At 69.2% G+C, this 100,823-nt stretch carries 99 protein-coding genes and 1 pseudogene (1 of these 100 only partly in view); 40 read left to right on the top strand and 60 right to left on the bottom strand.

The annotated features are described in order from the left end of the window. Positions 1 to 141 precede the first annotated feature (141 nt). Both E5679_RS11820 and E5679_RS11815 read right to left on the bottom strand, forming a co-directional pair. Positions 142 to 909: an SGNH/GDSL hydrolase family protein gene (locus E5679_RS11820; protein WP_138416027.1), complete on the bottom strand. Its 768-nt coding sequence runs from the start codon at positions 907 to 909 to the stop codon at positions 142 to 144. Between the two features lie 80 nt (positions 910 to 989). Then, positions 990 to 1,466: pseudogene (locus E5679_RS11815) on the bottom strand (MarR family winged helix-turn-helix transcriptional regulator); the annotation flags it as partial. 46 nt (positions 1,467 to 1,512) lie between these two features. Between E5679_RS11815 and gluQRS the strand changes: the two are divergent. After that, positions 1,513 to 2,430, top strand: coding sequence for a tRNA glutamyl-Q(34) synthetase GluQRS (gluQRS, locus tag E5679_RS11810; protein WP_138416023.1), 918 nt, complete (start codon positions 1,513 to 1,515; stop codon positions 2,428 to 2,430). On the opposite strand, the gene E5679_RS11805 is transcribed toward gluQRS, so the two are convergent. Next, on the bottom strand, positions 2,395 to 3,534 hold the full coding sequence (locus E5679_RS11805) for an FAD-dependent oxidoreductase (protein ID WP_138416021.1): 1,140 nt from the start codon (positions 3,532 to 3,534) through the stop codon (positions 2,395 to 2,397). The genes gluQRS and E5679_RS11805 overlap by 36 nt on opposite strands. Then, on the bottom strand, positions 3,531 to 4,688 hold the full coding sequence (locus E5679_RS11800) for a type III polyketide synthase (protein ID WP_138416019.1): 1,158 nt from the start codon (positions 4,686 to 4,688) through the stop codon (positions 3,531 to 3,533). The genes E5679_RS11805 and E5679_RS11800 overlap by 4 nt, the downstream gene beginning before the upstream one ends. 86 nt (positions 4,689 to 4,774) lie before the next feature. Between E5679_RS11800 and E5679_RS11795 the strand changes: the two genes are divergently transcribed. Together E5679_RS11795 and E5679_RS11790 are read left to right on the top strand one after the other, a co-directional pair. Continuing rightward, positions 4,775 to 5,035: a type II toxin-antitoxin system Phd/YefM family antitoxin gene (locus E5679_RS11795; protein ID WP_138416017.1), complete on the top strand. Its 261-nt coding sequence runs from the start codon at positions 4,775 to 4,777 to the stop codon at positions 5,033 to 5,035. After that, on the top strand, positions 5,032 to 5,436 hold the full coding sequence (locus E5679_RS11790; RefSeq protein ID WP_249336089.1) for a type II toxin-antitoxin system VapC family toxin: 405 nt from the start codon (positions 5,032 to 5,034) through the stop codon (positions 5,434 to 5,436). The genes E5679_RS11795 and E5679_RS11790 overlap by 4 nt, the downstream gene beginning before the upstream one ends. A gap of 3 nt (positions 5,437 to 5,439) precedes the next feature. Here E5679_RS11790 and E5679_RS11785 read toward each other — a convergent pair whose 3' ends face one another. The 3 genes from E5679_RS11785 to E5679_RS11775 form a co-directional block, all read right to left on the bottom strand. Further along, a complete protein-coding gene (locus E5679_RS11785) occupies positions 5,440 to 6,537 on the bottom strand; it encodes an App1 family protein (RefSeq protein ID WP_138416015.1) in 1,098 nt (365 codons plus the stop codon). Between the two features lie 43 nt (positions 6,538 to 6,580). Then, on the bottom strand, positions 6,581 to 7,876 hold the full coding sequence (locus E5679_RS11780) for an ATP-binding protein (RefSeq protein ID WP_138416013.1): 1,296 nt from the start codon (positions 7,874 to 7,876) through the stop codon (positions 6,581 to 6,583). A gap of 85 nt (positions 7,877 to 7,961) precedes the next feature. Next, positions 7,962 to 8,390, bottom strand: coding sequence for a MarR family winged helix-turn-helix transcriptional regulator (locus E5679_RS11775; RefSeq protein ID WP_171042350.1), 429 nt, complete (start codon positions 8,388 to 8,390; stop codon positions 7,962 to 7,964). An 87-nt stretch (positions 8,391 to 8,477) separates the two neighbouring features. Between E5679_RS11775 and E5679_RS11770 the strand changes: the two genes are divergently transcribed. Beyond that, positions 8,478 to 8,867, top strand: a complete 390-nt coding sequence (locus tag E5679_RS11770) for a DUF1304 family protein (protein WP_138416011.1) — start codon at positions 8,478 to 8,480, stop codon at positions 8,865 to 8,867. On the opposite strand, the gene E5679_RS11765 is transcribed toward E5679_RS11770, so the two are convergent. The 6 genes from E5679_RS11765 to E5679_RS11740 all read right to left on the bottom strand — a co-directional run bounded on the left by E5679_RS11765 (position 8,823) and on the right by E5679_RS11740 (position 17,677). Continuing rightward, positions 8,823 to 10,061, bottom strand: a complete 1,239-nt coding sequence (locus tag E5679_RS11765) for a multidrug effflux MFS transporter (RefSeq protein WP_138416009.1) — start codon at positions 10,059 to 10,061, stop codon at positions 8,823 to 8,825. The genes E5679_RS11770 and E5679_RS11765 overlap by 45 nt on opposite strands. Continuing rightward, positions 10,061 to 10,897, bottom strand: coding sequence for an SGNH/GDSL hydrolase family protein (locus tag E5679_RS11760; protein ID WP_138416007.1), 837 nt, complete (start codon positions 10,895 to 10,897; stop codon positions 10,061 to 10,063). The genes E5679_RS11765 and E5679_RS11760 overlap by 1 nt, the downstream gene beginning before the upstream one ends. An 85-nt stretch (positions 10,898 to 10,982) precedes the next feature. Then, on the bottom strand, positions 10,983 to 14,390 hold the full coding sequence (locus E5679_RS11755; RefSeq protein ID WP_138416004.1) for an ATP-binding protein: 3,408 nt from the start codon (positions 14,388 to 14,390) through the stop codon (positions 10,983 to 10,985). Further along, positions 14,387 to 15,100 carry a DUF4194 domain-containing protein gene (locus E5679_RS11750; RefSeq protein WP_138416002.1) on the bottom strand — a complete coding sequence of 238 codons (714 nt, stop codon included), beginning with the start codon at positions 15,098 to 15,100 and terminating at the stop codon, positions 14,387 to 14,389. The genes E5679_RS11755 and E5679_RS11750 overlap by 4 nt, the downstream gene beginning before the upstream one ends. Then, the gene (locus E5679_RS11745) at positions 15,097 to 16,575 is read right to left on the bottom strand and encodes a DUF3375 family protein (RefSeq protein ID WP_138416064.1); all 1,479 of its coding nucleotides are present in this window, start codon (positions 16,573 to 16,575) and stop codon (positions 15,097 to 15,099) included. Before E5679_RS11745 ends, E5679_RS11750 begins: the two co-directional genes overlap by 4 nt. A 181-nt stretch (positions 16,576 to 16,756) precedes the next feature. Next, a complete protein-coding gene (locus E5679_RS11740) occupies positions 16,757 to 17,677 on the bottom strand; it encodes a hypothetical protein (RefSeq protein WP_138416000.1) in 921 nt (306 codons plus the stop codon). A 248-nt stretch (positions 17,678 to 17,925) separates the two neighbouring features. Here E5679_RS11740 and E5679_RS11735 point away from each other — a divergent pair, with 248 nt between their 5' ends. Next, on the top strand, positions 17,926 to 19,125 hold the full coding sequence (locus E5679_RS11735) for a toxic anion resistance protein (protein ID WP_138415998.1): 1,200 nt from the start codon (positions 17,926 to 17,928) through the stop codon (positions 19,123 to 19,125). Here E5679_RS11735 and E5679_RS11730 read toward each other — a convergent pair. Genes E5679_RS11730 through E5679_RS11715 form a run of 4 tightly spaced genes read right to left on the bottom strand, consistent with a single transcriptional unit; the run spans position 19,122 to position 22,743 of the window. Beyond that, the gene (locus E5679_RS11730; protein ID WP_138415996.1) at positions 19,122 to 20,303 is read right to left on the bottom strand and encodes a hypothetical protein; all 1,182 of its coding nucleotides are present in this window, start codon (positions 20,301 to 20,303) and stop codon (positions 19,122 to 19,124) included. The genes E5679_RS11735 and E5679_RS11730 overlap by 4 nt on opposite strands. 40 nt (positions 20,304 to 20,343) lie before the next feature. Next, positions 20,344 to 21,729, bottom strand: coding sequence for an MFS transporter (locus tag E5679_RS11725; RefSeq protein WP_138415994.1), 1,386 nt, complete (start codon positions 21,727 to 21,729; stop codon positions 20,344 to 20,346). Further along, entirely contained in the window at positions 21,726 to 22,307 is a 582-nt protein-coding gene (locus E5679_RS11720; protein ID WP_138415992.1) for an isochorismatase family protein, read from the bottom strand. The genes E5679_RS11725 and E5679_RS11720 overlap by 4 nt, the downstream gene beginning before the upstream one ends. 13 nt (positions 22,308 to 22,320) lie before the next feature. Next, a complete protein-coding gene (locus E5679_RS11715) occupies positions 22,321 to 22,743 on the bottom strand; it encodes a MarR family winged helix-turn-helix transcriptional regulator (protein WP_212746937.1) in 423 nt (140 codons plus the stop codon). Positions 22,744 to 22,836: 93 nt separating this feature from the next. Here E5679_RS11715 and E5679_RS11710 point away from each other — a divergent pair, with 93 nt between their 5' ends. The 3 genes from E5679_RS11710 to E5679_RS11700 are packed head-to-tail and all read left to right on the top strand — an operon-like array spanning position 22,837 to position 24,535. Continuing rightward, positions 22,837 to 23,373: a hypothetical protein gene (locus E5679_RS11710; protein ID WP_138415988.1), complete on the top strand. Its 537-nt coding sequence runs from the start codon at positions 22,837 to 22,839 to the stop codon at positions 23,371 to 23,373. Then, a complete protein-coding gene (locus E5679_RS11705) occupies positions 23,373 to 23,960 on the top strand; it encodes a TerD family protein (RefSeq protein ID WP_138415986.1) in 588 nt (195 codons plus the stop codon). Before E5679_RS11710 ends, E5679_RS11705 begins: the two co-directional genes overlap by 1 nt. Then, a complete protein-coding gene (locus E5679_RS11700; protein WP_138415984.1) occupies positions 23,960 to 24,535 on the top strand; it encodes a hypothetical protein in 576 nt (191 codons plus the stop codon). Before E5679_RS11705 ends, E5679_RS11700 begins: the two co-directional genes overlap by 1 nt. On the opposite strand, the gene E5679_RS11695 is transcribed toward E5679_RS11700, so the two are convergent. Then, entirely contained in the window at positions 24,532 to 25,575 is a 1,044-nt protein-coding gene (locus E5679_RS11695) for an LLM class flavin-dependent oxidoreductase (RefSeq protein WP_138415982.1), read from the bottom strand. The genes E5679_RS11700 and E5679_RS11695 overlap by 4 nt on opposite strands. Positions 25,576 to 25,809: 234 nt before the next feature. Here E5679_RS11695 and E5679_RS11690 point away from each other — a divergent pair, with 234 nt between their 5' ends. Further along, positions 25,810 to 26,184, top strand: a complete 375-nt coding sequence (locus tag E5679_RS11690; protein ID WP_138415980.1) for a hypothetical protein — start codon at positions 25,810 to 25,812, stop codon at positions 26,182 to 26,184. Between the two features lie 6 nt (positions 26,185 to 26,190). On the opposite strand, the gene E5679_RS11685 is transcribed toward E5679_RS11690, so the two are convergent. The 4 genes from E5679_RS11685 to E5679_RS11670 all read right to left on the bottom strand — a co-directional run bounded on the left by E5679_RS11685 (position 26,191) and on the right by E5679_RS11670 (position 30,232). Beyond that, positions 26,191 to 26,853, bottom strand: a complete 663-nt coding sequence (locus tag E5679_RS11685) for a GntR family transcriptional regulator (RefSeq protein WP_138415978.1) — start codon at positions 26,851 to 26,853, stop codon at positions 26,191 to 26,193. 67 nt (positions 26,854 to 26,920) lie between these two features. Continuing rightward, entirely contained in the window at positions 26,921 to 27,919 is a 999-nt protein-coding gene (locus tag E5679_RS11680; protein WP_138415976.1) for a transketolase family protein, read from the bottom strand. Further along, on the bottom strand, positions 27,916 to 28,842 hold the full coding sequence (locus E5679_RS11675; RefSeq protein WP_138415974.1) for a transketolase: 927 nt from the start codon (positions 28,840 to 28,842) through the stop codon (positions 27,916 to 27,918). The genes E5679_RS11680 and E5679_RS11675 overlap by 4 nt, the downstream gene beginning before the upstream one ends. Before the next feature lie 49 nt (positions 28,843 to 28,891). Further along, complete coding sequence (locus E5679_RS11670) at positions 28,892 to 30,232, bottom strand: MFS transporter (RefSeq protein WP_138415973.1); 1,341 nt, start codon at positions 30,230 to 30,232, stop codon at positions 28,892 to 28,894. 177 nt (positions 30,233 to 30,409) lie between these two features. Between E5679_RS11670 and E5679_RS11665 the strand changes: the two genes are divergently transcribed. Further along, positions 30,410 to 31,234 (top strand): sugar phosphate isomerase/epimerase family protein, encoded by an 825-nt coding sequence (locus E5679_RS11665; protein WP_138415971.1) that lies wholly within the window; start codon positions 30,410 to 30,412, stop codon positions 31,232 to 31,234. A gap of 63 nt (positions 31,235 to 31,297) precedes the next feature. Continuing rightward, positions 31,298 to 32,071 carry an SDR family NAD(P)-dependent oxidoreductase gene (locus E5679_RS11660; protein ID WP_138415969.1) on the top strand — a complete coding sequence of 258 codons (774 nt, stop codon included), beginning with the start codon at positions 31,298 to 31,300 and terminating at the stop codon, positions 32,069 to 32,071. A gap of 20 nt (positions 32,072 to 32,091) precedes the next feature. Here the strand turns inward: E5679_RS11660 and E5679_RS11655 are convergent, their stop codons facing one another. The 5 genes from E5679_RS11655 to E5679_RS11635 all read right to left on the bottom strand — a co-directional run bounded on the left by E5679_RS11655 (position 32,092) and on the right by E5679_RS11635 (position 37,158). Beyond that, the gene (locus E5679_RS11655) at positions 32,092 to 33,009 is read right to left on the bottom strand and encodes a hypothetical protein (RefSeq protein ID WP_138415967.1); all 918 of its coding nucleotides are present in this window, start codon (positions 33,007 to 33,009) and stop codon (positions 32,092 to 32,094) included. A gap of 28 nt (positions 33,010 to 33,037) precedes the next feature. After that, a complete protein-coding gene (locus tag E5679_RS11650) occupies positions 33,038 to 33,541 on the bottom strand; it encodes a DUF456 domain-containing protein (RefSeq protein WP_138415965.1) in 504 nt (167 codons plus the stop codon). A gap of 154 nt (positions 33,542 to 33,695) precedes the next feature. Further along, positions 33,696 to 34,877 (bottom strand): NAD(P)-dependent malic enzyme, encoded by a 1,182-nt coding sequence (locus tag E5679_RS11645; RefSeq protein WP_138415963.1) that lies wholly within the window; start codon positions 34,875 to 34,877, stop codon positions 33,696 to 33,698. Between the two features lie 253 nt (positions 34,878 to 35,130). Beyond that, a complete protein-coding gene (locus E5679_RS11640; protein WP_138415961.1) occupies positions 35,131 to 35,742 on the bottom strand; it encodes a TetR/AcrR family transcriptional regulator in 612 nt (203 codons plus the stop codon). Between the two features lie 135 nt (positions 35,743 to 35,877). Continuing rightward, positions 35,878 to 37,158, bottom strand: coding sequence for an MFS transporter (locus E5679_RS11635; RefSeq protein ID WP_138415959.1), 1,281 nt, complete (start codon positions 37,156 to 37,158; stop codon positions 35,878 to 35,880). Positions 37,159 to 37,497: 339 nt separating this feature from the next. Here E5679_RS11635 and E5679_RS11630 point away from each other — a divergent pair, with 339 nt between their 5' ends. The 3 genes from E5679_RS11630 to E5679_RS11620 are packed head-to-tail and all read left to right on the top strand — an operon-like array spanning position 37,498 to position 41,077. Further along, a complete protein-coding gene (locus tag E5679_RS11630) occupies positions 37,498 to 38,160 on the top strand; it encodes a GntR family transcriptional regulator (RefSeq protein ID WP_249336088.1) in 663 nt (220 codons plus the stop codon). A 3-nt stretch (positions 38,161 to 38,163) separates the two neighbouring features. Next, complete coding sequence (locus tag E5679_RS11625; protein ID WP_138415956.1) at positions 38,164 to 39,825, top strand: ABC1 kinase family protein; 1,662 nt, start codon at positions 38,164 to 38,166, stop codon at positions 39,823 to 39,825. 58 nt (positions 39,826 to 39,883) lie between these two features. After that, positions 39,884 to 41,077 carry an MFS transporter gene (locus E5679_RS11620; RefSeq protein WP_249336087.1) on the top strand — a complete coding sequence of 398 codons (1,194 nt, stop codon included), beginning with the start codon at positions 39,884 to 39,886 and terminating at the stop codon, positions 41,075 to 41,077. On the opposite strand, the gene E5679_RS11615 is transcribed toward E5679_RS11620, so the two are convergent. The 3 genes from E5679_RS11615 to E5679_RS11605 all read right to left on the bottom strand — a co-directional run bounded on the left by E5679_RS11615 (position 41,074) and on the right by E5679_RS11605 (position 44,810). After that, positions 41,074 to 41,640: a DUF305 domain-containing protein gene (locus tag E5679_RS11615; protein ID WP_138415954.1), complete on the bottom strand. Its 567-nt coding sequence runs from the start codon at positions 41,638 to 41,640 to the stop codon at positions 41,074 to 41,076. The genes E5679_RS11620 and E5679_RS11615 overlap by 4 nt on opposite strands. Before the next feature lie 11 nt (positions 41,641 to 41,651). Then, complete coding sequence (locus E5679_RS11610; protein WP_138415952.1) at positions 41,652 to 43,772, bottom strand: copper-translocating P-type ATPase; 2,121 nt, start codon at positions 43,770 to 43,772, stop codon at positions 41,652 to 41,654. Positions 43,773 to 43,904: 132 nt separating this feature from the next. Further along, entirely contained in the window at positions 43,905 to 44,810 is a 906-nt protein-coding gene (locus tag E5679_RS11605) for a PaaX family transcriptional regulator (RefSeq protein ID WP_138415950.1), read from the bottom strand. 143 nt (positions 44,811 to 44,953) lie between these two features. Between E5679_RS11605 and E5679_RS11600 the strand changes: the two genes are divergently transcribed. Genes E5679_RS11600 through E5679_RS11590 form a run of 3 tightly spaced genes read left to right on the top strand, consistent with a single transcriptional unit; the run spans position 44,954 to position 48,539 of the window. Continuing rightward, positions 44,954 to 46,291, top strand: coding sequence for an MFS transporter (locus E5679_RS11600; RefSeq protein WP_138415948.1), 1,338 nt, complete (start codon positions 44,954 to 44,956; stop codon positions 46,289 to 46,291). Continuing rightward, on the top strand, positions 46,291 to 48,060 hold the full coding sequence (locus E5679_RS11595; RefSeq protein ID WP_138415947.1) for a CocE/NonD family hydrolase: 1,770 nt from the start codon (positions 46,291 to 46,293) through the stop codon (positions 48,058 to 48,060). The genes E5679_RS11600 and E5679_RS11595 overlap by 1 nt, the downstream gene beginning before the upstream one ends. A 2-nt stretch (positions 48,061 to 48,062) precedes the next feature. Further along, positions 48,063 to 48,539, top strand: coding sequence for a DUF3237 domain-containing protein (locus tag E5679_RS11590; protein WP_138415945.1), 477 nt, complete (start codon positions 48,063 to 48,065; stop codon positions 48,537 to 48,539). Positions 48,540 to 48,657: 118 nt separating this feature from the next. Here the strand turns inward: E5679_RS11590 and E5679_RS11585 are convergent, their stop codons facing one another. The 8 genes from E5679_RS11585 to E5679_RS11550 all read right to left on the bottom strand — a co-directional run bounded on the left by E5679_RS11585 (position 48,658) and on the right by E5679_RS11550 (position 57,432). Continuing rightward, positions 48,658 to 49,959, bottom strand: coding sequence for an alpha-hydroxy acid oxidase (locus E5679_RS11585; RefSeq protein ID WP_171042349.1), 1,302 nt, complete (start codon positions 49,957 to 49,959; stop codon positions 48,658 to 48,660). Continuing rightward, on the bottom strand, positions 49,956 to 50,930 hold the full coding sequence (locus tag E5679_RS11580; protein WP_212746936.1) for a C-terminal binding protein: 975 nt from the start codon (positions 50,928 to 50,930) through the stop codon (positions 49,956 to 49,958). Before E5679_RS11580 ends, E5679_RS11585 begins: the two co-directional genes overlap by 4 nt. A gap of 101 nt (positions 50,931 to 51,031) precedes the next feature. Then, the gene (locus tag E5679_RS11575; protein WP_138415943.1) at positions 51,032 to 52,459 is read right to left on the bottom strand and encodes a carboxyl transferase domain-containing protein; all 1,428 of its coding nucleotides are present in this window, start codon (positions 52,457 to 52,459) and stop codon (positions 51,032 to 51,034) included. Beyond that, positions 52,456 to 53,652 carry a CaiB/BaiF CoA transferase family protein gene (locus E5679_RS11570; protein WP_138415941.1) on the bottom strand — a complete coding sequence of 399 codons (1,197 nt, stop codon included), beginning with the start codon at positions 53,650 to 53,652 and terminating at the stop codon, positions 52,456 to 52,458. The genes E5679_RS11575 and E5679_RS11570 overlap by 4 nt, the downstream gene beginning before the upstream one ends. Then, on the bottom strand, positions 53,649 to 55,088 hold the full coding sequence (locus E5679_RS11565) for a sodium:solute symporter family protein (RefSeq protein ID WP_249336086.1): 1,440 nt from the start codon (positions 55,086 to 55,088) through the stop codon (positions 53,649 to 53,651). Before E5679_RS11565 ends, E5679_RS11570 begins: the two co-directional genes overlap by 4 nt. Then, a complete protein-coding gene (locus E5679_RS11560) occupies positions 55,088 to 55,315 on the bottom strand; it encodes a hypothetical protein (protein ID WP_138415940.1) in 228 nt (75 codons plus the stop codon). Before E5679_RS11560 ends, E5679_RS11565 begins: the two co-directional genes overlap by 1 nt. Continuing rightward, entirely contained in the window at positions 55,312 to 56,745 is a 1,434-nt protein-coding gene (locus E5679_RS11555; RefSeq protein WP_138415938.1) for an amidase, read from the bottom strand. The genes E5679_RS11560 and E5679_RS11555 overlap by 4 nt, the downstream gene beginning before the upstream one ends. A 174-nt stretch (positions 56,746 to 56,919) precedes the next feature. Continuing rightward, positions 56,920 to 57,432: a dienelactone hydrolase family protein gene (locus E5679_RS11550; protein WP_212746935.1), complete on the bottom strand. Its 513-nt coding sequence runs from the start codon at positions 57,430 to 57,432 to the stop codon at positions 56,920 to 56,922. A gap of 79 nt (positions 57,433 to 57,511) precedes the next feature. Between E5679_RS11550 and malQ the strand changes: the two genes are divergently transcribed. Next, positions 57,512 to 59,683, top strand: a complete 2,172-nt coding sequence (gene malQ, locus E5679_RS11545) for a 4-alpha-glucanotransferase (protein WP_138415934.1) — start codon at positions 57,512 to 57,514, stop codon at positions 59,681 to 59,683. Here malQ and E5679_RS11540 read toward each other — a convergent pair. Then, positions 59,631 to 60,623 (bottom strand): Lrp/AsnC family transcriptional regulator, encoded by a 993-nt coding sequence (locus E5679_RS11540; protein WP_171042348.1) that lies wholly within the window; start codon positions 60,621 to 60,623, stop codon positions 59,631 to 59,633. The two genes, malQ and E5679_RS11540, sit on opposite strands and share 53 nt — an antisense overlap. Before the next feature lie 46 nt (positions 60,624 to 60,669). Between E5679_RS11540 and E5679_RS11535 the strand changes: the two genes are divergently transcribed. After that, the gene (locus tag E5679_RS11535; RefSeq protein WP_249336085.1) at positions 60,670 to 62,130 is read left to right on the top strand and encodes a sugar porter family MFS transporter; all 1,461 of its coding nucleotides are present in this window, start codon (positions 60,670 to 60,672) and stop codon (positions 62,128 to 62,130) included. 126 nt (positions 62,131 to 62,256) lie between these two features. Then, positions 62,257 to 63,852, top strand: coding sequence for an MDR family MFS transporter (locus E5679_RS11530; RefSeq protein WP_138416054.1), 1,596 nt, complete (start codon positions 62,257 to 62,259; stop codon positions 63,850 to 63,852). Positions 63,853 to 63,952: 100 nt separating this feature from the next. On the opposite strand, the gene E5679_RS11525 is transcribed toward E5679_RS11530, so the two are convergent. Further along, positions 63,953 to 64,171: a hypothetical protein gene (locus tag E5679_RS11525; RefSeq protein ID WP_138415928.1), complete on the bottom strand. Its 219-nt coding sequence runs from the start codon at positions 64,169 to 64,171 to the stop codon at positions 63,953 to 63,955. 176 nt (positions 64,172 to 64,347) lie between these two features. Between E5679_RS11525 and E5679_RS11520 the strand changes: the two genes are divergently transcribed. Beyond that, a complete protein-coding gene (locus tag E5679_RS11520) occupies positions 64,348 to 65,793 on the top strand; it encodes an amino acid permease (RefSeq protein ID WP_138415926.1) in 1,446 nt (481 codons plus the stop codon). Between the two features lie 80 nt (positions 65,794 to 65,873). Then, positions 65,874 to 66,242, top strand: coding sequence for an excisionase family DNA-binding protein (locus E5679_RS11515; protein ID WP_138415924.1), 369 nt, complete (start codon positions 65,874 to 65,876; stop codon positions 66,240 to 66,242). On the opposite strand, the gene E5679_RS11510 is transcribed toward E5679_RS11515, so the two are convergent. Then, positions 66,239 to 67,435, bottom strand: coding sequence for a PucR family transcriptional regulator (locus tag E5679_RS11510; protein ID WP_138415921.1), 1,197 nt, complete (start codon positions 67,433 to 67,435; stop codon positions 66,239 to 66,241). The genes E5679_RS11515 and E5679_RS11510 overlap by 4 nt on opposite strands. 213 nt (positions 67,436 to 67,648) lie before the next feature. On the opposite strand from E5679_RS11510, the gene ald reads away from it, so the two are divergent. Further along, on the top strand, positions 67,649 to 68,767 hold the full coding sequence (gene ald, locus E5679_RS11505; RefSeq protein WP_138416052.1) for an alanine dehydrogenase: 1,119 nt from the start codon (positions 67,649 to 67,651) through the stop codon (positions 68,765 to 68,767). Between the two features lie 36 nt (positions 68,768 to 68,803). Here the strand turns inward: ald and E5679_RS11500 are convergent, their stop codons facing one another. Both E5679_RS11500 and E5679_RS11495 read right to left on the bottom strand, forming a co-directional pair. Further along, positions 68,804 to 69,118, bottom strand: coding sequence for a hypothetical protein (locus tag E5679_RS11500; RefSeq protein ID WP_138415919.1), 315 nt, complete (start codon positions 69,116 to 69,118; stop codon positions 68,804 to 68,806). A 21-nt stretch (positions 69,119 to 69,139) separates the two neighbouring features. Beyond that, complete coding sequence (locus E5679_RS11495) at positions 69,140 to 69,853, bottom strand: sigma-70 family RNA polymerase sigma factor (RefSeq protein ID WP_171042347.1); 714 nt, start codon at positions 69,851 to 69,853, stop codon at positions 69,140 to 69,142. A gap of 150 nt (positions 69,854 to 70,003) precedes the next feature. Between E5679_RS11495 and E5679_RS11490 the strand changes: the two genes are divergently transcribed. Together E5679_RS11490 and E5679_RS20855 are read left to right on the top strand one after the other, a co-directional pair. Then, positions 70,004 to 70,291: a CsbD family protein gene (locus tag E5679_RS11490; RefSeq protein WP_420821070.1), complete on the top strand. Its 288-nt coding sequence runs from the start codon at positions 70,004 to 70,006 to the stop codon at positions 70,289 to 70,291. A 123-nt stretch (positions 70,292 to 70,414) separates the two neighbouring features. Beyond that, positions 70,415 to 70,576 (top strand): hypothetical protein, encoded by a 162-nt coding sequence (locus tag E5679_RS20855; RefSeq protein ID WP_171042334.1) that lies wholly within the window; start codon positions 70,415 to 70,417, stop codon positions 70,574 to 70,576. A gap of 3 nt (positions 70,577 to 70,579) precedes the next feature. Here E5679_RS20855 and E5679_RS11485 read toward each other — a convergent pair whose 3' ends face one another. Next, positions 70,580 to 71,044 (bottom strand): SRPBCC family protein, encoded by a 465-nt coding sequence (locus E5679_RS11485; RefSeq protein ID WP_138415915.1) that lies wholly within the window; start codon positions 71,042 to 71,044, stop codon positions 70,580 to 70,582. An 80-nt stretch (positions 71,045 to 71,124) separates the two neighbouring features. Here E5679_RS11485 and E5679_RS11480 point away from each other — a divergent pair, with 80 nt between their 5' ends. Then, the gene (locus E5679_RS11480; protein ID WP_249336084.1) at positions 71,125 to 72,423 is read left to right on the top strand and encodes an aminotransferase-like domain-containing protein; all 1,299 of its coding nucleotides are present in this window, start codon (positions 71,125 to 71,127) and stop codon (positions 72,421 to 72,423) included. Here E5679_RS11480 and E5679_RS11475 read toward each other — a convergent pair. Further along, positions 72,420 to 73,121: an NUDIX hydrolase gene (locus E5679_RS11475; RefSeq protein WP_138415913.1), complete on the bottom strand. Its 702-nt coding sequence runs from the start codon at positions 73,119 to 73,121 to the stop codon at positions 72,420 to 72,422. The genes E5679_RS11480 and E5679_RS11475 overlap by 4 nt on opposite strands. Positions 73,122 to 73,164: 43 nt before the next feature. Here E5679_RS11475 and E5679_RS11470 point away from each other — a divergent pair, with 43 nt between their 5' ends. The 3 genes from E5679_RS11470 to E5679_RS11460 all read left to right on the top strand — a co-directional run bounded on the left by E5679_RS11470 (position 73,165) and on the right by E5679_RS11460 (position 75,371). Next, a complete protein-coding gene (locus tag E5679_RS11470; protein WP_249336083.1) occupies positions 73,165 to 74,649 on the top strand; it encodes a multicopper oxidase family protein in 1,485 nt (494 codons plus the stop codon). A 10-nt stretch (positions 74,650 to 74,659) separates the two neighbouring features. Continuing rightward, complete coding sequence (locus E5679_RS11465; protein ID WP_138415908.1) at positions 74,660 to 74,971, top strand: YciI family protein; 312 nt, start codon at positions 74,660 to 74,662, stop codon at positions 74,969 to 74,971. A 76-nt stretch (positions 74,972 to 75,047) separates the two neighbouring features. After that, entirely contained in the window at positions 75,048 to 75,371 is a 324-nt protein-coding gene (locus E5679_RS11460; protein ID WP_138415906.1) for a hypothetical protein, read from the top strand. On the opposite strand, the gene arfA is transcribed toward E5679_RS11460, so the two are convergent. Beyond that, a complete protein-coding gene (gene arfA / locus E5679_RS11455; protein ID WP_138415904.1) occupies positions 75,349 to 76,875 on the bottom strand; it encodes an arabinosylfuranosidase ArfA in 1,527 nt (508 codons plus the stop codon). The two genes, E5679_RS11460 and arfA, sit on opposite strands and share 23 nt — an antisense overlap. Then, positions 76,876 to 77,193: an STAS domain-containing protein gene (locus tag E5679_RS11450; protein ID WP_249336082.1), complete on the bottom strand. Its 318-nt coding sequence runs from the start codon at positions 77,191 to 77,193 to the stop codon at positions 76,876 to 76,878. Positions 77,194 to 77,319: 126 nt separating this feature from the next. Here E5679_RS11450 and E5679_RS11445 point away from each other — a divergent pair, with 126 nt between their 5' ends. Continuing rightward, positions 77,320 to 78,288 (top strand): NAD-dependent epimerase/dehydratase family protein, encoded by a 969-nt coding sequence (locus E5679_RS11445; protein WP_138415902.1) that lies wholly within the window; start codon positions 77,320 to 77,322, stop codon positions 78,286 to 78,288. Between the two features lie 34 nt (positions 78,289 to 78,322). Here E5679_RS11445 and E5679_RS11440 read toward each other — a convergent pair whose 3' ends face one another. Continuing rightward, on the bottom strand, positions 78,323 to 79,246 hold the full coding sequence (locus tag E5679_RS11440; protein ID WP_138415900.1) for a D-isomer specific 2-hydroxyacid dehydrogenase family protein: 924 nt from the start codon (positions 79,244 to 79,246) through the stop codon (positions 78,323 to 78,325). A gap of 57 nt (positions 79,247 to 79,303) precedes the next feature. Here E5679_RS11440 and E5679_RS11435 point away from each other — a divergent pair, with 57 nt between their 5' ends. Next, entirely contained in the window at positions 79,304 to 79,789 is a 486-nt protein-coding gene (locus E5679_RS11435) for a 2'-5' RNA ligase family protein (RefSeq protein WP_138415898.1), read from the top strand. Continuing rightward, on the top strand, positions 79,786 to 80,760 hold the full coding sequence (locus tag E5679_RS11430) for a DMT family transporter (protein ID WP_249336081.1): 975 nt from the start codon (positions 79,786 to 79,788) through the stop codon (positions 80,758 to 80,760). Before E5679_RS11435 ends, E5679_RS11430 begins: the two co-directional genes overlap by 4 nt. On the opposite strand, the gene E5679_RS11425 is transcribed toward E5679_RS11430, so the two are convergent. Next, positions 80,675 to 82,249, bottom strand: a complete 1,575-nt coding sequence (locus tag E5679_RS11425) for a Na+/H+ antiporter (RefSeq protein WP_138415894.1) — start codon at positions 82,247 to 82,249, stop codon at positions 80,675 to 80,677. The two genes, E5679_RS11430 and E5679_RS11425, sit on opposite strands and share 86 nt — an antisense overlap. Before the next feature lie 114 nt (positions 82,250 to 82,363). Here E5679_RS11425 and E5679_RS11420 point away from each other — a divergent pair, with 114 nt between their 5' ends. Continuing rightward, the gene (locus tag E5679_RS11420) at positions 82,364 to 83,197 is read left to right on the top strand and encodes an oxidoreductase (protein ID WP_138415892.1); all 834 of its coding nucleotides are present in this window, start codon (positions 82,364 to 82,366) and stop codon (positions 83,195 to 83,197) included. Positions 83,198 to 83,209: 12 nt separating this feature from the next. Here E5679_RS11420 and E5679_RS11415 read toward each other — a convergent pair whose 3' ends face one another. Beyond that, positions 83,210 to 83,737, bottom strand: coding sequence for a VOC family protein (locus E5679_RS11415; RefSeq protein ID WP_138415890.1), 528 nt, complete (start codon positions 83,735 to 83,737; stop codon positions 83,210 to 83,212). Positions 83,738 to 83,801: 64 nt separating this feature from the next. Between E5679_RS11415 and E5679_RS11410 the strand changes: the two genes are divergently transcribed. Further along, positions 83,802 to 84,590, top strand: a complete 789-nt coding sequence (locus E5679_RS11410; protein WP_212746934.1) for a helix-turn-helix domain-containing protein — start codon at positions 83,802 to 83,804, stop codon at positions 84,588 to 84,590. Between the two features lie 10 nt (positions 84,591 to 84,600). Beyond that, positions 84,601 to 85,374, top strand: a complete 774-nt coding sequence (locus E5679_RS11405) for a hypothetical protein (RefSeq protein ID WP_138415888.1) — start codon at positions 84,601 to 84,603, stop codon at positions 85,372 to 85,374. A gap of 17 nt (positions 85,375 to 85,391) precedes the next feature. Here E5679_RS11405 and E5679_RS11400 read toward each other — a convergent pair whose 3' ends face one another. Both E5679_RS11400 and E5679_RS11395 read right to left on the bottom strand, forming a co-directional pair. Further along, positions 85,392 to 86,951: an AMP-binding protein gene (locus tag E5679_RS11400; RefSeq protein ID WP_138415886.1), complete on the bottom strand. Its 1,560-nt coding sequence runs from the start codon at positions 86,949 to 86,951 to the stop codon at positions 85,392 to 85,394. Positions 86,952 to 87,002: 51 nt separating this feature from the next. Then, positions 87,003 to 87,950, bottom strand: a complete 948-nt coding sequence (locus E5679_RS11395; RefSeq protein ID WP_138415884.1) for a helix-turn-helix transcriptional regulator — start codon at positions 87,948 to 87,950, stop codon at positions 87,003 to 87,005. 92 nt (positions 87,951 to 88,042) lie between these two features. Here E5679_RS11395 and E5679_RS11390 point away from each other — a divergent pair, with 92 nt between their 5' ends. Further along, positions 88,043 to 88,246, top strand: a complete 204-nt coding sequence (locus E5679_RS11390) for a hypothetical protein (protein WP_138415882.1) — start codon at positions 88,043 to 88,045, stop codon at positions 88,244 to 88,246. A gap of 34 nt (positions 88,247 to 88,280) precedes the next feature. On the opposite strand, the gene E5679_RS11385 is transcribed toward E5679_RS11390, so the two are convergent. Genes E5679_RS11385 through E5679_RS11375 form a run of 3 tightly spaced genes read right to left on the bottom strand, consistent with a single transcriptional unit; the run spans position 88,281 to position 91,637 of the window. Next, the gene (locus E5679_RS11385; RefSeq protein WP_171042346.1) at positions 88,281 to 88,886 is read right to left on the bottom strand and encodes a phosphatase PAP2 family protein; all 606 of its coding nucleotides are present in this window, start codon (positions 88,884 to 88,886) and stop codon (positions 88,281 to 88,283) included. Positions 88,887 to 88,909: 23 nt separating this feature from the next. Further along, the gene (locus E5679_RS11380; RefSeq protein ID WP_138415880.1) at positions 88,910 to 91,267 is read right to left on the bottom strand and encodes a glycoside hydrolase family 31 protein; all 2,358 of its coding nucleotides are present in this window, start codon (positions 91,265 to 91,267) and stop codon (positions 88,910 to 88,912) included. A 1-nt stretch (position 91,268) separates the two neighbouring features. Beyond that, positions 91,269 to 91,637: a hypothetical protein gene (locus E5679_RS11375; RefSeq protein ID WP_138415878.1), complete on the bottom strand. Its 369-nt coding sequence runs from the start codon at positions 91,635 to 91,637 to the stop codon at positions 91,269 to 91,271. Positions 91,638 to 91,670: 33 nt separating this feature from the next. On the opposite strand from E5679_RS11375, the gene E5679_RS11370 reads away from it, so the two are divergent. The 3 genes from E5679_RS11370 to E5679_RS11360 all read left to right on the top strand — a co-directional run bounded on the left by E5679_RS11370 (position 91,671) and on the right by E5679_RS11360 (position 94,032). After that, complete coding sequence (locus E5679_RS11370) at positions 91,671 to 92,828, top strand: acyl-CoA dehydrogenase family protein (RefSeq protein ID WP_138415876.1); 1,158 nt, start codon at positions 91,671 to 91,673, stop codon at positions 92,826 to 92,828. Further along, on the top strand, positions 92,825 to 93,391 hold the full coding sequence (locus E5679_RS11365) for an adenylate kinase (protein WP_249336080.1): 567 nt from the start codon (positions 92,825 to 92,827) through the stop codon (positions 93,389 to 93,391). Before E5679_RS11370 ends, E5679_RS11365 begins: the two co-directional genes overlap by 4 nt. A 77-nt stretch (positions 93,392 to 93,468) precedes the next feature. Beyond that, positions 93,469 to 94,032, top strand: coding sequence for a hypothetical protein (locus E5679_RS11360; protein ID WP_138415874.1), 564 nt, complete (start codon positions 93,469 to 93,471; stop codon positions 94,030 to 94,032). Between the two features lie 6 nt (positions 94,033 to 94,038). Here E5679_RS11360 and E5679_RS11355 read toward each other — a convergent pair whose 3' ends face one another. The 5 genes from E5679_RS11355 to E5679_RS11335 form a co-directional block, all read right to left on the bottom strand. Then, positions 94,039 to 95,478, bottom strand: coding sequence for an MFS transporter (locus tag E5679_RS11355; protein ID WP_138415872.1), 1,440 nt, complete (start codon positions 95,476 to 95,478; stop codon positions 94,039 to 94,041). Between the two features lie 49 nt (positions 95,479 to 95,527). Then, positions 95,528 to 96,967 (bottom strand): dihydrolipoamide acetyltransferase family protein, encoded by a 1,440-nt coding sequence (locus E5679_RS11350; protein WP_138415870.1) that lies wholly within the window; start codon positions 96,965 to 96,967, stop codon positions 95,528 to 95,530. Between the two features lie 7 nt (positions 96,968 to 96,974). Further along, positions 96,975 to 97,955 carry an alpha-ketoacid dehydrogenase subunit beta gene (locus E5679_RS11345; protein ID WP_138415868.1) on the bottom strand — a complete coding sequence of 327 codons (981 nt, stop codon included), beginning with the start codon at positions 97,953 to 97,955 and terminating at the stop codon, positions 96,975 to 96,977. Continuing rightward, positions 97,955 to 99,172: a pyruvate dehydrogenase (acetyl-transferring) E1 component subunit alpha gene (gene pdhA / locus E5679_RS11340; protein WP_138415866.1), complete on the bottom strand. Its 1,218-nt coding sequence runs from the start codon at positions 99,170 to 99,172 to the stop codon at positions 97,955 to 97,957. Before pdhA ends, E5679_RS11345 begins: the two co-directional genes overlap by 1 nt. 147 nt (positions 99,173 to 99,319) lie before the next feature. Further along, positions 99,320 to 100,495, bottom strand: a complete 1,176-nt coding sequence (locus tag E5679_RS11335; RefSeq protein WP_138415864.1) for a histidinol-phosphate transaminase — start codon at positions 100,493 to 100,495, stop codon at positions 99,320 to 99,322. 96 nt (positions 100,496 to 100,591) lie between these two features. Here E5679_RS11335 and E5679_RS11330 point away from each other — a divergent pair, with 96 nt between their 5' ends. Further along, a protein-coding gene (locus tag E5679_RS11330; protein ID WP_138415862.1) for a phage holin family protein crosses the window boundary here: on the top strand, positions 100,592 to 100,823 show its 5' portion. The gene runs 203 nt beyond the window's last position; 232 of the gene's 435 nt are visible here — the first part of the coding sequence; its start codon is at positions 100,592 to 100,594; its stop codon lies off the right edge, out of view.

The following is a 100,823-nucleotide window of genomic DNA, read 5'->3' as shown; positions in this document are numbered from 1 at the left end:
ATCCGCTTCCCGATCCCGGCCTGGATCATCAGCCGATCCTCAGGGGTCAGCTCCCTACGCTCCATGCGACTCCTCAGCTCATGCCCCGAAATCATCGCAGGCGTTGCTTCGAAGTCCTGAGCCCAAGCAGGAGCGCAGAGGTCAGAGCCTGGTGAGCTCCGGATACTTCGGCCTCATGCCGTCCCCCGAGGACCGTCCGGTCACGCGGCGCATGATCCACGGCCCCGCGAACTCCCGTGCCCACGCCGCATTGGCCCTGAACCGCTCGCGGACGCTGAGGACCGGAAGCTCGGGGACGTCCGGAAGGTCCACGAGGCCCTCGTGCTCGAGCACGCCCAGCACCCGGTTGGCCATGGTCGCATGGCCGAGCGCGGACATGTGCATGCGATCCTCGGCCCACATGCGCCAGTCCTGGAACTCGTGGAAACGCCAGTAGTCCACGAGCGTGGCGCCGCGCCGGTCCGCGATCCAGCGGACCTGTTCGTTGTAGATGGCCGTCCGGCCGCGCATGGCGCCGAACACCTTCGACGATCCGGCGTCGAAGCCCGTGAACAGGAGCACCTGTGCGCCCGACTGCTGCAGGCGGGCGATCGCGGCGTCGTACTCCTCGAGCAGGCCGTCGATGTCCACCTTCGGCCGCAGGATGTCGTTCGCTCCCGCGTATACGGTCACGATCGTGGGCTCGAGGGCGAGGGCCGGTTCAAGCTGCTCGGCCAGCACCTGCCGGAGCTTCTTTCCCCTGATCGCGAGGTTCGCGTACCCGAAACCGGGGTCTGCGGCCTGCAGCTGCTCAGCAGCCCGGTCGGCCCAACCGCGGACTCCGTTCGGACGCGAGGCATCCGGATCGCCCACACCTTCGGTGAAGGAATCCCCCAGTGCGACCCAGCGCCTGGTGAACGTCTCGCTCATGCCGCGCTCCCGCCGTCGTCGGCCTGCTGGGCGAGCGGCGCGTCCCGATGCTTCGGGCATGGCAGCTGCGGATCGCGCACGGTATCCCGGAAGATCCACGAGGCGTCGTCGAGCTGCGCCACGATCTTCTCGGCGATGTCCGCGAGGCGGCTGGCGTCGTCGTCGTCGAGCCCGTCGAACACGATTTCCCGCACGCGCTCCACGTGCTCCGGCGCGAGATCCACGATGGTCTCCCACCCGAGGTCGGTGAGGTGCGCCGTGGTGACGCGGGCGTCGTCGGGATGAGGCCGACGATCGATCCAGCCGCGGCTCTCGAGTTTGGAGACGACGTGCGAGAGCCGCGAGAGCGAGGCCGAAGTCCGCGCCGCGAGCTCCTTCATGGGCAGGGCACGGCCGTCGGCCTCGCTCAGCATGGCGAGGACGTCGTAGTCGAAGAGCGAGAGCTTGCCGAGGGAGGTCAGGTGGGCGTCGAGGGCTGCCGGCAGGAGCGTGGTCACGCTCAGGAGGGCCAGCCACGCCCGGCGCTCCTCGGCCGAGAGCCAGCGTGGTTCCGTCACGGATACCAAGCATAGGCGGAGCTTGGGGGGTGGCTACCCTAAGGGCATGACTGCCGCCGGCCGCTTCGCTCCCAGCCCCTCGGGCGAGCTCCACCTCGGCAACCTCAGGACAGCGCTCCTCGCGTGGCTCTTCGCACGGTCGAGCGGGCGTCGCTTCCTGGTGCGCGTCGAGGATCTGGACCGGGCGCGCGCTGGCGCGGAGGCGGTGCAGCTGCGGGACCTCGCGGCAGTCGGGCTCGACTGGGACGACGACGTGGTGCGGCAGACCGAGCGCACCCCGGTCTACGAGGAGGCCCTCGGCCGGCTCGCCGCCGCCGGCCTCACCTACGAGTGCTACTGCACCCGCCGGGAGATCCAGGAGGCTCCGAGCGCACCCCACGCGCCGCAGGGCGCGTACCCGGGAACCTGCCGCGACCTCACCGAGGCGCAGCGCGTACGACGGCGGGCCGAGCGTCCCGCGGCCATCCGCCTTCGCGCCGCGGTCACCGAGTGGGCCGTCACAGATGTGCTGCACGGACGGTACGTCGGTGTCGTGGACGACTTCGTGCTGCGGCGCAACGACGGCGTGGTCGCGTACAACCTCGCCGTCGTCGTGGACGATGCCGCCCAAGGCGTGGACCAGGTGGTGCGCGGCGACGACCTCCTCCCCTCGACTCCGCGGCAGGCGTACCTCGCGGGACTCCTCGGGTACCGGGTGCCCGAGTACGCGCACGTCCCGCTGGTGCTCAACGCCGCTGGACGGCGGCTCGCGAAGCGGGACGGGGCCGTCACGCTCGCCGCTCTCGCCGCCGAGGGGGTCTCCGCCGAGCAGGTGACGGCGCTCCTCCTCGAGTCGGTCGGGCTGCCCGGCACGCTGCCGGAAGCGCTTGCGGTGTTCTCGCCGTCGGCCCTGCCGAGGACGCCCTGGATCCTGGACCCCGTTGCGCCGTCACGTCTGCATGGTGAAGCGCCGCGCCGTCCATGAGCGCAACGGCGGGAAGCGGTACAGACCCCGGAAGACCTGGTTCCTCGCAGTCATGGCCTTCGGCGGCAGCGAGCGGCCGAGCGCCATGTTGAGCGCGGCGTGACGGGCGGCCTCGGCCGCGGCCTGCCGTCGTTCGCGTTCGGCCGCGTCCCACAGCTCAGGCCAGCCGTCGTGCGCGGGGTCCGCGAGCAGCGGGGCGAAGGCCTCGGCGTCTAGCCAGCCGAGAGTCATGCCCTGCCCGCCGATGGGGCTGACCTCGTGCGCCGCGTCTCCGACGAGCACCACGCGGTGACGGCGCATCGACGCGGCGAGCCGCTCGCGGACAGTGAAGGAGCTCAGCATGGTGCTCGAGGCGGGATCCACGACGGCTCCCGTCCGCTGCGCGATGAGAGCCGCGAGGGCCTTCGGGGTCGGGTCTGTCACAAGCGTGTCCGTGTGGACGACCCAACGTCGCACCCCACCGGGAAGCGGAAACGACTCGATGATGCCCCCGGGCTCGAGGTACAGTACGGCGGCCGATCGGTCGGCTGTCTGGTCCGTGAAGTCCCCCATCACGTACGCGTCCGGATAGGCCCGCTCTCGGACCGGGATGCCGAGCGCGGCGCGCAGGGGCGAGCGGGCGCCGTCGGCCGCCACGACCCACCGGCCGCGGAAGAGCCTCGGTTCCCCGTCGGCACCCGCTGCCCGCACGGTCGCGCCGCCACCGCCGACCCCAGCTAAGCCCAGCACCCGCACGCCCCGGCGCAGCGCAGTCGGTGCCAGCGCGGCCAGCCGAGCCTCGAGGGTCTCTTCGGTGCGCCACTGGGGGACGGCGAGGACCGGGGGGTCGAACGCCAGCTCGGCCACAGGACGGCCCCGAGACCGGGCCGCCCCACGGGAAATGGCCACCCCCTGCGCCGCCAGCGCGTCGGCCACGCCCGCGGCAGCGAGCACGCGCAGCCCGGGTGGGTGGATGCCGATCGCGCGCGAGTGGTTCGTGCGCTCGGCGCGGCCTTCGAGGACCACCACGTCGCTGCCGCCCTGCGCGAGGAGCACGCCGAGGCAGAGCCCGATGGGGCCGCCACCGACGATGACTACGTCATGCTGTTCGTCCCCATGCGTCACGGGTGCACGCGGGTCAGGAGGGCCGTCTCGACCGTCAGGCCCGGCCCGAAGGCCATGGCGCACACCCGCTCGGCACCGGGGCCGCCGTCGTCGTCCGCTCCGCCGGTCGCCCGCGGAAGGCCGAGGATGCGCTCGAGGACGAACATGATCGTCGCGCTGCTCATGTTCCCGAACTCCCGCAGCGTCTCGCGTGCCGGAACGGCCTGGGCCTCGCTCAGGCCGAGGCGCGTGACCACCTTGTCCACGATGCTGCGGCCGCCCGGATGGATGGCCCAGTGCTCGATGCCGTGGTACGGGCGCCCGGCGAGCATGGGGTCGCCGGCCAGCAGCGGTGCGAGGGCGCCGGTGATGTGGTCGTCGATGATGTGCGGCACGTACGAGCCCAACACCATCTCGAAGCCCTGATCCCCGATGTTCCACGCCATCGTCTCCTCGCCGACCGGCGTGAGCGTGGTCTCGAACGCGTCGAGGCTGAGGGCTGGGCGCGTGAGCGGCAGGTCGCGCGCGGTGACGACGGCGGCCGCCGCCCCGTCCGCGAAGAGCGACGCACCCAAGATGGTGTCGGGGTTGTTCGAGCTGCGGACGTGGAGCGTGCACAGCTCCACGATGGCGACGAGGACGACGGCGGTCGGGTCGGCCTCGCAGAAGAGCTTGGCTGCGCGCAGGGCTGGGAAGGCGGCATAGCAGCCCATGAACCCGAGGTGGTACCTCTGCACGGAGGGGCGCAGGCCGAGTTCGCGGACGATCCGGTAGTCGGGGCCGGGATTGAAGAAGCCCGTGCAGGAGACCGTGATGACGTGGGTGACATCCTCGGGCGCGACGCCGTCTGCCGATTCGAGCGCTCGCCGCGCCGTGTCGACGAAGAGCGGCGTGGCCTCGCGGACGAACAGGTCGTTGCGGGTCTTGGTGCTGGGGTTGAGGATGCGCCCGGTCGAGGAGTCGAAGAAGTCGGGCTGGGTCTCGGGCAGGTCCCACGAGAATTCGGCGACGGCGGAGTGGCGGGTGTCGATGGCCGCGGCATCGAAGCACGTGGTCACCAAGCGTGTGCCCAGCCTCGTGAGGCCCTCCTGCGCGGCGAAGACGTCGCGGGCCTCCGCCTGCTTCAGCACCGTCGAAGGAACAGCAGTTTCAAGGGACCGCATGAGGACCGTCATGGGCCATTCTCACTACGGGAGGTGCCGGGAGGGCAAGGGTTGGGCCCTCAAACTCAGGGTGTGGCAAAAGTGCTACAGTGGGCCCCATGAGCACAGTGGCGTCCCGTGACCTACGCAATCACACGGCTCGGGTGCTGCACGACGTCTCCCAGGGGAACAGCGTGACGGTGACGGTCAACGGCGAACCCGTTGCCGAGATCGTTCCCCTTCGGTCCCGGCTTCGCAGGACGATTCCCCGCCATGAGTTCTCCGAACGGCTGCTGACGGCTCAGGCAGATCCATCCCTTCGCGACGACCTGGATCGTCTGGCCGGGGATACGACCGACGATCTTGGCCCCCTGACGTGACTCGACATCGCGTGGGCTTGGCAGACACGAGCCTCTTCATCGCGAAAGAGTCGGGGCGGCCACTCGACGTCGAACGCCTTCCCGATGAGCTCAGCGTCAGCGTTGTGACCCTCGCCGAGCTCAACACGGGGGTACTCGCCGCTCACGACACCGCCACCCGCGCACGTCGCCTCAGCACCCTCCAGGTCGCCCAGAGTCTACTTCCGCTGCCCATCGATTCGGCGGCGGCCGGCGAGTGGGCCCGTCTCCGGGTCCGACTTGCAGAGGAAGGCCTGCGCGCCAACGTGAATGACCTGTGGATCGCAGCCGTGGCCTTGGCCAACGGACTACCGGTTGTCACTCAGGACGGCGACTTCGACGTCCTCGAACCGCTCGGCGGCCCGGAAGTCGTGCGCGTGTAGCGCTCAGAGGAGCCCGAACTTCTCCAGCTGCTCCGCGAGCCCGGCACCATCGGGTGCGGACGCCCATGGGGTACCGGGGACCGGTGTCGGCCGCCCGTCGTGCGTCGTGCCGCCGGAGAACACGGCCTCGCCGGCGGAGAGCTCGCGGATCGCCACGGCCGCGACACTTTCCGGATGACGCCGCGCGAATTCCGCGTAGATGGACTCGTCGTGCTGGCCGTTGTCGCCGATGAGGAGCCACTTGAGGTCCGGGAACTCGGCCGCGAGGCGCGCAAGGTTCCTGGCCTTGTGCTCGCGGCCGCTGCGGAACCAGCTGTCCGCCGTCATCCCCCAGTCAGTGAGCAGGAGAGGGCCCGCCGGGTACAGGTTTCGGCCGAGGAAGCGCGAGAGCGTGGGCGCCGCGTTCCACGGGCCGGTCGAGAGGTACACGATGGGGGCCGCCGGGTGGCGGGCGGCAAGCCGGTCGAGGAGCACGGACATCCCGGGGGTGGGTGTGCGCGCCCGCTCGCTCAGCACAAAGGTGTTCCACAGGGCGAGGAACGGCCGCGGGAGCGCGGTGACCATGACGGTGTCGTCGATGTCGGACACAATGCCGAAGGTCGCCGCCGGGTCCACGATCAAGACCTGCCCGACGGCGGGCTCCATGCCTTCCGCCGTCAGCTTCACAGGGTGCCACCCCGGCTCGAGGGACGCGGAGACCATCGCGTCGATCACCCCGCCGAAATCCGCGCGCACCGTCGCCGTCTGGCCGTCGAGCTCGATCGTCACCGCCGCGTACTCGATGGGCACACTCGTGAAGGCGCGCCAGCCACGGATGTCTTCGGTCCCCGTCCAGCCGCTCGGTGTGGGCGGCTCGGCCCACCCGACGTCGCGGGACCGGTCGCGCCCTCGGGAGGGCGCCGTCGTCGTATTCGCCCCGAGCTCATGCAGCCCGGGCGGGCCGTAGAGGACGCGAGCGAGGATCCGGACACGGGAGGTGGTGCCGTAGCCGCGGAAGGCGACGATCTGCGGGATGAAGCCGAGTCTGCGCGCCGCTGCCGTCTGAGCGGCATGCACCCGGTCCCCGACGCGGTGGGCGGCCTTCAAGAGGGCTCCAGTCATGCGGAACACTCTGCCACGGTTGACCCGCGGGACAGAACCGACGTCACACGCGTGCCAGCTGCTCGATGTCCTCGAGGAAGTCCGCAGCAACCTCCTCGCTCACCGTCGTCTTCGTCTCGGCGACGGCCTCGAGGTAATCCTCGGTCGTGGGGCCGCGGCGGCCCGTGGTCTTGACCTCCCCGGCGGGCGCATACACCGCCTTCTCGAGGGCGCGTTGTGACGCCGAGCGGGCCGCAAACTCGATGTCGGCGGGCGAGAAGCCCTCCGTGCGCTCGACGAGCAGTTCGACGTCCACGTCCCCGACGACCGCCGTGGGGATGAACCTCTGCCACATGGCCCGGCGCGCCTCGGCATCCGGAAGGCCGATGGGGATGACGTAGTCGAACCGCCCATGCCGGAGGAACGCGGAGTCGAGCGCGCGGATGAAGTTGGTCGCGCAGACCAGGAGCCGGCCGGGCTGCTCGCGGAACGCGGGGATGATCTTGAGGAGCTCGTTGGTGACGCCCTGGTTGGGGCTCGGCGGGTCGCCCGCTCGGTGGGAGGCGATCTCCTCGACCTCGTCGAGGAACACCACCGCGTGCTCGAGCTCGGAGATCTCGAGGAACGTGCGCCGCAGGGCGCCGGCGAGGCCCTCCGAGTCGGCGGCGAGGCGGGACGGGAACACCTCGACGAACGGCCACTCGAGCCGGGACGCGATCGCCTTGGCGAACGTCGTCTTGCCGGTGCCGGGAGGGCCGAAGAGGACGACGGCGCGCGGCGGCACCACGCCGAATTCGTCCGCGAGCTCGGCCTGCGCGAGCGGGAGCACGAGTCGCCGCTCGAGCAGCTGCTTCTCACGCTGCATCCCGGCCACGTTCTCCCAGAGGTCGCGCGGCAGCACCCGGCCGCCCAGTTGGGCCAGCGGCTCCAGCTCCGCGCGCTGGACCGGGATCTGGCGCTCGAAGAAGCGCAGGTTCTTGACGTCCTTGAAGCCGCGGTTGAGGAACGCGTTGATCCGCTTCTCTGTGTCCGGCATGAGAGCGGACAGCTTGGTGAGCCCGAGGGGCGCCATGCGGTGCTCGAGCGCCGCGAGCAGCGCCGTCCCGATCCCCCGGCTTCGCCACTCGGGAAGGGTCGCGAGGAAGACAATCCACCCCTGCTCATGCGCCGCGCGGCCGACGGCGGCTCCCACGATGTCTTCGCCCTGGACCGCGATGACCGCATAGTCCGCCTGGCAGCTCGCGAGCACCTCGGAGAGCGAGTACACGGGCTCGATCCCGGACTCGGTCATCGCGCTCCACAGGTGGAGGATGCCGTCCAGGTCGGAGGGGTGGAAGTCCCGGATCCGCCAAGTAGTCATGGTCGTGCTCCTTCGCGCGGCGTGAGGCGGTCGAGGTGAGTCTAGCGGCGGATGACGACGGTCGGGTTGCGTTTGCGTAGCGCGCTCAACCCTGCAGGTGCCGGACGAGCTCCCCGAGGTCGCGCCGCAGGCGGGCGTACCGGGTCGGACCGATCGCCCTGCTCCATTCGGCCTCGACTCGGGCGATCTCGGCGTCCACGACCGCCGCGGCCTGCAGTCCGAGTGCAGACGCCCGGACCAGCGACGCCCGGGCGTCCTTGGGGTCGGGGAACCGCTCGGCGTAGCCGGCATCCACGAGACCCTGGACAAGCACGCTCGCCGTCTGCTTGGTGACCCGCGCCCGCTCTGCAAGATCGGTCACTCGCGAGCCTTCCGGGGCCACGCGCCGAAAGAGCCTTGCCTGCGCCGGAGTGATGTCGAAGCCGGCCCTCGCGAGTGCAGCGAAGATCCGGTCCTCGAGCGCACGGTATGGGAAGCGAAGCAGGAGGCCGATATTCAGCTCTTCCGAGTCCATCCCCTCCCTTGTCTTCCGGCTCGGGACGAGCCCATAATTAGTCAGTCTTTCTGACTAGTTTATCGGCACTCGGCCCAGGAGGCCGCCATGAACCCCGTCACCCAGCTCGCCGCCGGACTCTTCGCGCTCACGCTCGTCTCCGTCGGGATCCTCGAGATCTTCTTCCACCGCGACCAGCGCTTCCACTCGATGTTCTACATCGAGCCCGGCGAGGAATCCGCCGTTCGCATGTGGGCCATGAACGTGGGCGCGTACAACATCGTGACTGCCCTCGGCCTCGCGATCGGCCTCTGGCTCGTGAATGCAGATGGCCCCTCGGCGCGGTCCGCGGGAGTGGGCATCGTGCTCTTCGCCCTGGGGGCGCACCTGCTCCTTGGCCCCTGGCTCAGCGTGACTGAGCCGCGGCTATGGCGCAGTGCGATCGGCCAGGCGTCACTGCCGCTCGTCGGACTCGTCGCGTTCCTGCTGGCCGGCTAGGACGCGTGCCCGCCGAGATGCCATGGCGAGAAGCAGTGTCGCGACGCCGCCCGCCATCGTCATCAGCACCGCCATCGGGAGCGCCGTGTCCGCGCCACCGATCCCGGAAAGCGGCGACACCAGCGCACCGAAGACGAACTGGGCAAAGCCGAGGCCCGCGGAGCCACTGCCGGAGACGTGCCGCACGGCGCCCAGCGCGAGGGCGGTCGAGTTGCCCATGATGAACCCGACCGTGGTCACGGCGAGCCAGATCGGCACGGCGAGCAGCCAGCGCGGACCGGGGAGGAGAGCGACGACGAGCGTCAGGACGCAGAACGCGAACAGCGTGGGGACCGCGACCCGAACCGTCCGCAGCGGCCCCACGGTGCGCGCCAGCCGGGAGGAGATGTAGCCGGACGTGATGAGGCCCGCGGCGTTGAGGCCGAACGCGAGGCCGTAGCCGACCGCGCTGAACCCCATCACGTTCTGGTACACAAAGCTCGACGCGGAGATGTAGGTCATCATGACCGCGAACGTCGTGGCGAACAGGGCCGCGAACAGGAGGTAGCGCCGCACGCGGACGACCTGCGCGAGGCCCCCGAGGAGGCTCGCGCCGTGGCGCTCTTCAGGGGGTCGCGTCTCGCCGAACACGAGGGCGACGGCGCACATCATGAGCGCGAACAGCCCGGCGAGCGTCCACATCACCCCACGCCACCCGAAAGGCCCCTGAAGGAACGCGCCGATGGAGGGGGCGAGGATCGGGGCGATCCCACCGACCGTCATCATGAGGCTCATGGTCCGGGCCGTCTCGGAATCGTGCGTGAGGTCCACGATGATGGCCCGGGCGATCACCACCCCGGCCGCCCCGCCGAGCCCCTGCCCGAGCCTCGCCGCGACGAGCACCTCGATTGACGGCGCCGCGGCCGCGAGGGCCGACGACGCCAGCGCGAGCACGTTGCCGCACAGAAGCGGGACGATCCGGCCGTGCCGATCCGAGAGGGCGCCGAATCCGAGCTGCCCGAACGCCATGCCGATCAGGAACCCCGTCAGTGTGAGCTGGACGCCCGAGGCCGTCGCGGCGAAGTCCTGCTGGACGCGGGGGAACCCCGGAAGATACAGGTCGGTGGCAAAGGGGGCCGTCATCGCGAGGAAAGCGAGGACGAGCAGCCATGCCGTGCTCAGATTGCCGGAACGATTCAGGGCAGGCAACGGCATTAGGCCAGCCTACGCCCCTCCAATACCTCCGGATGCTCGACCACGTAGCGGCGGAGGCCGCCCTTCCGTGGCACCTTCACCGGCTCGGGCCACCGCGGGAGGAGGGAGTCGCCGAGGGTGACCCCGCGCAGCTTCCGTCCGATGAGCGGGACGACCCAATCGTTCATCCACTCCCGCTGCGCGGCGAGCCACTCGCGCGCATTCCGCGGCTCGAGCGGCTCCCAGGCCTTGGGCTTGAACGACGTGGGCACCCCGAGATGCGCCAGAACCTGCCGCGCGAGGAATTTGTGGCCTGTCGTGGACATGTGCAGCCGGTCGGAATCCCACATGCGCTTGTCGTTGTACTCGTCGAAGCACCAGTAGTCCACGAGGACTGCGCCGTGTTCGCGGGCGAGCTCGCGCACCCGTGCGTTGTACTGCCAGTTGCGCCGGCGCAGGGGCTCGAGCAGCGGGTTGACCTTGACGTCGTAGCCCGTGAACAGCACGAGCGTCGCGCCGGTGCCGGCCAGCCGGTCCACGAGGCCGGTGTAGTCCTCGAGAAGCCGGTCCATGTCCGTGCCGACGTCGAGGAGGTCGTTGCCGCCCGCATACAGGGTGATGAGCGTGGGCTCGAGCGCGAGCGCTGGCTCGAGCTGTTCGTCGATGATGTGGCGGAGCCGCTTCGAGCGGATCGCGAGGTTGGCGTATTCCCAGCCCTTCTCGTGCTTCGCGAGCTTCTCCGCGACCCTGTCCGCCCAGCCGCGGACGCCATTGGGCAGGTTCGGATTCCGATCGCCCACGCCCTCGGTGAAGGAGTCGCCAAGGGCAACAAACCGCCGTCGAACGCGTCCACCCACTCGGGCACTGTAGGCAGCCTCGGCCACGCTCGGACAACGCCCGGGCGACGTACAGGTTAACGAGCTTCCCCGGTCATTGGTCCTGTCAGCCGACTGGCGTGCGGAGGACGATGTCCACCGGGTTGGCCTGCGAGACCGGCGCACCGTCCGCCGACGCCGACTCGAGGAGGCCCGAGCGGTTGGTGCGCTTGTCGCGGAGGATCTCGGTGACGGAGCCCAGGTGGCGTGAGAGGTCGATGACGTTCTCCGGGGCAGCGAGCAGGAGCTGGAAGCCGAACTCGTGCAGCGCCGAGATGCCGGCCCCCGCGAACTCCTCGGACGCGAGGACGAACGCCTCGTCCATCATCACGGTTCCGTACGTGGTGAAGCCCTGCTCCGCGATCCCCAGCTGGTAGCTGAGCGCGGCGGCCATGATGAACGCGGTGAAGCGCTGCCGCTCGCCGCCGGACATGCTCCCGGTGTCGGAGTGCACGAAGACCTCGTCGCGCGTCCCTTCGGGAGTCGAAACGGCGCGGTGCTCCTTGCACGAGATGAACACGTGCGTCCGCACGTCCAGCACTTCGGCCCGCCAGCGCCGGTCCTCCGGGGTGTGTGAACCGAGGCGCTTCACCAGCGTCTCGAGGGTCTTGTAGCGGGTGGCAAGCACATCCTCGCCGGGTGAGCCCCCGCCGTCGCCCGCGTGCCGCGCCTTGAGGGCCGAGACAATCGCGTCCTTGAACTGGCGCGCGGAGGCAGGGACGGTCTGCTTGATGTCGAGTTCGAGGTAGCTGCCTTCGTGGAAGCCGACTCCTCCGAGGATGCCGTTGAGCGGCAGGATGCGGGCCGAAATGGCCCGGCGCTCCTCGTCGAGGAGGTGCAGGAGCGTGCTGAACGACTCATGGGTGCGCTGCTGGAAGAACCGGCGGAATTCAGCCTCCTGAGCCGGAAGCCCGTCCGAGACGATCTCGTGGTACCGCGCCTCGAACGCCCCGGCGGCGGCCACCGAGACGCCGTGGTCCGCTGACACGCCAGGCCCCCATTCGCGCTCGAACCCCTCGAAGATGCGCGTGAGCCGCTCGGCCGCAGCCTGCCCCCGGCTCTCTGCCACATGCAGCTCCTCGAGGAGCCGCGCGCGGACGTCGGAAGCAAGCGCGTCCAGCGCGTGCAGTTCAGTGAGCTCGGCCGCTGGCTCAAAGTAGGACGCGAGGGATTCCACCTCGTTCTCCGACGGCGGAGCCTCCTCGAGCCGCGCCCGCGCCGCCTCGAGGAGGCGGCTCGCGGCGGTCGCAGCCGCGTCGAGGTGCCGGTGCTCGCTCTGCAGGACGGCCGCCGCCTCGGTGGAGGCCTGGTGGTCGGCCCGCGCTTCCTCGACCTTCGCCCGAAGGGGCTCGAGGTCTGCCTGCGCCGCGCGGGCGTCCTCGAGCCGCCGCTCGGCGCGCCGGAGCTCGTCCTCGGCCACTGCGGCCGAGACCTCCTCCCACGCCCGCTGGTCGGAGGCGACGCGCCGCAGTGCCTCAAGGCGGCGGGCCATGCCCTGGTGCGAGTCCTCACTCGCCTGGGCCGCCTCAGCCGCCTGTTCGAGGGTGGCCTCGAGGTCGGAGATGCGGGCTGTCAGGTCAGCGACCTTCGCCGCGTTGTCGAAGCCGAGCACCCAGTCCTGGCGGGACGCGAAGCGGTCATCCTTCTCGACCGTCCCGCGATGGCGCTTCACGACTCCCCCGAGGCTCAGCCCGCGGTCGAGCCGCGCGAGCTCGTCGGGATCCTCCACACACGGGTACGCGAAGTCCACGGCAATGCGCTCGCGGACGTAGGTCCCGGCCTCCCCTTCAAGGATCTGGAGTTTCGTGAGCAGGTCGTCACCGCGGACGTCGCCGAGCGCCGCCGCCGCGCCCGGCACGGGCACCGAGAGGTCGACCACGCGCAGCGCGCCCCGGATCGCATGTTCGTCGAGGAACCGCACGACGACGGCGAAGTGCTCGCCTGGGACGAGCATCGTCGTCGCAAGCGACCGCAGCGCCCGCTCCGCGGCAGGCCGCCACCGCTCCTCGCCCTCCGCAAGGTCCATCAGCTCGCCTGCGAACGGCATCGCCTCTTCGGGAATTCCGGTCGCCTCCGCGATCGCGGACCGGTTTTCCACGGACGACGGCGGCAGCAGGCTCTTGCGCGCGGCCATCGACTCGAGCTCGCGGCGGGCTTGGGCGAGATCCCGCTTGGCGGCCGCATGCGCGTCGAAGGCCTCGAAGCGGGCCTCTCGCAGCGCAGCAGAATCCCCCTCGAGCAACTCGCCCGCCGCCGCAGCCTCCTGGTGGGCAGCCGCCCACCCCTCGGCCGACCAAGGAAGCTGCAGGCCGGCCTCGTCCATCCCCTGGCGCGCCGCGGCCTCGACCTCGCGCCGCAGCCGAAGGCCCACGCGCGCGTTCTCTACCTGCTGCTCGAGAGCGCTGATCTGGTTGCCGCCCGCGTTGCTGTACTCGGCCTCGAGTTCCCGCAGGTGCTTCGCGAGCGCGTCGCGGGTCTTGCGCTCGGCGGCAAGCTCGGCGGCCTTCGACTGCGCGGCATCAGCGGCGCGCGCCGAGATCCGTTCCTGGATCGACACCGCATGCTGCTGGCGGACGCGCTCGAACGCGGAGCCCGAAAGGTCGCGGAGGCGGTTCGCCTCGAGGAGCGCCTGCGCGTACTGCTGGTTGAGGCCCGGAACGGGCGCGAGCTGGTCGCGCTGCTGCCGGACATCCTCGAGCCGCTGCCGGATCGACATGAGATTGCTGAACTCCTCGACCACCTGATCGGCAGCCGCAAGGGTCTGCGGCGGGTCGAGGACCTGGTCCCGGAAGAAGCTGTTGACGCTCCCGCCGAGCCCCTTGCCCGCCTGGATGACCCTCAACAGGGGAAGGGCCTGGTCCGATGAGATGCCGAGGAGCCGACGGAAGCGCTCCGCGAAGTTCTTGTGCACGTCGAAGACCTGCGCGCCCGGGAACAGTCCCTCGAGGGCGCCGCGCGTGAAGCGCCGGTCCGCGATGCCCTCGAGGGCCCGGACGTCGAGCGGGACGGAGTCGATGATGTAGAACCGTCCGAGGCTTGACTCTGTGCCGTTCTTCGGAAGATCGAACAGCGCGGTGAGCGTGCAGCGGGTTCCGGCCGCGTTGTCGAACGTGAGGGCCACGGCGCTCCACGTCGCCCCCGGCCGCTGGAACGCGCTCGCTTGGGTCTCCCCCACCGCGACGTCGCCGACCTTGCCGCGCATGTACGTGAAGGTGGTGCGGCGGTCCTCACTCTGGCCCGTCCTGGCGGCCGCCGCCTCGTTGGAGCGCGGGCGGGCATCGAAGACGCGGGCGATCGCGTCGAACAGCGTCGACTTCCCGACGCCCGAATTGCCCGTCAGCAGGGTTCCCGCCCGGTCCACGTGCATCGTGTGGGCGCCGTGGAACGTGCCCCAGTTGACGATCTGGACCTGGCTCAGCCGGAACTGGCCGGGATTGATCTGGTCGTCGATCGGGAGCATGGTCGCGATGCTCATAGGGGCAGCTCCTCGGTGCCGTCGTCGTCGCCCTCGTCCTCGCCGAGGTCGGGCCCCGTGTCGCCGAGGTCGGGCCCCGTGTCGCCGAAGTCGGGCCGCTCGGCCAGCGCCTCCAGGTGGCGTGCGATGTCCCCGACGCTCTCGAACGGCAGCGCGAGCGGCAGGGCATTCGAGATCAGGTACACGTCGTCGAGCGCGGTCGGCAGGAGCAGGCGCCGCGCCTGCAGCTTCTGCACGGCGCGGGCCACGGTGTCCGCGTCGCGGAGCGCGTCCCGCTGGTCGGCGGGCTGGTAGTGCGCGACGACGTCGGCCAGCTCCTCGAGCGTGACCGTCGGCTCCGTCTGGGCTGTCGTGTGCCGATCGAGCAGGAGCCGGAGCCGCAGGAGGAGGATCGTCTCGACGCGGCTGAGGGCACGCTGCTGCCGGAGGATGGTTGCGCGCGAGGCCGTCCCGAGGAGCTCGGGGTCGACAGGGCGGACGACGGCGATCTTCCGCTCATGGTCGATCGACAGGCTCAGGAACAGCTCGGACAGGCGCGAGCGCAGCACGTCCTGGCTGTCGACCAGCGTTGTCCACAGGCGTTCGTCGCGGGCACCGTCGAGGTACGGCCCCTTGAGGAGGCGCACAAGTGCCTGGCGGACGCGCAGAGGAAGGATGCCGGTATCGCCGTCGAACAATGCAGCGGCATTCACCGCGGCCGGCTCGCTCATCGAGTTTCCCTTTCCTTGAGATCCACCACAGGGACGTATGCGCGGCGCGCTGAACCGTCGACCTGCTCGAAGTCGAGCGCCTCCCACGCCGCGCTGCCGTCTCCGGCCTCGGCGCCGAAGGTCGCGCCCCGATGCAGCAGCTCGCCGAGCAGTGCGCGGATCGTGTTGATGTGCCGTTCCTCGGGGGGAAGCTCCCGCCACACGCCACCGGCGGTGAGGCGACCGCCGTCGGCGGCGAGGGCGACGTCGAACGCCTGCCTCAGTACCGCCGCGTTCGCCTTGCCGGTGCGGGCCGAGCGGACGCGGTCCTCCTCTCCGAACCTGATCGGCTCGGCGAGACGCGGTGGCGCCACGTACTCGTCCGGGTCGAAGAGCTTGACCATCGCGAGGGAGTCGAATTCCGCGCCATACAGCTCGGGCGCGGGCGCGAAGGCGGGCTGTTCGCGCTGGTAGGGCAGCTGGCGGACTGCCCGTTCGGCCTGTCGGATCGCGTCGCGGAGGCGCACCGACTGCCGGTAGTCATCGCTCTGGACGTAGGTGTTGAGGCTCTCGGACAGCTTGCCGTAGATGCCCTGGATCTCCGAGTGCTGGTCGCGGAGCTCGGCGACGAGGTTGCGCAGCGTCTGCCGCTCTTCGGCATCGAGCCGATCCGCGAAGTCCCGCGACAGCACCTCGGCGATGGCGGAGCGGAAGCGGAGCTGCTGCTCGGGGTTCTCGAGGAACGCCGTGAAGGACCGGAACGTGCGCCCCTCACTCGATTCGCGCAGTCGCCGGTCCGCCTCGAGCACCTGGGCCATGGTCGCGCCCTTGCTGAGCGACTCCTCGATGATCTGGTTGCGGAGCTGGCCCACGGACTCCTCGATGCGGTCGCGCATGCGCTTGAAGTCGGCAGGCAGCCCGGCCGCGAGGTCGAGGATGTTCTCTGCCGCCTCCACGGCGTTGTCCGGGTCGAGCGCAGCGTCCAGTTCCCCGGACTCGAGGCCCCGGATCATGTCACGTCGCTCACCGATCTCGGTCTCGAGCGCCTCGACACGCGCGCTCGTGTCCGGGTTCGTCTCCTGCGCCAGCTTCTCGACGTCGGCGAGGAGCGTGCCGAGGCGCGAGCCGGTGAGGGTCGAACGATCCGACGAGAGCGAATCGAGGAAGGCGAGCACGCGGGCCGCGGCCTCCGTGAGCTCGTACACGATCCTCCCTCCCTGGGCCCTGCGGGCGAGGAAGCGGCGGCGGGTCCAGTCGTCGGCGACGAGGCGGCCGCTCAGCGTCCCGGCCGTGCTCGACGTTCCGGTGGCCGCGTCCCGGGCACGGAGCTCGGCAAGGAAGTCGTCCAGCTCGTCGTGGAAGGTCTCGAGCTCGACGTGCGGCCGGTTGCGGGTGAAGGCCGTCTGGAGAGCCGCGATGACCCACGGGGCTGAACGAGTGAGTGCCCAGGCCGGCCCCTTCGTCAGGGCCTCGAGCTCGGCGAGCTTCCCGAGCATCGCCGCCGAGGCCGCAAGGGCAGGGCGGGGACGGGTCGGGGCTGGTTCTGGCACGGCAGCCCAGTCTACCGGGGCCCCGCTCCGCCCCACCCGCCCGGGCCCCCCGCCTCCCGCGAAACCCCAGGAATCCACCCAAACCCCCGGCCCGCGTCGGGGGTTTCGGTGCGCCCCAGGGGTTTCGTCAGGCTGCGGACCTGATCGCAGCTGCGATGCGTCCGCGAAGGGCAGCCTCGTCGAACAAGTCGCGCCACTCGATCCTCAGGAGGATCCATCCTTCCTCCATGAGGGCACGCTCACGTTTCCGCTCGCGGACGAGCGCTTCAGCCGTGGGGCCGAACGCGAAGTACTTGACGTCGCCGTCGAACTCTAGCCCGATCTTCAGCTTCACCCAGGCGAAATCAAGGCGATACCGGCCGAGCCGAGTGGAGACCTCGACCTGCTGCTCTGGCATCGTGAACGGCATGCGGGTGAGCAAGAGGCGGAGGAGACTCTCACCCGGCGATTCGCAGAGACCAGAGGCCATCTCCCACGCAGCACGCGCAATGCGTATACCGCGCTGTCCCTGGGCATGCGACAGAATATTGGCGACCGCCGACGGGTCTGCCCCTAGCCTCAGCCCGTGGTCCATCAGAATCTGGGCCTGACCCCGGCGCATCAGGCGGGTGGAATCAACGAGGGTGCGCTCAAGGGACGTCGTCGGCAGCCCGCGAAGGGTGTGCTGCTCGGAAGGCAGCACAACTCCGCTGTGCACGCGGACGTCACTCGCACGGCCGCTCCGTCCTGGGCATTTTTGCATCGTGAGATGAATACTTCCGTCCACGTTCCAGAGGTGAAGTCCATGGAGGCGGGCGGCGCTGAGGTGGCTGTACGTGTACTGGGGTTCCCCGCGTCGCGTCATCTCCTCGTAATGAGCAGCCAAGACCGCCAGATGCCGCTCTTCAGCGGAGAGCTCCGCCCAGACGCGAGCGTCGAAGTAGGCACCGCGTCGAATTCGGACGAGCTGACCTTTCACGGCCAACCGGTCGGGCGGGTTCGCTGCGCCGAACCGGTCGGTCAACTGCGAGGCCAGCCACGGTCCAGGGTGAGGCAGCGGGAGCTCCATGACCTGAATCTGCCAGCTCCGGGCGCCTCAGCTCCGTCGAGGTCAGCCGTATGTGGACAAGTACCTTGCAGCATTTTCGCGAAACCCACGGAACCCACCGAGACCCACGGTTGCAGTGGGGGGTCTCGGCGGTACTCCGGGGTTTCGCGAAAACGCGCCTCGGGAACCTCCCCTCACGCTCCCCCGTTTGGCGAGATAGCCTGAGCCAGTCGGGCAGCGACCGTCAGGCAGCGACAAGGAGAACGCACATGAGCACCCCTCTGACCCCTCCTGATCCGAGCGAGGAAGCCCTCGTGCTGCAGGCCCCTGAGGCAGCGCCCGTGGTGAAGGAGGAGGAGGCGCCCGGGATGGTCCCCGTGGCCCCCGACCGGCAGGCCCAGATCGCCGGGCAGGCAAAGGCCTGGGTGGCTGAGGTGGCGTCCCTGGACTCGCGCAGTCCCGAGTTCGCGCGCAAAGTCGAGGGCATCAACAAAGTCGGTGGGCGCGAGATGATCGCGTCGTCGGACGCGTCGGGGCGCCTGTTGGATCGAGCGTCGACGTCCATCAGAGGAGCCAAGAAGTCCGGCGACACGGCTCAGACGTACGTCGCGTCGACCCTCGGCGAGCTGCGGGGCACGGTTGAGAGCCTCACGCCGAACCGTGCCGATCTGAGCACCGGCCGCAAGATCCTGGGCTTTGTCCCGGGGAGCAAGAAGGTGGCCAAGTACTTCCAGCGCTACGAGTCGGCGCAGACCCAGCTGGACAAGATCATCAAGGCCCTCATGGCCGGCCAGGACGAGCTGCTCCGCGACAACGCGGCCCTGGCCCAGGAGAAGCAGAACCTGTGGGAGGTCATGCAGCAGCTCTCCGAGTACGCGGTCTTCGCGGAGGAACTCGACCGAGCCACAGTGCAGAAGATCGGCGAGGTCCGGGCCAAGGGCCAGGCCGAGCACGCGCAGCAGCTCGAGGCGGACGTCCTGTTCCCCGTGCGGCAGCGCCGTCAGGACATCCTGACGCAGCTCGCCGTGTCGGTGCAGGGGTACCTCGCTATCGACGTGATCCGGAAGAACAACACCGAGCTCATCAAGGGAGTCGACAGGGCCCGCGCAACGACGGTCTCGGCCCTGCGGACGGCCGTCATCACGGCCCAGGCCCTCTCGAACCAGAAGCTCGTCCTCGACCAGATCGACGCGATCAACACCACGACCAACGCGATGATCCTGCGCACGTCGGAGATGCTCAAGGAGCAGACCGCCCGCATCCATCAGCAGGCCACGAGCTCCGGGGTCTCGGTCGAGACCCTCGAGCGGGCGTTCTCGAACCTCTACCAGACGATGGATGCCATCGACACGTTCCGCTCGCAGGCGGCCAAGAGCATGGAGAGCACGGTCGAGGCGCTCGAGCATGGCCTCGAGAGGGCTCGCCCGCACATCGAGCGGGTGCGGCGCCAGGAGGGGAACGCCGGCTAGACCTCGTCCTCCCAGTCCTCGTCGCCTTCCGGGGCCTCGAAGGCGTCGTAGACGGCGTCGAGCGCCGCGGTCGGCACGTCGACCAGGCCCTGGTGGAGATCGACGAGGCCGAGGGCGGCGAGCTCGCGCAGTTCGTCGGTGAGCAGCACGGCGACGGTCTGAAGCTTTGCGGCGTCCGCCCCCTCGGGCGCCTCCACGGCCAGATTCTCGACGGCGGAGAGCGGCACCGGGTCCTCCAGGACGGCTCGGCTGAGCAGGGTCGCGAGGGCCTCGACCACCGCCACGCGCTGTGAGTCCGGCCCGTGGCCGGCCGCGTCGCAGGTCGTGATGATGAATTCCGTCGCGAGGAATTGCGCCTCGAGCCGCCCGAAGGCGTCGCCGGTGCCGAGGCGTGCGGCGTCCTCGCCGAGCCGCGCGGTGCTGCCGCTGTCGTCGTCGGCGGCAACGTCGTCGACCTCAATCAGTTCGGCGTTGCGCAGGCTTGTCCAGAGACGCGCGAGGCGGCGGGCCGGGTCCGCGGCACCGTTTCCCACCAAGGCAGCGGCCTCGGTGGCCTCCGCAGGCGTGAGGGCGCCGTCCGCAGCGACCGCGCGGCCTTCGCCGACCCAGTCGAGCAGGGCTCGCGCGTGCCGCACGAGGGGCGACGACGTGGCGAACTCGAGTGCCTCCTCCTCGGTGGGCTCCCGGCGTGGCACCGAGTCCCCGGGGCCGCCTCCGATATCCACGATGCCGCCCGCGGCTTCCGCCTCGGCGTCGAGGAACTCGCTCACGGCCTCGAGGTCCTCCGCGCTCCCCTCCCAGCGCTGCGTCTCCTCGAGGAACGAGAGCCAGTCGACGAGCGTGCCGATGTAGTAGCGGAGATCGTCGAGGTCGTCGGTGTCGAGCATCGCGTCGAGCGCGTCCTGCACCAGAGTCGGTTCAATGCGGAGCCCCGGCGAGGGCTTCTCCCCGGCCCCGAGCAGCAGGTAGAACGTCTTCACCGACTCGAGCTGCGCGCGGGCGAAGGCCTCAAGGTCCGCGTGGCCGGCTTCGCCGACCTCGTCCGCCTCCGGGGTTCCGAGGGCCCAGGCGGCGTAGTCGTCGGCCAGCCCGTCGATGAGTGCGTCGACCCGGCGCTGCCGCCGGTCGGCGGGGCTCGTGGATTGGCTCTTGGGCTTGCGCGTGCGGCTCTTCGGCATGGCACGAGCGTACGCCAGCGGGCGCCGACGAGTCGCGGATTCAGCCGGCGATGCTCGGGATCCTGCGGTCCGCGAGCGTCATGATGAGCACGGCCCCGCCGATCCCCGCGAGCACCCACGCGAGGGCGTGGAATCCGGAATCCGTCGCCCGCCCGCCGAACACGAGCCCGATGAGGCTCGAGGAGAAGATCGCGCCCATATAGGCGAAGGTCCGGTACAGGCCCGCGGCCACCGCGATCCCGTCGGCCGGCGACTGCACATACAGCGCCGTCTGGTTCGCGAATCCCGCGAAGCCGTTCGTGAGGCCCAGGAGGCTCGTCATGACGAGGAGCAGCGCGAGCGGAGTGCCGGCGTCCGCCGCGGCCATGACGAGCGCGGTCCCCACCAGGGCGACGCCAGCGAGGATGAGGGGCACGCGCACCCAGCCGCGGAGCGACACGAGCCGCGCGACCACCACGCTCACGAGCGAGAGCGGCACCATGATGGCCCCCACCGCGGCGGGGTCGAGCCCGCGGCCCTGCTCCATCCACTGGCTCATGCCGTACATGCACGCGTACATCCCGAGCCCCACGAGGAGCTGCCGCGAATACGTCCGCTGGAGCGGGCCGTTGGCCGCGAGCGCACGGACGTCGATGAGGGGGCTCGCCGTGCGCCGCTCCCACCAGACGAACACGACGGAGACCGCGAGCGCGGCGATGGCGACCCACCAGGGCGGGTTGTCGAGCCGGGCGAGGAACGTCAGGAGGGCGACGACGGCGTCCGCGAAGAGCGCGATGCCCGGCAGGTCGAGGGCCTTGGCCAGCCCGCGCCACGACGCGCGGGCCCGAGCCGTATCACTTTCGACGCCGGTGAGCGCCGCCGCGAGCGTGACGAGCGCGAGCGGGATATTCACGCTGAACAGGGCTCGCCATCCGAGCGTGCTCACAAGGATCCCGCCGAGCGGGAGGCCGACGACGATCGTCACCTGGGCGGCGATGGAGAAGGCCCCGAGCACCCGGCTCGGCACCCCGACGCCGTGCGCGTCGGCGCGTGCGCGGACCAGCGCCATCGCGGTCGGGTAGGCGGCGGAGGTGCCGATCCCGATCAGGGCGCGGGAGACGAGCAGGAACCCGAACGACGGCGCCAACGCGCCAATAAAGCCCGCCACGAGCAGGATGAGGGTCCCCGAGAGGAACACCCGGCGAGGGCCGAAGAGGGTTGCGAGCTTGCCCATGGTGGGCTGCATGACGGAACTGAACAGGTACAGCACCGAGATGAGCGACGCCGTCTGGCCCGGCCCGAGCCGGAACTCGCCGCCGATCGCGATGAGGCCTGTGGCGATCATCGAGCTGTTGATCGGGTTCAGCGTCGAGCCGAGCAGCAGCGGCCCGAGGTACCGGACGCCGAAGGGCCCTCGGCCAGCGCTGGCGGTGGGCGCCGTCGTCATTCCCTCCCCGCAAGGAGGGCGAGGATCTCCTCGGTCGTGCCTGATTCGCCGATCCGCGGGAAGACGGCCGAGACGGCGTGGGCATGGGCGCCGTCATTGAGGTCGGTCATGGCGTCGACGGCGAAGGCGACGTTGTAGCCGAGGTCGTACGCGTTCCGCGCGGTGGACTCGACGCCGATGCTCGTGGCGATGCCCGTGAGGACGAGCTGCGTCACCCCGCGGTCGCGGAGGATCGCGTCGAGGTCCGTGGTCGCGAACGCACCGATGCTCCGCTTCGTCACGAGGATGTCCTCCTCGGAAGTGTTGAGGCCATCGACCAGCGCGAAGTACTCGGCGGGAACGTCAGCGGGGAGCCGGCGTGGGGTCTCGTTTCGCCCTGAGGGCGCGCCGGCCACGTTGACCAGGACCACCGGCAGGCCACGCTCGCGGAACGCGTCGGCGAGGGCTTTGCTGCGGGACACCACCTCCGCGATGAGCGGCACGTCTTCGGTGCGGGACTGCTGCGGCCGGTTGACGATCCCGTTCTGGAGATCGACGACGACGAGCGCGGTGTGGGGGTCGAGGGACGAGACAGTCATGGAGAGGTCCTTTCTAGACGATCCGGGACAGCAGGACGAGTGCTTCGCTCACCCGCTCGAGCTCCTCGGGGCTGAGCTCGCGGCTCAGCGCCCGTTGGAGCCAGTCCTGGCGGATGAGGCGCTTCGCGGCGATCTGCTCCCGCGCTGCCTCGCTCAGGGAGATCGACGACTTCCGGCGGTCCGCCGGGTGAGGCTCGCGGCGGACGAGCCCCGCCTCTTCGAGGGCGGCTACCGTGGCGCCCATCGACTGGGGGCGCATTCCCTCTGCTCGGGCGAGATCGCTCACGGTGGCGGGGCCTTCGCGCTCGAGCAGCGAGAGGACATTGAGCTGCGAGCGTGTGAGGTCGCCGAAGTCCGCCTGCTGGCGCAGGCGGCGGTTCATCTGGCGCAGGAGGGCCCGCAGGTCTGCGGCCACGGCAGCAGGCTGATCGGACACAGAAACCATCTAACCGCATATGAAGGAATCTTCACAGTTTGCCTTCATACACTGCCCGGCGGAACTGTCAGGGCAACCCGCTAAGGTGAATCCATGGGGAAGTTCTTCGACTCGCTGTTCGGCAGCGGACGGGAACCCGAGCGAATCCTCGACGACGACCCAGGGCCCACGCTCGCCGAGGAGCTCGAGGAGACCCGTGCCGCCCTGTCCGAGCTGCGCAGTTCGATCCGCCGCGCGGGCTCGCTCCTGCCCACGCTCGCGTCGTCGCACATGCGCCAGATCGAGGACATCCTGCGCCTCCTCCTCGACTACGTGACCGAGCACGGCGCCTCGACCGAGCAGCGGGTTCTGCTGCACTCGATCGCCGCGGACTACCTCCCCACCTCGCTGCGCGTGTACCGCGCGCTGCCCCCGGAGACGCAGACGGACGAGAGCCCCGAGACGGAGAAGCTGCTCGAGCAGCTGGACATTCTCCACGCGACGGCCCTCGACCTCGACCATCAGGTGCGGACCGGGGCCATCGCCGAGCTGAGCGCCCACGGACGGTTCCTGCGCGACAAGTTCGACGTCGACGGGGTGCGCATCCATCCGGACGGGCCCCAGCGCGGCTCCGAGGGCGGGTCCCGCTGATGGCGTCGCTCGCCCCGGACAACGCCGTGGCCCTCAGCGCGGGCGACCCCGGGCTCGTCGGCGTGGTGGTCACCACCGAGTGGGCCATCGAGCCCGCGGCCGGTCCGCTGCCGGAGCCCGTCTCGCTCGCCGTGGTGTGCGGCGACAACGGGCGGGCCCTGACACCCGACGATCTGATCTTCTTCAACCAGCCGACGACGGCGTCCCCCGGCATCGCCTTGTCTCCCACCACGGCAGGCCCCTATGACCCGCCGGCGCGTGCCGAGGAAGGAGCCGAGCAGATCGAGGTCGACTTCCGGCGCGTTCCCGACGATGTCGGCAAGATCGCCTTCGTCACCTACATCGACCCCGAGGTGCGGGGCGCCGGGAACTTCGCCCCGGTCCGGTCCCTCACCCTCACGGTCTCCCGGCCGGACGGATCCGAGATTGTGCGCTTCGACGCGCCCCTCAACGACGCCGAGAAGATCCAGGCCGCCCTCATCGGCGAGCTGTTCCGCGACGGCGACGGCTGGGCGTTCCGCGCCGTGGGCCGCGGCTACCGGAACGGCTTGGCGGGCGTCGGCATCGAGTTCGGGCTGGACGTCTGATGCACGACGACGGCCTCACCCTCCCGCGGCCCGGCCGCGCCCACGTGCCCGCGCCCGTCCCGCCCGAGTCGCGTCTCTACCCGGCCCCCGCCTTCGGCACGCGTCCGGAGCTCTCGGCGCGGGACGCCGTCGTCCGTCTCAACCCGCGGCAGTCGGCGATCGGCTCGCTCTTCGTGACGGGCACGCGGGGCACCGCGTGGGAGGACCCGAGCCGGATCACGGGGGCCCAGAGCGTGCACCGCGAGCAGATCGGGACGGTCGTGCAGACCCCGGGCGGCCGCCCGCTCGTGGGGTATGTGAATCGGGACGCCGTTGTGGTCCTGCGCCACATGAGGCAGCTGCGGCGCGCCCTCTTCATCGCCGGCGCGGGACCCCTCACCGTTCAGACGTTCGACGGCGCTGCTGCCGCCATCGCAGGCTCGCTCGGCGAGGGCCGCCGGACCGTCCTGACGCTTCAGCGCATCGGATCCATCCTCGAACTGCGGGCGGAGTCCGTTCCCGCCGAATGGGACGACGGTCAGATCTGGCGGGAGTTCGGCTTCACCATGACGATCGGCTTCGTCCGAAGGCGCTAGGCCGCGGCGACCCGTTCCCACTCCTCGGCGAGGAGGCTGAAGCTCCGCTCCCGCAAGGCGGGGTCGTGGGCGTAGCCGGTGAGGATGACCTCGTCTACGCCGTACGACGCCGCGAAGGCCCGAAGGAACTCGGCGGCCTCGGCGGGAGTGCCCACCGCCGAAACTCGCAGCGCCGACGCGGCCATCTGCTCCTCGTGCGGGGCCCAGTCCAGCTCGCGGACCGGAGGCCTGATGGGACCGCGCTCGCCGCGGCGGATGCCGAGGAACATCTGCTGGTGGGACGTGAAGAGGTACTCGGCCTCCTCGTGGGTCGGCGCAACCATGAGGTTGGCTCCGGCCATGACGTAGGGCTCGGCGATCTGAGCAGTTGGAGCCGACGGGTTGAACATCTGGCGGTAGGTCCAGATCGCTTCGCTCAGCTGGAACGGTGCGAAGTGGCTCGCTGCTGCGTACGGAAGGCCGAGCTGGCCGGCGATGGCCGCGCCCGCCGTCGAACTTCCCAGGACCCACAGCGGGACGTGCGTGTTCCGCGCGACCTCGGCGTGGACGCCGTGGGAGAGCTGGACGGAGTCGTTGAGGAGAACAGAATCCGAATCGTCCACCTGTTCGCCGAAGTACCAGGCGAGAAGGCGGATGTTGTTGGCGAAGTTCTGCTCGTCGTCGTCCCTCGCGCCCCGGCGGAGGATCGCAGCGGTCCGGGGGTCCGTGCCCGGGGCGCGCCCGAGCCCGAGGTCGATGCGCGGACCGTAGAGGTTGGCCAGGGTGCCGAACGCTTCCGCGACGGCGAGGGGCGAGTGGTTCGGGAGCATGATGCCGCCCGAGCCGACGCGGAGCGTGCTCGTCGCGGCGGCGGCATTCGCAATGAGGAGGGCGGTGGAGTTCGAGGCGAGCGCCTCGGTGTTGTGATGCTCCGCGTACCACAGGCGCCGGTACCCTGCCTCCTCCACGGCACGGGCGAAGCTTGTGGCGCTCGCGAGGGCGTCGGCGACGGTGGATCCCTGGACGATGGGGGCGAGGTCAAGGACGGAGAGGGCAGTCACATGGTCGGCAACCTCACCCGCGTCCGCCTTGTTCCCTTCAGGGCGCAGATGTGGCCCTGTTCACGGATGAAAGACTACGTTTGTCACGTTCGATAACGTCTCCATTGCTTTTCCACAACATCACGGTCAGCGGGTTGAATACCCCCTCATGTGATAGGTGAGAATGGTGTTGTCCGGTGAGGCAGGTGGGCCCCTGGATTTTCCACTCAGCGTTCTCTGGGGATGGGAGACAACGTGGACGACGGAACTGTGGTCGCGAATCTCGTGTACGGCGGCACCCTCATGATCGGCGGCGTCATGCTGCTGATCCTGTCCGTCTCGCTGGTCATCACGCTGCTTCTGGCGGGGGTTGCACAGACCATGGTCTCGATCGCCAAGCTCGGCGCGAAGGTCTTCGTCTACCGGCCCGTGCACTCGACCGCCGAGGCCACCGCCACAGACCACGTCCGCAGTGCCGTCGTCGCAAAGGCGGACGCGATCCTTGCCGCCGCGCGCACCGAGGTGCCCGCCCGAGCCAAGGCCCCCGCCGAGCGCGCCCCTCTGACCCTCGCCTACTCCGACCGCACAGGACCGTTCACGGGTACCCAGCCGCTGGTCAAGGCGGGCTGACCCGCCTCAGTCCTCGCTCACGAGGTTGTTCGAGGCCGACTCCATGTGGGCAAGGATGGTCTCGCGAGCGGTCACCGCGTCGCCGGACTCGATCGCGTCGACAATGTCCCGGTGCCGGTCCACGCTCATATTGCTCGTGGCTCGCTCAAGGCCCGCGAACATGATGGACATCCGGATCGAGCCCTCGAGGGACTGCCACTGGTGAAGGAGCGTCTCGTTCCCGGAGAGCCTGCACAGGAGCCGGTGGAAGTCCAAGTCGGCTTCGATCCGGTCCTCGAGGGAACGCCCAGAAGCCTCGTCCATGTTCTCGAGGGCGTCCCTCAGTTCGCCCACAGCCTTTGCCCGCCGCGGCTGCTCGATGAGGGTGCGCGCAGCGAGGGACTCAAGCACTCCGCGCACCGCGAAGATATCCCGAATCTCCTTGGGATCGAGGTGTCGCACGCTCAGCCGGCCGCGAGGGCCGGCCGAGGCGAGGCCCTCCTGCTCGAGTTGGCGAAGGGCCTCGCGCAGCGTCCCTCGGCTGATTCCGAGCATCTCGGACAGCTCCGTCTCGACAAGGTGCTGGCCCTGGCGCAGTTCGCCGGAGGTGATGGCGCGGCGCAGGGCGGCGAGCGCCTGTTCCCGCAGGCTCTTCTTCTCGAGGCCGGGCAGGGATGCTCCGATGGCCATGGGGTCCTCCCGCTGCAGTGTCAACTGTCATCCGACAATCGTTGACACTCATGATATGCGCGCTGGCTCAGCCGAGTTCGGCCAGAACCTTCGCGACGATCCGCTCCACGCTCAGCCCGTACTTCGAGTGCAGGGTGGGCAAGGCGCCCGCGTCGAGGAACTCGTCCGGGAGCCCAACCGGGACCACGCGCCGCGTCACCCCCGCTCGCACCAGGGCCGATGCGACGGTTTCGAACAGGCCGCCCACCACCGTGTGGTTCTCGAGGGTCACCGCGAGTCTGTCTCCCGCCAGCTCGGCGAGGACTGTGGCCTCGTCGAAGGGCTTGATGGTGGGGGCATGGACGACGGCGACGTCCACCTTGTGCTTCTCAAGGGCGGCGGCCGCTTGGAGCGCCCGCATGGTCATGAGCCCGGAGGAGACGAAGACGACGTCGTTGCCGCCGCGCAGGACTTTGGCCTTGCCGAGCTCGAACTCGTAGTCATACTCGTCCAGGACCGTCGGGACCTTGCCGCGCAGGAGGCGCAGGTAGGTGGGCCCGTCCGAGGCTGCGAGCTGCGGGACGGCTTGGGCGATGTCCACCGAGTCGCACGGATCCACGATCGTCAGGTTCGGCATGCCGCGGAAGATGGCCATGTCCTCGGTGGCCTGATGCGACGGCCCGTACCCGGTGGTGAGGCCGGGCAGCCCGCCGACGATGTTCACGTTCAAGTTCGGCTCGGCGATATCGAGGCAGATGAAGTCATACGCGCGCCGCGCGGCGAAGACCGAGTAGGTCGACGCGAACGGCACGAGGCCGGCTTCGGCCATGCCCGCCGCGGCTCCGAAAAGCAGCTGCTCGGCCATGCCCATCTGGAAGAACCGATCGGGGTGGGCCTTGGCGAAGATGTGCATGTCGGTGTACTTGCCCAGGTCCGCGGTGAGGCCCACGATCCGCGGGTCGGCTTCGGCGGCGGCGGCGAGGGCGTGGCCGAACGGGGCGGGTTCTGTCTTCTGCCCCGGATCCGCGAACGAGGCGATCATGGCCGAAGTCTTGAGCCTCGGAGTATTCACCGCTGCCGTGCTCATGCCTGCTCCTCCTGATGCTTCTGTCCCTCGCGGGCTGCTCGGCCCTCCTCGAGCTGTTCGACGCAGATCGACCACTCGTGCTCTTCGATGCGCATGAAGTGCGCCTTCTCGCGCTGCTCCAGCAGCGGGACTCCCCGTCCCACCTTGGTGTCGCACAGGATCACGGCCGGCGCCCCCTCGCCCGCTCCGCCGTCGTCGCCCGCCTCGGAGAAGGCGGCGTCGAACGCCTCGAGCAGCGCCCCGACGTCGTTCCCGTCCACGCGGAACACTCGCCAGCCGCACGCTGCCCACTTGTCCCCCACCGGCTCGGTGCGCAGGACGCCTGCGGTAGCGCCGTCCGCTTGGAGCGCGTTGATGTCGACGACGGCGGTGAGCCGGCCGAGCCGATGGTGGGCGGCGCCCATCGCGGCTTCCCAGGTCGAGCCCTCGTCGAGCTCGCCGTCGGAGAGGAAGTTCACGATCCGCGCGGGGTTGCCGCGGTGCCGCAGCCCGAGGGCCAGGCCGACGGCGATCGTCAGCCCGTGCCCCAGGGACCCGCCCGAGATCTCCATGCCGGGCGTGTAGGTCGACATGCCCGACATGGGGAGGCGCGAGTTGTCCGAGCCGTAGGTCTCCAGCTCCTCGATCGGGATGATCCCGGCCTCAGCGAGGGCGGCGTACAGGCCGATCGCGTAGTGCCCGGTGGAGAGGAGGAACCGGTCGCGGCCCTCCCACTGTGGATCCTCCGGTCGGAAGCGAAGCTGGTCCGCGTACAGGCACGCGAGGATGTCCGCCGCGCCGAGCGCCTGGCCCACGTAGCCCTGGCCTTGGACCTCGCCCATGAACAGGGCGTTGCGGCGGATTCTGTGGGCAGCCGCCTCGACGGCGGCGCGGCGCGCGGCCGAGGCTGCCCGAGGGCGGGAGTCGAGAATCGGGGATGTCATTGGAGCGGGATTCCTCTGTTTAGTGGCTGTTGGCCTAGTGGCTGTTGGCCTAGTGGCTGTTGGCCGGGGCGGGCGTCTCGGCGGAGATCCGCTCGGCCGCCTCGCGCTCCCGGCGCCCCCACGTCTCGCGGGTAGCGATGGCGGCCCAGAGGCCGATCGCCCCGTAGGCGCTGAAGAGCAGGGCGGGGCCGATCCAGCCGAAGCTCACGAAGAGCAGCGTGGTGATGAACGGCGTGAAGCCGGAGACCATCGCCGAGATCTGATAGGCGAGCGACGCACCGGAGGACCGGGTCTTGGCCTGGAACAGCTCCGGGAACCACGCGCCCTGGGCTCCGGCGAGGGAGTTCTGGCACACGGCGTACGCGAGGACGATGGTCGCGATGATGAACAGGAAGAGGCCTGTGTTGACGAGCAGGAACATCGGCACGCCGAACAGGACGGCGAAGGCACAGGACCAGATGTAGACAGGTCGGCGGCCCACCTTGTCCGTGAGGGCACCCCAGGTCCACGTGGCGAAGATGCCAATGGCCGAGGCGATGCACAGGGCGATGAGGGTCTGGTTCTTATCCGCGAGTTTGGCGGAGTTGAGGTAGGAGATCATGTACGTCACGGAGACCGCGTAGCCTGCCGTCTCTGCGATGCGGAGGCCGATGCCCCGCAGGATGTTCCGCCAGTCGTTGCGGATCACCTCGGTGATGGGCGACTTGGCGAGGTTTCCGCTTTCCTTGACGTCCTCGAAGACGGGCGATTCAGGCACCTTGGAGCGGATGATGAGGCCGACGATCACGAGGGCGAGGCTCGCGAGGAACGGGATGCGCCACGCCCACTCGCTGCCGAGGTGGACGCTGAAGAGGAACACGAGATTGGCCAGGAGCAGGCCCACGGGGAAGCCCGCCTGCACGATGCCGGTCACGGCGCCCTTGCGCCGCCACGGCGCGTGCTCGTAGCTCATGAGGATTGCGCCGCCCCACTCGGCTCCGAACGCCAGGCCCTGGATGATGCGCACAGCGACAAGCAGGGCGGGAGCGAGGACCCCCACCGCGGCGTACGTGGGGAGCAGGCCGATTGCGAACGTTGCGATGCCCATGACGATGAGGGAGGCCACGAGGACTGGCTTGCGCCCGAGGCGGTCACCGAGGTGTCCGCCGATGATGCCGCCGAGCGGGCGGGCGGCGAAGCCGACGCCGAGGGTGGCGAACGAGGCCAGCGTGCCGGTGACGGGGTCCGCGCCCGGGAAGAAGGCCGTGCCGAAATAGAGGGCCGCGGCGGTGCCGAAGCCGATGAAGTCATACGTCTCGATGACTGCCCCGACGGCCGAACCGACGGCGACGCGCTTGGCGTCCTTGGTGCCGTGGACCGGGCCGCGCATGGCGAGAGCCTCGTTGCTCATGGGCGTTTCCTTCCGGATCAGATGTGGGAGTCGATGTGTTGACAGTCGACATCGCTCCCTCAGTGTGCCCGGCATCACTTCGCAATGTCAACAACCGGTTGCTTAGGTTGACTGTTAACAGTCGAACACCGTAGCGTGGTCAGTGCCACACCGTCAGCTCCCACTCGGAGGACAAGGATGTTCCACGACCGTCTCGGCTGCTCGTCGATCAGCTTCCGCCACCTGTCGCTCGGCGATGCCTTGGCCGCGATGGTCGGACTCGGCTTCGAGGAAATAGACCTCGGTGCCCTTCCGGGCGTCTGCGATCACGTCCCCTTCGAACTCACCGATGCAGATATCGAGGGTGTGGCGTCACGCGTGACGGACTCAGGCCTGCGCGTCCGCTCGGTGAACGGGGACATCGGAGATCTCAACGCAGTGCTCGACGGCGACGGGGTGGCAGTGCGGGAGGCTCACCTCGAACGGCTGCTCACCCTCACGGAGAGAGTGGGCGCCAAAGCCCTCGTGCTCCCGTGCGGTGCCCTGAGTCCTGATCCGGTCCGGAGCCTGGATCAGGACCTCGACCTCGTGGCCGAGCAGCTGGCCGTTGCCGCCGAGCGCGCGGCCGGGGTCGGAGTGGGGCTCTGGACGGAGTCCCTGCACTTCTACCGCCTCTGCGGGACCCTGGACCGAGCCCTCGCCCTCGCAAGCCGGCTCGAAGGCACAAAGGTGCGGCACGTCGTCGACCTCTCCCATGTGGTCGCCTCCGGCAGCCAGCCCGAGGAGGCAATCGCTGCACTCGCGGGCCGCATCGCCCACGTCCATCTGCGTGACGCCGTGCCGGGGAACATCAACCTCAGCATCGGAAACGGCTCTGTGGACTTCGCCGGCGCCCTCGCGGCCCTGCGCGACGCCGACTTCGACGGGCACTTCTCGCTCGAGCTCGAGGCCCACGACCTCACCCACGAGGAGCGACCAGCAGCCGCCGCCAAGGCTGGCAGCTTCATCAGCGACCTCATCTGACTTACGGATTCACCGATTCACCGATTCACCGATTCACCACAGATTCTCAAGAGAAGGAACACCATGAGCACCATCCAGCGCACCGCCGTCCTCACTGGAGCCACGTCCGAGAAGGGCATCGGCCTCGCGACCGCCCGCCGCTTCGCCCGCGAAGGCTGGGGCGTCGTCGTCCTCGACCTGGATGGCGAGAAGTCCGCCAAGACCGCCCAGGACATCGCGAACGAGTTCGGCGTCCCAGCCTTCGGGCACGCAATCGACGTCGCGGACGAGGCCTCCGTCGCCGCCGCCGAGTCCGCCGTCGCCGCCGAGGTCGCCAGCGGGCGCCTTCCCGTGATCGGGGCGCTCGCCAACATCGCGGGCATCACCTCCCCGGTTCCGTTCCTCGAGACCGACCTCGCCCTCTGGAACAAGGTCATGGCTGTCAACGCCACGGGGACGTATCTGGTCACGAAGTCGTTCCTGCCCGCCATGATCGAGGCCGGATGGGGCCGCATCGTGAACATGTCGTCGGTGTCCGCCCAGCGCGGCGGCGGCGTGTTCGGCCGAGTGCCCTACTCCGCAGCGAAGGCCGCGATCCTCGGCTTCACGAAGGCCCTTGCCCGAGAGATCGCCCCCACGGGCGTCACGGTCAACGCCATTGCGCCAGGCGCCGTGGACACGAACATCCGTGTGGGCAGCACCGACGAGCAGGAGGCGGCCATCGCTCGCGACATTCCCCTCGGCCGCACCGCCACGACCGACGAGATCGCCTCCGTCATCACGTGGCTCGCCTCCGACGGCGCGTCGTACCTCACGGGCACCACGGTGGACATCAACGGCGGCAGCCACATCCACTGACGGCTGGCTGGTCGAGAGTGCTAGTCGGGGTGCTCGCCCGTGAGCCTCTCGAAGTCACGGAGCCAGACCTCCCGGACCTCCGCGTCCTTGGCGCGCTTGGCACCCGGCTTCGGGCCGCCGTCGTGCCCGCGGCGCAGCGCCGGCCGCCGGCCGACGCCCATGAGCAGCAGCGCTCGCTCGGTCATTGCGGCGTGGCGCAGCGGAAGCGAGGTGCGACGTCGGCGGGTCACCTCGCGGATCGCGTCGTGCGCGTCGCTCCGGCGCCCCAAGGACCGCAGCGAGCGGGCGCGGAGCAGGAGGAGCGCTGCGGCGAGGTCGTCCCGGTTCGTGAGGCCCTCGGTCCAGAGCACCACGTCCCCGGGACGGCCGAGGATCTCGGCGAGGCGGCTCGCGGCGAGGGACGTGGGCAGCGATGGGGGCAGCTGGGCGAGAGCGGACAGCGCCTCGAGTGGGTGGCCGATCTCGCGCAGGCTGTGCGCGAGCGCGAGGCACACCGCCTCTTCGCTGAACAGCGCCTCGACGCTGATCCCCTCCGAGAGCTCGATCCAGAGCGACCAGGCCTCGAGGTAGTCGGCCGCGAAGAGGGCGGCCGCCTGCTCGTTCTCCCCGGCGAAGCCCCGCTGGATCAGCTCCGCGGCCTGCGCGTGCTGATGGCCCCGATACGCGAGCAGCCCGGCCATGACGTAGCAGAGCCCCGACCAGCCCGGGTACGAGCGGGCCAGGAGCACGAGGCGCTCGGGCTCCTTGTCGCGGAAAACGGCATCGAACACCGCCCTCTCCGGCTTCGACGGGAACCGCCGCAGCCTCGGTGAGCCGCAACGCTGACCCCCACGGCTGAGCAGGCCGCGGACAGGCGAGAACACCCGCACGCCGCGGAACGGCGTGAGGTCGCGGGGGTCGCGGAACGAGTGCTGGCGGTCCACGTCGCTGGAAGCCATGGCCTCCATGCTAATCAAGGCCGTTATGTCACCGGTTCGCAAAGTAGATCCAAGCCCCGATGACCCAGACGGTGGCTGCGGTCGCCGCAAAGCCGAATTCGATGAGCATCCCGAGGCCGAGGGCCTTCAGCGCAGCGACCGATGACGACGCGGCCACCCTCACATCGCGTGTCCGCACCCATTCGCTCCCTAGCAGGCCCAGGGCAAAGCCGACGAACAGGCCCACGACCGGGATCACGAACATGCCCACGATTGCGGCGACGGCACCGACGACGATCGAGCTGTTGGGCACGTTCCGCGCCGAGAGGCGTCGCCCGGTCAGCACGTATGACGAGCCCATGCCGGCCGCGAAGAGCACCGTACCGACGGCGAACACCACCCAGCCGTTCGCCCCTGATCCCCCGAACAGCGCCCATTCGAGAAGCGCGAGGATCCCGAGGATGCTTCCAGGCAGAACCGGCACGATCGTGCCGGCAACCGCGATGGCGAGCGCAAGACCGGTGATGAGGGCAGCGAGAGCGGGTCCGTCCACTCGCCTTATCCTACGGGCCGCCCTCCCGCCGACGTCGGGTATCCTCCCGCCGAAGTCGGGCCCCCTAGCGCCGAAGCCGGGTCCCCTGCCGCCGAAGTCAGGGCGGACGACGGCGGCCGGGCACCCGCCGTCGTCCGCTCCGGCTTACCCCGGGCTACTCTCCTGGCACGACGGCGGCGGCCACGGCGGCGGTGACGGCGGGGGCGACGCGCGGGTCGAGGGGGCTGGGGACGATGTAGTCGGCGGAGAGCTTGTCCTCGGCGAGGGCGGCGATGGCCCGGGCGGCGGCGAGCTTCATCGCGGGGGTGATCCGGCGGGCGCCGGCGTCCAGCGCGCCGCGGAAGATGCCCGGGAACGCCAGGACGTTGTTGATCTGGTTCGGGAAGTCGCTGCGCCCGGTGGCGACGACGGCGGCGTGCCGGCGGGCGGCCTCGGGGGCCACCTCCGGGTCCGGGTTCGAGAGCGCGAACACGATCGAGCCCTGGGCCATGGACGCGATGTGCTCCTCGGGGACGGTGGAGGAGGAGACGCCGATGAACACGTCCGCGCCGGCCAGGGCCTCGGCGGTGCCGCCGGCGACCCTGCGCGGGTTGGTCCGGGCGGCGTACTCGGCCTTCATCCCGGCCAGGTCCTCGCGGCCGGTGTGCAGGGCGCCCTTGGAGTCGAGCAGGATCACGTCGCTCACCCCGGCGGTGAGCAGGATCTCCGCCACGGCGATGCCCGCGGCCCCGGCCCCGGCGATCACCACCTTGAGGGACGCGAGGTCCTTGCCCACGACCTTGACCGCGTTCTCCAGCGCGGCCAGGGCCACGACGGCGGTCCCGTGCTGGTCGTCGTGCATCACCGGCATCTCCAGCGCCTCGATCAGGCGCCGCTCGAGCTCGAAGCAGCGCGGCGCCGAGATGTCCTCCAGGTTCACCGCCCCGAAGGACGGGGAGATGCGCACGAGGGTCTCGATGATCTCGTCCACGTCCGTGGTGTTCAGCACGATCGGGATCGAGTCGAGGCCGCCGAAGGTCTTGAACAGGGCGCTCTTGCCCTCCATCACCGGCAGCGACGCGGCCGGGCCGATGTCGCCCAGGCCCAGCACCGCCGTGCCGTCCGAGACGACGGCGACCAGCCGCGAAGCCCACGTGTGAGTCCGGGCCACCCCCGGGTCCGAGGCAATCGCGCGGCTCACCTGCGCGACCCCGGGCGTGTAGGCGATCGAGAGGTCGCGCTTGCTCGCAAGCGGGCGGTCGACCACGACCGAGAGCTTCCCGCCCTCATGCGCGGCGAAGATCTCCTCATCGGTGATGGGCTGGGATTGGGATTGCGTCTGAGCAGAAGGGGACACGGCACTGGTCTCCTGGATCGATCCGCGGCACGACGGCCAGCGGCGTCGCCTCCGCGGTCGGGCATCGTCTGCACTTCGTCGGGCAGAGGCGATGGGTCCGTCGCACAGGCGTCAAGGGGTCCGGGGGTCATGCGCCAGATGGGGCGCTTTCCGGGAGATCCGCTCGCGCGAGGATGTCCGCGCGTGCTGGACCTCGGGGAGGGAGGTGCCACCATCATATCGGGACGACCTCAAGTTTCCGCAACGCGGAACGTCATGCGAGACGCGCGGCAGCCGTCCTCGGGCCGAGGAGTGCGCAGGCCTCCTTGAGCTGCTGCTCCGCCTCGTACGGGAGCAGGCGGCCGGTGCGGATGCCCGAGACCAGGCCGGAGACCATCAGCACGATGCTCTTGCCGCGCGCCGCTCCGCCGCCGATCCGGCCGAGAACCGACCACGAGAGTTCATCGACCTCCCCGATCATGCGGGCGAGCTCATGGTCTGCGGGGACGACGAGCTCGTCGAGGCAGCTGTTCACGGCGGGCTGCGTCAGTCGCATCTGGAGCAGCTCGATCGCGGCCCCCGCGAGCTGCCGCGAGCGCTCCTCGAGGCCCCGGGCGTTCCGGGCACGGCTCTCCACCCGCTGCCGCAGCTCGAGGAGCTGCCTGCGGTGGAGCGCGAGAAGCAGGTGGGCGGTGGAGGGGAAGTACCGGTACGCGGTGCTGAGGGAGACTCCGGCGCGGGTCGCGACCGCCGAAACCTCGACCTCCGGATACTCGAGCCGGGCGAATTCGGCAGCGGCGTCAAGCAGCCGGCGGTAGCGCTCCGCGAGACGAGGTGTGGTCGGTGGAGCCTCCATCGACACCAAGTCCTTGGGCAGTTCCAGCACGCGCAGCAACCTCTTTCCGGCAATCGTCCGGCAACGGTCCGACCCATGGCTGCGCCCCGGCCAATGCGCAGTGGGTCCCACCAACTATACCGCCGGCCGCCGGGGCCTCAGTGTCGGCGAGCAGCGTCGCCGCACTCAGGACACCGAGCGGATCCGGGTCACGAAGACAGCGCCCAGCAGGCCGATGACCGCCGCCGCGACGTAGAGGGAGATGTAGCCGCCCCAGAACGCCACGAACGGATAGGCGATGCCTGGTGCGAGAACCTGCGGGAGGGAGTTTGCGATGTTGATGACGCCGAGGTCCTTGCCTCGGTCCGCAGCTTTGGGGAGCACCTGGGTGATGAGTGCGAAGTCGACGGCGAGATACGTACCGAAGCCGATGCCGAGGATGCACGCACCGACGATCGCCCCCGGCCACACAGGGAAGAAGCCGATCGTCAGGGACGCCACGGCGATGATGATCGAGGAGGTGATGACGAGCGGCTTTCGTCGCCCAGCCCTGTCGGAGAGGCGCCCGCCGATGACACTTGTGATGATCACGAAGACGGCGTACAGGCCGGTGAGGATCAGCACCCCGGTGGCTGGATCAATTCCCTCGGTTTCCTTCAGCCGCACCGCGTCGGTCAGGAAGAAGAGGAGGTACAACGTCACCATGTGGTTGCCCACATTGACGAGCAAACGAGTGATCCACGCCCAGGCGAAGTCCGGATATCGCCTCGGGCTGACCCAGAACGAGGCAAGGAAGCCGCCCAGCGAGAAAGGCCGGATCGCGACGCGCGGGAGCGGATCGTCGTCGGCCGTCGCAAGGTAGAGGACCGAGCCGAGAACCAAGGCTGCCCCGCAGATGATGTACCCCAGCGCGAAATTCCCCGAGACGACGGCGGCAATGACGGCACCGAGGAGGATCCCCACCGTCTGGCCCATCGCAGCGAGGCCGCCCACCGTGCCGCGCTGCGGCACGGGCGTCCGATCCGGAATCGCCGCGGTGATCGCGGCGTAGGCGCCATTGCAGCCCAACTGCACGAAGCACCAGAGCACCGTTGCCGCCGCGACATTCGGCGCGCCCGCGAGCGCGACGAGGGCGACCGTGCCGAGCAGGGCACCGATGAGCACCCACGGACGACGACGGCCGAAGCGGCTCCACGTGCGGTCCGAGAACGCGCCGAAAAGGGGGTTCGCCACGAGGGCGACGGCGGCACCCGCGCCCGTGACGAGTGCGAGGATGGCTTCCTTGTGGCCCGCGTCGAACGCCTGAGCCTGCTGCCCGATGAGCACTTGGATCGGACCGAAGAACGCGGCATTGATGCCGACGTTCACGAGCACGAGGCCCGTGATCCACAACGGCCCGACCCTCCGGACCGGTTCGGCGAGCGCCGACTCGGGAACGTGTTCCTGATGCGAGGCCTCTGCGGTCATTCACGGCTCCCCGGCTCGTGTGGTCCCCCCGACCTCCCGGCCGAGGTGGTGCTGTGGCTCTCAGATTAGCCCCGGGAGCGGCGCCGCGGAGATACCTCGCCGAAGTCGGGTCCCCCACCGCCGACATCGGGTCCCCCAGCTCACGACGACGGAGGGTGCCTGCATTCGGAAGCCACCTCCCGTCGTCGTACTTCATGAGGAATGGCCCGACCTCGGCGCCACACCCCCCTACCTCGGCGCCACACCCCCCGACCTCGGCGGTATACCAGCTCCCCGACGGGAGAGCCCTCGGGCGGTATTCTCTCCGTCATGGACACCCCTGCGCCGAATGGAGGCCCCGTGCCTCCGGCTGCCCCCGAGGAAGCCTTCGCGAGCCACGTCTATCAGCTCATCCTCGAGGACATCGTCGCGGGTCGACTCGCGCCTGGGCAGCGCCTGCGCGAGCGCGAGCTCTCGGACCAGCACAACGTCTCGAGGATCCCCGTCCGAGAGGCCCTGCACCGCCTCGAGCAGGACGGCTTCATCGTCACGGCTCCGCGCCGAGGCGCGGTTGTCCGGAGCCTCACCCTCACCGACGTCGAGGAGCTCTTCGACCTGCGGGTGCTGCTCGAGTCGTTCGCGGCACGCCGGGCGGCTGAGCGCGTGGGGGCCGGAGGCGACGGCGGGCGTCTGACCGAGCTCCTGAAGCTCTCCCAGGACGCGAGCGCGGCCGGTGACGACGAGCGGGCGTCGGACCTCAACACCGAATTCCACGCTGAGATCGTCGCGGTCTCCGGGCATCGGCTTCTGGCGCGGTCGCTCCGCCCGCTCCAGGGGCTCACGCGCTGGATCTTCGGTCTGGGCGTCAGCCGCCCGATGGAGCTCAACACGATCGAGCACGAGGAGATCAAGGACGCAATCCTCGCGGGGCGCGCCCAGCTCGCCGAGTCGCTTGCCGCGGCTCATATCGAGCTGGGCCGCCAGCCCGTCCTCGATGGCCTCGCCGGAACGCTGCCGGAGTAACCCATGGCCCTCGGAACCGGAAACGGGCGCACGGCCCGCTACGCGCAGATCGCAGAAGTCCTGGCCCGGCACGGCCTCGGGCACGTCCTCAACGCGACCGGCCTCGGGCGCTGGACGCCGTCGGCTCTCCTGCCGGATTCGGTCGCCGCCGAGGCGGCCGGCCCCGAGCACGTGCGCCGCGCCCTCGAGGAGCTCGGGCCGACGTTCATGAAGCTCGGCCAGATCCTCTCCACGCGTCCCGACCTCGTCCCCGAGGCCTATCAGGCGGAGCTCGCGAAGCTCCAGGACGCCGCGCTTCCGGTGCCGGCGGATGAGGTCCGCGCGGTGATCCGGGAAGAGCTCGGCGACGCCGACGACGTCTTCGCGGCGTTCGACGACGACCCGATCGCGAGCGCGTCGATCGGCCAGGTCCACGGCGCACGCCTCCGGGACGGAACGCGGGTGGTGGTGAAGATCCGCAAGCCGGGGGCGGTCGACCGGGTCCGCGAGGATCTGGAGATCCTCCGTAACCTCGCCTCGCACGCGGTGCGGCACTGGGGTCCGGCTGAGGAGTACAACGTGGAGGGGCTCGTGGAGCAGTTCGGCCGCACGATCCTCGCCGAGCTCGACTACCTGCAGGAGGGGCGCAACGCCGAACGCTTTGCCGCGAACTTCGTGGACGACCAACGGATCCGCATCCCTCGGGTCTTCTGGGAGACGACGACGTCGCGCGTCCTGACGCTCGAACGAGTCGAAGGGCTCAAGATCAACGACGTCGAGGCGCTCGACGAGGCTGGCTTCGATCGCCGCACGCTCGCGGTCAACGCGGCGAGTGCCCTCGCGCAGATGGTCTTCAAGGACGGCTTCTTCCACGCCGACCCGCATCCCGGCAACATGTTCGTCCAGTCCGATGGCGCGATTGCGCTCATCGACTTCGGGATGGTCGGGGAGGTGGACGACCGGCTGCATGACCAACTGAGCCGCCTGCTCATCGCCCTCGGCCGGAAGGATTCGCGGCGGCTGGCGCGCACCCTCGCCGACATGTCGGAGGCAAGGCACGACGTCGACCTGCCGGCCTTGGCAGATGACGTCGCCGATTTCATCGCGCTCTACGACCGGGCGAACCTTCAGGACATCGACATGGCCCGCCTCGTGCAGCAGCTCCTCGCGGTGGTGCGCACGCATCGCCTTCAGATGCCGGGCGAGGTGGCAGTGATCTCGAAGATGATCGTCATGGCCGAAGGTCTGGGGCGAGTCCTCGACCCGGAGTTCCGGCTCAACGCCGCGCTGCGCCCGTATGTCATGGAGATGTTCCTCGAACGCCACTCCCCTCAGGCCCTCATGGAGACTCTGCGCGAAGCCGGCCTCGGCGCGATGGACCTCGTCGAGGACCTTCCCCGTCTCGTGGACGGGCTCGTCCGGATCGTGGACTCGGGCGGGGTGGAGGTGCGGCTCCGGGCCTCGGAGCTCGAGCCGCTCCTTGCCCGGGCGGAGAAGATCGGCGACCGAGTCGTCGCGGGCGTCATCGCCGCCGCGTTCATTCGGGGCGTCGGCGAGCTCGTCTCCCTCGACCGGGAGCGGTCCGGATGGCGTGCTCCCTTCATGCGGGTTGGGCTGACGGCGCTTGGCGGGTTGAGCGGCTACCTTGCTTGGAGCGCGGCGAGCCGCAGGAGACGCGGCAACTAACAGTCCATTTGGTGAGACAAAAATGCTCACCAAATGGACGTCGGAGCAGGATACGACCATGCAGCAGATGGCGAAGACGAGACCCAAAGCCTGGCTCATGCTCGCGCTCGGCCTCTCGGCGCAGACCGTGGGGACCGTGTTCGTCAACGCCCCGGCGTTCCTCATCCCGCTGCTCCACCAACAGGACGGCCTTCCCCTTGCGCAGGCAGGACTGCTCGCCTCAGCGCCCACGGTCGGCACGGCCCTCACCCTCATCGCCTGGGGAGCGCTCGCCGACCGGTACGGCGAGCGCTGGGTGATCACCGCCGGTCTCGCGCTCACCGCGCTCGCCGCGCTGGGCGCCGTCCTCGTCCCGGGCTACATCCCGCTGGGCCTCTTCGGCCTCGCCGGCGGAATGGCGTCGGCAAGCTGCAATGCGGCGAGCGGCCGACTCGTCGTGGGCTGGTTCCCGCGCCATCAGCGCGGCCTGGCCATGGGAATCCGCCAGATGGCGGTGCCCCTCGGAACCGCGATCGCTGCGTTGACCGTGCCGACGGTGGCTGACGCCTCCGGGATCGGCCCCGCGCTGATGGTGCCCCTCGTGCTCACAGCGGCAGCTGCCGTCAGCTGCGGCCTCTGGATCTCGGACCCGCCTCGCGCCACCACGTCCGCGCACCCTGAGGGCAGTACCGCGAACCCCTACCGGGCGAGCTCGTTCCTGTGGCGCATCCACGCCGTCTCGGTCCTGCTCGTCGTGCCACAGCTCACCCTGACGATCTTCGGGCTGGTCTGGCTGATCGCCGACGTCCGATTGGACAGCGTGCTCGCGGGAGCGATCGTGGGCGGTGCGCAACTCGTCGGCGCATTGGGCCGCATCGCCGTCGGCGTCTGGAGCGACCGGCTCGGAAGCCGCGTGCGGCTCCTGCGCTGGGTGGCCGTCGCCGGGCTCGTGACGATGCCACTCATCACGGTCGCCGATGCGATGTCACTTCAGGTCGTTGCCACCGTCGCCTTTGTGGCAGCGACAGTTGTGAGCGTCGCCGACAACGGTCTCGCGTTCACCTCGGTCGCCGAGGCCGCAGGCCCACGGTGGTCGGGCAAGGCCCTCGGCACGCAGAATACCGGCCAGTTCCTCGCCGCCGCGGGCGTCGGGCCCGGCGTCGGAGCGCTCGTGGGGCTGCTGGGCTACCCGCTCGCGTACCTCATGGTCGCCGCCGCACCCCTCGCCGCCATCCCGCTGATCCCCGAACGGGACGTCCACGCCGAGGGCTAGAGCTGCCCGAGCAGCCCCTTCATCGCCTCGATCTCCTTGGTCTGCGCATCGATGATCGAGGCAGCCATCTCAACGGCGCCGTGATGCTTCCCAGAGGCCCTCTCGGTCCTCGCCATCTGCACAGCGCCCTCGTGATGCGCGATCATCTGGGTCAGGAACAGCTTCGATGCCGCTGCGCCGTCCGCCGAACGCAGCTGGGCAACTCCCTCGGAGCTGACCATGCCGTCCATACCGTGGCCATCGTGGCCCGCGGGCATGCTGGCCGGCTGGCCCCACTCGCCCAGCCAGCCCTTGAGCGCCGCGACCTCCGGCGCCTGCGCGGCCTTGATCTGCTGGGCGAGGTCGCCCACCCGCGCGTCCACGCCGGGCTTCCCGATCACGATCTCGCTCAGCTCCACCGCCTGCTCGTGGTGCGGGATCATCATCTGGGCGAACATCGCGTCGGCGCCGTTCGCGCTGGCCGAGGACGTCGTCGAGGCGCTGCATCCGGCGAGCGCGAGGGAAACGGCGATGAGTGCAGACGTGACGGCACGGCGGGCATGTGTGTGCTTCAGAAAGGTCATTGAGGATCAACCTAATGGACCCGCGAGGCACTGAGATCAAGACCACGGAGGAGCTGCGCGTTGAGCGCCACCACGATGGTCGAGAGGGACATGAGCACCGCGGCGGCCGCCGGCGCGAGCACGACCCCGGCGAACGCAAGGACGCCCGCCGCGAGCGGAACTGCGACCACGTTGTAGCCCGTCGCCCAGACGAGGTTCTGCCACATCTTCCGGTAGCTCGCCCGCGAGAGTTCGACGACGGACACCACCGACCGGGGGTCGTTGCCTGCGAGGACCACGCCAGCCGACTCGATCGCAACGTCGGTCCCCGCCCCAATCGCGATGCCCACGTCCGCGCGGGCCAAGGCAGGCGCATCGTTGACGCCGTCGCCCACCATGGCCACCCGCAAACCCCGGCGCTGGAGCTCGGCGACCTTCTGGTCCTTGTCCTGCGGCAGGACCTGGGCGAAGACCTCATCGATGCCGAGGTCCGCCGCGACGGCGTCCGCGACCTGCTGGGCATCGCCGGTGATCATCGCGACCCGCACCCCGCGCCGCTGAAGCGCGCGCACCGCCGTCCGCGACTCCTCACGCACCGCGTCCTCGAGCGCGAGCGCGCCGATCACGCGGCCTCCTGCGATCACATGGAGGACAGTCGCGCCCCGGGCCTTCCAAGGGCCGACGGCGGCGCTCAGCTCAGCGCCAGCCGCCACTCCCGCTTCGGCGAGCAGGGCGGGCCCGCCCACCTGGAGCTGTTCGCCGTCGACCGTCGCCTCGACGCCAAGTCCGGACCGGGCGACGAAATCACGCGCGGCGGGCACCGCGACTGCGTGCGCGGCTGCAGCGCGCGCAATAGCCCGGGCGAGCGGATGCTCGCTGTCCGACTCGACCGCCGCGGCGAGGGCAAGTAGCTCGCCCTCCGAGACACCGTTGGCGGATGCGAGCCCAAGAACCTCCGGCTCGCCTCTCGTGAGGGTTCCCGTCTTGTCGAAGAGGACAACGTCAACGGTCCGCATGCGCTCCAGTGACAGACGGTCCTTGACGAGCACGCCCGCGCGGGCCGCGCGCTCGGTGGAGATCGCGATGACCAGCGGGATCGCAAGGCCGAGAGCGTGCGGGCACGCGATCACCAGCACGGTGACTGTGCGGGTGACGGCGTCGTCGATGCTTCCCAGGAGCGCCCATGCGACGAACGTGAGAATCCCGGCGACCGAGGCGAAGTAGAAGAGGAACGCCGCGGCGCGATCAGCGAGGGCCTGGGCGCGGCTTGAGGAGGCCTGCGCGGCGGCGACCATTCGCTGGATCCCGGCCAACGCCGTCGACTCCCCGACCGCTTCGACGCGGATCCGCAGGCTGTTGTCCGTGGCGACCGTCCCCGCGACGACCGCCTCGCCCAACCCACGGCTCACGGTCTTGGACTCGCCGGTGATCATCGACTCGTCCAGCTCCGCTGTCCCAGCCTCGATACGGCCGTCGGCCGGCAGACGGCCCCCGGGGCGGACGAGGACAAGGTCGCCCGGTGCGAGCTCGGACGCCGGGACTACCTCGGTGCCCACCGGCGTGACGCGCTCGGCCTCGTCCGGAAGCAGTGCCGCGAGAGCGGCGAGGGCGCCTTGAGAAGCGCCGAGGGCGCGCATCTCGAGCCAGTGGCCCAGCAGCATGATGGTGACGAGGAGCGCGAGCTCCCACCAGAAGTCGAGGTCGAATCCCCCGAGGTGCAGGCTCGTCGCCCACGAGGCCAGGAAGGCCACCGAGATCGCCATCGCGATGAGGAGCATCATGCCTGGCTGTCGCTCTCGCAGTTCGCGCAGGCCGCCCTTGAGGAACGGGGCGCCGCCATAGACGAAGACCACGGTGCCGAGCACAGGCGGAATCCCTGCGCTGCCCGGGAATTCCGGCGGAGCAGCCCCGAAGAGTCCCCAGAACATAGGGCTGAAAAGAACGACGACGGCGGAGAGCGCGAGCGTGAGCCAGAACCTGTCGCGGAACATCGCCACGCTATGGCCCGCATGCTCGCCGTGAGTGTGCACGGCTTGAGTGTGCACGGCGTGAGTGTGCACGGCGTGAGTGGTGTGCCGGTGCCCGTCTGGCTGGTGCTCATGCTCGCGCTGAGTCGTCGAGCCTTGAGTGTGGTGGTGGCTGTGGTCATCCATCGCCTGCGCCGTCCTTCCTTGAAGCGGAGAGTTCGGCTGTGGTCGATCGGCGGTTGCGGGGCGTTTTTCCCCGGACCGTGTTCATCGCTGACAGCACCTTGAATATACCCCTAGGGGGTATATTCGGCAAGCCTAGAGCGTGGCGGGCACCACGACTCCGGCTCGCGCGTCCGGAGCAAGTTCGCCCAGCACGGCCTGGACATGCCGTTCGACGAGCGGGGCAGTCGCCTTGTACACCTCGACGAACGTCTCACGCGCCCGGAGGAGCGGCCAGTCGGCCGGGAGGAGTTCGTACGGCATCCCGGGATCGTCCCAGGGGAACGAGCGCCACTCGTCCATCACTTCCACGCGCGCACGGAACCCCTCCCGGGGATCGAGGACTCCGGAGCGCAACCGCTCGAGCCGAACCTCATTCGCGGCCGCGAACTGCGCGTAACGACGGGGCGGCGCCGCAGTATCGACGATGACAGGGCGCCGGCCCTCGAAGCCGTCGTCCTCGACGCGGAACGCCATGAAGTCGTCCACTCCGTATCCTTCGGCGACCTCCTGCACCTGAGCCATCCGATCACGCGGCGAGAACCACAGGGCCCCGTAGACCGGGGCGAAGCCGAGCCACTTGAGCCGGGCACGGAACGCCTCGCGAATCTCCCGTTCCGACTCCGGCACGGAAAAGGCGACGGCGGTCCACCGGTGATCCCAGCGGACCTTCGGGTCGCCGAACTCTGCAACCTGGGCTGCGCCGATGACCAGCCGGGCGCGCGCCGCGGCAGTGAAGCGGTAACGCGAAGCCCGCCCTCCGCCGTCGTTCTCGAGGACCCCCCGCGCTGCGAGGCGGCTGAGCGCCGTCGTCACTGCCGAACGACTCAGCCCCACATCCTCGGCGAGGCGGACGATTGCCCGCGCAGGGAGCCACAGGTCGGTCTTCCGCCAGAACTCGCCGAGCAGCGTCACCAGCAGATGCTGGCTCGTGCCCCCTCGCTGGGGGCGTGGGAAGTCGACGGCGGCCGCGCTCGCCCGCCCTTGTCCGTCATAGCGCACGTTCACATCTTGCCAGCAGAAGAATCTTTGCAGATTGATTGACGATCGCTTGTTTTAACGCAACTATAGATTCACGAGTGATGCAGCCCACACGCTCCACATGAGCCCCCATTCACCACCCCCCCGAATTCAGGAGATCCGCAATGACCGCTGGTCCCGAAACGGCAGCTTCCGCTGTCGCCGCGCCGCCCGGACGCCACGCGCGCAAAGCCGCCGCGGCTAGCTTCGTCGGAAGCACCCTCGAGTACTACGACTTCTTCATCTACGGATCGGCTTCCGCGCTGATCTTCAACAAGATCTTCTTCCCCGGAATCGACCCGTTCCTCGGACAGTTCCTGTCAATGGCGACGCTCGGCATCGGTTACGTGGTCCGCCCGCTCGCGGCGGGATTCATCGGCCACTTCGGCGACCGCATCGGACGCAAGCAGATGCTCGTCTTCACGCTCGTCTCGATGGGCCTGGCCACGTTCCTCATCGGCTGCTTGCCGCCAACGGCCATGATCGGAGCAGCCGCCCCCGTGATCCTCGTGCTCCTGCGGGTGCTGCAGGGCATCTCGGCCGCCGGCGAGTCCGTCGGCGCCGTCACGCTCTCCCTCGAACATGCACCGTCGGGCCGCCGCGCGTTCTTCGCGAGCTGGGTCAACACCGGCGCTGCCGCCGGGATCATGCTGGCCTCGATCGCGTTCCTGCTGGTCTCGTTCATGCCGCAGGGCGATCTGGTCGCCTGGGGCTGGCGAATCCCGTTCCTGGCGAGCTTCGTCGTCGCGGCCGCCGGTTTCGTGATCCGCCGGCGTGTCCCCGAGGCCGAGGTATTCGAGCACGTGCGGGAAACCGGGGAGACCAAACTGGAACTCCCCCTCAAGGTGGTCTTCCGCGACTACTGGCCCACCATCATCAAGGTCATCATCTTCGGGGTGTGGGCCGTGGTCTCCACGATCGTCTCGGCCTTCAGCCTCTCCTACGCGACGAACGGCCACCTCGTCTCGAGCAGCGTCATGCTCACCACCACCATCGTCACGGCCGCCCTCGGCATCGTCGCCCAGCCGCTGTTCGGCATCCTCGCCGACCGGATCGGCCGCAAGCCCGTCTTCATTGCGGGCAACGTCATCTGCGCGGTCTCGATCTTCGCCTACTTCTGGTCCATCTCGGAGAAGAACGTCCCGCTCGTCTTTGCCACCTCGATCATCGTGATGGTGGTCGGCTACGGCATGGTCAACCCGCTCGGCCCTGCGATCGTGGCCGAGATGTTCCCCACCCGCATCCGCTACTCCGGCGCCGCGATCTCCTCCCAGCTCGGACTCATCGTGACGGGCTTCGCGCCCACGATCGCGGCCGCCGTCGTCCGCCCCGGCCCCGACGGCTGGGTGCCGGTCGCCGTCTTCACCGCCGTCTGCTGCGGCATCTCGGCCCTCGTGACCCTCTTCTGGGTCCGCGAGACCTACCGTGTGGACACCGATGACCTCGGCAAGAAGGCCGCGTGATGTCCGACGTCCTCATTGAACGCTTCGACGTCCTCCTTGAAAACGACATCGAAACCCCGCTGAGCGACGGAACGATCCTGCGGTCGACCGTCTACCGGCCCGCGGCGGACGGCGAGCGCTTCCCCGTCCTCATGACCCGCACCCCGTACGGGCGCGACCTCTCGGTCAACTCGGCCTACTTCAACCCCGCGACAGTCGCCGCGGCCGGCTTCGTGGTCATCCTCCAGGACGTGCGGGGTCGCTTCGGCTCGGAGGGCGACTTCTCGCCCAGCGCGCAGGAAGCGGACGACGGCGCTGAGGCGGTCGAGTGGGCGGCGAGCCTCCCGTACTCCTCGGGTCGGGTGGGGATGTGGGGTCGTTCGTACTTCGCCGAGTCCCAGCTCCGCGCCGCACGACGCCATCCCCGCGGTCTCGGCGCCCTGGCTCCAGGGGTATGTGCGGCGGGCAGCGCGGACAACGGGGCGCTCTTCCGGGGAGGGGCATTCGAGCTCGGTTCCCGGCTGAGCTGGGGCCACGGCTCGATCTCGCTGGAGACGATTCGCCGTGAGTTCGCAGGCGACCCGGCTCGTCTGCGCCGAGAACTCGACGCCTGGCGAGAGCTCGACGTCTCCTTCGCCGACGGGTCAGCGTACGGGACGCTCCCGCTCAACGACCTCAAGTCCAGGGCAAGCACGTTCCTGCAGTCGTACATCATCCCGTCCACGGGCGAGGATCCGGGCGGCGAGATCTCCGAGGCCTGGAACTGGCCCGCTTCCGAGCCCTTTGCCCTGCCGACCCTCAACATCGGGGGCTGGTTCGACATCTTCCTGCCGAACACGCTGGCCCAGTACCGACTCCAGCTCGAGGCGTCGCGGAAGGACCCCTCAATTCCGAGGCCGAACCTGATCCTCGGGCCGTGGAGCCACACCAATTACACCGGGGTATTCCCCGACGTGGCGTTCCCCGGCGGCTCGGCCGCCGCCGTCGGCTCCTTCGGGGATCTCTCGTCGATCCATGCCGAGTGGTTCCGGCGAGTGCTCGACGGCGGGCGCGGACAGAGCGCGCCCGAGCTGCCCCCGGCCCTCGTGTACTTCATGGGCGAGAACCGGTGGCGCGGATTCGACGAGCTGCGCGAGCCGGGCGCGACGATCGAGTTCTTCCTCGGCGCGAACGGAACGCTCGCCGAGGAAGCGCGCGAGGACGGCACAGTTGAGTACGACTACGACCCCCTCGACCCCGTCCCCACGACCGGTGGCGCGACCATGCACCTCGGGGCCGACTTCGCCGGACCGGCCGAGCAATGGCGGGTCGAGGCCCGCAGCGACGTGCTCACCTTCACCAGCAACCCCCTCGCCGAGCCGCTCACCGTCTTCGGCGAGGTGACAGCGCACCTGTTTGCGTCGTCGTCCGCCGTCGACACCGACTTCGTGGTGCGGCTCTGCCGGGTGACGCCCGACGGCCGCTCGGTGGGGCTCGCGGACGGGATTGTCCGGGCCTCATGGCGAGATGCGTGCGCGGGCGACGGCGTCTTCCGCGCCGGAATGCCGCGGCGCCCGCTCACGCCCGGCAAGGCAGAGGAATTCGCCGTGAGCCTCTGGGCGACGGCGTGCACGTTCCAGCCGGGCGACCGTCTCCGTGTCCAGGTGACGTCGAGCTGCCACCCCCGATGGGACCGCAACCTCAATACGGGCGCCAAGGCCCTCGACTCGTCGGACACCGTGGCGGCGCACCAGGAAGTGCACTTCGGCGCGAGCGCGCCGAGCCGGATCACACTCGGAGTACTGTCCTAGCCATGGCTCCAGACTCGACTCCGTTGCCGCCTGCCCTCGACTACGCGGGGACGCTCTCCGTGCTCATCGCGGAGCCGATCGACGTGGGTCCGACCCCCGAAGGGCATCGGCGGATCATCCCGATCACGGGCGGCACGGTCACGGGTCCGCGGTTCACGGGCCGCGTGCTTGCCGGCGGGGCGGACTTCCAGACCCTCCACTCCCCCGAGCTCACGCAGCTCGAGGCGCGCTATGCGATCGAGACGGAGGACGGCGCTGTCATCTCAGTGGACAACGCCGCCCTCCGCTCGGGGAGCACGGACGCCATGGCGCGCCTGCTCGCGGGCGAACCGGTAGACCTTGCAGAGATCTACTTCCGCTGCGCCGTGCGCCTGCGCACCTCTGCTGCCGAGTGGGAGTGGATGAACCGCACCCTGTTCGTGGGATCCGGGGAGCGATACCCGGACCGAGTGGTGGTGCACCTCTTCGCGGTGGCCTAGCGCTCCTGCACGACCCTGATCGCGAAACCCCGGCGACGCTCCCAAACCCCCGGCTCCAGCCATGGGTTTGGCCGGAATCCGGGGGGTTTCGCGGGAGGGCGGCGCCTGCTGGCGGCCTCTAGTCCCTCGTGCGCACGTGGCGCGAGGAGATCTGCCGGGTCTCGCGAAGCCCGAGCAGCTGGAGGCTGCGCCGGTACTCGGTCCGCAGGATCTCCACGGCCCGCTCAACGCCGCGCTCCCCGCCGGCCATCAGGCCGTACAGGTACGCACGTCCAATCATCACGGCGTTCGCCCCACGGGCGACGGCCGCGACGATGTCCTGCCCGTTGCGCACCCCGCTGTCGAGGAGCAGCGTTGCCTCGCTGCCCACCGCCTCGCGAACCGCCGGCAGGACGTCGAGCGTGGCAGGCGTGCGATCGAGCTGCCGGCCGCCATGGTTCGACACGACGACGCCGTCGGCACCGAAGTCCTTCACGACGCGCCCCGCGTCCTCGGGATTGGTGATGCCCTTGACCAGGAGGTTGTGCGGCCACGCCTTGCGCAGCCACGCGAGGTCGTCGTATTCGAGCCCGGGGTCGAACAGCATCGCGGCGACATCCGCCGACGTCCCCGGGTAGTCGCGGAGCAACGCGAAGTTGATCGGCGCGGTGGTGAGCTTGTTGAACCACCAGTACGGGAAGCGGGACATGTCGAGGAAGGTCTTCACCGTGAGCGACGGCGGGATCGTCAGGCCATTGCGGGTGTCCTTGTGACGCCCGCCTCCCACCGCCGTGTCGACCGTGAGGACGACCGTCTTGCAGCCCGAGTCGAGCGCGCGGCCCACCATCTCCTCGTTCAGCGCCACATTGTTGGTCAGGTAGAGCTGGAACCAGTTCTGCCCGTTCGGGGCGGCTTCCCGGACCTCCTCGATCGTGGTAGTGCCCACGGTCGAGAGCGAGTACGGAAGGTTGTTGCGCTCGGCGACCCTGGCCACGGCGGACTCGCCCTCGTGGTGCATCATCCGGGTGTACCCCGTCGGCGCGAACACGAGGGGGAAGGCGATGCGCTCGCCGAACAGCTCGGTCGAAAGATCGGGGTCGGCCACCGAGTTGAGCGTCTCGGGGACGAACTCGACATCGCGGAAGGCGGCAAGGTTGCGCTGGGCCGTGACTTCGAATTCGGCGGCGCCGTCAACGTAGTCGAACACTGCCCGGGGCGTGGTGCGGCGGCTGATCTTGCGGAGATCCTCGATGGTGAGCGCCCCCTCGAGGCGCCGGCGGACCGGGTCGAGGACGGGGGCCCGGAACTGCAGGAGCTCGCGCACCTCCGAGATCTTGGGCAGCTGGCGCTTCTGCAGCGGCCGCCGCGCGGGAACGCGCGCGTCGGGCGCCGCCACTGCCGGCGCGCTGCCCGGCTTGTGGGTTTCTTGGGTGGTCGTCATGCCAATACCTCCGGGTTCACGATGTTCCGTGGCTTGCGCCCCGCCAGCACGTCTGCAGTGTTCTGCGCCGTGCGGCGCTTGAGTTCGACCTGGGATTCCTCGCTGTACCACGCGGCATGAGGAGTCAGGACGGTGTTGGGGAGCTCGAACAGAGCGCTGTCCTTGGGAAGCGGCTCCTGCTCGAAGACGTCGAGCCCGGCAGCACGGATTCCACCGGAACGCAGCGCGTCAACAAGCGCTTCGGTGTCCACCACGCCGCCGCGGCATGTATTGACCAGCACGGCGCCCGGCTTCATCGCCTCGAGAACGTCGGCGTTGATGAGATGACGGGTGTGCGCGTTGAGCGGCACGTGGAGCGAGACGACGTCCGCGCGCCGGATGAGCTCGTCGAAGGTCACCACCTCGGTGCCGTCGGCCGTCGTCGTGCCCGCCTCGTAGAGCGGATCGAAGCCGATGGTCTGGTAGCCGACGCCGCGGGCCTTGCGCGCGGTCGCGGCGCCGATCAGGCCGAGGCCCACCACGCCGAAGACCCGCCCCGCAATCCGGTGCAGCGGCTGGACCGGGGCGAGAGAGTAGTTGCCCGTGCGCAGTTCGCGATCCAGGCCGACGACGCCGCGCGCGAGGCTCAGCGCGAGCGCAATCGCGTGGTCGCTGACGTCCTCCGTTCCATAGTCGGGGACGTTGCACACGGCGACGCCGTGCTCGGTGGCTGCATCGACGTCGACCGTGTCCACGCCCACGCCGTAGCGGGCCACGACCTTGAGCTTGGGAAGCGCCTCGAAGACCGCACGAGTGATGGGGGCGTACTGCACGATCAGTGCGTCCGCCCCCGAGGCCGCGCTGATGACCTCCTCCTCAGTGCGGCACTCCGCCCGCACAAGCTCGAAGCCTTCGGCGGCGCTGACCGCCTCCTCCTCGGCGAGGGATGGCTGATCCAGATCCGTGACAACCACGAGAGGCCTTGAATCCACTTGGGGCTCCTTCCTTAGCTGCTGGGCTCTTACCCGCGCCAACGCGGTATGAGCGATCCAGCCCAAAGCCCCTAAATCCTATATCAGATATTCAATAGAATCTAAGCCCGATCCAGCTGGCGAACCACTGCTTCCGCGATCCTCCTGCAGAACGTCTCCTGATCCGCCACCTCGGCGACTACCTCGTGGACTGCTCCTGCGTCGAAGAGCTCGGCAGCCGTAATCCTCTGGCGCTCCGCGACGGCCCGAGCGTGCGACGTGTCGCCGTGCACGATCACGCTCGCACCCTCCGGTGGCAGCGGCGCGAGCCACGCATTCTGGGCGGCAACCATGCGTCTCCCGGCCGCGAGCGCGAGCGCGCCGCCGCCGGTCCCCTCGCCGAGCAGCACCGCGACGCTCGGGACCGGCAGCGCGAGCATGTCTGCGATACAGTCCGCAATCCCTCCCGCGATCGCGTCCTCCTCTGCCCGCGCTGAGAGCTCGGCCCCAGGTGTGTCGATGACCGTGACCAGCGGAAGGTCGAGCTCCGTGGCCAGCCGCATGCCGCGTCGGGCCTGGGCGAGTGCAGCGGCGTCGAGTGCATGACCGGCACGCTGGGCCGCGCGGTCCTGGCCGACGACGACCACGGGCCGCCCCGCGAGGGACGCGAGGACGACGACGGTGCTCGCCGAGGCGCGCCCGCGGCCCGTGCCGTGGAGCCGAACCGCGGTGTCGAACCCGGACCGAAGCAGCTCAGAGAGCCCGACGCGATCAGGAGCGCGGCTCGCCGTGACCGCCTCCCATGGCCCTGGGCGAGCCACCACGGCAGGCGCGACGGAGCTGGAAGCCGCCTCGCCGCCGTCGTCCTCGAGGATCCCGAGCACCTCGAGCACGAGGCGACGGAACCCCGCCGCGTCGAGGACGGCATCGACCGTTCCGCAGGCGAGAAGGCGTTCGGCGGTCTGCACGCCCGGTGGGAACTCCTTGCCGGTCACCCCCGCGTACACCTTGGGGCCCAGGAAGCCGACGAGCGCACCTGGTTCGGCCGCCGTCAGGTGGGCGCGGGAGGCCCACGAGGCGAAGACGCCGCCGGTCGTCGGATGGCGCAGGTACGCGAGATAGGGAAGCCGTCGCGCTTTGAAGGCCTCGACGGCCGCGGTGATGCGGAGCATCTGGAGGAACGCAGGCGTCCCCTCCTGCATGCGAGTCCCTCCCGAGGCCGGCGCGGCGATGAGCGGGAGGCCGCGGCGCGCAGCCTCACCGACGGCCGCCACGATGCGGTCCGCGGCGGCACGGCCGATCGACCCGCCGAGGAACCGGAACTCGCTGACAACAACCGCCACCGCGTGCCCGCCGACGCGACCCTCCCCCGTCAGCACGGACTCATCCGTGCCGCTGCGCTCGCGGGCCCGCGCCAGCTCAGCCGCATAGGCGGGATCCGCGTCCGGCTCCTCGGGTGTGACATCCCATGAGCGGAAAGTGCACGGGTCCAGGAGCTCGTCGAGGAACACGGCAGCGCCAGCCCGCTGTGCGAGGGCAGGAGCCGTCATCGGGCCACCGCCTCGACCGCGCCGAGCCAGGCGAGCACGTCGGGGTCGTGCTCGCCGAGCCGGGGCGGGGCCACGTGCGCTCGGGGCGTCGTCTCGGTTCCGTCCGGCCTGAAGAAGCGCAGCGGTGGCCCGGGGACCTCGATCCGACCGAGCGTCGGGTGGTCGAGCCCGAGCGCGAGCCCTTGGCTGCGCGTCTGCTCCCAGTCGAACACCTCGTCGACGGTCCGGACCCGGCCGGCGGGAATCCCGGCAGCGGCGAGCCGCTCCAACAGCGCCTCGGGCTCCCACGCCGAGAAGGCGGCCTCGATCGCCGTCGTCAACTCGGGGCGATGGGCGACGCGCGAGGCGTTGTCGCACCAGTGCGGGTCGTCGACGTCGAGCCCGAACGCGTGGGCGAACCTGGCCCACAGGCCCTCCGAACCGACCGCGATCTGCACCGCGCCGCCTCGGCAGCGGAAGAGGCCGTACGGCGCGATCGAGGGGTGGTGGTTCCCCTGCGCCGCCGGCACCTCGCCACCCACCGTCCAGCGGGTGCCTTGGAACGCGAGCACACTCACGATCGAGGCAAGGAGCGACGTCCGCACCACGCTCCCCCGCCCCGTCCGCTCGCGCTCGAACAGCGCGGCGAGCACGCCGTAGGCGCCGTGGATTCCCGCGAGGAGATCCCCGATCGGGACGCCGACGCGCTGCGGGTCGTCGGGTCCGGAACCCGTCAGCGACATGAGGCCGGCCTCGCCCTGCGCGATCTGGTCGTAGCCCGCGCGCTGCCCCTCGGGGCCGTCGTGGCCGAATCCGCTGATCGAGAGGACCACCAGCCGCGGGTTGAGCGCCTCGAGCGCCTCGGGGTCGAAGCCGAGCCTGTCCAGGGTGCCTGGCCGGAAGTTCTCCACCAGCACGTCGGCGCGGCCCACCAGCTCGCGCAGGGTCGAGCGTCCCTCGTCCGTCTTGAGATCGAGCCGCAGCGATTCCTTGTTGCGGTTGCACGAGAGGAAGTACGTGGACTCGCGACCCTCGGCGGCGTCGATGAACGGCGGGCCCCATCCGCGGGTGTCGTCGCCGCCGTCGGGCCTTTCGACCTTGATGACGCGCGCACCGAGGTCTCCGAGCATCATGCCCGCGTGCGGGCCGGCGAGCGCCCGGCTGAGGTCCACTACGAGGATTCCGGCGAGGGGTCCTTCCGCTGCCCGGCTCACGCGACCCCCTCCGCTGCTGCGGCGAGATCGCGGCCCGCATCGCCCTCGGATCGAGGACGACGGCGGCGCACGGCTTCCGCGAGAGCGAGCACCAGGAGATTGGGGGCCAGGGAGACGAGACCGGAGTCCCAGCCGCCGAGCGGGACCTTCGCGAACGCAAGCGCCGCGACGCAGACCGTTCCGACCACGATGCCGAGCAGCACGGGCACGGCACCGGCGCCGACCTTCTTCGGCAGCGCGAGCGCGACGGCAGGGGCGAGCTGCGTGAGGCCGCCGTAGGTCAGCAGGAGGAGCGAGGCGATGTCCGACTTCGCGAGGCCAAACAGGAGCGCGAGCCCCACGGCCACCACCACGACGGCGTGGTTGAGTCGGAAGCGCAGCGCCGGGTTCTTCACGCGGAGCACGTTGTTCGAGATGAGCGAGGAGATGCCCATGGCGATCGCCGCGGCAGGAACCATCGCTGCGGCTGCGCCGGCGACCGCGATCACCGCCACGAGCCAATCGGGAAGAGTCTGCTGGGCGACGGTGAGCAGGACGTTGTTGCCCGGCGTCTTGGGCTTGAGGACCAGGAATCCCGCCATGCCCGCGAGGATGGGGACGACGAGGAGCAGCTGGTAGACCGGGAGCCAGCTGTAGTTGCTTCGGAGCACTGCCCCGCTCTTGGCCGCGAGGATGGGGGGCCAGAGGTGGGGGAACGTGTTGAGGCCGGCGCCGATGCTCGTCACGACCGCGGAGGTGACGAAGAACGTGGTGTCGAGCCCCGGAGTCGAGACGGTCAGGAGCCGCGGAGCCGCTTCGCCGACCCGCGCGAAGACGTCCGGGATGGTGCCCACGCCCGCGAGGACCCCGGCCAGGACCACGAGGAGCGCCACGAGCATGGCGAAGTCCTTGAACACGGCCACCCGCGCGATGCCGCGAATGCCGGCCCAGATCACGAACACCACCACGAGGGCGGACGCGACGACCATGCTGAGCCCGCTCGCCGAGCTGCTTCCCGTGGCGAGCTGGACGATGAGTCCCAGTCCTGTGATCTGCAGTTGGAGGTACGGGATGAGGAAGACCGCGCCCACCAGCGCGACGACCACGGAGAGCGCCTTGCTGCCGAAGCGGTCGTGGAAGAAGTCGGCCATCGTGAGGTAGCCGCGGTTCGCGCCGAGCTCGCGCAGCCTGGGGGCCACAAAGTAGAGCATGGCCGAGCTGATGGAAAGGTAGACGAGCGCGAAGAGGGCGCTCACGCCGCCACCGTACGCGATGCCGGCGAGGCCCAGGAAGCTGAACGTGGTGAGGGACTCGCCGGCCTGGAGGAACCACGAGGTCCACTTCGGAAGGTCGCGCCCGCCGACCGTCCAGTGCGCCATCTCGCGCTGGCGCTTCCGGCCGAGGATGCCGAGGGCGCCGATGAAGAGGATTCCGACGATGATCGCTGGAGTGAGCATCAGCGCGCCACCTCTCCCTGTGGGGCGGCGGCCCGGCGATATGACGCCTCGACGATCCGCAGTGCGACGACGAGCAGGACGATCATCGCGACGACCCACACGACCGGCGCGGGAACGCCGAACCAGAGCGTCGGCGATGTGGTGAACGGAAGGAATGGGGTGATGAGCATGCCGAGGGACGGAATCGCCGGGATGGCGATCCTTCTCAGGGCGGCGAGGGTGTTCACAGGACTGCAACTCCTTCAGGGTGTCTGGATGCAAGCGGGGAGGCATGTTCGAGTGCGGCCGCGAGCCGGAGCAGGCGGACGTCGGTTCCGCGGCGCGTGAGCATCTGAAGGCCCACGGGGAGGCCCGACGGCGTGAAGCCGGCGGGGACGGACAGGCCCGGGATTCCGAGCGGCGTGAAGAGGTAGGCGGCGCGCATCCAGTCCAGATACGTCTCGAGCCGCTGGCCGTCGACGACGGTCGGGTAGTCGAGTTCGACGGGGAACGGCGCGACTTGGGCCGCCGGGGCGATCACGAGGTCGTAGCGGCTGAAGAACTCGTCGGCGCGGCGGGCGAGCCGGGTCACGGCCTCCTCCGCCCGCACCACATCGCGCCCGGTGAGCTTCGCTCCCTCGCGGATGTTGCCCGCGAGGAAGGAAATGAAGAGGTCCGGATCCGCGATGAGCTCGTCGCCCCACAGGGAGTCGAACGCGGCAGCCCGCAGCGTGCGGAATGCCTCGTCCGAGCCGTCGAGGTCGGGGCACGCGAGCTCGACGTCGGCCCCGAGTTCCTCGAGATGCTGTGCCTGGCGTTCGACGACGTCAAGCACCTCCCGCTCGACCGGCACGCGCCCGCCGAGGGTCGGAGCGAAGGCGACGCGCAAACCTCGGAAGTCTTCGCCGTCGTGCCCTGCCGACTCCACTTCGGCGACGAAACGCGCCGAGCGGGAGGCGACCGCAGCGCCGTCGTCTGTCGCCGAGGAGGACATGACGCCGAGAAGCAACGCCGTGTCCCTGGCCGTCCTGCCCATAGGGCCCACCACGCCGAGGGTGAAGAAGTCGTTGGGACCGTCGTCGGGCACGACGCCGGGGGTTGGCCGGAGTCCCACGACGTTGCAGAACGAGGCCGGGTTGCGCAGCGAGCCGCCCATGTCGCTCCCGTCGGCGATCGGCTGGAAGCCGGCCGCGAGGGACGCCGCCGCCCCGCCGCTGCTCCCGCCGACCGACCGCGTGAGGTCGTAGGGGTTGCGGGTGGCGCCGAAGACGCGGTTGACGGTGTGCGAGCCGGCCGCGTGCTCCGGGACATTCGTCTTGCCGAGCCGGATCGCGCCAGCGGCGAGGATCGAGCGGACGTGGGGGTCGTCGTCGTCCGGGATGTGGTCGCCGAAGCGCGGGTGTCCGAACGTCGTGCGCAGGCCCCGGGTCCGGGCCGTGTCCTTGAAGGCGATGGGCAGCCCATGAAGGGGGCCGGCGCTGGCTCCCGCGGCGAGCGCGCGGTCCGCGTCGGCGGCCGCCCGCGCCCCCTCTTCGTCGAGGGTGACGACGGCGTTGATCGTTGGGTTCAGGGTGTGGATCTGGTCAAGATGCGCCTCGAGCAGCTCGACGGCGGAAACCTCCCGCGAGCGGACCATCGCCGCGAGTTCCACAGCATCCCGGTACACCAGTTCATTCATTGCGAGTCATTTTCTTCTTGGCCTCTTTCGTATTGAGCCATCAAGACCTCATCTGATGGGTACAATGAACCAAGGTAGTGCTCTGACTCACATTTGACCAGACCCCACCGAAAAAGGACGGGGCCCCACAACCAAGCGTTGTGGGACCCGTCCCGAGCGTCTGCGGCGCGCCGTCTATGCCTGCGGGAGCGTCCGCTCGAACAGCGCGAGGAGCTCATTCCAGTGCCGCTCCGCGGCGTCGGCGTTGTACGACGACGTATCAGCCTGGGTGTAGCCGTGTCGCGCACCCTCGTACACCTCGGCCTGGAACCGCACGCGCGCCTCGGTGAGCGCCGCGTTGAGCCGCTCGATCTGCTCGGGCGGGAGGGAGTGGTCCTGATCGGCATGGCCGAAGCAGAGCTCGGCCGCCACCCGGTCGGCCACGAGATGAGGACTGTCGGGGGCGTCGGTGGCGAGCCCGCCGCCGTGGAAGCCCGCGGCAGCGGCCACCCGCTCGGGGTAGGCGCCCGCGGTGCGCAGCGAGAGGCGCGCACCCATGCAGTAGCCGGTCCGATCCGCCATCGCCTTGAGGTGCGGCCGGACCCCGAACGCATCCATGTAGAAGAGCACGCCTGGGTGGCGTACGCCGTCCTCCGGGTGAGCGAAGTATGCGTCAGCGACGCCGTCACGGGTAGGAATCTCGATCATGGAACGGTTCACGGATGTCACAGCTGCCCACGGTACTCCTCGCTGGTTCCGGGAAGGATCCCCCGCCTACAGTGGGCCCATGGCCGGAACTGAGCAGAACCAGCACGACCACAACGACGCTCTCCTCCGCGAGCTGGCCGCTGCCCACCGGGTGGCCACCTCGTACTGGGGTTGGGACGGCGCGGAACGCCCCGTCTCCCGCGAGACCCTGCGGACCGTCCTCGGCGCCCTCGGGATCGATGCCGAGACTGACGACGCCGCCCGCGCGGCACTGCACGATGCGGAGCTCGAGCCGTGGCGCCGGCTCCTGCCGCCGGTGGTCGTGGGCCGGGAGGGTCGGGAGACCGAGGTGCACGTTCACGTGCCCCACGGGACGTCAGTCCAGGTCTGGATCAGTGCGGAGGACGGCACCCGCGTCGAGGTACGGCAGGTGGCCGACGGCGAGGCACCCCGCGAGATCGACGGCGTCCTCACGGGCCGCGCGACGTTCGCCGTGCCCAGCAGCCTTCCGCTCGGATGGCACACCCTGCACGCGGAGGCGGAGAACACGAGTGCCGAGTGCGTCTTGGTCATCACGCCCGCGCAGCTCGCAACGAACGGGCGCCTCACGGACCGTCGCCGCTGGGGCATCATGGCGCAGCTCTACTCGGTACGGTCCTCGCGCTCCTGGGGAATCGGCGATTTCGGAGACCTTGCAGACCTCGCCGCCCTGTCCGGGGCCGAGGGGGCGAGCTTCGTGCTCGTCAACCCGCTGCACGCCGCCGAGCCGCGGCCGCCCCTCGAGGACTCGCCGTACCTGCCGGTCACGCGCCGGTTCGTGAACCCCCTCTACATCCGCGTCGAGGACATCCCCGAGTACGGCGGCCTCGACGCCGAGGCCCGCGGCAGGATCGAGGCCCTCGCGGAGCCACTGCGCCGTGCGAACCGCTCCGCCGATTTGCTGAACCGCAACGACAGCTTCGCGGCGAAGCTGGAGGCCCTCGAGCTCATCGCCGCCGCGCCGAGAACGCCGGAGCGGGAAGCCGAGTACCGGCAGTTCACGTCGGAGCAGGGCCAGGGCCTCGACGACTTCGCCCTCTGGTGCGCCCTTGCCGAGGAACTCCCGCCAGGGGACCCGGGCTGGGCTGATCTCGAGCAGGCTCACGGACGGCTCGGCGAGCGCATCGAGTTCTTCCGCTGGCTGCAGTGGATCTGCGACCAACAGCTCGAAGCGGCACAGCGCACGGCGAAGGACTCCGGCGTCGATCTCGGGATCATCCATGACCTCGCCGTAGGAGTCAGCGCCACGGGTGCGGACGCCTGGACGCTCTCTGACGTCCTCGCCCACGGCGTCACGGTCGGCGCGCCGCCGGACGTGTTCAACCAGCAGGGCCAGAACTGGAGCCAGCCGCCGTGGCATCCGCGCCGGCTCGAGGCCTCGGGGTACGCGGCCTACCGGGACATGCTCCGCACAATCCTCCGCCATGCGGGGGGCCTCCGCATAGACCACATCCTCGGGCTGTTCCGCCTCTGGTGGATCCCCGAGGGCGAGGGCCCCGAGAACGGCACGTACGTGTACTACGACCACGAGGCCCTCGTAGGCATCCTCGCCCTCGAGGCGCAGCGCGCCGGCGCAATCGTGGTCGGCGAGGACCTCGGCGTCTTCGAGCCCTGGGTGCGGGACTACCTCGCCGAGCGCGCGATCTACGGCACCTCGATCCTCTGGTTCGAGTACGACGGCGACCGCCCCCTTGCGCCCGAACGGTATCGCGAGCGGTGCCTCACGAGCGTCAACACCCACGACCTGCCGCCGACCGCCGGCTACCTCGCCGGCGAGCACGTGGCCCTCCGGGAAGCCCTGGGCCTGCTGGCCCGGCCCGTCGAGGAGGAACGCGCGGCCGCCGCAGCGGAGCAGGAGGCCGTGCTCGAGCTGGTGCGAGAGAAGGGGCTCCTTCCCGTTGTGGACGGCGATGTCTCGACCGAGCCGTTCGCAGAGGGCGCCGTCGCGGACACTCAGCCCACGGTGGAGGCGCTCTACGCGTTCACCGCGCTGACGCCGTCGTCGTTGCTCGGCGTCGCCCTCGTGGACGCGGTCGGCGAGAAGCGCACCCAGAATCAGCCCGGCACCACGCATGAGCAGTACCGGAACTGGTGCATCCCGCTCGCGGATGCGGATGGCGCCGCTGTGCTCCTCGACGACCTTGCGAGCAACCCCCGCTTCAGCTCGCTGACGAGGACGATGCGCGAGGCGCTCGGGACCGACCGTCCATGACCACGCCCCCGCGCTTGTAGGCCCGGACCACGAGCGAGGTGCGGATCGCCTGGACGCGCGCCGTCCAGTGGCTCTCGGTGAGGAACGAGCGCAGCTCCTCGAGGCCGGCGACGGTCACGTTGACCATGAGCTGGAACTCCCCGACGGCCATGACGGCGTAGCGGACTCCGGGTGCCTCGGCGGCGAGCCGCCCCACCTCGCGCACGTCCGACGGCGCGACCCGCGCCCAGAGGACGGCCTCCACGGGGAATCCGATGTCTGCGGGGTCGACGATCGCGCGCACGGAGAGCGCGCCGCGCTCGAGCATGCCTGTGAGCCGCCGCCGCACCGCGGGCGCGGTCAGGCCCACGGCGGCGCAGAGCTCGGCGACCGGAACGCGGCCGTCTGCGACGAGGAGCTGGACGATCTGGTGGTCGATCCCGTCGAGGTCAGCCGCGGCGACGGGGCGCGCCTGTGGCGGCGGGACGTCCCGCAGTCTGGCGGCTTCTGCCTCCGTGATCGGCCCCGGATGCCAGTCCGCCACTGTCCGGAAGTACTCCATCACCGGGGCGGCGCTCACCTGCACCACGCCGTCGAGGTGCGGGAACTCGTCCAGCACCAGGGACGCGAGCTGTCCCGGCCTTGCATGGACCTCCACGATGAGCCGCATGGGGCTCGAGAGCGCGTAGACGAAGATGACGTCCGGGTTCGCGGAGAGCTCCGCGGCGACCTCCTCGAGGCGCCCGGGCTCGCAGTCCAGCTCGATCAGGTGGGTGGGGCCGAGGGCCGCGAGGCCCGCCACCCGGACGGCACCGGAGTCGAGGAGCGCGAGGCCGCGTCGGGTGACCGTGCGGAAGGGCTCCCCGAGGACGTCCGCGATGTGCCGCCACGATGCCCGGCCGTTGACCTGCAGCGCCGCGACGATGCGCCGGTCCAGCTCGTCGAATTCTCGCCCCTCCACCCACCTGATTATGCCTGTCGCCCGAAAGTGGGCAGACTGTGGCCCTGTGCCTGTAGAACCCCAGAGTGTCCATTCCAAGGAACCAGTCGCGCGGAAAGTGATCGGCCTCGCGGTCGCAGGAGCCGTCGGAGGCTTCCTCTTCGGCTTCGACTCGTCGGTGGTCAACGGTGCCGTCGACGCGATCCAGAGCGGATTCGCGCTTTCGCACGCGGTGACCGGCTTCGCCGTCGCCATCGCCCTCTTGGGGTGCGCGGGGGGCTCCTGGCTCGCGGGTGCCATCGCGGATCGCTTCGGCCGCATCCCTGCCATGAAGCTCGGCGCCCTCCTGTTCCTCGCGAGTGCCATTGGCACCGGCCTCTCCGCGGGCCTCTGGGATCTCATCGCGTGGCGGCTCGTGGGCGGCCTCGGAATCGGCCTCGCCTCGGTCATCGCTCCCGCGTACATCTCCGAAATCTCGCCCCGGCACCTCCGCGGGCGGCTCGCCTCGCTCCAGCAGCTCGCCATCACCACAGGAATCTTCGCGGCGCTGCTCAGCGACGCCCTGCTCGCCAACGGGGCCGGCGGCGCGGGCCACGCCCTGTGGTTCGGCGCCGAGGCATGGCGCTGGATGTTCGTCGCCGGGGCCGTGCCTGCTCTCGTGTACGGCTGGATCGCCTTCGTGCTCCCCGAGTCCCCACGCTTCCTCGTGCTCCGGGGCGACGAGCAGAAGGCGCGCGCGGTCTTCGAGGACATCGCGCCCGGAAGCGACGTCGAACGCGAGATCCGCGACATTCGGCAGGCGATCGAGGAGGACCGCCTGTCTGAGAGGCGCGGGGCGCTCCGCGGCTCCGCGTTCGGCCTCAAGCCCGTCCTGTGGGTGGGCATCGCGCTCTCGGTGTTCCAGCAGTTCGTCGGGATCAACGTGATCTTCTACTACTCGACGACGCTGTGGAAGTCCGTCGGCTTCCGCGAGGAGGACTCGCTCACCATCTCGGTGGTCACTTCTGTGACCAACATCCTCGTCACGCTCGTGGCGATCGCGCTCGTCGACAGGATCGGGCGGCGGCCGATCCTCCTGGCCGGCTCGGTGGGGATGGCGGTGTCCCTCGCGCTCATGGCCCTCGCCTTCTCGACGGCGGCGATCCGCGACGGCGAACCCACCCTGAGCGGTGCGTGGGGACCTGTAGCACTGGTCGCCGCCAACGTCTTCGTGGTGTGCTTCGGCGCCTCGTGGGGGCCGCTCGTGTGGGTGCTCCTCGGCGAGATCTTCCCGCCGGCGATCAGGGCCCGCGGCCTCGGCATCGCGGCCGCGGCGCAGTGGGTCGCGAACTTCCTTGTCACCGTCTCGTTCCCGCCCATGGCGGCGTGGTCGCTCCCACTCACGTACGGCCTCTACGCCGCGTTCGCTGCCCTCTCGTTCGTGTTCGTCCTCGCCAAGGTCCCGGAGACGAACGGCATGTCCCTCGAGCAGGCGGAGACGCTTTTCGTGCGGGCCTCGCGGGGATCCCGGGAAGAAAACCGGCCGTAGGATAGTTACGGAAAGCAACGAATTCAGTTCCTCCGTCTCTCTAGCTCCAGGGAGCCTCCCGTGTCTCAATCCGAACCCTCCGCCGCTCCAGCGGGAGCCATCACGCAGCGTCAGATCAGGGGCGTCATGGTCGGGCTCATGCTCGGCATGTTCCTTGCCTCCCTTGACCAGACGATCGTCTCGACCGCCATCTACACGGTCGCCAACGACCTCGACGGCTTGAGCCTTCAGGCCTGGGCCACCACTGCCTACCTCATCACCTCGACCGTGAGCACGCCGCTCTATGGCAAGCTCTCGGACATCTTCGGCCGCCGCCCCCTGTACATCGCGGCAATCGCGATCTTCCTCGCCGGCTCGATCTTCGCTGGCTCCGTCCACGCGATGAGCGAGCTCGCCGTGGCCCGCGGCATTCAGGGGCTCGGTGCCGGCGGCCTCATGGCGCTCGCGCTCGCCATCATCGGCGACATCGTGCCGCTCTCGGACCGCGCAAAGTACCAGGGCTATTTCATGTCGGTGTTCGGCGTCTCCTCGGTCCTCGGGCCCGTGGTGGGCGGTGCCTTCGCAGGCGCAGACCAGATCCTGTGGATCACGGGCTGGCGCTGGGTGTTCTACGTCAACGTGCCCGTGGCCATCGCGGCCCTGGTGACCGTGTTCCTCTTCCTTCACTTGCCGGCGCACCACACGCGCCAGCGGATCGACTACTTCGGCGCAGCAGCGATCACAGTCGGCCTCGTGCCGCTCCTCCTCGTCGCCGAGCAGGGCCGCGGCTGGGGCTGGGCGTCGGCGAACTCGATCGTCTGCTACGCCATCGGCGCCGTGGGCCTCGCGGCGTTCGTGGTCATCGAGAAGTTCGCCGGCGATTACGCACTCATCCCCCTGCGGCTCTTCAAGAGCGCCCAGTTCAGCCTCTCGGCGCTGCTGAACTTCATCATCGGCATCGGCATGTTCGGCGCCATCGCCATGCTGCCCATGTATCTGCAGCTGGTGAAGGGCCTCACGCCCACCCAGGCCGGGCTGCTCATGATCACCTTCACGGTGGGCATCATGTCCGCCTCGATCACCGCTGGCCGCACAATTTCGGCGACCGGAACCTTCAAGATCTTCCCGATGATCGGCACGCTCCTGCTCGCCGGCGCCGCGACGACCATGGGCTTCGTCCTCACGGTCGACACTCCGCTCTGGGTGCCGGCCGTCGTCGCGGTGTTCTTCGGCATGGGGCTCGGCTGCTGCATGCAGCCGCTCGTGCTCGCGATGCAGACCTCAGTCCCGCCGAAGGACATGGGGGTCGGGACCTCGACGGCCGCCTTCTTCCGCTCGATGGGCGGAGCGGTCGGCACTGCCGTCTTCATCTCGATGCTCTTCAGCCTCGCGGCGGACAAAATCAGCTCCGCCATGAAGGACGCCGTCAATCAGGCCGACTTCATCAAGACGATGCGGGATCCTGCCGTCGCCGCAGACCCCGTGAACAAGCCGCTCTTCGACCTGTTCAAGGGCGGCACGTCCGGCGGCCTCGGAACGGACAACCTCAACGACACGAGCTGGCTCTCGAAGGCCAACTCGATCCTCACCCACCCGATCAAGGACGGCTTCTCGCAGTCCGTCGACGCGGTGATGCTGACCGCGGCGGGCCTCATGGTCGTCGCGTTCCTCATCACGCTCGCGCTGCCGAACGTCAAGCTGCGCGACCCGAAGGCCGCGCTCAAGGAGCCGGCCGCGGCCTAGCACCCGGAGCACCCGGAGCACCCGGAGCACCCGGAAAACGTCAGCGCCCGGCGGCTTCCCAAGGGAAGTCGTCGGGCGCCGTGCGTTGCCGGTGAGGGAATCAGGCGATGCGCTGGTGGGTGTCGCCGAAGGGGACGCTCGCGTCGTGAGCGACCGTGTACTGCCCTGCTGCCTCTCGGGTGACGAGGATGCCGCAGCAGGGGTGCGCCACAGCGGTCTGCTGCAGCGTCTCGATGGCCGAGCCAAGTGCGGCGTCGAGCTCATGCGCATGGTCGACGACGATTCTCAGGCTCCGGTGGTTGTGCACACTGGGGGTCATGCGCACGCTCCTTCCGAATCAAATGTTGTTTTAGACCGTCCAGTCTAGGGTATATGGACGTGTTTCCATGCACTGCGCATCCTGCATGGTCAAACGGACTACGGAGTAGCGGTAATCTAGGACTCGCCCTGTTAGGGGCATCACATTTTTGCCAACTACGCGAAGGCACTAGCACTATGACTAAGCTCACCAGCCCGTCTGGGCAGAAACAGGGCGAGCCGCACCTCAGCCGAGGCCTCTCCAACCGGCATATCCAGCTCCTGGCGATCGGCGGCGCCATTGGCACGGGCCTCTTCATGGGCTCTGGCAAGACCATCTCCGTCGCCGGACCGTCGGTGATCTTCGTCTACATGATCATCGGCTTCATGCTGTTCTTCGTCATGCGGGCCATGGGCGAACTCCTGCTCAGCAATTTGGACTACAAGACCTTCAGCGACTTCGCCGGAGACCTCCTCGGGCCGTGGGCCGCCTTCTTCACCGGCTGGACGTACTGGTTCTGCTGGGTCGTCACCGGAGTCGCCGACGTCGTGGCGATCGCGGGCTATGCCCAGACCCTCTGGCCAGGCATTCCGCTGTGGATCCCCGGTCTCGCCACCATCCTCATCCTCCTCGCCCTCAACCTGCCGACCGTCAAGGCGTTCGGGGAGGTGGAGTTCTGGTTCGCGCTCATCAAGATCGTGGCCATCCTCACGCTCATCGTGACCGGCCTCATCATGATCTTCTCGGGCTTCAGCTCCTCCGCGGGCACCGCCTCATTCGCCAACCTGTGGCAGTTCGGCGGTTTCTTCCCCAAGGAGTTCATGGGCTTCGTGGCGGGCTTCCAGATCGCCGTGTTCGCCTTCGTGGGCATCGAACTCGTCGGCACCGCCGCCGCCGAGACCAAGAGCCCGGAGAAGAACCTGCCCAAGGCCATCAACGCCATCCCGGTCCGCGTGGGCCTGTTCTACGTCGGCGCGCTCATCATCCTCATGTCGGTCACGCCGTGGACCCAGTTCCAGGCGGGGCACTCGCCGTTCATCGGGATGTTCTCGCTCGCAGGCCTCGGCGCCGCCGCGACGATCGTCAACCTCGTGGTCCTCACGTCTGCGATGTCCAGCGCGAACTCCGGCATCTACTCGACATCCCGCATGGTGTTCGGCCTCGCCCAAGAGGGCGATGCGCCGTCGATCTTCGGCCGGCTGTCCTCGCGCAAAGTTCCCCAGAACGCACTGTTCCTCTCGTGCATCCTTCTGCTCTCCGGCGTCGTGCTCCTCTATGCAGGCAAGGACATCGGCACCGCGTTCGACATGGTGACCACGGTCTCCGCCGTGTGCTTCATGTTCGTGTGGTCGATCATCCTCGCCAGCTATCTGGTCTTCCGGAAGCGCCGCCCGGAGCTGCACGCCGCCTCGACCTACAAGATGCCCGGCGGACCGGCGATGGTCTGGGTGACGTACGCGTTCTTCGCGTTCCTCGTGTGGGCGCTCACGACGCAGACGGACACGCTCATCGCGCTCCTCGTGACGCCGATCTGGTTCGCAATCCTCTTCGCCGCATGGCTCGTGCTCCGGCGCTCGCCCCTGCACCAGGCGCGCATCGCGGCCCACGCCGATGCCGTCCGCGAGGAGGAGCGGGTCGCCTAGCTGCGCCCCCCCGTTGCGCCGTCAGCTCCGCAGGGTGTGCACCCTGCGGAGCTGACGGCGCAAGCTTTACGCTGGGGCGCATGAGCCGCTTCGCGCCCCGCACCACACCGAGCCTCGAGCCGGACGACGCCGCAACCCTTGCCCGCGCGCTCGATGCCGGGGACGTGACCGTCTTTGCCGACGGCACGGCCTACCGCCTCCCAGACACGGCCAGGGACGCCGTCCTGGATCTCCTGGCTAGGCTCGGCCGCGGCGAGTCGGTGACCGTCAGCAGCGCCGAGGATGTCCTCACGGTCGCGCAGGCCGCCGAGCTCGCGGGAATCAGCCATAGCTACGTCCGCAAGCTCACGGACCTCGGCGTGTGGCCGGTCGAATACCGGGGGACGCATCGGCGTATCCGGCGCGAGGACGTGCTCGCCTGGGTGGGGAAGCAGAAGACCAGCGGCTAGATCCGCGGGCGCGCGGCCCAGCGGCGCGCCTTGAGCGCAAGATGCAGCTCCTGGCGCACGCGGCCCGCAAGGGGATCCGCGCCGAGGAGCTTCCGCACCCGCGCGACGCGGTGGTACACGGTCGAGCGATGGATGTGCAAGCGGTCCGCGACGGTCTGCACGGCGCCGTCGTTGTCGTAGAGCTCCTCAAGCACGGGCAGGAGCTCGCCTGCGCGGTCCTCCTCGACGAGCAGGTCGGCGAACACGCTGGACGGTTCCATGCCGACCGATCCCATGAGCTGGTACACCCCCACCGAGCGGACGTCCACGAGCTCGCCGAGCGCCGGGTCGACGGCGGCCGCCTGGGCAGCGACCTTCGACTGTGCGTAGGCGTCCGGGAGGGCGCGCAGGGATGAGAACGGCTCGCTGATGCCCACGAGCACGCGCCCCGGCGGGCGCCCCGAGCGCTTGGCCAGCTCCCGCTCGTAGTGCGTGAGGACGGCCGCGTGGTTGGCGCGTCCGGTCGAGTGGGCGAAGAGGGCCACAGCATGGGTCTCGGCCCCGGCTGTAAACAGCGCCGGGTCGATCCCGGCAGTGGCGAGCATCGCAGCAGTGCTCGTGGCGACGACGGCGGCCTGAGGGTCGGCGGGGTCCGCGCCGTCGGGGTCGAGCAGCGTGACCATCTGCCAGGGCGCCCGTCCGTGGACTTCCCGCCACCCGGCGATCTCGGCCAGCGCTGGCTTGTCGCCGCACGCCGCGGACAGGAACGTCGTCTCGCGCTGCCGCCGGTGCGCGGAAGCGGCCGTATTCGAGTCCAGGAGGAGCCCCGCGATGAGCTCGATCTCGAGCCGCACGCCCGGCAGCGCGGCGAGGATCGCCGTGGCGCTTTCCTCCTCCGGCTCCTGCTGGACCCAGAGGTATCCGACGCGGAAGCCGCGGACCAGGAGCGGGACGCAGACCCGCCCGTACATCCCCAACTCGGCGTTGGGCGGCACGGCTACCGGGCGTACCGCCGTCGCGATCCCGTGCGAGAGCTGCCACGCGCTGACGTCGGCCGGGACCCGCTTGGAGAGCAGGAAATTCACCCGGACGGGATCGGCGTGGGCCTGGTTGGAAGAGTAGGCAACGAGGAGCCCGTCGAGGTCCTCGACGGACAGCCCCCGTCCCAGCTTCTGGGCGGCTTTCTCAACTAGGTCCTCGACCCCTTCTCGCATGCCTCCCAGCATAGGGCTTTCGTCCCCACAGCAGGCGACAATTGCCGCCCCAGTGTGCGACAAGAGTTCAACGAACGATGGCGAAAACCGCGGAATTCCGCGGAAGCCGCCCTTCGGCGGTGGTCCCCTCGCATGTTGTGCAGCTCACAGCGATCCTACGCTGGAAGCACGCAGGAACCCCGCGTCAACACCGCGAGAATGACGGAGACGAAAGTGATCATCGGAGTCCCCAAGGAAATCAAGAACAACGAGTTCCGCGTGGCCATCACGGCCGCCGGAGTGCACGAGTTCGTGGCACACGGGCACACCGTGCTCGTCGAGGGCGGGGCCGGACTTGGTTCGGGCATCGCCGACGACGAATACCGGGTCGCAGGCGCCGAGGTCGTCGCCGCCGCCGCAGATGTGTGGGCTCGGGCGGACATGGTCATGAAGGTGAAGGAGCCCATCGCGTCCGAGTACCGCTACTTCCGCAAGGGCCTCATTCTCTTCACGTACCTCCACCTCGCAGCCGAGGCAGAGCTCACGCGGGCCCTCATCGACTCGGGCGTCACAGCGATCGCCTACGAGACGGTCCAGGAGGGCCGCGCGCTGCCCCTGCTCGCCCCGATGTCGGAGGTGGCCGGCCGTCTGTCGGTGCAGGTCGGAGCACAGGCGCTCCTGACCCCCAACGGCGGCAAGGGCATCCTGCTCGGCGGCGTCCCGGGCGTCCGTCCGGCGAAGGTCGTCGTGCTCGGGGCGGGGGTCGCCGGGACCAATGCGGCCGTCGTCGCCATCGGCCTGGGCGCGGATGTGACCATCCTGGACATCAACATCGCCCGCCTCCAGGAGCTCGACGCGCTCTACGGGAGCCGGATCAAGACCGTGGCCTCCAACAAGTACGAGATCGAGAAGTCCCTCGTCGAGGCTGACCTCGTGATCGGCTCGGTCCTGGTCCCGGGTGCGAAGGCCCCCAAGCTCGTCACGAATGAGCTCGTCTCGCGGATGAAGCCCGGCTCGGTCCTCGTGGACATCGCCATCGACCAGGGCGGCTGCTTCGAGGACTCGCACCCGACCACGCACCAGGACCCCACCTTCCGGGTCCACAACTCGATCTTCTACTGCGTGGCCAACATGCCCGGCGCGGTCCCGAACACCTCGACGTACGCGCTGACGAACGTCACCCTCCGGTACGCCGCCCTGCTCGCCGATCTCGGCGTGGAGAAGGCCTTCGAGAAGAACCCTGCCCTCGCGGCGGGCCTCAACGTGGCGGCCGGACGGGTCACGAACCGTTCCGTCTCCGAGGCCCACGGCCTCCCGCTCGAGAGCGACTGGCACGGGCTCGTCTCGGCGTAGTCTCTACAGCGCAATCCATCCCCGAGGGGCGAGGGTCTACTGGTTCGTCCAGCCCTCGCCCTCGGCGTATCTGGCCACCAGCCGGCCGCTTCCAGCCTCAAGGCTGTCGGCGTCGTCGTCGAAGAGCTCCGCGCGGGTGGCCTTGCTGTGGGAGATGACCTCTTCGGCGGCCTCCTTGGCCTCGTCCAGGCTCGCGGCAAGAACAGCGCTGCGGGCCGGCAGCTCGCTCGTGTGCACGTGTTCCGCGGGCACCTCCGTGAGCGGGATCGTCGCGCCGGATTCCTGCTCGTTCACGGGCAGGTCCGCGTCGCCTCCCTCGGACGGAACGGTGTACTCGATGTAGTAGGTCATCGGCCCACCCTACGCTTGCGCCTATTCCCCCTGCGAGGACGGCTCCTCGTCCGGTCCGCCGGGCTGTCCGTCGTCGAGTCCTGCCCTGAGCCTGACGAGCAGCTTCCGGAGAAGCCGGGAAACCTGCATCTGGCTCACGCCGAGCTCCCCCGCGATCTGCTTCTGGCTCATCTCCCGCACGAACCGCAAGTGCAGCAGGCGACGCTCGCGGGCGGTGGCTCCGCGGAGCAGCGAGTCCAGCATCGCGCGCAGCTCAGCCTCAACGAAGCCGGGGTCGTCCATGCCAACCTCGGGGCCGCCGTCGTCCTCGTCTGTTCCGCCCAGCGGGTGTGGGACCAGCGCCGCCTCGGCGGCAGCTGCCTCCGCGACCTCGCTGGGCGTGAGCTCGAGGGCCTCCGCGAGCTCCTTGAGCGTCGGCTCGCGCCCCAGCGACTGCTCGAGGTCAGATCGTGCCCCGTTGACGCGCATGCGCAGCTCCTGCACCCCGCGCGGAGGCCGAACCACCCACGAGTTGTCGCGCAGATAATGCCGAATCTCCCCCAGAATCGTGGGTACGGCGAAGCTCACGAATTCGCCCTGGCCCTCCACATACCGCGCGGCGGCGCTCAGCAGACCGAGACGCGCCACCTGCGTCAGGTCGGCCACGTCGTGGCCACGCACCGCGTGCCGTCTTGCCAGGGAATCCGCGAGTCCCAGGTGCCGGATGACCAGCTCGGCGCGCGCGGCATCGCTCAAGCTTGGCACATCGGGGCACTCCGGGCCGCTGGCGGCTCGGTCGATCGGCATGGCGGTACAGCTCCGTGGGGAAGAAGGGCTGCCGCTGCTCGACTGCTGTCAGACTAGGCAAGCCTGCGGGGCCGGACAAAATCGTCTCAAAATCAGGCCATGGCCAGCCTCATGTTTGACCTCCCCGAGAGCGGGCAACGAAGGGGCACGGTGGAGTGCTCCAAGCACCTGACCGACGAGCCCAACGAAAGGAGCAGCATGGGAGCCGACGACAAGATCGAGAACAAGGCTGAAGAACTCAAGGGCAAGGTCAAGGAGGGGGCCGGAAAGGTCACCGACGATCACAGCCTCGAGGCTGAGGGTCACGCAGACCAAGCCAAGGCCGGGCTCAAGCAGGCCGGCGAGCACGTCAAGGATTCGTTCACGAAGAACGACGACGACCGCTAACCACAGATGGCAAAGCCGCCGCCTCATGCGAGGCGGCGGCTTTCCTTTTGCCCAGCCGACTGCCCGGCCAACCGTGGCCGGAACCGGAACAGGAGCCTAGGCTGGAAGCGGGGGAACGGAGCAATGACCCGGAAACAGAATCGAGGCGATACCGAGATGTCACGCATCAACGGCGACGAGGACCGCATCCACAGCGAAGCCCCCGCCGAAGGCGATGAGGAAGCGGACACGACCGAGATCCGCGTCCATTCGGAGGACCCAGCCGAGGGGATCGACGAGGAGTAGGGACTACGCCTTCGGCGCCGCGACCCGCGAGAGCTGGGCGAGCCCCTTCTCGAAGTCCTTGCCCACCATCTTGTCCATGTTCATGAAGCGCACGAACAGCGTGGAGAGCCCTCGCGTCTCACCGGCGAGGGACCACGTCACGCGGGTGCCTCCGGCTTGCGGCTCGAACGTGAAGCCGGTCGGGTTCACGGCCTTCCATGGCTTCAGGAATTCGAGGCGGATGCGGACGCTGCTCGGCTCGTTCGACTCGACGATCTCCATCCGCCCAGACCCGACCTTGCGGTTGCCCTGCCACGCATACTGCGCGCCCGGCCCGGACTCCGGGCCGGCATAGGTCTTCTCCATCGAGGGGTCAGTCCCCTCCCAGGGCGACCACTGGGTCCAGTTATGGAGGTTGTTCACATACGGGAAGATCTGCTCGGGCGGGGCAGGGATGAAGGCGCTGCGCGTGACGGTATAGGCAGACATAGGAGCATGGTATTCGGATCCGCCCAATAGGCCGAACAACAAAGGGTGCATATTCGGAAACTTCCAGCTAGGCTGTGTGAGTGACTTCACAGGACACCACGGTTGAACTGACCGCCGAAACGCAGACCGCCCTTGAGCGCGCCGAGGCCAGCCACCGCCACGAGGCGCTCTTCTCCGACCGCGCCCACAACATCAAGCAGTCGGCTGTCCGCGACGTCTTCGACATCTCCATCCGCCCGGGCCTCGTCTCTCTGGCCGGCGGCTCCCCCAGCCTCAGCAAGCTTCCTCTTGACCTCGTGGGCGACACCGCGAAGCGTGTCATCGAGGAGCACGGCATGACGGCGCTGCACTACGGCGGCGGCAAGGGTACCGAGGAGCTGCGCCAGCTCATCTGCGAGATCATGGCAGAGGAGGGCATCCTTGGAGCGTCGCCGGATGACGTCGTCGTCACCACCGGCTCCCAGTCCGCCCAGGACATCGCGGCGAAGGTCTTCTGCAACCCGGGCGATGTGGTGCTGGTCGAGGACCCCACCTACGTGGGAGCGCTCAATACCTTCGAGGCATACCAGGTCCAGGTAGAACCCGTCTTCATGGACGACGACGGGCTCATCCCCGAGGAGCTCGAGGCGCGCATCGCCGAACTCGAGGGCCAGGGCAAGCGCATCAAGCTCCTCTACACGATCCCGAGCTTCAACAACCCCTCGGGCATCACGCTCGCTGCGGAGCGGCGTCAGCGCATCGTCGACATCTGCCGCGACCACAACATCCTCATCCTCGAGGACAACCCCTACGGCATGCTGCGCTTCGACGGCCACCCCATCACGCCCCTGCGGGCCGACAACCCAGATGACGTCATCTACTGCGGCTCGTTCTCCAAGATCTTCTCCCCTGGAGTGCGCCTCGGCTGGGCGCTCGTGCCCCGTCACCTCTACCGGCGCTTCTACCTCGCTGCCGAGGCCGTAGTGCTCTGCCCGTCGACGCTCACGCAGCTGCTCGTCACCGAGTTCTTCCGCCAGTTCGACTGGCGCAGCTACCTCGCCGAATCCCGGGCGATCTACGCCGAGCGCTGCGCGGCAATGCTCCAGGCCCTCGGCGAGTACTTTCCCGCCGAGGCGCAATGGACGACGCCGGACGGCGGCTTCTTCGTGTGGGTCACCCTTCCCGAGGGGATCGACACGTATCCCCTCCTGTATCAGGCGATCGACGCCGGAGTCGTCTTCATCCCGGGTGCCGCGTTCACGCCCGGCAACGAGACGAGCAGCAAGCTCCGACTCGCCTTCAGTGGAGTCTCCCCGGAGCAGATCCACGAGGGCGTCCGGCGCCTCGCGCCGGTCATCGCCGCGGCCGTCGAGGCCAACGCCCAGCAGCCGGTGGCCTAGGCCTTCCGCTCGTATACCCACGGCAGCGACTCCATGTGCAGCCGATGCCTGGCCGGCCCCGTGGATGCCGGATTGCCGTACTGGGCATCGCCGGACCAGAGGACGGCCTCGACCCGCCCGTCGTCGGCCAGGAGCTGCAGGCTCGCGTAGAGCTCGGGTTCCCTCGACGCCGCTTCGGCGAGCACGAGGGCCGTCGTCTCCGAGCCGAGGAGACCGTGAAGGGTGACCCACGTGGGCGGGAAGAGGGTCATCTCGCCGCGCGCGTGGCGCTCGAGCGCGACGGCGGGCGCCACCCACGCGAACGCCACGTGCTCGCCATCATTGAGCCGGATCTCCGTGCCGGGATCCTTCGCGAGGAAGAACCACGTTCTGAGGCGCTTCTCCGCGCGCTGAGGCGGGACCCAGACGGAGAGATCCACGAGTGAGTCGGCCCAGAGGGCGAGGTTGGTCTCCTCGAGCGTTTCCCGGACTGCCGCCCGGCGGACGGCGAGCGGAGCGCGCTGGGGCTCCGCGGAGGCGTCGGGGAAGTCGTCCTCCGCAAGCGCGTCCTCCGGGTCCACCCGGCCGCCGGGGAAGGCCCACGCGCCGGCAAACGACCCATGCGCCGGCCGTTCAAGAAGGAGAACCTCGACGCCCGCCGCACCGTCGCGGAGGATGACCACCGTGGCTGCGTCCCCTTGGATCCGTGGCTCAGGCATGGACTCAGTATGGCCCGCCTCGACGCGCCGTACGCTAGAAGGCGTGCTTCTTTCCCGCCGCCAGTTCCTCCGTGCCAGCGCGGCGGTCGGTGTGCTCGCCCCCACCCTGTCCTCAGTCCTCACCTCCTGCGCGGCGCCCGAGGACGTCCCGAAGGTCCAATTCGGCGCGGCTCTGCCCATCCCGCCGCTCGCGGAATCGACGGTCCGGGACGGCACGCGCGTCTTCGCGCTGAACGCTCAGAGCGGCAAGCACGAATTCGTCCCCGGCAAGCCCGCGGATTCGATGGGCTACAACGGTTCCTATCTGGGCCCGACCCTGCGCGCCGCGCGCGGTGAAAAGGTCCGCGTCGACCTCCACAACCAGCTCGGCGACGCGACGACCGTCCACTTCCACGGCATGCGCCTCCCCGCGGCCGACGACGGCGGACCCCACCAGATGATCGACGCCGGCTCCTCCGCATCCCCGGCGTGGACGATCGACCAGCCTGCGGCAACGCTCTGGTACCACCCGCACCCGCACGGGAGCACCGAACGGCAGGTGTCCCTCGGCCTCACGGGCCTGTTCCTCATCGACGAGCCCGACGCCCCTCGGCTCCCCCACACCTACGGCGTCGACGACATCCCGGTCATCGTTCAGGACCGACGTCTGGACTCGAACGGACAGCTCACGTTCGACTCCTCGGGGAATTCCCTCGGGACTCTTGGCAACTCCATCGCCGCGAACGGGGTCCTCGGCGCGACCCTCAAGGTGAGCGCCGAGCGCGTCCGGCTGCGCTTGCTCAACGCAAGCGACGGGCGCTGGTTCAATTTCGGCTTGGCGGACAATCGCCTCTTCGAGGTCGTGGCGTCCGACGGCGGCCTGCTCGCCGCGCCTGCGCCCGTCACCCGGGTGCAGCTCTCCCCGGCGGAACGCGCGGAAATCGTCGTCAGTCTCAAGCCCGGCGAGCAGATCATGCTCCGTTCCTTCGCACCCGAGCTCGGCTCCGTGAACCCGCCCGACGCGTTCGGCGGGGGCAAGGACTTCGATGTCCTGCGGCTCGACGCATCGGCGAGCCTCACGCCGTCGCCCGCGCCTCCCTCGTCGCTCGCGACGGTCCCCGCGATCGATGTCCACGGGGCCCATATCCGGAGCTTCACGCTCAACGGCCGGAACATCAACAACCACACCATGGACATGAACCGGATCGACGAAGTCGTGGCCAAGGGTGCCACGGAGGTCTGGTACGTGGACAACACGAGCGCCTACCAGCACAACTTCCACGTGCACGGCGTGCAGTTCCAGCTGCTCGACGTCAATGGCGCCAAGCCGCCTGCGGCCCTGCGCGGCTGGAAGGACACGATCCCGGTGCTCCCGCGGGACCGCATGCGGATCGCGATGCAGATGCCTGCGTTCGCCGACGAGCAGCATCCCTACATGTACCACTGCCACATCCTCACGCATGAGGACCAGGGCATGATGGGCCAGTACTTGGTCACCGAAAGCGGCACTGGGCCATCCAGCCTCACGATGGAGGGCATGCAGCACTAGGATCCGTCACATGGAATTCGTGGTTCTCTACGACGTGCCCGACGGCGCCGACGTCTCCCGCCTCCGCGAGGTGTTCCCGCAGCACAAGGCCTACTACGAGGCGTTCCGCGCGGCAGGGGGCGGCCTCGTAGCCCTCGGGACCTTCGAAAATCCGAGCCTCAACGGCTCCATGGGCCTCTTCACCAACCGGGAGGACGCCGAGCGTTTCGCCGCAGACGACCCTTTCGTGACGGAGGGCCTCGCGACGCCCCGCATCCTCGGCTGGGACGCGGTCCGGTTCGATGAAGAATCCGAGGACGACACGTCGGATGAGGACGAGTAGCGCCCGTCGTTGACCGCTCGGATTCGGTGACCGCCCGGATCTGTGACTGCTCGGGGCGATGGGGTAAGGGCTCGGCATGGGCACGCTGCTGGCAGAGCATGTCTACGACGAAATCCTGAGCCGCCTCCGCAGGATGCGAGAGAGCGGCTCTCTGCGCCGTGCCGTGGAGGCAGAGGTCTGGGGACCGGCCGCGAGGAACCATCGTCCCGTCGGACCGCGCCTCGGTGACCCCTGCGCCGGCTGCGGGGCGCCTTGGCCGTGCCCCCTCATCCGAGACCTCCTCGTCTCGGGAATCCTCACGCGGGACCTCCCCTTCGAGGTGCCTCCGCGGATCCTCGAGAAGCAGCACGTCCCCCGCCGGGGACGACGACGGACCCTCAGGCGCGGCGTGCGCCCCTGACCAGCCGGAACACCGACCAGCTGATGGGCGCAAGCTCTGCGGCGAGCCGACCGCCGTCGAGCACTGCCCCTTCCAGGGAACGCGGCAGCACGGACGTGCTGTCCTGCTCGCTCGCGCGCCAGAGGGGATCGTCGCTTGTGAACGTGAGCGCCCCGGTGAGCTGGAGGCCGCCGAAGCCGCCGAGATCGACGTCGAGGTGGAGCGGGTCCGTCGTCGAGCGGTTGACGGCGAACACGGCGACCTCGCCGCTTGCAGGGTCGTGGGTTGCCGCCGCTGAGAGCGCGGGAATCTCGCCGTGCCTGGGCGAGGCGAACGACGGCGACACGACGGCGAGCCTGAGCACCGTGCCTCGCGCGTGGGCGGACGTGAGCGCGAACGGGTGGAAGATGGTCTGCTTCCAGGCCGCGCCGCCGGGGCAGGTCATGATCGGGGCGATGACGTTGACGAGCTGCGCTAGGCACGCCGCGTGGACGCGATCGGTGTGGTTCAGGAGCGTGATGAGGAGATCCCCGACGACGACTGCGTCAGCGACTGTGTAGAGGTCCTCGAGGAGCTCGGGGGCCTCCGGCCAGTCGTCGCCGGACGGCAGCGGCGTCCGCGGACTGTTCATGTGCCAGACGTTCCACTCGTCGAAGGAGATGTTCACGACCTTCGACGACTTCCGGACGCTCTTCACATGGTCGACGTGTGCCACGATGTCCCGGATGAACCGATCCATGACAAGGCCCGCCGCGAGGTGGTCTTCGAGGACCCCTGCGTTCTCGAAATAGTGGTGGGCAGACACAAAGTCGACCACCTCATACGCCTCGGAGAGCACCTCGCGCTCCCACTCCCCGAAGGTGGCCATGGCAGAGTTGGAGCTGCCGCACGCGACGAGCCTCAGGCCGTCGTCGGCCATCCGCATGGCGCGAGCGGTAGTCGCGGCCAGCCGCGCGTATTCGGCGGCGGGCTTGTGGCCGATCTGCCACTCGCCGTCCATCTCGTTCCCAAGGCACCAGAAGCGGACCCCGTGCGGCGCGTCAATGCCGTTCTTCCGCCTCAGGTCCGAGAGCGCGGTGCCTCCCGGATGGTTGCAGTATTCGAGGATGTCCAGAGCCTCCTGGACGCCCCGGGTGCCGAGGTTGACGGCGAGCATCGGCTCGACGCCCGCCTTGGCACACCAGTCCATGAAGTCATCGAGACCCACCTGATTCGTCTCGGTGGAATGCCACGCGAGGTCCAAGCGTGTCGGGCGGTCCTGCTTCGGCCCGATCCCGTCCTCCCAGCGGTAGCCCGAGACGAAGTTCCCGCCTGGATAGCGGACCAGGCCCACGCCGAGCTCGCGCACGAGGTCAAGCACGTCGCGCCTCCAGCCGGAGTCGTCCGCAGTGGGGTGCCCGGGCTCATAGATGCCGGTGTAGACGCAGCGGCCCAGATGCTCCACGAAGGCCCCGAAAGTCTCCCGGCGCACCGGGCCCACGACGAACGCCGGGTTACCTGTGACCCGCGCACGCCCGGCCGCCACTTACGCGCCGCTCAGGTGCGGTGCGAAGACCCGGTCCACGTTCGTCCGGACCAGCACCGCGCCGACCTGGTCGCTGACCTTGCCGAGCCGGAGGTCTCCCCCAGCCTCGCGCGCCGCCTTGAGGCAGCCCACCATCGCGCCGAGACCGGAGGAATCCATGAACTCGGTCTCGCGCATGTTGAGCACGAGCAGCCGGTGTCCCTGCCTGATCGCGTCCGACACAGCGCTCGTCAGATGCCCCACGCCGGACATCGTCAGCCGACCCCTCACAATGACCTCGGCGAAGCCCTCGCGCTCCTCCACGGAGACCGCAATCATGACCGTTCCTCCCCGAGCAGCCACTGAGTAGGTGCTCAGACTACTGGTGGACGGCGACGATCCGCCACCGTTCCCCGCCCTCCGCGTAGCATGGCCAACTACGCCCCCTATCGGAAAGGGCCGTCCATGTCTCGGATAGTCGTCATCGGCGCCACTGGTCACATCGGTTCCTATCTGGTCCCCCGGCTTGTCCGCGCTGGCCACCAGGTGGTTGCCGTGAGCCGAGGGCATCGCGAGCCGTACCACCAGGCGGCCGAATGGGCCTCCGTCGAACGTGTGGCGGCCGACCGGTCAGAGGAAGAGGCGAACGGCAGCTTCGGTCAGCGCATCGCCTCGCTGGAGGCGGATGCGGTGATCGACCTCGTGTGCTTCACCCCGGAGTCCGCCCAGCACCTCGTCGAGGCCCTCCGGCCGCAGCGGCCGCTGCTCGTGCACTGCGGGACCATCTGGGTGCACGGGCCGGCCAAGCGCGTGCCTCTCACCGAGGACGAACCGCGCACCCCCTATGGCGACTATGGGACAGGCAAGGCGGCGATCGAACGCCTGCTCCACCGTGAGACCAGGACGGGCGGCGTACCGTCCGTGGTCCTGCATCCGGGCCACATCACCGGGCCCGGCTGGCACGTCATCACTCCGGCGGGCAACCTCGACCCCCGCGTGTGGCGCGCCCTCGCGCTCGGCGAGCCGCTCGCCCTCCCCGACCGCGGCCTCGGCGTGCTCCACCACGTCCACGCGGACGACGTCGCGCGGGCCTTCGAACTCGCCCTCAGCCGCCCTGCCGCCATCGGCTCGAGCTTCCACGTCGTCTCCGAGCAGGCGATGACCTTGCGGGGGCTCGCCGACGGGGTGGCCGGGTGGTTCGGCCGCGAGCCGCGGCTCGACTTCGTGGACGACGCGGAGCTCGAGCGCCGCTACGGCACCGACCACGCGGCCACGACCCGCGCGCACGTCGAGCGCAGCATCGCGGCGAGCATCGCCCGGGCCCGCGACGTGCTCGGCTATTCCCCGCGGTACTCGTCGCTCGAGGCGCTCAAGGAAGCACTGCGCTGGCTCGTCGAGCACGGTCAGGCCGAGGTGGACGGGCAGGACTTCTAGGACTCAGTACCCCTTGGGCTCGGTGCTCGTGGAGTCAGTACCCCGCGCGGGCGTCCACGAGCCCCTCGAGCGGCAGGCCCATGGAGAGGTGCCGCACGTTGATCTCCACGCGTTCGCCGAGGAGCGGGCGGATCATCTCGAGGGTGTCTGCCGTGTGCGGCGTGATGAGGGCGCGCGGCTCGTCCCACAGCGGATGGCCGTCGGGCAGCGGCTCTGGGTCGGTCACGTCGAGGCCAGCGCCGAGGATGCGGCCCTCGGCAAGGGCAGCCACAAGGGCGTCGGTGTCCACGAGGCCCCCGCGGGCGATGTTGACGAGCACTGAACCTGGCTTCATCACCGCGAGCTCGGCCTCGCCGATGAGCTTCGACGTTCCGGGCGTGAGCGCGGCGGCGACCACGACGACGTCGGCCTCGGGGAGCAGCTCGGCGAGATGGTCCGCCGTCGTCGTCCGCCGCGCGCCGGGGACGGGCGTCTCGGTGCGCCGCACGATGTCCACCTCCATATCGAACGCCGCGAAGAGCCGGAGGAGCTCAAGGCCGATTCCGCCCGCGCCGATGACCACTGCTGTCAGGCCGTGGAGTGAGGTCCCCGCCGCCTCGCCCCAGCTCCGCGCCACGACCCGCTCCGGGAGGTGGCGATACAGCGCGAGGGTGAGCGCAAGCGCGTGCTCTGCGACGGGCTTCGCGTAGGCACCCTTTGCGCTCGTCCAGATCTTGTCCGGGTGCGCGGCGAGGGCATTCGCGTACGACTCGATCCCCGCCGAAGGGAGCTGCACCCAGCGGATCGACGGCGTCGAATCGAGGATGGCGTGAAGCACGTGCTTGTCGTTGCCGTGGTCCAGCACGAGGCCCTCCGGCTGGCCGTCAAGTCCGACGACGGCGCCACCACCCGCCGCGATGGCGTCGGTGAGGAACGGGAGGACGTCGCCGTGGATCGCAATCCGGGGTGTGGTGGTCATGGTGCCCAGCCTAACCAGCGGGCCCTGAAGATCGGGAGATGCACCTAAGATCGGGAGGTGCACCGCTTCGCCGTCGTCCTCCCGCTCGACCCAATGGACGTCGGCGAACGCTACGCGGTGCGGAACTGGCCACTTCACATCACCGTCACCCCGGTATTCTCCACCGAGGCGACGACGGCGATGCTCGCCGACCGCCTCGGAGAGGTTGCCTCCGCGCACACGGCGATCAACGTCGTCGTCGGTCCGCCGGAACTGTTCGGGCTCCGGCACGATACCCCGGCCGCGCTCGTCGAGTCCTCCGCCGTCCGCGCGCTCCACGACGCCCTCTCCGACGCGCTTGCGCCGTTGGGCGTTGCCTTCGATTCGCCCCGCTACGCCGGCGACGGCTTCCGGCCCCACATCACGACGACGACGCGCGGCGCCGCTGAGGAGGGCGCACAGATCCGCTTGGCCCAGGTCGCGCTCGTCGACATGGAACCGGGCCCCGGACCAGGACGCCCCCAAGTGGTAGCGGTGGCGAGTCTTCTAAAATCGATTCAGTGAGTTCCACATCGGTGAGTCGTCACCCTCGAACCACTGCCATCGTGTCCCTGCTCGCCGCCACCCTGTTCTGGGCGGGCAACTACGTCGTGGGCGCGGCCGCCGTCCACGCGCTCAATCCCCTCAGCCTCGTGTTCCTTCGCTGGGCTATCGCGGTGATCCCGCTTGTGGTCCTCGCCCAGGTCCTCGAACGACCGGATTGGCGACGCGTCCTTCGAGCCTGGCCGTGGCTGCTGGCCCTCAGCGCGTTCGGCCTCGCGGGCTACAACCTGCTCCTGTACGCCGCCCTCGAGCACACCGATGCCCTTTCGGCTGCCCTCATCAACGCGTTCAACCCAGCACTCATCACGCTCGCGGCCGTCGCCTTCCTCCGGGAGCGCCTCACGGCTGCGGGTTCCCTCGGCATCGTCGTGGCTCTTGTCGGAGTGCTGCTCGTCATCAGCAACGGGAATCTCCTCGCCCTCGCCACCCTGGGTCCCACCGCGGGCAACCTGCTCATGGTGGCCGCCATCTGCGCGTGGACGGCCTACACCGTCACGGGACGCCTTGCTCCGCCTCTCCCACCGATCACGTCGACAGCTGCCCAGGCGACCGTGGCCGTCGTCGTCCTCGGCCCTCTCGCCGCCGCGACCCGTAGTCTGCAGTTGCCTACGACCGCGGAGTCGGCTGCGGCCCTCGCCTTCATCGCGATCTTCCCGTCCGTGCTCTCGTACCTACTGTGGAACCGCGCCCTCACTGTGATTCCGGCGGGTCGCGCCGGCGTGTTCCTCAACCTCATCACCGTCTTCACCGCGGTGTTCACGCTGATCACGGGTGGGGCATTCACGGTGGCGAAACTGGTCGGCGGCGTCGTCGTCCTCGCCGGAGTCGTGCTGACGAACCGGACCTCTACTCGCTCTGCTGCGGACGGACGAGACGGACTTCCTCGACATCGAGCAGGGACTGGATCTGACGCAGAACCGTGTCGTCGATGACGCGCGTGTCCCGAAGCCGCACAACGGTCGCGCGCTTGTGCGTTATCAAGGCGAGGCGAAGCTGCGAGTACTGGCGTGAACGGAGCACGGCTGGATCGTCGTCGTTCGCGCCGTACTGCGCACTCATCTCGGAAAGGTGGTCGGCGTACTCGACGCGGATGCGTTCCACGACGTCGTCCGCGATGCCGAGTTCGCGCGCCAGACGAGGCATGGCAGAGAAGGCCTCCTCGGCCATCGTCCGTTGCGCGAGCACAAGCTCCTCCTTGACTGATGTGTCCACGGGGATGTGCGCCCACCGGATGACCTTCGGCAGCGCGAAGCCCTGCATCACCAGCGAGGCGACCACCACGAACGCCGTGATGAAGACAATGGCATCGCGGGCCGGGACACCGCCGCCGTCGGGAATCGACAGCGCGACCGCGAGCGAAACGGCCCCGCGGAAGCCCGCAAAGGTGCTCACGACCCGCGCACGGTTCGTGGTCCGGAGCTGACGTTGGTACGGGCGGCGGTCGATGGCACGGATGATGTAGGCGGACAGGATCAGCACACCGAGGCGCGTCACCAGAATCGTCACGTACACGGCAGCCCCGACCAGAAGGGCGCTCGTGAGGGCGGCGCTCGTCAGACCCTCGACGGCGGCCGGGAGCTGGATTCCCACGAGCACGAACAGCGCGCCGTTCAGCAGGAAGCTCGCGAGCGTCCACACCGCTCCCGTCTGCTGGCGTGTATAGGCGGAGATGGCGAGCGGTGCCGCCTGCGAGAGATACAGCCCGCAGGCGACGACGGCGAGAACCGCCGAGGCGTGCGCGAGCTCCGCGCAGAGGAACGCCACAAAAGGGGTGAGCAGCGTGAACGCATTCCCATACAGTGGATTGCCGATTCGCCGGCGCAGAGCGAGCATTACCCAGCCGACTGCCAGGCCTACGGCCGCCCCGCCCACGAACGAATACACGAATTCGGCTGTGACGAGGAGCGGTTCGAAACCGCCGCCGCCCGTCGCGGACGACAGCGCGACGCCGTAGATGACGAGCGCGGTGCCGTCGTTGATGAGGCTCTCGGCTCGGAGGACAGTGATCTGCCGTCGTGCGAGCGTGCGGCCGAGGGCGGCGACGGCGGTGGCGTCCGTGGGCGCGACGGCGGCACCGACGATCCAGGCTGGTCCCCAGTCGAGCCCGAGGGAATGCGCGACGGCGGCGACGGTCGCGGCGGTGACGACGACGAGGAGCGTGCTGCTCAGCATGATGCCGCGGATGAAGCGTCGGATCTCGCGCAGCGAGGTCGTCAGGCTCTCCCAGTAGAGGAGCGCGGGGAGGAACAGGAGGAGAACGACCTGGGGCGGCAGGCCCACGTGCCGGAAGGCTGGGATGAAGCTGAGCAGGAGCCCGCTCACGAGGAGCAGGACCGGTTGAGCGACGCGCATCCTCTCGGCCGCGACGCTCCCCAAGACGACCGCGGCCCCCAGGGCAACGACGAGCTCAAGACCGAGCATGACCCACCTCCGGATCGAACAGCCGCTAGCCGATTCTAGGCTCCCGGGGGTACCCCCGAACCATGTACTGACAGGGCCTCCCTCGGATGGTCGGCGGCCCGTAGCGTGAAGGGCATGTCTACTACTTGGCTCATCACCGGATGCTCCACTGGCCTCGGTCGCGCGCTCGCCGAAGCCGTCCTCGCGAAGGGAGACAACGCCGTCGTCACTGCCCGCGATGTCGCCAGCGTCCAAGACTTGGCCGCCGAACACCCGGAGACTGCGCTCCCCCTGCGCCTCGACGTCACCGATCCCGCCCAGGTCGCCGCAGCTGTCCAGCAGGCGGAGCAGCGTTTCGGAGGAGTCGACGTGCTGGTGAACAACGCCGGGTACGGCTACCGCGCGGCCGTGGAAGAGGGCGACGACGGCGACATCCAGCGGCTCTTCGCGACCAACGTCTTCGGCCCGGTCGCCATGATGAAGGCCGTGCTGCCTGGCATGCGCGAACGGCGTGAGGGGGCGATCGTGAACATCTCCTCGATCGGGGCGCGCATCTGCCCTCCGGGCTCCGGCTACTACGCCGCGAGCAAGGCCGCCCTCGAGGGAATCTCAGGGTCCGCCCACAAGGAACTCGAGCCCCTCGGCATCACCGTGACGGTCGTCGAACCCGGCGGTTTCCGCACGGACTTCGCCGGTCGCTCGCTGACTCAGTCCGACGAGGCGATCGGGGATTACGCGGAGACCGCGGGCAAGCGCCGCAAGGAGCACGACACGGTGCACGGCACCCAGCCCGGCGATCCCGCGAAGGCCGCAGCGGCGATCATCGCCGCCGTCGAGGCCGAGAAGACCCCGCAGTTCCTCCTGCTGGGCCAGGATGCCCTCGCCGCGTACCGCGCGACGGCCGCGGCCCAGGCAAGCGAGGTCGACGCGTGGGAGACGGTCAGCGCGGGGACCGGCTTCGACTCCTGAGCGTCAGGAGCGTCAGGAGCGGTCGCCGACCTGCATCGACTCGGCCCACTCGGCCACCCGGCGCGCCGCTTCCTCGTCGGAGACGTCCTCGACCCTGGTCATCACGGACCAGCGGATGCCGAACGGGTCCCGGATGCTCGCGTAACGGTCGCCGGTGACGAACGTCGTGGCTGGTTCACGCAGAACCGCACCGGCTGCGACCGCACGTTCGACGGCGGCGTCGACGTCGGGGAGGTAGACGCCGAGCGACAGGCAGTCGTCGTCGCCCGCGGGCGGCAGGACGAGGTGGTAGGCGGGATTGGGATCACCTAGCTCGAGGCGGCCGTTGCCGAAGTCGAGGACGGCGTGGGCCACGATCGGCGACCCATCCTGGCCGGGGAAGTCGGTGCGGCTCAGCAGCCTCGCCCGGAAGACCGACTCGTAGAAGCGGATCGCGGCATCGGCTCCGTCCACCACGATGAAGGGCGTGAGGGACGTGGATCCGCGTGGGGTCCCGTTGATGGTGTGCTCACCGTGTGCAGCCTGGATCTCTTCGCTCATGGCCCCACGCTAGCCAACCCGGAGACGGCAGCTCTTGAAGAAACGCGACACTAGGATCGTTCGCGTGGAGGAGTCGAAGTCCCGGGGACAGCTCACCCCGGATCCGCGCGCGCCGATAGTCCGCATCCCGCCTCCGGCGGGGTCGGAGCATGCGATCAAGCACTTCTGGATCGTGGAGTGGTCGCTGCCGGACGGCGAGCAGTCGCGCCAGCTGGTGCTCGGGTATCCGGTCATCAACCTCGTGGTGGAGCCCGACCGGGCTGCGGCCTACGGTCCATCGACCGCGTCGGGGACGCGTGTCCTCGAAGGCTCTGGGTGGGCCGTCGGAGCCCTGTTGCGCCCCGCGGCGACGCCGCTCATCACGGATTGCCCGACTCGTTTCGTTAACGGCGCCCGGGACCTCGACGAGCCCGAGCTGCACGCCGCCGTCGCCCGCGCTATAGCCAGCCATGCACCCGCAGAGAAGCGATTCAGGGAGGCGATTGACGTCGTTGCCCGCTGGGTCACTGACCGGGTGCCGGAAGCGGATCCCCGGGCCCTCGAGGCCAACCGCATGGCCGACCTCGCGGACAGCGACGCCAGCCTGCTCCGGGTACCGGATCTCGCCCGCGCGATGGGCGCCTCCCAGCGCACGCTCGAACGACTCGCCGCCGACTACCTCGGGCTGACGCCCGCCGCGCTCATGCGCCGCCGTCGGATCCAGCTGGCCGCCGAGTGGCTGCGCCTCGACCCCGACGCGCCTCTCGCAGAGATCGCCCAGGAACTCGGGTACGCGGACCAATCGCACCTCACGCGCGACTTCCGCGCGGTGCTTGGCCTGACGCCACGCGAGTACGCGAGGCTGCCGGGGTAGAGTCGCTGCCATGGCCCTCCCCGAGTCTCCCGGGCTGCTGCCGGCCGCGCCCCTCCGGCTCTCGAGCGAGGAGGTGCGCCTCCTGTGGGCCTTCGTCCACGGCGACATCATGAACGCGGCCATGCGCGCCTGGCTATGGGCCTCTCTCGGATTCTGCCCAAGGCACACGTGGGCCTACGCCGTCGTGGAGATCGAGCTGTGGGAGGCCGGGGTCGGGGGCCGCGGGGGCCACCAGCCGTTCGACGTGAGTGTCCTCTACGAGGACCTGTGCCGACAGCTCGCCCGCAAGCTCGTGCTGCCTCGAGGCTGGGGCCGCCGCCCGGAGGCGGTGCTCCTTCCTGCCCGCCGCTGCTACCTCTGCACCCAGCTCGACCTCCCCTCGCGCGACGGCTTCGCTCTGGGGTACGCCAACTCCAACAGCGACGAACTGGCCGCAGAGGCGAACCTCCTCCACCACACACGCCGCTGGTGTTCCGCGACTATTGACGAGTGGGCTCCCCGCGCGTGCCCCGCGTGCCTGCCGGGGAGCGAGGGCGGGCTGTGCCGCGTGCACCTCGCCGATGCCGTGCGCGGCGGCACAGCGGACGACGGCGACCTGGCCGCCACCGCCGCCCACCTGACCGTCCTCGCCAATCGCCTCGGCAGTCTCACGACATCGATGACAGCTGCCGGCGCCTCCGCCGACGCCGAAACCGAGGCGAGCTGGGTCGAGGCCCTCGGATTCTTCGCAGGCTGGCGCTTCCCGGCCTACCTCGCAGGGCTGCTTGAGGAGGGCGAATTCTGAGGATCTGACGGCGCAAGCTAGGCGCGGACCCTGAGTTGCCGCCGCAGGATCTTCCCCGACGAGGACTTGGGGATCGCGTCGACGAATTCGACGAACCGCACGCGCTTGAACGGGGCGGCGTGCTCGGCGACGAAGGCCACGACGTCCTCGTCCCCCAGCTCGGCCCCCGCCTGCCGGACGACAAACGCCTTCGGCACCTCCTCGCCGTCGTCCGCGTGGACGCCGATCACCGCCGCGTCGGCGATCTGGGGATGGCTGAGCAGGAGCGCCTCGAGTTCGGCGGGCGCGATCTGGTAGCCCTTGTACTTGATGAGCTCCTTGAGCCGGTCGACGATCGTCACAACCCCGTCGGCCGTGACGGTCGCGATGTCACCGGTGCGGAGGAAGCCGTCGGGGTCGATCGTGGCTGCCGTTGCGTCGGGACGGTTGAGGTAGCCGAGCATGACCTGCGGCCCGCGCACAAGGAGCTGGCCGCGCTCGCTTTCGCCCTCCGCCGGAATCTCGATCTCCTCGTCGGTCGCCGGATCGAGCAGCTTGCACTCGGTGTTGGGCACCGTGAAGCCAACCGAGCTGAGGGGCACCTTCCCTGCTGCCTCGAGCGGAATGAGGTGCGAGACGGGGCTGAGCTCGGTCATCCCGTAGCCCTGCAGCATCGTGCAGCCGAGTCGCCGGGCGACGGCGGCGCCCAGCTCGCCGTCGAGCGGTGCTGCCCCGGAGAGCGCGGCCCTGACGGATGAGAGGTCGTACTGGTCGACGAGCGGATGCTTCGCCAGCGCGACCGCGATCGGCGGGGCGATGAACAAGTACGTGCAATGGTGATCCTGAATGATCCGGAGGAACTCGGCGAGGTCGAACTTCGGCATCGTGACGAGCCGGGCCCGCTCCCCCAGAGCGAGGTTCAGCAGCACCGTCATGCCGTAGATGTGGAAGAACGGCAGCACGGCGAGGAGCACGTCGTCGGGCGTGACGCCCAGAAGCGCGCGGGCCTGGGCCACGTTGGCCACGAGGTTGTGCTGGCTCAGCATCACCCCCTTGGGCGTCCCGCTCGTGCCGGATGAGTAGGGAATGACGGCGGCGGCGTGCGGATCGACTGAGACCTCGGGCGCGGCGAGGCCCGAGCTGAACAGCTCGGCGCGGGAGTCAATCACCACGAGCCGGTCCGACGGGATTCCCGCCTGCTCCGCCGCTGCCTGTGCGCGGTCGAGGAAGGGCGAGATCGTGAAGAGCCACTCGGCCCCTGCGTCCTTGAGCTGCCCACCGACTTCTTCCGCCGTGTAGAGGGCGTTCACCGTGGTGACGGCGGCGCCGGCCCGGAGGATCCCGTGGAAGACGACGGCGAACGCCGGCACATTCGGGCAGAACAATCCGATGGTGGTTCCGGGTCCGGCGCCTTTGCCCGCGAGCCAGCCGGCGAGCGAATCGATCCGGGACACGAGGTCGCGGTACGTCATTTCCGCGCCGCTGGTGCCGTCGACGATGGCGACTCGGGCGAGCTCGTCCTCGCCGAGAGAGCCGAACAGGTAGTCGTAGAGCGTGGCCTCGGGAATCTCAACGGTGGGATACGGGCTCGTGAACATGGCTTTATTGCAGCGGTTGAACGTTGTCAGGGCAAGGCCCCGCACGCAACCTCAGCTGCTCGCAGCCGCCAGCCGCTCCCCGAGCCTCCGCATGGCGTCGCGCAGCTCGGGAGGTTCGATCACCGTCACCGGCCATCCGAGACGGACCACGTGGTACGCAATGTAGTCGAGGTCGTCGGCACCGGCGGTGAGAATCGAGTGGCCGTCGCCGTCCGGCTCCACGACGGCCATCGTCGAGGGCACGAATTGCGCGACTTCATTGGCGGAGGCCGCGATCCTGACCTTCGCGACGAAGCGATAGGGCGCCTGCGTGATGGACGCGCGAACGAACTCGACAGCATCGGGCGCTTCCCGTGGTTTGAACCGCCAGCCGGTCCCCCGCGCGGCGGCCATCCTGTCGAGGCGGAAGGTGCGCCAATCGTCGCGGTCGAGGTCCCACGCCATGAGGTACCACCGCCGCCCGGCGGCTACGAGGCGATACGGCTCCACGCGCCGCTCGCTGCGATCGCCGTCGGCCTTCGTGTAGTCGAACGTCGCCCGCTCGGGCGTGCGGATGGCGCGGGCGAGCGCCACGAGGACGTCGGCGTCCACGGGCGTCACGGGGCTGTCGAGGCTCACGGTCGCGTCGATGACGCCCTTGACCTCGGCCCGGAGCCTGGCCGGGAGCACCTGATCGAGCTTCGCGAGGGAGCGCACGGCGGCTTCCCCGAGGCCCGCGACCGTCCCGCCTGCGGCGAGACGGAGGCTCACGGCGACCGCCACGGCTTCCTCGTCGTCGAGCAGGAGCGGCGGAAGAGCCTTGCCCGCGCCGAGCTGATACCCGCCGCCGGTGCCGTGCTCGGCCCGGACCGGGTAGCCGAGCGCGCGCAGGCGCTCGACATCGCGCCGCACACTGCGGGTGGTGACGCCGAGGCGCTCAGCGAGCTCGGTCCCCGTCCAGACCGGTCGCTGCTGCAGGAGGTTGAGCAGGCTCAGGACCCGCTGGGTTGTGTCTCCCATGGCTCCATCATGCCGCGGGATGCGGACCGAAACTGTCCTGATCCCCGAGGACACTGGAAAAGGGACAGGGATCAGCCGAGAAGGGAATCGTCATGAGCACCATCAGCGGGCACCGCACGTTCCAGCACACCGCAATCATCCGGCCACGCCAAGCTCCCGGCCGACGCAGGATTCCGCATCTGGTCGAGGCCCTGCGGACAACGTGGCGCCGTGGGGGCGAGATGTCACGGACCGTCGACGAGATGCGGGACGCCGCCTGGCGGCTCTCCGGCGCCACGAACCACAGGATGTGGTGAGCGAAAGGATGTGGTAATCGGCGCGGCCCAGCGACTATCCCAGCCAGAGCAGGAGGAGGCGCCAGAGGCCGACGACGACGGCACCTCCGAACAGCGCGCCCGCCACGAGTTGGGCGAGGGTGTGGGCGCCCAGCACGAGGCGGGACCACACGACCGCGGGCACGAGGAGGAGCGCGGCCCACCACGCGGGCCCGAAGAGGATGACGAACGAGACGGCGGCCGAGGTAATCGCAGCAGCGTGGCCGCTGATCTTCCACACGAGGCTTACGAGCCCGAGCAGCAGAATGCCCCCGACGAGGGCAAGGACCATCGCGATGACGCTGGGCGGCGCGCCGATCACGGCGAGCACGCCGAGCCCCACGAGCACGCAGGCGAGGGACGCCGCGAGAACCGGGCCCCGCTGGCGCCGCTCGCTCACGTGGTGGTCGGTGACGCGGCCGGCGCGGACGAGCGCGAGCAGCATGACGAAGGGAAGCAGGCAGGTGAGGGCCGCGGCGATCGCTCCGTACCAGAGCGTGCCCGGGAAGCCGGGGCTGGCGGCCGGACTCACGATCATCTGGACCGCCACGACCACCGGAGGCTGGAAGACCTCCGTGATCACGCGGGCCACTGCGACCCTCGGTGCCGATGCCTGCATCATGGGCAACCCCGCGTCATCATGAGCTACCCCGCGTCGGCGAGGATGAGCTCCACGAGGGCGCCGAACAGGTCTGGATCGAGGCCCAGACCCGCGAGCGCGGCGACCACCGCCGCGGGCGACTCGCCCGATGCAACGCGGGCGAAGACCTCGCCCTTGACCGTGAACTTCTCGTGCACGTCCTCGAGGAGCCGTTCGACGGCGGCCACCGTCGGGTTGGGTGCCAAGGCCAGCCCACCACTGGGGGTGAGCGAGAAGCCCTCGGAGGCATCGACGTCGTCCATTCGCACGCGCAGCGGCGAGGTTCCCGCGCCATCGGCGACGCCCACGAAGGCAACCTCCCACGAGCGCACGCGGGGAACGCCGTCGACCGCTCCCTCCGCAGGGTGCACCCGGAGCGTGCCCGTGCCCCAGTCGAACTCGATGCGGGTCCGCACTTGGTGCGCGGGTTCGCCCGCCGCGGCGGTCCCGTCGTCCTCGATGAGCGTGAACTCGCCCGAGGCGCCGCCGAACACCAGTAGCTCGATCCGTTCCGGCGCGGCGACCCCATTGCCGAGCTCATCCGGGTGCACGAGCGGGATGATCGCGCCAGCCCGTGCCAGCACCGGGATCGAGTCGAGCGTCCGGTAGAGCCGCGCCCGGCGACCGCCCTGGTAGCGGGTGCCCGTGAAGAAGTCGAACCACTGCCCAGGCGGGAGCCACGCGTCGGCCGCGGCCCGGTTCAGGGCCCGGGTCCGAGGAGAAACGATCGGCGCGACCATGAGCTCGCTGCCGAAGAAGTACTGGTTCGGGACCTCGTACGCGTCGCCCGCCTCCGGGTACTCGTAGTACATCGGCTCGACAATCGGCCGCCCCTCGGCAGACGCCCGGTGGTTCATCGTGTGCAGGTACGGGACGAGGCGGTGGCGGAGCCGGAGGAACTCCGTCATCGCGGCCTGCGCTTCGGACCGGAATCTCCAGGGCTCTTTGCCCGTGAAGGGCAGTGACGAGCTGTGCAGCCGGTTGACCGGGGAGAACACGCCGAGCTGCACCCAGCGGGTCGCAAGGTCGTCGTCCTTGTAGCCGAACATGTGACCGCCGACATCGTGGCTCCACCAGCCGTACCCGATGTTGGATGCGGTAGCCGTGAAGTACGGCTGGAAGGCGAGCGACTCCCACGTCACGATCGTGTCGCCCGAGAAGCCGATCGGATACCGGTGGCTCCCGGGCCCGGCGTAGCGGGAGAACGTCAGCGGGAGCCGCCCGCCGCGTGCCGAGTCGAGGAAGTGGACGTGGTTCAGCACCCAAAGCGGATCCAGGCCCTCCATGCGGGAGTAGGGGCCGGACTGCCAGTCCAGCCACCAGAAGTCGACCCCTGCCTCCTCGAGCGGGTGGTGGACCTCCTCGAGGTAGGCGCGGAGGAACTCCGGATCCGTGGGGTCGAACGCGATCGCGTCGCCGGCCTCGGGGTCGAGGCCCAGCGCCAGCGCGGTTCTCTCGTACACCTCCTCATGAGCCGCGATGCCGTCGGCCGGGTGCACGTTGAGCGTGAGCGCGAGGCCGCGGTCGTGGAGCCAGCGGGCGAAGCCCTCGGGATCCGGGAACAGCTCGCGATTCCAGGTGTAGCCGGTCCAGCCGCTCCCATGGACGGGGTCGATCTCGGTGAGGTGCCAGTCCATGTCCAAGACCGCGACGGAGAGCGGGATCCGCTCCGCTGCGAAGCGCTCGATCACGCCGCGGTACTCGTCCTCGGTGTAGCGGTGGTAGCGGCTCCACCAGTTGCCGAGGGTGAAGCGCGGCACGAGCGGAGTGGGCCCCGAGACCCTGTAGAAGTCGCGGAGACACGCCCGGTAGTCGCGGCCGTACCCGAAGAAGTAGACGTCCACGCCCGCGCCGGGGCGCCGGGTGTCGAGCCAGCCGTCGTCGTCGAACACGAGCGTGTCGCTGTCATCGAGCACCGCGAACCCATAGCGGGACATGAGGCCCGGCTCCAGATCGCACGCGCCGTCAACCATGTCGAGCGTCCGCGCCGTGCCGCCGAGGTTCTGATCGTCGGCCTCGCCGAAGTGCCACACGCTGTGGTAGTTGCTGACGTTTCCGAGGACCTTGACGGAGAGCCCATGCGGCGTGAATTCCCGCTTGTCGTAGACCAGGTGGACGCGCTCCGTGATGATCTCGAGCACCTCGGGCTTGTCGAAGACGCGGAACTCGGGCACCGGGAGGTCGCGGTTGAGGACCACCTGGGACGCCCGGTCCTCGAACTCGCCGTCCGCGCTGTATTCGAGGCGCAGGAGTTGGGAGGTCAGGACCGTGAACCGATAGTGGGGGCCTTGGACGACGGCGGCCGGTTGGGCCCGCGGGGCGGTCGCCAGACGGAGGTGGGCGGGGATAGCGGGTGCGTGCATGTCACTCGTCCTCGGCCAAGTGCAGGGCCGCTGCCTGGAGGATCCCCTCGATGTCCGATTCGGGGACATCCCGCTGATAGGCGTCCGCGACCGCCTTGAAGCCCGTGGCCATCCCCAGGACCAGGCGCGTGTAGTCCGGCGCCAGTGCCCCGATCACGGATTCGACGACCTTCGGCAGGAGCTCCCGGAGGACCTCCGTCTGCTCCGGCGTGCCGCCCGAGAAGGAAATCGACACCGGATCGTCGAGCCTCACCAGGGCCCGCAGCGATTCCTTGAACATCTGTGCCGACGCCGGGTCGTCCGGCTGCCATGACAGGGTCGCCGTGAGGACTCCGATGCCACGCTGGACCATTTCTGCCTCGTCGCTCATTGCCCCATCGTCCCACTCGCTACCCTTGCGCACATGGACCCGTCCGACCTCGTCTCGTTCGATTCGCTCCTCAGCGCCGAGGAACTCGACCTCCGCGACCGCGTCCGCTCGTTCGTCCGCAGCGCGATCCGCCCGAACGTCGCCCGCTGGTACGAAGACGCGTACTTTCCGCTCGAGCTGGTGCCGGAGCTTGCCCGCCTCGGGCTTCTGGGCATGCACCTTCAGGGGTACGGCTGCGCGGGGAGGTCGGCGGTGGAGTACGGCCTCGCCGCGGCGGAACTCGAGGCGGGCGACTCGGGCATCCGGACCTTCGTCTCGGTCCAGGGCTCGCTCGCGATGACCGCGATCTCGCGGCACGGCTCCGAGGCGCAGAAGCAGGAGTGGCTACCCCGGATGGCGGTAGGGGAGGCGATCGGGTGCTTCGGCCTCACGGAGCCGACGGCGGGCTCGGACCCATCCTCCATGCGCACCTTCGCCCGGCGCGACGGCACCGACTGGATCATCTCGGGGACCAAGCGCTGGATCGGGCTTGCCTCGGTGGCGGACGTCGCCGTCATCTGGGCGCAGACGGACGACGCCGTCCGCGGCTTTGTGGTCCCTACCTCCGTCCACGGTTTCACGGCGGCACCGATCGAACCGAAGCTCTCCATGCGAGCTTCCATCCAGTGCGACCTCGGCCTCGATGACGTGCGCGTGCCCGAAGACGCGGTACTCCCGGGCGCGGTCGGCCTACGCGGCCCGTTCACGTGCCTCAACGAGGCCCGGTACGGGATCGTCTGGGGCGCGATGGGCGCCGCGCGCGACGCGTTCGAGGACGCCCTTGAGTATTCGCGGGAGAGATTGCAGTTCGGCAGACCCCTCGCGGGCTACCAGCTCACGCAGGAGAAGCTCGTGGACATGGCGCTGGAGATCAACAAGGGGTTCCTCCTGGCCCTGCACCTCGGTCGCCTCAAGGATGCCGGGGGCCTTGAGCCGCATCAGATCAGCGTCGGCAAGCTCAACAACTGCCGCGAGGCCATCGCGATCTGCCGCGAGGCGCGCACCATCCTCGGCGGCAACGGCATCACGCTGGATTACTCGCCTCTGCGGCACGCCAACAACCTCGAGTCTGTCCGGACCTATGAAGGCACGGACGAGGTCCATACCCTGATCCTGGGGCAACGTCTGACAGGAGAGGGGGCGTTCAGGTGAACCGGATCCTGATCATGGGGCCGCCCGGCGTGGGGAAAGGCACCCAAGCCGAGCGGCTCGCGCAGCATCTGGGCATTCCGACGATCTCGACGGGAGACCTCTTCCGCGAAGAGGTCCGGAACGAGACGCCGCTCGGGGTTCGGATCAAGGAGATCGTCGCCTCGGGCGCCTACGTCCCCGACGAGGTGACGAACGAGCTCGTGGCCGAGCGCCTCGCGTGGGCCGACGCGCGTGACGGCTTCATCCTCGACGGCTACCCGCGAACCGTTGATCAAGTCCGCGCGCTCGACCACATCCTTGCCGAGCTGTCAGCGCAACTGGATGCCGTCGTCGTGCTCGAAGCCGACCACGGAGAGCTCCAGGAGCGGATCCTCCTGCGTGCCGCCGAACAGGGGCGCTCGGACGACACCCCCGAGGTCGTTGCCCGGCGCCTCGAGGTCTACGCCCAGGCAACGGCGCAGCTCATCTCGGCGTACGACGCCCGCGGGCTCGTGTTCCACATCGACGGGACCGGGCTGCCGCACGTCGTCGAGGCCCGGATCCGTGAGGCGCTGGACCACTGAAGCTGCGCCACTGAAAGGGGCTGCGCCACTGAGAGGGCGACCACGGAGGGCGGTGCGCGTGGGGCTAGGAAGGAACCATGAGCACACTCACGCCCCCGCCCCCGCCTGCGCCGGCCGTCGAGGACGACCGGCCTCCGAGGACCACCCCCTGGCTCTGGTTCGCCGCCTACTTCGCCACCATGGGCCTTGTCGCAGCCAGAGTCCCGCTGGTCATCCGCGAAGCGGCGGCTCACATGCCCGAAGACGTCAAGCGCGAACTGAGCGCCAACGCCCTGGACATGGCGACGACCGTCGCCGGAATCGCGTTCGTCGGCACCTACGCCGTGGTCATGGCCCTGTACCTGTGGCTCGTCGCGTTCCTTGACAAGCGAATGCTGAGGACGAAGGCGTCGGTGGGCGGGCTGAAGGTCGGCCTGTATTTCACCATCGCGCTCGCGAGCACGGTCCCGGTGCACCTCGCGGCGGTCGTCGCGCAGGTCGCCGACGCGAGGACCCTTCCCGGTTTCTACGTCTACTTCCCCGTCGTCGTGGCCGCCCTCTTGTTCGCCTTCCGAAGCCACTGGTTCAGGCTGCCCGGGCGCCGCAAAGCGGTGGTCATCCTCGTTGCCGCAGCGATGCCGCTTCTCGCGATCCTGGGCTGACGCCCGTCACGGCGAAATGTGATCCAAGTGGCGATTCCTCGTGTGCGGCGCGAACTGCACGAGGATCGCCGCGACCACCAGGAACACCGAGATCAGTCCCAGCGCCCAGAAGACGGGTAGCTGCGGGAGGATCGGCGCGATGATCATGACGCCGATTCCCCCGCCGATGTGGCCGACGCCGTCGACCAGGGCAAAGCCCGTGGAACGCGCACGCGTCGGGAAGCATTCGGCCGTCAGTGCGTACGTCGGCGAGACCCACAGGTTGAAGCCGGCGAAGATGAGGATCGCCCCGAGGAACGAAAGCCAGATGTTCGTCCCCGCGATCGCCACCACGATGGAACCGAGGATCGTCACTCCGGCCCCGATCGGCAGCCAGTAGCGCCGCTCGAGCTTCTCCACGATCACGCTCATCACGGCCGCCTCGGCCACGAAGCCGAGCGTTCCGACGGCGGCGATGACTCCAGCCTCTGGCGGCGGGTAGCGCAGAGCGGACAGTACCGCGGTAAAGCCCGAGGCGAAGGAATAGACCGTGATGTAGCCGACGAACCACACCACGAAGAGCAGGATGATCCGCCGGACGTACAGCGCATGCCCGAAGAGGTCGCGGTATGGGAGGGGCGACGGCGGCGTGGCGGCGCCATAGACGTCGGCCATCAGCGGCTCGGCGAGGGGTCCGTGCTTCGCGGCGCGCTCCTCCATCGAGCGGACCACGGCGTCGGCCTCGGCGAAGCGTCCCTGGCCGATGAGCCAGCGGGGCGATTCCGGAAGCTCGAAGCGCAGCAGGATCGCGATCACGGCAAGGATCGCGCCAACCCCGTACATCCACCGCCAGCCCGTCTCGAAGGACGGACCCGCCACTGCGAAGGGCAGCCCGAGAGGCCATGGCGTCGCGGGTGTGGTCAGGATGAGCCCCAGCCAAATGCCCACGAACGCGCCGAGCGCAGACATGATGAAGATGATCGTGGTGAACTTGGCGCGCGCCTTCCGGGGCGCGACCTCGTTGATGTAGGTGTTCACGATCGCGAGATCCGCGCCGATGCCGATGCCGGTGATCGTCCGAGCGATGTTGAAGTTCAGGTAGTCGCCGACGAAGGCGTTGTAGAGGGACCCGAGACCAGTGATGAGCATCGTGATCATGAGCATGTTCCGCCGACCGATCCTGTCGGCGATCGGGCTCAGCACGAGCGTTCCCACCACGTAGCCCACGAGATTCAGCAGCACCGGAAGCGGCAAGGCCTCCAGGGCGCTCTCAGGGGTGCACCCCTTGTTGAGCTGAATGCACGTCTGGATGAATGAGACGTTGATGTCGAAGATGTCGTAGAAGGTGAACAGGAAGCCGAGGCCGATGATGCCGATGAAGAGGTAGGAGAGGCTCCACACCTCGAGGCGCTCGAGCCGGGCGATGACCTGCTGACCTGTCGGGACACCTACAGAACCCGTGTCCATGCGCACATTGTGCGCCCGCACCGTGCACGGTACAAGGCGCGGTACACATTCAGTCCAGCAGGAGCGCGGGCTCCTCCATGATCGCGGCGACGTCCGCCATGAAACGCGCCGAGAGGTCGCCGTCGACCACGCGGTGGTCGAAGGAACCGCCGAGCGTCGTGATCCACCGAGGGATGACTTCCCCGGACACGACCCACGGCTTCTGCTTGATCGTCCCGAAGGCAACGATCGCCACCTCGCCTGGGTTGATGATCGGCGTGCCGATGTCGATGCCGAGCGCCCCGATGTTGGTGATCGTGAGCGTTCCGCCCTGCATGTCGGCTGGCTTGGTCTTGCCCGCACGCGCCGTCGTGGCGAGATCGTTGAGGGCTACGGCCAGTTCCTTGAGGGAGAGGTCCTGGGCGTTCTTGATGTTCGGCACGAGCAGGCCACGCGGGGTGGCGGCCGCGATGCCGAGATTCATGAAGTGCTTGACGTGGATCTCGTCGCCCGTCGTTTGGCTGACCCATTCCGAATTCACGCTGGGGTTTCGGGCCGCCGCCCAGATCACGGCCTTGGCGAGGATCAGGAGCGGGGAGACCTTGATCCCCTCGAAGTCGCGGGACTTCTTGAGCCGCTGCACGAACTCCATCGTGCGCGAGGCGTCCACGTCCACGAAGATGCTCACGTGCGGCGCCGAGAACGCAGAGTCGACCATGGCCTTCGCCGTAGCCTTGCGGACTCCGCGCACAGGGATGACCTCGATCCGCTCGTCCTGCGGCTTCTTCGCGCCCTCCCAGAACGTCGGGGCCGCCGCGATCTCCTGCTCGCGCTGCGCCTGATAGGACACGAGATCCGCACGCGTCACCTCGCCGCGCAGGCCGGTGGCGGGAACCTCGGCGAGGTTGATCCCCAGCTCCTTCGCGATGCGCCGGACAGGCGGCTTTGCGAGGACCCGCGTGAGAAGACGGGCGACGGCGGGCGCGGGCACGGTCTCTTCGCTCGCCGGAGCTGGGGCCGCCTTCGCCGGGGCCGCCTTCGGGGGGGCCGAAGCTGCCGGGGCCGAAGCTGCAGGGGCGGCTTGCTGCTTCCTGGGCCGCCGCTTGACGGCGTCGGCCTTGGGACCGGAACCCACGAGGGGGGCAATCTCCACACCGGGCTCCTGGAGCTGCGGCACGGGGGCGTTGACCGCCTCGGCCACGGCGTCCGCCGCCGCTGGAGCGCTGGGCGTGGCACCTCCGTCGTCCGTGGTTCCAGCAGGGTTAGGCGTCCCAGCACCGATGGCGATGATCGGGGAGCCGACCTCGATCGTCTCGTGCTCGGGCGCAAGCAGTTCGAGGACGGTGCCCTCGTAGGGGCTCGGAAGCTCAACGAGGCTCTTGGCGGTCTCGATCTCGCAGAGCACATCGTTGATGGCCACCGTGTCGCCCGGCTTGACCTTCCACGAGACGATGTCCGCCTCGGTGAGCCCCTCGCCGACGTCCGGAAGATTGAAGATCTGCTTGCTCATGGGGCTCCTAGTACGCAAAGGCCCGGTCGAGGGCCTCGAGGATGCGGTCGATGTCCGGGAGATACTGCCCCTCAACCTTTGCCACGGGATAGGGCATGTGGAATCCGCCCACGCGGATCACCGGCGCCTCAAGGGAAAGGAAGGCGCGTTCGGAGACTCGCGCAGCGATCTCACCGCCGAGGCCACCGAACGTGGGCGCCTCGTGGGCGACGATGAGCCGGCCGGTCTTCTCGACAGACGCAATCACCGTGTCGAAGTCGATCGGCGACAGAGAGCGCAGATCCACAACCTCGACAGTCCGCCCGTCCTCGCTCGCCGATTGGGCGGCCGCCAGCGCGACTGGCACGAGCGGCCCATAGGCCACAACGGTTGCGTCCGTACCCTCGCGCACGATGTGCGCGCGGAAGGGATCTGCGGAGGCTCCGGGATTCTCCGTGTCGACCTCGCCCTTGAGCCAATAGCGACGCTTCGGCTCGAACACGATGACGGGATCCTCGCACTCGATCGCGTGACGGGTCATCCAGTACGCGTCATGCGGGTTCGACGGCGTGATGACGCGCAGTCCCGCCGTGTGGACGAAGAGCGCCTCGGGCGACTCCGAGTGGTGCTCGATCGAGCCGATGCCGCCGCCGTACGGGATGCGGATCGTCACGGGCACAGTGAGCCGACCAGCGCTTCGGGAATGCATCTTGGCGAGCTGGGTGGTGATCTGGTTGAAGGCCGGGAAGACGAAGCCGTCGAACTGGATCTCCCCCACGGGCCGATAGCCGCGCAGCGACAGGCCGATGCTCGTTCCGACGATCCCGGATTCGGCGAGCGGGCTGTCGATGACGCGATCCCCGCCGAACTCCGCCTTGAGCCCCTCGGTCACACGGTAGACGCCGCCTAGCGAACCGATGTCCTCGCCCATGAGCATGACGGTCTCGTCGGCGGCGAGGGCGTCGCGCAGGCCGGAGTTGATGGCCTTGGCCAGGGTCATCGTGGGCATCAGTGGCCGCCTTCCTGCGTCTCGGCGTCGGCGAAGCCGGCCTCGTACTGAAGATGCCACGCACGCTCTTCTTCGACGAGCGGGTGGGCCTCGGCGTACACGTTCGCCATTTCCCCGGCCAGCGTGGGCGGCTCGAACGCGAGCACCTCTTTGCGGGACTTGGCAGCGAGGGCGTCCCCCTCGTCGACGACCGAGGCGAAGAACTCATCGTCCGCGTGGCCCTCAGCCCGCAGGAACTTCTCGAAGCGCGCGATCGGGTCCTTCTCGAGCCACGCCTGCTCGTCCTCGGTGAGACGGTACTTGGTGGGATCGTCAGCAGTGGTGTGGGCGCCCTGACGGTACGTGTAGGCCTCGATCAGCACTGGACCCTTGCCGCTGCGCGCCCGTTCGAGCGCCCACTCGGTCACGGCCTTGACCGCGAGAACATCGTTCCCGTCCACCCGCAGGCCCGGGAAGCCATAACCCTTGGCCCGGTTGTGAAGTGGAATGCGTGACTGCACCTGAGTGGGGATCGAGATGGCCCACTGGTTGTTCTGGCAGAAGAAGACCACCGGGGCTTTGAAGCTCGCCGCAAACACCATGGACTCGTGGATGTCGCCTTCGGAGCTTGCGCCGTCGCCGAAATAGGCGACGACGGCGGCAGGGTCGCCTGGTTCCTGGCCCGTCGCCTTCGCGCGGGCCGCATCGCGCTGGATGCCCATGGCGTAGCCGACGGCATGCGGAACTTGAGCTGCAAGCACGAGGGTGTAGAGGTGGAAGTTCGTCTCCGTCGGGTCCCATCCACCGTTCGAGACTCCGCGGAAGAGGCGAAGTAGCTCCCCGAGTTCCACGCCGCGGGTCAGTGCGACGCCGTGCTCGCGATACGTCGGGAAGATGTAGTCCTGCGGGCGCGTAGCGCGCCCAGACCCGATCTGGGCTGCCTCTTGGCCCCGTCCGGGCGGCCACAGGGCCAGCTGTCCCTGACGCTGGAGCGCCGTCGCCTCGACATCGAATCGACGGATGATGGCCATGTCGCGGTACAGGCCGCGCAACTCGTCGCGGGAGAGGCGTCTCGCGCGCTCGGAGAAGCGGGTCCCGTTGTGGAAATGCCCCTCCTCGTCAACGAGCTGCACCATCTGGACATGGCCCTCGGTGCGGTTGTGGGCGATTGCCTCGAGCTCGTCGAGCAGTTCATCAGGGATCTCGTCGAACTCGGTGGTGGGCAGCTCTCCTGCCATACCGCCTCCTGCCGTGGTCGTTGTTCCTGCTCAAGCTCGGGTCATTCATATTCCAAATTCGGAATGTATTCCTCTTTCGGAATATAGGCCTGCGGCCCAGCTGCAACTCTACAGAGTTCGGCTGGGCCGCAGAGTTCAGCCAATCCGCTAGGAAGCGGCGGGGGCTTTTGTAAAGGTCCTACAGAGGTCGAGGAAGCGGGTGTTGGCCTCGACTTCGCCGATGCTGACCCGCACCCCTTCCGTCCCGAAGGCCCTCACAGAGAGCGCCTGGGACGCAGCGAGTGCGGCGAACTCCGGGGTGGCTTCGCCCAGTTCGAGCCACACAAAGTTGCCTTGGGCGTCCGGCACAGACCAGCCCAGCTCACGCAGCCCCGCCACCACGCGGTCCCTCTCGTCCACGAGGCTTTGTACCCTTTCTACAACCGCGTCGAAGTGGTCGAGGGATGCAATTGCCGCCCGTTCGGCAACAGAAGAAACCGCGAAAGGCACGGCGGCAACCCGCAAGTGCTGGGTGATCTCGGGATGCGAAATGGAATACCCTACGCGCAGTCCGGCGAGGCCATGCGCCTTTGAAAAGGTCCTCAGAACCACGACATTCGGATGCTTCCTGTACATCGCGAGCCCGTCGACGGCCGCCTCGTCCCGGACGAATTCCTGATACGCCTCGTCTATGACCACCACGACGCTGCGCGGAACTGACTCGATGAACCGCTCCGTCTCTTCGCGGCGGAGCGCAGGGCCTGTGGGGTTGTTCGGCGTGCAGAGGAGCACCACGCGCGTACGGTCGGTCACGGCTGCAGCCATCGCGTCCAGATCATGGCGACCATCGGCGGCCACCGGAACCTGGACGCTTCTTGCGCCGGCGAGGCCCACGGAGATCGGGTAGGCCTCAAAGGAGCGCCACGCGTAGACGACCTCGTCCTGCGTGCCGTCGTCCTGCTGGCCAGCGAACGCGGCCAGCACTTGGTTGAGAGCCCCAAGGCTTCCGCCCCCCGTCACGATGTCCTCGGCGGGCACGTCGAGGAACTGGGCCAGCCGGTTCCGGAGCGCAGTGGCCACCGGGTCCGGGTAACGGTTCACAGCGGTCTGCGCAGCGATGGCCTCGAGAACTGCCGGGATGGGAGGGAGCGGATTCTCGTTGGAGGCGAGCTTGAAGCTCTCGAGTCCCGGTACCGGAGCTGGGGGTTTGCCCGCAGCGTACTTGGGGAGACGGCCGATGATGGGTCGGGGGTCGACGGTCTCGAGGCGAGGGGTGGTGCTCTCGGGACCGTTGACGACGGCGGCTGCTTCGACGCCGTCGTGACTATTGAGTGCTGAAGTCATGGCTTCAAGCGTAGCCGGGGGAGGCCACAGGCCAAGCCCAGCACTGCGAGGGCGCCCGGTATGGAACGAGCGGCGTCTGGCTGGAACGATAGGCGCATGGTGCGATTCCTGATCCGCGTAGTCGTCAATGCGTTTGCCCTCTGGGTTGCGAGCTGGTTCCTTCCGGGAATCCGGATCAACTCGACCGCGGTCGCCGACGCCGCGGCCAATGCGGGTGCAGGCAAGGGCAGCGACACTGTGGGGATCGTGCTGGCCTATCTCTTCATCGGCCTCATCTTTGGACTGGTCAACGCCCTGGTCCGCCCGATCATCGAAATGCTCGCCCTGC

This window comes from Sinomonas gamaensis (assembly GCF_005876955.1).
GTDB lineage: Bacteria > Actinomycetota > Actinomycetes > Actinomycetales > Micrococcaceae > Sinomonas > Sinomonas gamaensis.
This window is presented reverse-complemented; position numbering and strand designations above follow the sequence as displayed.

Bases quoted from the DNA above. Each gene is read 5' to 3' on its own strand.
- E5679_RS11700 (WP_138415984.1), top strand. From the start codon at position 23,960: ATGCACGACGACGGCCTCACCCTCCCGCGGCCCGGCCGCGCCCACGTG.
- E5679_RS11405 (WP_138415888.1), top strand. From the start codon at position 84,601: ATGGCCCTCCCCGAGTCTCCCGGGCTGCTGCCGGCCGCGCCCCTCCGG.
- E5679_RS11680 (WP_138415976.1), bottom strand. From the start codon at position 27,919: ATGAGCACGGCAGCGGTGAATACTCCGAGGCTCAAGACTTCGGCCATG.
- E5679_RS11785 (WP_138416015.1), bottom strand. From the start codon at position 6,537: ATGACTGGAGCCCTCTTGAAGGCCGCCCACCGCGTCGGGGACCGGGTG.
- E5679_RS11395 (WP_138415884.1), bottom strand. From the start codon at position 87,950: ATGGGAGACACAACCCAGCGGGTCCTGAGCCTGCTCAACCTCCTGCAG.
- E5679_RS11400 (WP_138415886.1), bottom strand. From the start codon at position 86,951: ATGTTCACGAGCCCGTATCCCACCGTTGAGATTCCCGAGGCCACGCTC.
- E5679_RS11780 (WP_138416013.1), bottom strand. From the start codon at position 7,876: ATGACTACTTGGCGGATCCGGGACTTCCACCCCTCCGACCTGGACGGC.
- E5679_RS11345 (WP_138415868.1), bottom strand. From the start codon at position 97,955: ATGCCCACGATGACCCTGGCCAAGGCCATCAACTCCGGCCTGCGCGAC.
- E5679_RS11375 (WP_138415878.1), bottom strand. From the start codon at position 91,637: ATGAGCGACGAGGCAGAAATGGTCCAGCGTGGCATCGGAGTCCTCACG.
- E5679_RS11415 (WP_138415890.1), bottom strand. From the start codon at position 83,737: ATGAGCGAAGAGATCCAGGCTGCACACGGTGAGCACACCATCAACGGG.
- E5679_RS11585 (WP_171042349.1), bottom strand. From the start codon at position 49,959: ATGACGACCACCCAAGAAACCCACAAGCCGGGCAGCGCGCCGGCAGTG.
- E5679_RS11360 (WP_138415874.1), top strand. From the start codon at position 93,469: ATGAGCACACTCACGCCCCCGCCCCCGCCTGCGCCGGCCGTCGAGGAC.
- E5679_RS11730 (WP_138415996.1), bottom strand. From the start codon at position 20,303: ATGCCGAAGAGCCGCACGCGCAAGCCCAAGAGCCAATCCACGAGCCCC.
- E5679_RS11575 (WP_138415943.1), bottom strand. From the start codon at position 52,459: ATGACGGCTCCTGCCCTCGCACAGCGGGCTGGCGCTGCCGTGTTCCTC.
- E5679_RS11565 (WP_249336086.1), bottom strand. From the start codon at position 55,088: ATGCTCACTCCAGCGATCATCGTCGGAATCCTCTTCATCGGCGCCCTC.
- E5679_RS11370 (WP_138415876.1), top strand. From the start codon at position 91,671: ATGGACCCGTCCGACCTCGTCTCGTTCGATTCGCTCCTCAGCGCCGAG.
- E5679_RS11525 (WP_138415928.1), bottom strand. From the start codon at position 64,171: ATGACCCCCAGTGTGCACAACCACCGGAGCCTGAGAATCGTCGTCGAC.
- E5679_RS11390 (WP_138415882.1), top strand. From the start codon at position 88,043: ATGAGCACCATCAGCGGGCACCGCACGTTCCAGCACACCGCAATCATC.
- E5679_RS11475 (WP_138415913.1), bottom strand. From the start codon at position 73,121: ATGCCTGAGCCACGGATCCAAGGGGACGCAGCCACGGTGGTCATCCTC.
- E5679_RS11500 (WP_138415919.1), bottom strand. From the start codon at position 69,118: ATGACCTACTACATCGAGTACACCGTTCCGTCCGAGGGAGGCGACGCG.
- E5679_RS11450 (WP_249336082.1), bottom strand. From the start codon at position 77,193: ATGATTGCGGTCTCCGTGGAGGAGCGCGAGGGCTTCGCCGAGGTCATT.
- E5679_RS11635 (WP_138415959.1), bottom strand. From the start codon at position 37,158: ATGACCGCAGAGGCCTCGCATCAGGAACACGTTCCCGAGTCGGCGCTC.
- E5679_RS11795 (WP_138416017.1), top strand. From the start codon at position 4,775: ATGAGCACAGTGGCGTCCCGTGACCTACGCAATCACACGGCTCGGGTG.
- E5679_RS11665 (WP_138415971.1), top strand. From the start codon at position 30,410: ATGTTCCACGACCGTCTCGGCTGCTCGTCGATCAGCTTCCGCCACCTG.
- E5679_RS11685 (WP_138415978.1), bottom strand. From the start codon at position 26,853: ATGGCCATCGGAGCATCCCTGCCCGGCCTCGAGAAGAAGAGCCTGCGG.
- E5679_RS11745 (WP_138416064.1), bottom strand. From the start codon at position 16,575: ATGCTCGGGAAGCTCGCCGAGCTCGAGGCCCTGACGAAGGGGCCGGCC.
- E5679_RS11460 (WP_138415906.1), top strand. From the start codon at position 75,048: ATGGGCACGCTGCTGGCAGAGCATGTCTACGACGAAATCCTGAGCCGC.
- E5679_RS11515 (WP_138415924.1), top strand. From the start codon at position 65,874: ATGAGCCGCTTCGCGCCCCGCACCACACCGAGCCTCGAGCCGGACGAC.
- pdhA (WP_138415866.1), bottom strand. From the start codon at position 99,172: ATGGCAGGAGAGCTGCCCACCACCGAGTTCGACGAGATCCCTGATGAA.
- E5679_RS11490 (WP_420821070.1), top strand. From the start codon at position 70,004: ATGGCCAGCCTCATGTTTGACCTCCCCGAGAGCGGGCAACGAAGGGGC.
- E5679_RS11425 (WP_138415894.1), bottom strand. From the start codon at position 82,249: ATGCTCGGTCTTGAGCTCGTCGTTGCCCTGGGGGCCGCGGTCGTCTTG.
- E5679_RS11625 (WP_138415956.1), top strand. From the start codon at position 38,164: ATGGCCCTCGGAACCGGAAACGGGCGCACGGCCCGCTACGCGCAGATC.
- E5679_RS11610 (WP_138415952.1), bottom strand. From the start codon at position 43,772: ATGGATGACCACAGCCACCACCACACTCAAGGCTCGACGACTCAGCGC.
- E5679_RS11775 (WP_171042350.1), bottom strand. From the start codon at position 8,390: ATGGACTCGGAAGAGCTGAATATCGGCCTCCTGCTTCGCTTCCCATAC.
- E5679_RS11710 (WP_138415988.1), top strand. From the start codon at position 22,837: ATGGGGAAGTTCTTCGACTCGCTGTTCGGCAGCGGACGGGAACCCGAG.
- E5679_RS11620 (WP_249336087.1), top strand. From the start codon at position 39,884: ATGCAGCAGATGGCGAAGACGAGACCCAAAGCCTGGCTCATGCTCGCG.
- E5679_RS11750 (WP_138416002.1), bottom strand. From the start codon at position 15,100: ATGAGCGAGCCGGCCGCGGTGAATGCCGCTGCATTGTTCGACGGCGAT.
- E5679_RS11755 (WP_138416004.1), bottom strand. From the start codon at position 14,390: ATGAGCATCGCGACCATGCTCCCGATCGACGACCAGATCAATCCCGGC.
- E5679_RS11800 (WP_138416019.1), bottom strand. From the start codon at position 4,688: ATGACGGTCCTCATGCGGTCCCTTGAAACTGCTGTTCCTTCGACGGTG.
- E5679_RS11520 (WP_138415926.1), top strand. From the start codon at position 64,348: ATGACTAAGCTCACCAGCCCGTCTGGGCAGAAACAGGGCGAGCCGCAC.
- E5679_RS11725 (WP_138415994.1), bottom strand. From the start codon at position 21,729: ATGACGACGGCGCCCACCGCCAGCGCTGGCCGAGGGCCCTTCGGCGTC.
- E5679_RS11590 (WP_138415945.1), top strand. From the start codon at position 48,063: ATGGCTCCAGACTCGACTCCGTTGCCGCCTGCCCTCGACTACGCGGGG.
- E5679_RS11740 (WP_138416000.1), bottom strand. From the start codon at position 17,677: ATGGAGCTCCCGCTGCCTCACCCTGGACCGTGGCTGGCCTCGCAGTTG.
- E5679_RS11355 (WP_138415872.1), bottom strand. From the start codon at position 95,478: ATGGACACGGGTTCTGTAGGTGTCCCGACAGGTCAGCAGGTCATCGCC.
- E5679_RS11675 (WP_138415974.1), bottom strand. From the start codon at position 28,842: ATGACATCCCCGATTCTCGACTCCCGCCCTCGGGCAGCCTCGGCCGCG.
- E5679_RS11550 (WP_212746935.1), bottom strand. From the start codon at position 57,432: ATGATCGAGATTCCTACCCGTGACGGCGTCGCTGACGCATACTTCGCT.
- E5679_RS11600 (WP_138415948.1), top strand. From the start codon at position 44,954: ATGACCGCTGGTCCCGAAACGGCAGCTTCCGCTGTCGCCGCGCCGCCC.
- E5679_RS11820 (WP_138416027.1), bottom strand. From the start codon at position 909: ATGAGCGAGACGTTCACCAGGCGCTGGGTCGCACTGGGGGATTCCTTC.
- E5679_RS11510 (WP_138415921.1), bottom strand. From the start codon at position 67,435: ATGCGAGAAGGGGTCGAGGACCTAGTTGAGAAAGCCGCCCAGAAGCTG.
- E5679_RS11350 (WP_138415870.1), bottom strand. From the start codon at position 96,967: ATGAGCAAGCAGATCTTCAATCTTCCGGACGTCGGCGAGGGGCTCACC.
- E5679_RS11440 (WP_138415900.1), bottom strand. From the start codon at position 79,246: ATGACCACCACACCCCGGATTGCGATCCACGGCGACGTCCTCCCGTTC.
- E5679_RS11445 (WP_138415902.1), top strand. From the start codon at position 77,320: ATGTCTCGGATAGTCGTCATCGGCGCCACTGGTCACATCGGTTCCTAT.
- E5679_RS11770 (WP_138416011.1), top strand. From the start codon at position 8,478: ATGAACCCCGTCACCCAGCTCGCCGCCGGACTCTTCGCGCTCACGCTC.
- E5679_RS11385 (WP_171042346.1), bottom strand. From the start codon at position 88,886: ATGATGCAGGCATCGGCACCGAGGGTCGCAGTGGCCCGCGTGATCACG.
- malQ (WP_138415934.1), top strand. From the start codon at position 57,512: ATGGCCGGAACTGAGCAGAACCAGCACGACCACAACGACGCTCTCCTC.
- E5679_RS11655 (WP_138415967.1), bottom strand. From the start codon at position 33,009: ATGGCTTCCAGCGACGTGGACCGCCAGCACTCGTTCCGCGACCCCCGC.
- E5679_RS11670 (WP_138415973.1), bottom strand. From the start codon at position 30,232: ATGAGCAACGAGGCTCTCGCCATGCGCGGCCCGGTCCACGGCACCAAG.
- E5679_RS11615 (WP_138415954.1), bottom strand. From the start codon at position 41,640: ATGACCTTTCTGAAGCACACACATGCCCGCCGTGCCGTCACGTCTGCA.
- E5679_RS11530 (WP_138416054.1), top strand. From the start codon at position 62,257: ATGGTCGGGCTCATGCTCGGCATGTTCCTTGCCTCCCTTGACCAGACG.
- E5679_RS11465 (WP_138415908.1), top strand. From the start codon at position 74,660: ATGGAATTCGTGGTTCTCTACGACGTGCCCGACGGCGCCGACGTCTCC.
- E5679_RS11765 (WP_138416009.1), bottom strand. From the start codon at position 10,061: ATGCCGTTGCCTGCCCTGAATCGTTCCGGCAATCTGAGCACGGCATGG.
- E5679_RS11735 (WP_138415998.1), top strand. From the start codon at position 17,926: ATGAGCACCCCTCTGACCCCTCCTGATCCGAGCGAGGAAGCCCTCGTG.
- gluQRS (WP_138416023.1), top strand. From the start codon at position 1,513: ATGACTGCCGCCGGCCGCTTCGCTCCCAGCCCCTCGGGCGAGCTCCAC.
- E5679_RS20855 (WP_171042334.1), top strand. From the start codon at position 70,415: ATGACCCGGAAACAGAATCGAGGCGATACCGAGATGTCACGCATCAAC.
- E5679_RS11420 (WP_138415892.1), top strand. From the start codon at position 82,364: ATGTCTACTACTTGGCTCATCACCGGATGCTCCACTGGCCTCGGTCGC.
- E5679_RS11555 (WP_138415938.1), bottom strand. From the start codon at position 56,745: ATGAATGAACTGGTGTACCGGGATGCTGTGGAACTCGCGGCGATGGTC.
- E5679_RS11335 (WP_138415864.1), bottom strand. From the start codon at position 100,495: ATGACTTCAGCACTCAATAGTCACGACGGCGTCGAAGCAGCCGCCGTC.
- E5679_RS11380 (WP_138415880.1), bottom strand. From the start codon at position 91,267: ATGCACGCACCCGCTATCCCCGCCCACCTCCGTCTGGCGACCGCCCCG.
- E5679_RS11705 (WP_138415986.1), top strand. From the start codon at position 23,373: ATGGCGTCGCTCGCCCCGGACAACGCCGTGGCCCTCAGCGCGGGCGAC.
- E5679_RS11595 (WP_138415947.1), top strand. From the start codon at position 46,291: ATGTCCGACGTCCTCATTGAACGCTTCGACGTCCTCCTTGAAAACGAC.
- E5679_RS11485 (WP_138415915.1), bottom strand. From the start codon at position 71,044: ATGTCTGCCTATACCGTCACGCGCAGCGCCTTCATCCCTGCCCCGCCC.
- E5679_RS11720 (WP_138415992.1), bottom strand. From the start codon at position 22,307: ATGACTGTCTCGTCCCTCGACCCCCACACCGCGCTCGTCGTCGTCGAT.
- E5679_RS11660 (WP_138415969.1), top strand. From the start codon at position 31,298: ATGAGCACCATCCAGCGCACCGCCGTCCTCACTGGAGCCACGTCCGAG.